Raw genomic sequence first — 114,382 nt, 5'->3', positions numbered from 1 at the left:
GAAGCGCTACCCGGCGCTTTTTTTCATTCATAACAGGAGATGCCATGATTTTCGGATTGGACCTTGCGTCCCCCCTTTTCTGGAGCGCCTTTGGCTCCATCGTTCTTGCCAACATCGTGCTGTCGGGCGACAACGCCGTGGTGATTGCCATGGCCGCCCGAACCCTCAAACCCGAGCAGCGCAGCAAGGCAATTTTCTGGGGCAGCGCTGCTGCCATCGTGATGCGGATCGTCCTGACCGTTGTGGCGATCCAGCTGTTGAACCTGCCCTACCTGAAAATAGTGGGCGCGATTTTGCTGGTGTACATCGGCGTTGACCTGCTCAAGGGCGAAGACGAGGGCGACGGCGAAGGCAAGGAGATCAACGGCATGATGGCCGCCATCCGCACCATCCTGATTGCCGACTTGGTCATGAGCCTGGACAACGTCCTGGCGGTGGCCGCAGCCGCCAAGGGCAATTTGCCTCTGCTGATCCTGGGTTTGCTGGTCAGCATTCCGCTGATTATTTTTGGTGCAACCCTGCTCACCAAGGTCATGGAGCGCTTTCCCATCATCATCACCATTGGTGCTGCCTTGCTGGGTTTCCTGGCGGGTGAAATGCTGCTGACTGACCCTGCGGTTACCACGCACCTGGGAGCCGTCAGTGAACAAACCGTCACATTTGGCGGCATCGTCGGGGCCATCCTGGTGGTCGCACTGGGAACCTACCTGACCAAACGCCAGCAAAAACAGCTGCCGTCAGCCTGATTCTGCTGTGGGTAGCGCCTGTGAGGCCCTGGATGAGCCTCACGGGGAAAGCTACTTTTTAGCAACAGAAAGGCCGTCCGGCGGTAAAAAGTCACTTGTCCAGCCTCATCCTGTCTGTTAACGTCCACATTTGGGAGACTTGTAACCTTTCTGCAACAGTTGAAAGGCTTTTACAAGCGAACAAGAAAAACTGTGGGTAAAGCGGGCAATGCACGGCGAATCAGGACAAGGGGCTGGAAGTGGCCACATCATCTAGCAAACGCAGCCAGTTCTGGCGCGCCGACTGGTTTGTTGGCGTCCTGGTGGTTCTGGCTGTCCTGTTCCTGCATGGGCTGACGGATTTTTTTGGCACGCTGGAGCGCCGTTACTACGACTTTGCGAGTACCAGCACTTCGCGCCAGCCCTCGGACCGCATTGCCATTATTGCGATTGATGACCAGAGCATTGCCAATATCGGCAGGTGGCCCTGGACGCGCGATGTCCATGCCCAGCTGATCGACCAGCTGTCGGCTGCCAAGGCCAGAACCATTGCGCATACAGCCTTCTTTTTTGAGCCGCAAACAGACCGCGGGCTGGTTTTTATCCGCAAGATGAAGGAAGTGCTGGGCGACCCTTCGGTCGCCCAGGGCGGCGTCAACGAACAGCTGGGAAAGGTGATCGCAGACGCAGAAGTGGCGCTGGACACGGATGCCAAGCTGGCCACCAGCATGACCAGGGCCGGCAATGTGCTGGTGCCTTCGGTTTTTGCACTGGGCGTGCCCCAGGGCCGGCCGGACAACCCGCTGCCGGCCTATGCGTTGAAAAGCGCAGTGGATGACCCTGCCAATTTCTCCTTGCCGGCCGTCCGCGGGCAGCAGCCCATCGAGATGATCGGCTCGGCGGCGGCAGGCATCGCCCACCTGAACCAGTTGCCGGACGTGGATGGCGCGGTCCGGCAGGAGCCCCTGCTCATCAATTACTTTGGAAAGGCCGTGCCTTCCATGAGCCTGCTGGTTGCTGCCAAAAGCCTGAACCTCGGGCCCGCCGACATCCGGCTTAACGTGGGCGAGTCGGTGCAGATCGGCAAGCTGGTGATCAGGACGGACGATTCGGCTTTAATGCTGCCGCAGTTTTACAAAGGCAGGGAGGGTCGCCCTGCCTTTGCCGTGGACTCGTTTTATGACGTGATTTCCGGCAAGATTCCGGCCAGCAAATATGCCGACAAGATTGTGATCATTGGCGCTACCGCCGCGGGCGTAGGCACCCAGTTTGCGACGCCTGCCGGCCCGGGGCTTTCACCGGCGGAAACCATCGCGCACATCACTTCAAGCATCCTGAGCGAGCATTTCATCGTGCAGCCTGTTTGGGGTGTGTGGGCCACGCTGGGCGTGCTGCTGCTGGTGGCCGCTTATCTGGTTGCGGGCTTGCCGCGATTGTCGGCTGGCAAGGCGGCCATTGTGACGCTGGTGCTGTTTGTGGTGTTGCTGGTGATTGAATTCAGCTTGCTGTCGGTTGCCGCCAAGTGGCTTCAATTGGTGTTTCCTGCTGCCCTGCTGCTGATTGGCCACCTGGCGCTGACCACCAAGCGCTTCCTGATGACCGAGGCGGGCAAGCTCAAGTCGGATGAGGAGTCGGCAGAAACCAACCGCATGATGGGCCTGGCATTGCAAGGGCAAGGCCAGCTGGATATGGCTTTTGACCGTTTTCGCCGCGTGCCCTTCACTGATGCGCTGATGGACAACCTGAACAACCTGGCGCTGGATTTCGAGCGCAAGCGGCAGTTCAACAAGGCGCAGGCCGTGTATGAACACATGGCCAGCTACAACAAGAACCACAAAGACCTGCAGTCCAAACTCAATCGCGCGAAAAACCTCTCGGAAACGGTCATCCTCGGTGGCAGTGGTGCCCATCCGGGGGGCACCATGCTGCTTGATGGCGGTGGCGTCGAGAAGCCCATGCTGGGCCGCTACCAGGTCGAGAAAGAACTGGGCAAAGGCGCCATGGGTGTGGTCTATCTTGGCAAGGATCCCAAGATCGGCCGTGTGGTGGCCATCAAGACCATGGCGCTGAGCCAGGAGTTCGAGGGCGAAGAGCTGGAAGATGCCCGGGGGCGCTTCTTCCGCGAAGCTGAAACGGCGGGCCGCCTGCAGCACCAGAATATCGTGACGATCTTCGATGCTGGCGAAGAACACGATCTGGCCTACATTGCCATGGAGTTCTTGAAGGGCAAGGACCTTGCGGACGTTACCAAAAGTGGGCAGTTGCTGCCCATTTCCAGGGTGCTGTCGATCGTTGCGCGGGTTGCCGAAGCGCTGGCCTATGCCCACCGGCAAAACGTGGTGCACCGGGACATCAAGCCGGCCAACATCATGTATGACTTCGACGGCGATTCCGTCAAGGTCACTGACTTTGGCATTGCCCGCATCACGGACTCCAGCAAGACCAAAACCGGCATGGTGCTGGGCACGCCCAGCTTCATGTCGCCCGAGCAGATCGCGGGTAAAAAGGTCGATGGCCGCTCGGACCTTTATTCGCTGGGTGTCATGCTGTTCCAGATGCTGGCCGGTGTGTTGCCATTTCGCGGCGACTCCATGGCCGAGCTGATGTACAAGATTGCCAACGAGCCGGCGCCGGACATTCGCATCATCCGGAATGAGCTTTCCGAAAAACTGGCCAACATCGTGGCGCTTTCACTCAGCAAGCGTCCTGAAACACGTTACCAGGACGGCGACCAGTTCGCTGCCGACCTGCGGGCCGCCCTTGCCGAACTTTCAGGCGAGGCGGCAGCAAGCCTTGCGGCGGTAACCGGTGTGGCAGGCGTCCATCCCGTGCAAGAAAAAACTGCGGCATTCGCAGCGAAACAAACGACTGAAGCCGCCCCATTTGACGCAACGGTGGCGCAATCTGCTGTTGCGGGCGCACCTGGTGTCGGCGCAACACAGTCCATGCCTTATCAGGCAACACAAGCCGTGGATGCGGCGGGCGCGACAACAGCCTATGAAAAGACCATCGTTGACCATCCTGCAGGCGCCGGGCCCAGGGGCGGCGATACTGATACAAAACCTTAAGCACAAAGCTATAAGTACAAGCCAGAAGCCGAACAAGATGATTTACGAGATATGCACCCAAACCGACACTGGCTTGGCACGAGACAACAACGAAGACGCGGTTGCGTTCGACCCATTGACAAACCTTTGCATCCTGGCCGACGGGATGGGGGGTTACAACGCGGGTGAAATTGCCAGCGGCATGGCCGCGGCGTTCATCAAGTCCGAAATGGGCCGCTGGCTTTCGCAGGCGGGAAAGCATGCCAATGCCAAGGAGGTGCGCCGCGCGATGGAGATCTGCGTCGAAAACGCGAACCACTCCATTTTTAATGCAGCCAACTCCAACCCCCAGTACACAGGCATGGGGACGACCCTGGTTGTGGGGGTGTTTCAGGATGGCCGCCTGATGCTGGGCCATATTGGGGATTCGCGCTGCTATCGCCTGCGCGGCAACGAATTTCAGCAGATCACCAAGGACCACTCCCTGTTGCAGGAACAGATTGATGCCGGGCTCATCACGCCTGAGCAAGCCCTGACTTCCCTGAACAAGAATCTGGTAACACGGGCGCTGGGCGTTGAAGATACAGTCATGGTTGAAGTCAATGAGCATCGCGTGGAAGCCGGCGATATTTACCTGATGTGTTCAGACGGGTTGTCCGATATGGTCGACGATGCAGCCGTTGCAGGCATCCTGCTGGGCAGTGCATCCCTGGAACAAAAGGCAAAACAGCTGGTTGTTGCGGCCAATGAGGCTGGCGGCCGCGATAATATTTCAGTATTGTTGGCGCAAGCCAAACAAGCTTCGGTCAAACGCGGGTTTTTATCCAGAATGCTGGGAAAATAAGGCGATGATGATTGAAATCTCAAAAACAGACAGGAGTCGGCCATGCCGAAAATGATCGTCTCTATTGACGGCGTTGTGATCAAGGAAGTCCAGTTGACCAAGGACCGTACGTCCCTGGGCAGGCGTCCGTACAACGATATCGTGATCGACAACCTGGCTGTAAGCGGGGAGCATGCCGTGCTGCAGATGTCCGGCAACGAGGTGTACCTGGAGGACCTCAACAGCACCAACGGCACTTATGTCAATGGCAAGGCCGTTAAAAAGCAGCTGCTGCAAAACAGCGACACCGTTGAAATCGGCAAGTACAAGATCAAGTACGTCAATGAGGCGGCCAGCGCCGGGTTCGAGAAAACCATGGTCATCAAGGCCGGGTCTGCCGGCCTGGTTCCCCCGGCAGGCCCAGCAGCTGCCGCTCCGGCTGTAGCTGGGGCAGGTGCAAGCCTTAGCGCGGCCGCCATCAAGGTCATGTCCGGCGCTGCAGCCGGTCGCGAAGTGGCGCTGGTCAAGGTGGTCACGACCATTGGCAAGCCCGGGGTGGCTGTTGCCGCCATTACCAAAAGGCCGCATGGCTTTGTGGTGGCACATGTCGAGGGTGTGGACAAGCCTTCGCTCAACGGCGCGCCCATAGGCGCCGAGCCCGTAACGCTCAAAAATGGCGACGTGCTTGAACTGGCGGGCACACAAATGCAGTTCGTCCAGCTGTAAACAGCAGGTTCCCCGCCGCAGGCAGGGAACTGGTTTGGTGTGACACAAGAGTCCCCATGCAACTCCTTTCCAGGCACTGGCCTCGCATCGCTGTAACGCTGATACCGCTGGTGTTTGCCCTGATGCATGCCAGCGGAATTCTCCGCATCGGCGTTCTCCAGAGGCTGGACGACATTATTTACGATGCCCGCCTGCGGGCGACCATGCCTGGCTCGATCGATGAGCGGATAGTCATCATCGATTTTGACGAAAAAAGCCTGGCGGAATTCGGCTGGCCCTGGGGGCGCAACAAACACGCGGCACTGGTGAACGAATTGTTCGAGCGGCAGAAAGTCGCCTTGGTGGGTTTTGACGTGGTGTTTGCCGAAGCCGATGAAAGCTCCGGCCTGAAGCGGCTTCGCCAGCTGGCGCAGGGGGAACTCAAAGACCAGCCGGGATTCCAGGACAAACTCAACCAGCTGCAGGGCAGCCTGGATTACGACACGGTCTTCGCCAAGGCGATTGAAGGCCGGCCGGTTGTGCTGGGCTACTATTTCACCAGCGATCGGGATGGGCGGGTCAATGGCTCGCTGCCTGCACCTGCCATGGACCGCGCTGTGCTTCAGGGACGGCCGATCAAGTTCACCAGCTGGAACGGCTACGGCGCCAACCTGGACCTGCTCGCCAAGGCGGCGCCCATGGGCGGGTTTTTCAACTCCATCACGGAAGGCGATGGCGTTGTGCGCTCCATTCCCCTTCTGGCGGAATACAAGGGGCAGTATTACGAATCGCTGTCGCTGGCCATGTTCCGGGTGCTGGTGGGCCTGCCCAAGGTGGAGCCGGGTTTCCCTCCGGAAAAATTCCTGACGCGCAGCTATCAGGGCCTGGAAAGCATCCTGCTCCGGCAGGGTAGCAAAACCCTGGCGATTCCGGTGGACGATCGCGTGGCCACACTGGTGCCGTTTCGCGGCCATGGCGGTGTCGGCGGAGGTTCGTTTCGTTATATTTCGGCAGCGGATGTTCTGTCCAAACGCATTGCGCCCGGCCTGCTAAAGGACAAGATCATCCTGATCGGCACGACGGCGCCCGGCCTGCTCGATTTGAGGGTGACTCCGGTCGGCGAGACCTACCCCGGTGTTGAAACCCATGCCAACGTCATTTCGGGCTTTCTGGATGGCAAGGTGTTTGTCAAGCCTGACTACGCCGTCGGGTTTGAGGTGGTCATTCTTGTCCTGGCCGGCCTCACGCTGGCTTTTGCTCTGCCCATGCTGTCCGCGCCCAAAGCAGTTGCTGCCAGTGCGGCAGTTGTTGCCGCACTGGTCGGACTCAATTTCTGGCTCTATTCCAGTTATGGACTTGTGCTGCCGCTGGCCAGCGCACTGGTCATGGCCCTGACGGCGTTTGCGCTGAACATGAGCTACGGCTATTTTGTAGAGAGCAAATCCAAGCGTGAGCTGGCCAACCTGTTTGGAACTTACGTGCCGCCTGAACTGGTGGACGAGATGGTCAAGGACCCTGACAGCTACAGCATGAAGGCAACCACCAAGGAATTGACAGTGATGTTTTGCGACATGCGCGGGTTTACGCAAATGTCGGAAACCATGGAGCCCACACAATTGCAGGTGCTATTGAACAGCGTGTTCAGCCGCCTGACCGACCTGATCCGCAGCAACCGCGGCACCATCGACAAATACATGGGGGACTGTGTCATGGCGTTCTGGGGAGCGCCTGTCGATACGCCAGATCACGCGAGCCTGGCAGTAAAAACGGCGCTTGAAATGGCCAACGCGGTACGCAAGCTCAATGAAGAGCACCGCACCAAGGGTTTACCCGAAATCGGTATTGGAATAGGTTTGAACACCGGCACCATGTGTGTTGGTGACATGGGCTCTGATATCCGGCGAAGCTATACGGTGATTGGCGATTCTGTCAATCTCGGCTCCCGTCTTGAAGGGCTGTCCAAGACCTACGGTGTGGATATTGTGGTGAGTGAGTCCACCCGCAAACTGGCCAACGATTTTGTATGGCAGGAACTCGACAAGGTGAGGGTGAAGGGGCGGGACAACGCGGTAGCCATTTTTTGGCCATTGGCGCCCGTCGGCAGGATTGACGAAGGCAATGCCGCTGAACTCAAGGCATGGGCACTGGCGCTTAAAGCCTATCGCATGCAGGACTGGGAGCAATGCGATGTCCAATTGCTCAATTTACAGAGGCTGAATGCCAAAAAATACCTTTACCAGCTGTATACAGAGCGTGTAGCCTCCATGAGGTTGCTTCCGTTTGATCCCGGGTGGGACGGGGCGACCAATTTTCAAAGCAAGTAAGTTCAAGTCAAGGCAAGAAAAAGTTCATGAAAGTACGGGTATTGGGCTGCTCCGGGGCAATTGCCAAAGGCTGCCGAACCACGTCTTTTTTGCTCGACAGCGACCTGCTGGTGGATGCGGGTACCGGTGTCGGTGACCTCACGCTGGAGGAGATGGGGGAGATTGACCATGTGCTGCTCACGCATTCGCATCTTGACCATGTCGCGGCCCTGCCCCTGATGGTCGATGCCATTGCGTCCCGCAGAAGCACGCCCATCAAGATCCATGCATTGCAGGGCACGATCGACGCCCTGAAGGCGCATATTTTCAACAACACCATCTGGCCTGATTTCTCAAGGATTCCCACGCCCGAGTCACCCTTCATCAGCTTTCACCCGCTTGAAATCGGGCAAACCTTGTTCCTGGCGGGCAAGTACATTGAGGTTTTGCCCGCCGTGCATACGGTGCCGGCGGTCGGGTACGCGGTTGCTACGGTAAAAGGGTGCTGGGTGTTCACCGGCGACACCGAACGCAACCCCGCGCTGTGGGCCCGCATCAATCAGCTCAATGTTGCCATGCTGGTGATTGAAACCGCATTCAGCAACCGCGAACGCAACCTGGCCGAGAAAAGCCTGCACTTGTCACCGCATGCTTTGGCAAGTGAGCTTGACTGCATCGACAAGGGTAAAAACTACCCGATTTACATCACGCATACAAAGCCTGCCGAGACTGAATTGATCATGGCTGAAATACAGCGGTTTGACCAGACCCAGCCGTTTGGACCCAACGTATCGCATGACATCCGCTGGTTAAGGGCTGGGCAGGAGTTTGAACTATGAGTGCCGTACTGCAGCGAGACCCTGAAGACGAGTTTTTTGATTCCCAGAGGCTCCCGCCACAGGAGCGTGGCGTCACTTTTGAGGCCCTGTATTTCAGGCAGCTTCAACTGGTCACCAACCGGATTCATGAAACTGAAAACATAGAGCAGATCATGCTGGAGGCCAGCCAGGACATCTGCAAGCTCTTCAATGCGGACAGGCTGACTCTTTATGCGGTCAATGAAGACCGCAGCGCCATCGTCTCGAAAGTCAAGACGGGGCTGAACACCAGCCGTGACCTGAAGCTCCCCATCAGCGCACAAAGCGTTGCCGGCTACGTGGCCATGGCTCGGCAGATGCTCAATATTGCGGATGTTTACGATGACGCCGCGCTTAAAAAAATCCATCCGAACCTGAGCTTTTTGCAGGAGGTGGACAAACGCTCCGGCTACCGTACCAAGCAGATGCTGGTTGCGCCCGTCATGGACGGTCAAACCCTTTACGGGGTGTTGCAGGTCATCAACAACCGGAGCGACCAGCCTTTCGGAAAGCTTGATGAAGACGGCGCGCAACAGCTGTGTAAAACCCTGGGCATTGCCATACGCCAGCGCATGCAGAAGACCGAAGACGGTCAGCGGCGAAAGGCGACCAAATACGATGGCCTTGTGACGGAAGGCGTGCTTTCGCAGGACGAGCTTTCAAAATGCATCCGGAAAGCACGCGAAGAAGTGCGCTCGGTCGAGCATTTGCTGATGGCCGATTACCATATTCGCCCTGCACAGATTGGCCCTTCGCTGTCCAAATTCTTCGGCGTGCCCTATGAGGCATTCAACGCCGGCCGAATCCGCTCCGAAATGCTGCATGGGCCGCTTAAGCGGGAGTTCATTGAGCAGCAGGGCTGGATACCGCTGGAAGAAAGCACCGAAGGTCTCCTCATCATGTGCGTGGACCCGGAAGCCGTGCGGGGCGCGCGCGTCGTTCCGCAGGTGTTTCCGCGCATCAGCAAATTCGCTTACCGCGTCACGACCCAGACGGAGTTTGAGGAAACCCTGGGTCAGTTGTTCGGTGCTGGCAATGAAAGCGGCTCGATTGATCAACTGCTAGCCGACATGGACTCGCCGCTGGAACACGATGCCGCTGATGACTCGTCCCTTGAGTCCGCGGCGGCAGACAATGAGCTGGTCAAGTTTGTGAACAAGGTCATCATTGACGCCTATAACCAGAAGGTGTCGGACATCCACATAGAGCCCATGCCCGGCAAGGCAAAAACCGGCATCCGGTTCCGCATTGATGGCACCTTGCAGCCCTACATCGAAGTCCCGGCCCAGTTCCGGCAGGCCATGGTCACGCGCTTGAAGATCATGTGCGACCTGGATATTTCAGAAAAGCGCAAACCGCAAGACGGCAAGATCAAATTCAAGAAATACGGACCCATCGACATCGAGTTGCGCGTGGCGACCATCCCATCGGCGGGCGGTGTTGAAGATGTTGTCATGCGTATTCTGGCGGCCGGAGAACCTATACCGCTTGAAAAGTTGGGTTTGACAGTGCATAACATGGAGAGGCTCAAGAAAACGGTTTCCAAACCTTATGGCCTCTTTTACGTGTGCGGCCCCACGGGTTCGGGCAAGACGACGACTCTGCACTCGATACTCAAGTTCCTCAACACGCCTGACACCAAAATCTGGACTGCGGAAGACCCGGTAGAAATTACGCAAAAAGGTTTGCGGCAAGTCCAGATCAACAAAAAAGCGGGGATCGACTTCGCCTTGGTCATGCGGGCTTTTCTGCGGGCCGATCCCGACATCATCATGGTCGGCGAGTCGCGTGACAAGGAGACCGTGTCCATGGGGGTGGAAGCGTCTTTGACGGGTCACATGGTTTTCTCGACCCTGCATACCAACTCGGCGCCTGAATCCATTACACGCCTGCTGGACATGGGCATGGACCCTTTCAACTTTGCCGATGCATTGCTGGGCATCCTGGCCCAGCGACTGGCCAAAAAACTTTGTGATTGCAAGGCGTCATATTTTCCCGACGCGGAAGAGATCAAGCTTTTTGTCGCTGAATACGCTGAAGAGTTGCGTCACACGCCCACCTGGAAAGCCGACCATGCCGGCGAGTCCAAAAAACTCTATGAATCGTGGATCAAGCTGTACGGCGAAGGCGGCAAACTAAAAATGTACCGTGCCGTCGGTTGTGACAAGTGCAACAAGACTGGCTACAAGGGACGTATAGGTCTGCACGAACTGATGATTGCCGATGATGACGCCAAAAAACTCATTCAGGAACGCGCGCGGGTTGCCGAGCTGTTTTCTGCTGCTGTTAATAGCGGGATGCGGACCTTGAAGATGGATGGCATGGAGAAAGTGTTGATGGGAATGACCGACCTGAAGATGGTGCGTTCCGTTTGCATTAAATAACAAAAATGTCAGAAAAGATGGATTTTCATGCCATAAAGGTAAGTTTCGGCGCAACTTTGTATTTAAATCAGGGCCCCGGAAGGCCTGTTGGCTCTGGCACAAAACGTGCACTAGTTCTCGTGAGAGTTTCCCGTTTGCTTTTTAATCATGGAGTTTTTATGAAGCGTTCTATCCAAAAGGGTTTTACCCTGATCGAATTGATGATCGTTGTCGCAATCATCGGTATTTTGGCTGCGGTGGCTCTGCCTGCGTACCAGGACTACACCAAGCGCGCCAAGCTGTCTGAAGTTATTTTGGCGGCTTCTTCCTGCCGTACAACCATCACCGAAGTTTATCAATCGGTGACTGGCAGCTTGCCGCTGGGTGGTTCTTGGGGTTGCGAGTCGACGGTTTCCTCGAGCAAATACGTTAACCGTATCCAGACCAATGATGCCGGCGCGATCAGCGTGCAGGTTTCCGACACCATCAAGGACGACACCATTGCAAACACGTGGATTGCCCTCGTGCCGTCCAGCGCCGGTGGCGGTACGCTGGCTGCTGGTTCCATCATCAAGGCATGGGTTTGCGGTCCAAGCACCGGTTCCGGCACCCCTGTGAAGTTCCTGCCTGGTTCATGCCGCGGTTAAGCTAGGGTTCTCCCTGCAATAAAAAAGCACCTCAGGGTGCTTTTTTATTGGCGGTCCACAATCACACAAGCATCCATTTCCCCGGGGAAAAGTCCAGAAAGTGAAAGCCAGCTTCAATATCCACGACCCGGGCAAGCCCGCCATGCTGATCTACCTGGTTGGTTTTATCTTTTTCGGGCTTCCCTCCCTGATCGGCTACGGCGCCATCCCGCTTGCCAACTTCACGGCCGAAGCGCTGTGCGTGACGGGCCTCGCGCTGATGCTTGCTCTGGCTGGACTGGAAGCCTCCCGGAACCGCAAGGCGCCGCGCGAACTTGCCGTGGCAATAGGCGCTTTCGCCTTGCTGGCGGCTGCTGCCGTGGCCCAGTTTTTTGGCCTGCGCCAAGTGCAGCCGGACGTTTCGCTGGTCCTGCTGGCCTATCTTTTCTGCGCCGGCCTGGCTGTCTGGGTGGGCTGGGCGGTCGCCTCCGGCAATTATGCGGAGCAGTGGTTTGCTGCAGCAGCCCTCGGCCTCGTCGTTGCCGGCGTACTGGCGGCCTTTGCATCGATTGCGCAATATTTCGAGGTCGATGCGCGAATACTCCTGATCTCTCCGGTCAGTGAGGCCGGGAGGACCTTTGGCTTCATTCGCCAGCCCAATCATCAGGGCACTTTTCTGAACCTTGGCCTGATTGGGCTGCTGGTGCTGCAGCTCAGGGGCGCCATCAAAGGCTGGCTGTGGATTGTGTTGAGCGCCATCCTGGTTTTCGGTATCGCAACGACGGGCTCGCGAACGGCCATTCTCCAAATTGCATTTGTATCGCTCAGCGCCGCATGGTTTTGCCGGCGCAACTGGCGCGGCATGGTCAGGGCCCTGTGGCCCCTGTTTCTCATTGCCCTGGTATGGCTGGCGCTGTTTCTTGTCAGCAAGTCAGGAGGCGCTGAGTTCTATGGTGCGCAGAAACTCGGTCAGACCACTTCCGAGGGCATAGGGATGCGCAGTGCGGCATGGCATGAGACGATCAACATGATTGCCCATCATCCGCTGGTGGGCTGGGGCAGCATGCGTTATCCTGCCGCATTTTTCCTCGAAGGTGCCGGGATTACGGTCGGCGTCGGCATGTCCCATTCGCACAACCTGCCTTTGCAGCTGGCCGTTGATTTTGGCCTTCCGCTCGCCATTATTTTCCTGTCCATGCTGGCATTTGTCGTATGGCGGGTGCGAAAACGTTTCGCGACCCCTCATGGTTTTTTTGCCTTTGTCTATCTTGGCTGCCTGCTGATTCACTCGTTTTTTGAGTTTCCGCTCTGGTATGCCTATTTCCTTTTGCCGACCTGCTGGGTTCTCGGCTCCCTCACCGGCAACCCAGCCGCGCAGGCTGCGGACGGCGTACCGGACCCCACTGAACACAAATCGCGATACGGATTTACAGTCCGGGCGACCGCGGCATGCCTCATTGGGGCGCTGACGCTGGGTGTTGCGATGTCCATGAATCGCGATTACTACTCCCTCACGCCGGTTTATGCCCCCGGCCTGGCCTCCACACAGCCGGAACGCTTCAGGGACGCGGAGCGGGTTTTCTGGTTCCGCAGGTTTGCCGATTTCCCGAAACTCCAGATTGAAGCGGTGACGCCCGCAAACGCCGATGCCTACCTCAGGCGCGCCGCGACCATAGGCTGTGTGATGAGCGAAGCCTGGTTCCAGACTGGCACCGTCCTGGCCCTGGCGCAGATGGGGCGCGTGGATGAAGCGAAATGGATCCTCTACATCATCCATCGCATGAGCAACGGCAAGACGGAATATTACAAAAAAGGCGTGGCCGCAAGCACCCTGCCCGCCGCGGCGCAACTCGCGGCTTATCTCGAAAATCCTGTTCCCGTGCCCAAGGCCACGCGCACTTTTGAACAAACCTGTTATCCACCGTCCATGATCAATTGAGGGCGTGTTTGATACGTCAACTGTGTGCGGCCGTCTGGTTGCTGGGGTGGCGCAGTCAGCGAATCAGACTTAAGCAGAAATGAAATTTGCCCCCCCCGTCATTGCCGTGAATGCGCCTGTCGGCATCCTGATGGCCGTACTGGTGTTGCTGCCCTGGCTCAGCCCTCTTGCGCCGGGGCCATCCCCCTCGGTCGTGCCATGGTTGCTGGCCCTTGGCGCCACCGCCGGCTTGTTGCTGTGTCATTCGCTTCTTGCGTGGCGTGGACATGGCGCAGGCCACCGGTCTTTTACCCAGATCTGGGCGGCGCCTGCGGCTTGGGCCTGGGTGATTGCAGGCGCCTTGAGCAGCGTGATGGGCCTGCTGCAGTATTTTGGCGCCACAGCCGGGCTGGAGCCGTGGCTCAACCATGCTCGATTCGGTGAAGCCTTCGCCAATCTGCGCCAGCGCAATCAGTTTGCCACGCTGACCAACGTGGCACTGGCCGCGCTGCTTTGGTTTGCGATGGCCATTTCCTCCAGCCTCCAGGCCGATGCGCTCACCGTCCGGCGCCGCGAGGCCATGGTGCTGGTGGTGACAGGCCTGCTGGCCGTGGGCAATGCCGCATCGCTGTCGCGGACCGGGCTGGTGCAGCTGTTCCTGCTGTGTGCCTTGTGTGCCGTCTGGGGTGGCTGGCGCCTGACCCTGATTCGCCGCATGCTGGTGGTGGCGGTGCTGACGTACGTTGTAGCCACGTTCGTGCTGCCCTGGAGCGCGGGGTTTGATCCTTCCTTGCATGGTATGGCCGCCCGCCTGCGTTCGGGTGATGAAGCCTGTGCCAGTCGCATCACGCTCTGGTCCAACGTGCTCCAACTTATTGCGCAAAAACCATGGCTGGGCTGGGGCTGGGGTGAGTTGGACTACGCCCATTACATGACCCTGTACAGTGGCCTGCGCTTTTGCGAAATCCTCGACAACGCCCACAACCTCCCCCTGCACCTGGCCGTGGAACTGGGCATACCGGTCGCCATGGCGGCCTGCGCTACGCTGGCGTGGTGGGTGATGCGGCAACGTCCGTGGCGTGAGACGGACCCGGCGCGCCAACTGGCCTGGAGTGTTGTGGCCGTGATCCTGCTGCACAGCCTGCTGGAGTACCCGCTCTGGTACGGACCGTTTCAGATGGCCTTCGGCTTGTGTGCCGGATTGCTCTGGTGCCGTCCCGCGCAGGCGGAAAATTCATCCGGCGGCCCGAAAATCCAGCCAAATAGCCACTTGGCAACTGTGTTTCCTGCATGTATTGCTATTTTTTTGATAGTGAGTGTGATCTATGCCGCTTGGGATTACCACCGCGTCAGCCAGATCTACCTGCCGCCGCAGGAGCGTGACGTGGCCTACCGCGACGACACGCTGTCTAAAATCCAGGGTTCCTGGCTGTATGCGGATCAGGCACGGTTTGCGCAATTGATGCTCACGCCGCTTGCGCGTGAAAATGCCAGCTGGACCTTCAACACTGCGAATGCGCTGCTTCACTATTCGCCGGAGCCGCGAGTCATCCAGAAAGTCATCGAGAGTGCAGTGATGCTGGGACTGAACGATGTGGCCATGGCGCATCTGGCACGCTACAAAGCCGCTTTTCCCAACGAGTACGCACAATGGGCTAAGGAAAACTCCAGGTATTTGCCGCTCAAGGCACCTGTTCCCTGAGCGCTTGCGAAATGTGGCGCAGGCGGTGCGCTCCTTTCCTTAGGTCGCCGTGCTCACAAAACTGCCCGACTTGCCACCGTGTTTTTCAAGCACGCGCACGTCAGTGATGGTCATGCCCCGGTCTACTGCCTTGCACATGTCGTAGATGGTTAACAGTGCAATTTGCGCAGCGGTCAGGGCTTCCATTTCAACTCCGGTGGGGCCGATGGTTTCCACTGTGGCACGGCAGTCAATGCTGCTGCTGTTTTCATCAGGGATGAAATCAATCGCCACGCGCGTCAGGGCCAGCGGATGGCATAAGGGGATCAGGTCGCTGGTTTTTTTAGCGGCCATGATGCCGGCAACGCGGGCGATGCCCAGTACATCACCTTTTTTGGCGTTGCCTGCCAGAATGATGGACAAGGTTGACGGATTCATTACGATACGGCCCTGCGCGACGGCAATACGGTGCGTTGCAGCCTTGGCTGCAACATCAACCATATGGGCTTGGCCCTGGGCGTCGAAGTGGCTTAATGCCGGATTGGGCGTCGAAGTGGGCGTCATGCAGTTACAGAACCTTTACAAGCAAGCATCATCATAAGACCATGTTCGAGAATCCGGATTTTTTGAAGGGCCGTCTCAAGGCTTCTGGTATTCATTTGGGCATCAGCCTGACCCTGGCCATACTGGCGGCCTTGCTGGTTTTCCTTGTCTGGTACCCCTACCCCTACCGTGAGATATCTGGTGGGCGCGAGTTGTTTTTGTTATTGGTCACGGTGGATGTGATCATGGGGCCGCTTTTAACACTCGCGATATTTAACCGCAACAAGCCACGCAAAACACTGCAGCGGGATCTTGCCGTTATCGGTCTGCTGCAGCTGTCCGCGTTGGCTTATGGCTTGTGGACGATGGCTGCTGCCCGGCCAGTGCACCTGGCATTTGAGATCGACCGTTTTCGGGTTGTGCATGCCGTGGATATTCCGCCGGACATGCTAAGCCGTGCCCCGGCAGATTTACAGCAATTGCCTTTGACGGGCCCCACCTTGCTGTCCGTGCGGGACTTCAAGGACGCCAAGGAAAATTTCGATGCCACCATGGCGGCCTTGCAAGGTGTTGCTTTGGGCGCCCGGCCCGATTTATGGCAAAGCTATGAAAAGGCCAAACCCCAAGTTTTGGCGAGAGCCCGTCCGCTTGCTGAGTTGAAGACCCGCTTCCCTGACCATACTGGCGATATTGACCGTGCGCTGCAGTCTGCCTCCGCGTCCGCCCGTCCAGGCGCGGCTATTGGCTACATCCCCATGGTCGGGCGCAGCACATTCTGGACGGTTCTCATCGATGCCAACACTGCCGAGGTAATCGCCTTTGTCCCCCTTGATTCGTTCTAGGCCAACTGCATCGAAGCCGCGTGCGGGCATGGGCCGCAGGCTGGGTGGTGGGTTCGGTAAAAGCATCGTTTTTGCGGTCATGGCGCTTGTGGTGTCCAGCAATGGTCCCATGGCCCAGGCGCCGGCCGGCGTGTCCCGGGGCGCGAGTGGTTCGCTGCCCTCTCTCGGCGATAACCTGGAGCTGGCAGCCGGTGCTGAACGGCGCATTGGCGACCGCATTGCCGCCAGCATTTACCGCGACCCGGACTATATCGATGACCCGGTTCTCGGGGACTATGTGCAGACCATCTGGCAGCCCCTGATGACGGCGGCGAAGGCGCGGGGTGAACTTAATCCGGAACTCGCGGAACGGTTCGCCTGGGAGCTTTTTTTGCTGCGTGACCGGAGCATCAATGCGTTTGCCCTGCCCGGCGGGTACTTCGGTGTGCACCTTGGTCTGATCGGTGCGGTGAGCAGCCGGGACGAACTGGCCGCCGTGCTGGGGCACGAGCTCAGCCACGTGACGCAGCGGCATATCTCGCGCCTCATCACACAGCAGGCGCGCATGACGCCGTGGGTGATAGGCGCCATGATTCTTGGTGCGTTGGCGGCCAGCAAGAGTCCGCAGGCTGCGGAGGCGGCGATCATGGGTGGTCAGGCGGTTGCCGTGCAATCGCAGCTTAATTTTTCACGCGACATGGAGCGTGAGGCCGACCGTGTAGGTTTTGGTGTCATGACGGACGCGGGCTTTGACAGCCGGGGCGTCGGCAGCATGTTCGAGAAACTGCAGCAGGCCTCGCGCATCAACGACAACGGCTCCTTTCCGTACCTGCGCTCCCATCCGCTGACGACGGAGCGCATCGCGGAAGCCCAGGCGCGCCTGCAACTGGCTTCACAGAACGCCCCTGCACGCAGCAAGGCCGAGCTTGAAGAGTCGGCCCAGGCCCGGTTTTTGCACGCCATGATGGCGGCACGTGCACGCGTTCTGGCGGACCCGGGTGTGGATGCGCTGCGTGCCATGGTGGCTGAAGCACAGCGCCAGACTTCGGCCGCACAGGCAACCTCCTTCGAGATACGCAATGCAGGGGTTCTTTATGCGGGCGCCCTCGCTGCCGCAAAACTGCGGGATTTCACATTGGCCCGCAGCCTGACGGAGAAACTCAGGACGCTGGCATCGGGCAACGCCCACGCCCTGAATACCGCAGGCCTGCTATCGCTGGAGCTTGACCTGCTGGCTGGTGTTGTCCCTGCAGCAGTGTCCCGGATCGACATTTCCAAAGCCGCCTCGCGTGCAGAGCTCCTGCTACAGGCCCGTGCGTTGCTGGCGGCAGGCCGCGCGCAGGAGGTGGGTGACCGGCTGCTGACGTGGGTGACGGCCCATCCCAGGGATGCGGCGGCATGGCAGCTTCTGGCGGTTGCCTACGGCAACCAGAACCAGAACGTGCGTGCCATTCGTGCAGATGCGGAAGGTCGTGCGGCGCAGCTCGATTACAACGGGGCTCTGGACCGGCTGAGAGCCGCCCAGGCGATGATCAGGAGCAACCCCGGCAGCGCGGATTTCGTGGAGGGCTCCATCATCGACGCGCGTACCCGCCAGCTGGACTCACTGGTTAAAGAACAGGCGCTCCAGGACAAACTCGATCGCTAACTGCAGCACGGAATAAATCAGGGAACCGATCAGGGCCGCACCAAAGCCGCTGACGCTCAGGCCACTGACCAAGCTGGCAGCCGCCCAGAACATCAGGGCGTTGATGACAAACAGAAAGAGGCCCACGGTGACCAGCGTGACCGGCAGGGTCAGCAACACCAGGATGGGGCGAACCACGGTGTTGAGCGCACCCAGTACCGCAGCGGCGACCAGGGCGCCGGTGAAGCTGGTCACCACCACGCCAGAATAAAGATAGGCCACCGCCAGCAAGGCGGCGGCGCTGCAAAGCCATTTGATGATCAGTTTCATGGCTGCAAGAATACCACCGGCAGGCGGTGCCTGGCTGCCCCATGCCTGCAAGGCTCCCCCTGCTTGTCATGCAGAGGGTGCTGGCATTCCGGGGAGGAAGGCCCGGCCTGCTGTATCAGTCAGTCGCCACCAGCAGGCCGGCGCCTGCGAGCGCAGCTACATAACCCAGGGTGCCATTGCTTTCCTGTGCCTGAGCAGCGGTGACCGGTTGCAGGTCATGGCCAAATTTTGGCCGGCGGGCATCGAGCACGCGCGCAACGCCGTATTCCTTCATCAGGGATTCCGTCTGCGCGCACAGGGTGGTTTGCGCCAGCTGTGTCACCACGATGTCGCCGTCCTGTTGCAAAAGCGGCTGCAGTTGGGCAAAGACCTTGTCTGCCCATTTGCCGCGCCAGCTTTCGCGTGCGCTGTGGGTTACCCATTTGCTGGCCCGGTGGGTGACACGCGGTGCGCAACCCACCACAATCCAGCGGGCCGGATTGCGCGCGCCGTCCGCCAGGCGCATCGGCTGCAGCATCTGCAACGCATAACTGGCATCGTCAACGTACACAATGATGTTGTCCATAAAGTTCTCCTTGGGTTATCGTGTTTGTAGAAGGCTTACGGTTGCGCGGGAACTCAATCGGTAGCAAGGGCGTCCTGGCCGGCTTTGGCCCGGCGCGTCGCCCACCAGCCTGCACCCAGCACGCCGGCAACTGCCACGGCGTAGGTCGCCCATTGGGCGGTGATGTGCATGGTCTTGTCGGAAGGCAGTGCATTCGGGCCGCCGTAAACGCCGGCCAGCAGCTGTTCGCCCACAATCATTTTTGCGGCGGTAAACGCGAGCACGGCGGCCCCAATGCTGATGATGACGGGGAAACGCTCCACCAGCCTGAGCACCATGGTGCTGCCAAACACAACAATCGGTACGCTGATAAGCAGGCCAATGACGACCAGGTCAAACGAGCCGTGTGCGGCGCCGGCCACGCCCAGTACGTTGTCAATGCCCATCAGTGCATCGGCGATGACAATGGTTTTCATGGCGCCCCAGAAGGTGCTGGCCACGGGGCCATCGTGTTCTTTTTCGCCCTGGTCCGCCAGCAGCTTGTAGGCGATCCACAGCAGGCCAATACCGCCCACCAGCATCAGGCCGGGGACCTTGAGCAGCCAGACCACGCCGACCGTCATGGCCGCGCGGACAATAATTGCGCCTGCTGCGCCCCAGACGATGGCCTTTTTCTGCAGGTGCGGCGGCAGGTTGCGCGCGGCCAGTGCAATCACGATGGCGTTGTCGCCTGCGAGTACAAGGTCAATCAGGATGATCGCCAGCAGGGCAGACCACCAGGGGGTTGAGAATAATTCCAAGTTCACACTCCATATCAAGTTTCGACGTGAAAGCCCGACGGACAGGCTTCCGGATTCGTTGAAATTGAACAGGTACAGAGGTGTACGGCAGAAGGTTGCCGCGAACGCCTCGATCAAACCTGTTCAGGTTTCAATCGAAGGTCTGGCTCGACATGCAGTGTCGCTGCATGCCCAACAAGCCGGAAGAGTGAACTTCGTACTGACGACTTGTTGTAGCGTTTTTGCTGCTGTGTCTGTTATTAAAAGTAGTGCAGCAAAACCGGGGAGTTACTCCCCTTCGTCCCTCTATTAAACAATAAAACGTGTCTTTTTGCAAATTCCGGGGACAGCTGGCATGTTTGGGGCGTTTGTCACAGGCTGGCGCGGCATCTGCTCCATAATCCACTCCCCTGTCCCGCATACCCCCACTGAATTACCTGAATGGCCGGCATCCACATCACCGATATTGAAGCGGCCATCAATTACTGGCGCGAGAAAAAACCGTCGCCTGACGGCGTGACGCTGGCGCCCGAGTTGCGCGCGCTGGCCGAGGTGTATGCGCTCATGGTTTTTTACCATGAGGACGAAGCCGACGAGACGGGTTTTCCATCAAAGGCACTGGCAGCCTGGCGGGCCTGGTATGACACCACGGCGGACACGCCCTGCATCGCCATCTGCTCGACCAGCCAGGGCGACGAGATGTGCAAGGGTTGCGGCCGTACCTTTGAGGAAGTGCAGCACTGGCCCGCCATGACCCCGGCGGAAAAACGCTGCACCTGGCGGCGCATCACGCAGGAAGACACGGCCTGGCGTTTTGGCCGCTACGCCGACCGGGCGCTTGAAAACGGCAAAAAACCCGAAAGTACGGACCTTTGAGGCCCCTGGTCTCCGTACTGCCTGCATGGTTTGCTATTGATTTTGTAGTGTCGGGCCTATACTAGGTCATGCTCCGCCTTGCCCGCGCTCCCAATATCGCCATTGCAGCGCTGTGGGCCGACGCGCTGAAGCAGGCCGGTTTTTCTGCCAGCGTGCAGCGCTACTTTCTTGGCGGCCTGGCAGGCGAATTGCCGCCCGACCAGTGCTTCCCCGAGGTCTGGTTAACTTATGACCACGAAGAAGCCGGCGCAAAGGCGCTGCTGCACCAGCTGCAAAACATGCCGCAAAGGCGCTGGCTATGCGTGTGCGGGGAAACCGTCGAAGGTGGTTTTGAGCAGTGCTGGCACTGTGGTGCCGACATGCCCACGTCGCAAGACTAAGCGAGGACTAAGCACCGCTCAGCCCGTGCAGTGACAAGCGTGGGGGCTCGTCAGACCCGCTTCGCCAGTTCCGCCGCCATGCCCACATAACTGGCCGGCGTCATCGCCAGCAGGCGGGTTTTTTCGGCTTCTGGAATCTCCAGCGAGCGGATCAGAGCATGCAGGTCTTCGGCCTTGACCGTCTTGCCGCGCGTGACTTCCTTGAGCTTTTCGTACGCGCCCTGTACGCCGTAGCGCCGCATCACGGTCTGTATCGGTTCGGCCAGCACTTCCCATGAGGCGTTCAGGTCGTCCTGCAGCGCTTCGCGGTTGAGCTCCAGCTTGCCCAGGCCGACGCCCAGCGAGTTGTAGGCCAGCACGGCGTAACCCAGGGCCACGCCCATGTTGCGCAGCACGGTGCTGTCGGTCAGGTCGCGTTGCCAGCGGGAAATCGGCAGCTTTTCGCTCAGGTGCTTGAGCAGCGCATTGGCCAGGCCCAGGTTGCCCTCGGCGTTTTCAAAGTCGATGGGGTTGACCTTGTGCGGCATGGTGCTTGAACCGATTTCACCGGCTTTCAGGCGCTGCTTGAAGTAGCCCACGCTGACATAACCCCAGACGTCGCGCGACCAGTCGATCAGGATGGTGTTGGTGCGCGCCACGGCGTCAAACACCTCGGCCATGTAGTCGTGCGGCTCGATCTGAATGCTGTAGGGCTGGAAAGTCAGGCCCAGGCCCAGCGGCTCCGGCGTCTCGATCACCTTGCGGCTGAAGGCTTCCCAGTCAAAGTCAGGCCAGGCCGACAGGTGGGCGTTGTAGTTGCCCACGGCGCCGTTCATCTTGGCCATCAGCTTGACGCCGGCGATTTTTTCGCGGGCATGCACCAGGCGCACCACCACGTTGGCGATCTCCTTGCCAACCGTGGTCGGGCTGGCGGTCTGGCCGTGGGTGCGGCTCAGCATGGGTTCGGCCGCAAAGGCATGGGCCATCTCGCGCATCTGGGCAATCACCTTGTCCAGCGCGGGCAGCAGGACCAGTTCGCGGCTGCTTTTGAGTTGCAGCGCATGGCTGGTGTTGTTGATGTCTTCGCTGGTGCAGGCAAAGTGCACAAACTCGCCGGCGCCCTGCAGTTCCGGCCGGGCCTCAAACTTGGACTTGATCCAGTACTCGACGGCCTTTACATCGTGGTTGGTGGTTTTTTCAATGTCCTTGATGGCCAGTGCGTCGGCTTCCGAGAAATTCTTGACCAGTCCCAGCAAGTAAGTGCGTGCTCCCGGGCTCAATGGCTTGAATTCGGCAAACCCCGCATCCGACAGTGCAATAAACCAGGCGATTTCAACCTGCACCCGGCGGTGCATATAGCCCTGCTCGGACATCAGCGGGCGCAGGGCGGCGAGTTTTTGGGCGTAACGGCCGTCTAGCGGCGACAGGGCGTTGATGGTAGAAAGCGTGGTGGAAGAGCTCATGCCTCAATTGTAGGCGGGTGGGTTTGGATCGTGTCGGCGTGGGGTGGGGCTGACTCGATAGAATGCTGCTTCGCCGCTTTCCCTGTGCCCTGCATATAACAAAGACATCTATGAAACTTATCGGATCCACCGCCAGCCCCTATGTGCGAAAAGTGCGCGTTGTGATGGCCGAAAAAAAGCTCGACTACCAGTTTGTGGAAGAAGACGTCTGGGCTGCAGGCACCAGCATGGCCGACTCCAACCCGCTGGGCAAGGTGCCCTGCCTGGTCATGGAGGGCGGTGAAGCGGTTTTTGACTCCCGGGTGATCGTGGAGTACCTCGACACGCTTTCCCCCGTCGGAAAGCTCATTCCGCAGCAGGGCCGGGAGCGCGCCGAGGTCAAGACCTGGGAAGCGCTGGCCGACGGCCTGATGGACGCCGCCATCCTGGCCCGGCTTGAAGCCACCTGGTCAGGCCGCACGGAGGCCCAGCGCAGCCAGGCCTGGATAGACCGCCAGATGGGCAAGATCCACAACACCCTCAAAGCCATGAGCACAGGCCTGGCCGACAAGCCGTTTTGCAGCGGCATCCACTTCAGCCTGTCGGATGTGGCGGTCGGCTGCGCGCTGGGTTACCTGGATTTCCGTTTTGCCCAGATCGACTGGCGCAGCAGCCATGCCAACCTGGCGAAGCTGCAGGAAAAGCTGGCGCTGCGTGCCAGTTTTGTGGAAACGCACCCGGGCTGAACGCCGGGGCCGGTGACCGGCAAGGGCCATGCAAGCGACCTATCAAGGCTCCTGCCACTGCGGCAACACGCGCTTCGAGGTCGACATGGAACTCGACCATGTGCGCTCTTGCGACTGTTCGGTCTGCCGCCGCCGGGGCGCGCTCATGCACCGTGTGCCCACGCAGGCCTTGCGGCTGCACACACCGCTGTCGGCGCTCACAACTTATGTATGGCACACCGGCACGGCAAAGGATTATTTTTGCCCCGAATGCGGCATCCTGCCCTTTCGCCGGCCCAGCGCCCCCAGCAAGGATGAGCTGGCCGCAGGCATGCAGCCCTTCAGCGGCTGGGCCGTGAACGTGCGCTGCCTGGAGGGTGCTGATCTGGACGCCATTCCTGTCAGGCGCATAGCTGGTAGCAAGCTGCCATAGTCTGCATTTAGCTATCTATTTGATAGCTTGCTGCGCTCATGCCCATTGGGCTGGGGCCTTATTGGGGCTTGAAAATTGCCCCAAAACACGTTCCGGGCGGGCTTTTGGGTGTTCGCAAGCGGGTTTTCAGGCTGGCTGAAGCAAAAAACTGCCTGTTTTGAGCATCAAACAGGCCTTTGGACTCCGTCCCGCCTGCGCAACCAGCTATAAAAACAGTAGCAAATGTTTCACTGCTGCGCGCGCTTTTTCAGCCAGCGCATCAGCCCGCCCAGCAGCGGCAGTTTTTCATACAGCTCTTCGGCCGCGTCCCAGTAGTCGCGGTGAAAGTCCACCAGGCCGTCAGCGGTGAACTTGATGTGCGAGCCGCCGCGTATGGTTTGTGGCGTGGCCTTGTCAAAACCCTTGAAGTAAAACTCGAAGTTCCAGGTCAGAAAACACTGGTCGCCCTGGGCGATGCGGTCGGTGACCACAAAGCGTGGCTGCCTCAGTGCTTCGTACATGTGGCTGAAGATGCCGTGGACTTCAGCCAGGCCGCGCACCTCGTTGAACGGGTCCTTGAAGTAGGCGCCCGGCGTGTAGAACTGGTTGAGCTGGTCCAGGCTGGCGGGCGTCAGGTTCTCAAAAAACGCGACCAGGCGGGCGACATGGGTGTCAAGCTCGGTGTGTGGGTGTTCGGTCATGGCCGGATCATAAACAGGCGCTTAAAGCCCGGTGAACCTGCGGATGACGGGGAAATACAGCGCGGCGGGCAGCAGGCCCAGCGCCTTCATCCACAAGGTGAAGCGCTTGGGGAAGTGGATCTCAAACCTGCCTCTGGCCCAGCCATTCAGTATGGCGTCGGCGGCTTGCTCCGGGCTGATCAGTGCCGGCATGCTGAATTTGTTTTGTGCGGTCAGCGGCGTCTCCACAAACCCGGGGCAGATGAGGCTGACGCCGACACGGCTGTCCTGCAGGTCTACATACAGCGTTTCGGCCAGGTTGATGAGCGCCGCCTTGGTCGGTCCGTAAGCCAGGCTTTTGGGCAGGCCGCGGTAGCCGGCCACGCTGCTGACCAGGCTGACATGCCCGGCCTTGCGGTCCACAAAATACGGCAGCACGGCGTCCAGCACATGCAGCGCACCGACGTAGTTGACCTGCTGGTGGCGCAGCATTTCGTCCAGGTCGAATTCAGTGGCGCGCATTTCCCTGTAGTAGCCGGCGCAGTACAGCACCAGGTCCAGCGGGCCTGCTGCGAGCACGGTTTGTGCTGCGGTTTTGACCGAGGCAGCGTCGCCCGCGTCCAGCGTGAGGGTCACTGCGCCCGCATGTTCCGCTGCAAAAACATCAAGTGCCTGCTGGTCGCGGGCCGACACAAAAACATTGGCACCCCGCACATGCAGTGCGTGCGCCGTGGCCCGGCCTATGCCGCTGGAGGCGCCGACCAGCCACACGGTTTTGCCGCGCCACGCAGTCAGGGGTGGGTTGAGGGACATGTTGGCTGTTTCTGTCTGTTATCAAATTGATAGCTGGTCGCGCGCATACACAGCCGGCCTTGGCCCTGTTTGATGCATAAATGAGGGCTCCGGGCGCGGTTTTGTGCAGTTGCCGGTCATGCGGCCCCCCGCGGCTGTTTGATGATAAAAAAGTACAGGCCGGCAGCGGCTGCGAGTTTGAGTACGCAGGGCAGCACGCAGTAGGCGATCACCAGGGCTCCCAGCGCCTGCGGTGCCTGCACGCCGGGCGCGTAGCCAAACAGGCCCAGCATTGGCAGCGCAAGACCGGCGGCGAGCGCCAGGTTGAGTTTGGTCGCAAAGTTCCACCAGCCAAAGTAGGCGCCCTCGGCCCGGCCCGAATCGCCATTGGTCTGGATCACGCCTGCCAGCAAGGCACCGGGCAAGGCCAGGTCGGTGCCCAGTGCCACGCCCGACAAGGCGCAGATGACGAGGAAGGCGCCGGTCTGTCCCGCGCCTACCTGTGTGGCCCAGCCAAACACGGCAATCGCCAGAAACATGCCGCAGAGCCAGCTGGCAGCCAGTCCCAGGCGTTTCACAACAGCCAGCCAGACCGGGATGGACAGCGCAGCGGTCAAAAAATAACTGCCTAAAAACAGCGGCTCCATGGCCGGCCCGGACTGCAGGCGGTCCTGGATAAAAAACAGCACCAGCGTGGCCGGCACGGCGCTGGCAATGCCGTTCAGCATGAAGACGGCCAGCAGGCGGCGAAAGTTGACGTGCCAGAAGGGCCGCCAGATGGCGCCGGGCGCCGCCGCGTGTGTGGCGGCTTTGGCCTGCGGCCTGACGGCGCGCGACCAGGCCAGCCAGCCCAATAAGAGTGCTATGAAAAATATAGCTGTAGTCGCAGGTAAACCAAGGGTCACGGGGCTGACGGATGCCAAAACCACGCCTGTCAGGCCCAAACCCTCGCGCCAGGCCACGATGCGGCTGCGCTGCGCTTCATTGCCGCCCAGCATGGCGCCCCAGGACTGGTGCGACACGCTGAGCGCGCTGTAGGCCGCGTAGGTCACCATCAGCATGATGCAGGCCCAGACCACCAGCGCAGCGGGTGCCCGGACCAGCGGGAAAAACAAAAGCGCAAAACCCAGCGCAAGCACCAGCGCCGCAAAAGCGCCGAGTGCCAGCACGGCTTTGGCCGAGTGGGCAAACAGGCGGTCGCTGAGGCGGCCCAGCAGCGGGTCTATCAACGCATCAAACAGGCGGGCACCCAGCAAAATCGCGCCCAGTGTTGCCAGCTGTACGCCGAACTCACGCGCATAGTGGTTGGGCAGGATCACATACAACGGCCGCGCCACAAAGGCCAGCGGCAGGCCCAGCAGCCCATACGCCAGGCCGTTGCGCGGGGTAAAGGCTTGCGCAACGGTCGTGCTGGCCGGAGTGTCAGGGCGCATGCTGGTGCTGGTGGTGTTCACACGGCACCGGCGAGCAAAGCGCTGCGCAGTTTCGGCTCAGAGGTATTGGGCGACAGCCAGATGCCGAAAAACAGTCGCGTGAATTCAGCATCGCGGATCTCGCCGCTGGGTTTGCCGTTGACCAGAAACAGTGCACCGACGCCGGGCCGGTTCACGCCCATGATCCGGTCGCCTTTTTTGACATCCGGCAATACACGCAGCATTTCCGCCGTCCAGGCCCTGGCCTGGCCTTCGTCTATGTCGGCCGAGCGGCGCATCTCGGTGATGGAACGCGCTGCGATATCTACATTGCTGAAATCGCGCAGGTAGGCCAGCTCCAGCGCAAAAGGCTGGGCGGCCGGGTTGTCGGCCCTGAAACCGGGTGCGGCCCACAGGCGGGCGTCGTACACCAGGAAGCCCCAGTAGGTCAGGCGCCCCTTGCCCATCAGGCGGTTGCGCGGCAGCAGGTCTTTCAGTTCGGCACGCAGGTCCTGCTCGTCAGTCATGACCGGGGCTGCGGTCCCGGGCTGTACGCCGGCAGGCTGCGCCAGCAAGGCACCGGCCATAGGGACCATGGCGATGAAGACCACGCTGCCCAGCAGGCTGAAAAAACGTGGTGGCATGGCGGGCAAACTGTTGTCTTTCAAAGCTTGCGCAGGGTGTACTGCACCACGTCGGTGTTGCCTTCCATGAAGGCCGCTTCGCAATAACTCAGGTAAAACTCCCAGATGCGGATAAACCGTTTGTCAAACCCGAGTTGCAGCACGCGTGCTTCCTGCGCCATGAAGTCCTCGCGCCACAGCTGCAGTGTGCGCGCATAGTCCTGGCCAAATGAAAACTCATCCACGATTTCGAAACCTGCGGCCCTGGCCTGGGCCCGGAACTCGCGCGGGCAAGGCAGGCAGCCGCCCGGAAAGATGTATTGCTGGATAAAGTCGGTTGACGAGATGTAGCGCTCGAACAGCCCGTCGGCAATCACTATGCTTTGTATGCAGGCATGGCCGCCGGTTTTGAGCAGGCGCGAAACGGTGGCGAAATATTCGGGCCAGTATTCGCGGCCCACGGCTTCAACCATTTCAATCGAGCAGATGGCGTCAAAGGGCTGGTCTGCCGTGGTCTTGCCAATGTCGCGGTAATCCTGCAAACGCAAATCGGTTCGGTCGGCCAGGCCTTCGCGTTTCATGCGCGCCCTGGCCCATTCAAGCTGCTCGGTGCTCAGCGTTACACCGACCACCGAGGCGTTGAATTGCGCCGCCGCTTTTTCGGCCAGCGCACCCCAGCCGCAGCCTATCTCCAGCACGCGGTCGCCCGGCTTGACCTGCGCCATGCGCAGCGCGCGCCGCATCTTGGCGTGTTGCGCGTCCGCCATGGAGGTTTCCGGCGTTTCAAAAATGGCGGACGAGTAGTTCATCGTGCCGTCCAGCCAGAGCGCATAAAACGCATTGCCCAGGTCGTAGTGCGCGTGTATGTTTTTCTGGCTGTTGGCCCTGGTGTTGCGGTTCAGCAGGTGTTTGACGCGGTAGGCCAGGCGCCCCAGCCAGGTGCCGTAAAAAACGTCTTCGACTTCCTTGCGGTTCAGGATGAAAACGCGCAGCAGCTCGGTCAGGTGCGGTGTGCTCCAGTCGCCGGCCATAAAACTTTCGGCAAAGCCGATGTCGCCGGATTTAAGCGCGGCGCTGCAGACGTTCCAGTTCAGCAGGTGCAGGCTGGCCATGGGGCTTTCGCCGTTGCCAAACCTCTGCACCGAGCCGTCGGGCAGCTTGATCGTGAGCGTGCCGTGTTTGAGCCTCAGCAGCAGTTTGAGCGTTGCGCGTGCAGCAGATGGTGCGTCGTCCGGCACCGAAAACGCCAGGCTGCGCGGGGAGGAGGTGTTGAGTGTGTTCATCGCGTCACGAATATTTCAGGTCGCCGGGGTTTGCTGACAAAGGGCACGCGCTTGCGCCACAACCTGAAAGCCTGCCAGTGGATGCGCGCCATCACGCCAAAAGTCATGGCCGGGTAGCCCCACAGCGCTTTGCGCAGGGCACTGCGGGTGACGGGTTCCAGCGTGCCGCTGACGCTGGTCTCCAGCAACGGGCCGTCCGCATCGTCATAGTCGATGCGCGCCACGGTTTTTTGCGTGCCTGCGTGTTCCGTGCGCATGAAGCGAAAGCGGTAGCCGCCTTCAAGGCTGCAAAACGGCGACACATGAAAGGCCTTGGCGGTTTTGAGCTCCTGGCCGTAATGCGGCTCATCGAGCAGGTAGCAGTGGCGCTCGCCAAAGGTGTTGTTGACTTCCACCACGATGGCGCGCAGGCTGCCGTTTGCTGCATGGCAATACCAGAAGCTCACGGGCTTGAAGGTGTAGCCGAATACGCGTGGGTAGGTGTGCAGCCAGATCTCGCCTTTGGCGTCTTCCACGCCTTCGCACAGCAGCAACTCGTCTATCCAGCTGAGCGCGTCATCGCGGCCATCGCCGTGGTCCCTGTCAAAAAAGCTCAGCAGGCCGCGGCGGTTGTGGGCCAGCGCGCCGCTGCCGTGCTGCTGCATCGCGCGCATGGGCAGCATCAGAAAGTAAGTGGGGTAGGCAAACGCGTTGCGCGCGGGCCTTAACCTGGTGTGCCGAACCTGGCCAAAACCCAGGAGCGGCACCACACTCATGTTCCTGCCCCTGCGGTCTCAAGCAGCAGTTGCCGCGCTACCTGCAAGCCTGACTTCAGGCCGTCTTCATGAAACCCGTAACCCGTCCAGGCGCCGCAGAACCAGGTGTTTTGCCGGCCCTGCAGGTGCTGCAACTCGCCCTGCGCGCGAATCGCCGCAAGGTCAAAAACCGGATGTGCGTAGTCAAATTCACCCATGATGTGATTACGCGCAATCTCGCCAACTGGATTCAGCGACACCAGCACCGGCTGGGAAAACGGCAGCGGCTGCAGCATGTTCAAAAGATAGTGAAGGCACACTTGTGCGGATTCACGCTCTGTGTGTTGGGCGCGCTCGTAGTTCCATGCGGCCCAGGCGAGCTGTCTGGACGGCAATACCGACGCATCGGTGTGCAGCACCGCGCGATTGGACTGGTAGCGGATGGCGCCCAGCACCTGTTGCTCGTCCGCAGTGGCGTCGCGCAGCATGGCCAGCGACTGGTCGGCGTGTGCGGCCAGCACAACCTTGTCAAAACGCTCGGCATGCCCGTCCGTGATGATGCGCACGCCCTGCTCATCACGTTCGACCAGCCGCACCGGCGTGTTCAGGCGCTTGTCGGGAATGCCGGCGATGATTTTTTCAACGTAGTTGCGCGCACCGCCGGTCACCGTCCACCACTGCGGCCGGTTTGCCACCTGTATCAGGCCGTGGTTGTAGCAAAAGCGGATCATGGTCGCGACCGGGAACTGCAGCATCTGGTCGGTCGGGCAGGACCAGATGCAGCCCATCATGGGCAGGAAGTACCAGTCGCGGAACTCGGCGGAGAATTTCTTGGCCTTCAAAAAATCGCCCAGCGGCTGCATCATGGCGGCCTCGGCGTTCGATGCTGCCAGGGCCGTGGTGATGCGGTTGAAACGCACGATGTCGCCGAGCATGCGCAAAAACTTCCAGTTGAGCAGGTTGCCGCGCTGGGCAAACACGCTGTTCAGGCTGGAGCCGCTCCACTCCAGGGTCTGGTCTTGTTGGGCATCGCCAAAAGCGCCCGGGACCTTGACCGAAAACGACATGTCCGATTTGGCGGTTTCCACGCCCAGTTCGGCAAACAGGTTGATCAGGTTGGGGTAGGTGCGCTCGTTGAAGACCAGGAAGCCCGTGTCCACGCCGTGCGTAACCGGGCCCTTGGGGGTCGGCAGCGTGATGTCTACGGTGTGGGTGTGGCCGCCGAAATAGTCACCGGCTTCGAATAGCGTGATTTCGGCGAGGCCGCGCAGCGTATGGGCCACGGCCAGCCCGGAGATGCCGGAGCCGACGATGGCGACGCGGGGATGGGCAGGCTGTGCGCTGCCCATTCAGCTGCCTGAATATAAAAATGTTGCGAAGCGCCCCGACGCGAACGAGGGAGGGAGGGAGGAGGAGGAGAAGCGCCCCGGGATTGCATCTGAACCGGAGTCCAGAAGGCTTCGCAACAATGAAACTGTTTTCTTGCCCCCACGACATACATCTGCACAGCGTGTGGGCTCTTTTAGGAGTCGGAGCGAACCGGCGGAGTTCCCTGTTTTAAGTGGATTTGCAAAGTAAAGTTTTGTTAACTTGAATGGGTCGACAAAGGCCATGGCTTGTTGTTGGTTTGGTGTTTGCAGGCTGGGGTTTGTTTATTGGGTGGCCAGCTGTTTTTCGATTTCCCTGACGAAGCTGCCGCTCTTCGGGTCGGCCATCGAATTGAAGCTGGCAACGCTCTGGCCGTCGCGGCCAATCACGTATTTGTAGAAATTCCAGCGCGGCGCGGTGCCGGTTTTGGCGGCAAGCTGCTTGAACAGCGGGTTGGCATCCTTGCCTTTCACGCTGGATTTGGCAAACATGGGGAATTTCACGCCGAAGGTGTTTTCGCAAAAATCGGCGATTTCCTTGTTGCTGCCGGTTTCCTGGGCAAAGTCGTTGGACGGGAAGCCGAGCACCACCAGGCCTTTGTCCCGGTATTTGGCGTACAGGGCTTCCAGGCCTTCGTACTGGGAGGTGAAGCCGCAAAAGCTGGCGGTGTTGACCACCACCACGACCTTGCCGCTGTATTGGCACAGGGACTGCGGTTTTTCGTCCTGCAGCCGCAAGAAGCTTTGCTGCAGCAGGGCGGGACAGGCGGCCCCGGGTGTACCGGCTGTGGAGCTTGGGGCTGGAGCTGGGGTGGCTGCCTGCAGGGCCGGGCTGGCAATGCCCAGGCCGGCTGACAGGCTGGCGGCCACAAGGAGTTGTCTGAACTGAATGAAGCGCATGGCGTGCCCACTTTCTGAAAAATGAAAGAAAACCGGCAAAGAGAAACGGGAGCTGCCGCCGTCATTAAAAAATGCACGGGCGACCCGGCACAGCGGGTGTGATGCGCCGGGAATCATGGTTATACGCCGCTTTGGTCACAGCGGATTCATCCTGTTTCAAGCCCTTGTCTGCAGTGTTTTCATGTATTTGGGCTCTAAACCACCTGATTTGCTTTTAAAACGGGTGCAAATGACGATCTGTCACATAAGCAGCCTAAAATTACACCGGGACCCAGATGCGACCAACTCGCATCCGAGGCAGTTTTTTCTGCGTACTACCTCATGAACGCGCCGTTTGCGCGTGACCAGAACATCATGAGGATGTCATGAATGCGTTATAGAACGCGAAGGAGTTCATATGCTTTATCCAGAACTGTTCAAGCAGCTTGAGTCTGTCCGCTGGGACATGGACAAGGATATTCCCTGGGCCAGTTTTGATGCGTCCAGGCTGTCGGACGAGCAGGCCCAAACCATCAAGATGAATGCCATCACCGAGTGGTCGGCATTGCCCGCGACCGAGATGTTCCTGCGCGACAACAAGGACGACAGCGATTTCTCGGCCTTTATGTCGATCTGGTTCTTCGAAGAGCAGAAACATTCGCTGGTGCTGATGGAGTACCTCAAGCGCTTTCGCCCCGACCTGGCACCTACCGAAAAAGAGCTGCACGAAGTGCGTTTCGAGTTTGAGCCGGCGCCGGCACTTGAAACCCTGATGCTGCATTTTTGCGGCGAGATCCGCCTGAACCACTGGTACCGCCGGGCCAGCGAGTGGCATACCGAGCCCGTCATCAAGCAGATCTACACCCAGCTGAGCCAGGACGAAGCCCGCCATGGCGGGGCTTATCTGCGCTACATGAAGCGTGCCATCAACAATTTCGGCAACGATGCGCGCGCGGCCTTCACCAAGGTCGGCGTGCTGATGGCCAGCGCCCGCCGCACGGCGCAGGCCTTGCACCCTACCAATCTTCATGTGAACAAAAACCTGTTCCCGCGCGACACCATCCAGTCCCGCCTGCCCAACCCCGAGTGGCTGGAGCACTGGCTGGATACGCAGATCAAGTTCGACTCGGTCTGGGAAGGAAAAGTCGTGGACCGCATCCTGCACAACATGAGCCTGCTCATGAACCAGAGCTTTAAAACCGTGCAGGAACTCAACCGCTACCGCAAGGAGCTGGGCCGGGAAATCACGGCTGCCATTGCCAGTGAAGCCAAACCACAGCCTGTGTGAGCGGCCCGGCTTTTTTTGACAAGATCGCCTCCCGCGCGGAGGCGCTGGCACGCGTTGCCGCCCTGCCGGGGCCGGTGGTTTTTACCAATGGCGTTTTTGATGTGCTGCACCGCGGCCATGCGACTTACCTGGCCAATGCGCGGGCGCTGGGCGGCAGCCTGGTGGTGGCGCTGAATACGGATGCATCGGCACGGCGTCTGGGCAAGGGCCCGGACCGGCCGCTGAACAATGAGCAGGACCGGGCGGTGCTGATGGCCGCGCTGGAGTCGGTAAGTCTTGTGACCTGGTTCGATGAAGACACGCCGACGGCGCTGATCAGCGAACTCAGGCCCGATATCCTGGTCAAGGGCGGTGACTACGACATGCAAAAACTGCCCGAAACCAAAGTGGTTGAGGCCTACGGCGGCAAGGCCCTGGCGATTCCATTTGTCGACGGCTACTCGACGACGGCACTGGTGAAAAAGATCCGCAGCGCCGACTGATTCCATTTCCAAATCCTCCGTGCACTTTGTCGGCTTCGCTGGCCGTACGTTTGTACTGTCTGCGCTTCGCCTTACCCGGCTTCAGGCAGTTTTGGCGATCAGCACCGAGTTGGAGCCGCCAAAGGCGAAAGAATTGGACATCACCGCGCGCAGTCCCTTGCTGTCTCTGGCCTGCAGCGGTATGTAGTCGAGATCGCAACGCGGATCGGGTGTTTCAAGGAAAGCGGTGGGCGGCAGTTGCCCGACGCGCAAGGCCATCACGCTGGCAAGAAACTCCATGGCGCCTGCAGCCCCCATGGAATGCCCGTGCACACCTTTGGTGGAGCTGACGGGCAGGGCATCGGCGGCGCCCTGAAATGCCAGCCGGATGGCATTGGTTTCCACCACGTCACCGACTTCCGTGGCGGTGCCGTGGGCGTTGAGGTAACCGATGTCTGCTGCGTTCAGGCCCGCATCCTGCAGGCCCAGCACCATGGCGCTGGCCTGCCCTTGCGCTTCCGGCTGGGTCAGGTGGTGCGCGTCGGTGGTCGAGGCATAACCTGCGAGTTCGGCCAGGATAGTGGCGCCGCGGCGTTTGGCGGTTTCCCAGTCTTCCAGCACCAGCATGGCCGAGCCTTCCGACAACACCAGTCCGGTACGGTCTTTCGAGAAAGGCCGGCAGGAGGCCTGCGGGCCATCGGCGTGCGGCCTGGCCAGCGTGTGCATGGCCTGCCAGGCCTTGATGGTGCCGCGGTTGAGCAGGGCTTCCGCGCCGCCCACCAGCATGGCGTCGGCATAACCGTGGCGTATCTGCCGGAAGGCGTCGCCGATGGCCGTTGCCGACGAGGCGCAGGCGTTGGATACCGTGCTGTTCGGGCCCTTCAGTCCAAATTCCATGGACAAATGCGCGGCCGTCGCGTTGTTCATGGCCAGCACCACGGTCATGGGGCGCAGGCGTGCGACCTTTTGCTCCAGCAGGGCGGTATAGGCCGAATCCAGCGAGCCGGCGCCTCCGCTGCCCGTGCCCATGGACACGCCAAAACGCTCAGGCTGCAGACCGCCCCAGGTCGAAGGATCGCCCAGGCCCGCCTGCTGCATGGCTTCGCGGGCCGCCACCAGCGCTAGCTGGCTGACGCGGTCCATGGTCAGCAGTTTGGCTTTTGCAAAGTGCGCATCGGGATGGAAGTCGATATCGCCTGCCAGCACGCTTTCGGTGCCGGTTGGAAATGCCACGTCGATGGCGCGAATACCGGAGCGGGCTGCCAGCAGGGACTCAAAAAAGGCGGCGCAGCCCGTGCCCACAGGAGAGACGATACCCAGACCGGTGATGGCGACGCGACGCAAGGCAGTCATCTGGCAGGCCGCAAGGCAGGTTCAGGGAGCGGGTGTGCCCGCAGGAGGGGTTGGCAGCAATGGGGCTATCAGCTGCACCATTTCGTCGAGCGTGCGGGGCGGATTCGCCTGGTCGGGGATCTGGATGCCGAATTTGTCCTCGATCTGGAACAGGAATTCAATCACGGCCAGGGAGTCCAGCCCGAGACTTTCCAGCGTTGCCCCGGGCAACAACTTGTCTTCGGATATCCCGAAGGTCTCGGCAAAAAGGTTAATCAAATCAGAATTCATCGGAACAAAACCCAAAGGCGCCTCGGCACCGTAGCATCACCACAATAGCCCTGTAGCTTAACATTTCTTTACACTGGAGCGCACCTTCATGGTGTGCCCTATCACTAGACAACGCGCGGGCAGATTAACGGACTACCGGCGAGACGGATTAAGGTGTGTACATCTGCTTTACCGCATCGGACAGGCTGAAAGTGCCCAGCATTTCGCCCAGATAGCTGATTGGAGGCGGCGCATCGGCAATCGTTCCAATTTCAGCACGCAAGCGCGCATTGCTGAATACCGCATCGGCTGTAAGAAAAGGCAAATAAGGTTGCAGGGAGGCAAACATCCAGCGCTGGCGGGCGAATTTCGGCACGGGAACATAGTCGCGGCCACGCATGATCAGCTTCTTGATGCCCGGCATCGTGAGTGTCAGTTCCTCGGCCAGGGCCTGGAAGGTCATGGACGCTTCGCCGGTGGACACGTGGTAGCAGTCGTGCGCTAGGTCGTTTTTAAGCAGCATTTCCGCAAAAGCGCCGGCAATGAAATCGACGGGTGCAAAGTCAAGCTTTGCCAGCGGCTCCAGCGGAACCTCGCCGAGTTCGGCCATCACGGGAATCGACCACAACATGTTGCGGGCCAGTTTGGCGTCATCGATGCCGCGGGACAACACAATGCCGGGTCGCAGGCTGACGAAGGGCACACCGGTTGCGCGCAGCAGCTTTTCGGCATCGCGCTTGGAGCGGATGTAGTCGTTGGCGTAACCCGCAAAAGGCATATCCTCGGTGATCACGCCGCGCGGCTCAGTGGTCACGGCAGCGGTGCCGACAAAAAAACCGCGTTGTGAGGGCTTGAGGGTTTTGAGGATGCCGGCGAAGTTCTCGGCAGCCTTGATATTGATGGGGTAAACGCCCGCGTCGGGTTTGAAGGACGTGCTGGCAGCCGAATGCAGGATCACGTCGGCGGCCTGTATGACAGCGGGGCTCAGTCCAAAGTTGGGCGCTTCGATGTCACCGGCTTCGGCTCCGACCTTGTCGGCGAACTCGGGTTTCCACAAGACACTTTTTTGCAGCCGTTCCAGCAGCCGCTCCCTGGCCCCGGCAGAATCCCGGGCCCGGACGACGGCGGTGCTTTGGATGCCGCGGGCGGCCAGGATAAGCATCAACTCGCCACCTATCAGGCCTGTTGCGCCCGAAAGCAGTACGCGTTTTTGCATGTGAATCACTCTGAAGTGCGAAGCCCCAAATTATAAGCGTGCCTATAAGCGGGCGGCATCCAGCGTTCAGGTTCCTGCGTGCGCCTCGGTTCCGGGCTTGCCGGCCTTGTCCTGCGGATGCTTGCGCTTCACGATGCGGCCCAGCCAGTGCTCGAGGTCGTCGATATAGGTGAATACGGCCGGCACGACCAGCAGGCTCAGCAAGGTGGAGGTGATCAGCCCGCCTATCACGGCAATCGCCATGGGGGATCTAAAGCTCGGGTCGGCGCCCCAGCCCAGTGCCAGCGGCGTCATGCCGGCGCCCATGGCGATGGTGGTCATGATGATGGGGCGCGAGCGTTTGTGGCAGGCATCAACCAGCGCGTCAAAGCGGCCGAGGCCCGCCTGCCGCGCCAGGATGGCGTAGTCCACCAGCAGGATGGAGTTCTTGGTGACTATGCCCATCAGCATGATGAGGCCTATCATGGACGGCATGGACAGGGCCTTGCCGGTGAGCAGCAAGGCCACAAAGGCGCCGCCTATCGACAGCGGCAAGGCCGCCAGAATGGTCACGGGCTGCATGAAGTCCTTGAACAGCAAGACCAGCACGCCGTAGATGCACAGCACGCCAATCGTCATGGCAAGGCCGAAACTGGCGAACAGCGCCTGCATTTCCTGGGCGTCGCCCAGCTCGGCAATCTTCACGGACGGCGGCAGGTTTTTCATGGACAGCAGGGCGCGGGCCTCGGCATTGACCTCGCCCAGGGTCCGGGACCCGAGCTCGACATTCAGCGTCACGTTGCGGCTGCGGTTGAGGCGGTCGATTTGCGCGGGGCCGGATTCCATGGTGACGCTGGCGACATTGCCCAGCATCACCGGGCCGTGTTTGCCGGGTACGGTCAGGCGTTCAATCGCCGACAGGTCGGCGCGTACGGCATCGGGAAGCTTGACGCGTATAGGCACCTGGCGTTCCGACAGGTTGAGCTTGGGCAGGCTGGTGTCGTAGTCACCGGCGGTGGCCACCCGCACCGTCTCACCTATGCTGGCAGCGGTGACACCCAGGTCGGCCGCGCGCGCAAAGTCCGGCCGCACGATGATCTCGGGACGCACCAGGGCCGCGCTGGAGCTCACATTGCCTATGCCCTGCAAGGTGCGCAGTTCGCGCTCCACCTTTTGCGCCGACTCGGACAGCGCCACCGGGTCCGAGCTGCGCAGCACGAGCTGCATTTTCACGCCGGTGTCGGGCGGCCCGACGTTAAAGCGGGCGCCGGGGATGGCATCCAGCTTCTGGCGAATCTGTGTTTCCAGGGCCGGCAGGGATTCTGAACGGTTGTTGCGGTGCACGGTGGTGAGTGTGAGCACGGCGCGGCGAGCTTCCGCGGCCGCACCGGGCGCGAATTCGTCGCCGCTGGAGCCGCCGCCTATGGAGCTGAATACGCCGGTGATGCCCTTGACCTGCATCGCCGCCTGGCGGGCCTGCTCGGCGATGCGGCTGGTCTCTGCCAGCGTGCTGCCGGGTGGCAGTTCCATATTGATCTGGGTTTGCGCCCGGTCTGCCGCCGGCACAAAACCCGTGGGCAGCAAACCGACCAGGGCGATCGACGCCGCAAAAAACAGGGCTGCAGCGGTGACGGTGACCAGGCGGTGTTGCAGGCACCACTTCATGGTGTGCATGTAGCGCTGCATCAGCCAGCTGTCGCTTTCTTCCCGGTGGGTTGTGGGTTTCAGGATGTAGGCGGCCATCATGGGTGTGAGCAGCCGCGCCACCACCAGTGAGGCCAGGATCGCCAGCACCGCCGTCCAGCCAAACTGCTTGAAGAACAGGCCCGGTATGCCGCCCATGAAGGCGGTCGGCAAAAACACAGCGACCAGCGCAAAGGTGGTGGCAATCACCGCCATGCCGATTTCATCGGCGGCTTCCATGGCGGCCTGCATGGGGGTCTTGCCCATGCGCAGGTGGCGCGAGATGTTTTCAATTTCCACGATCGCGTCGTCGACCAGTACGCCGACCACCAGCGCCAGCGACAGCAGGGTCACGGTGTTGAGGGTATAGCCGAAATACTGGAGCCCGAGAAATGTAGGGATGACCGACAGCGGCAGGGCGGCTGCGGCCACCAGCGTGGCGCGCCAGTCGCGCAAAAACCACCACACGACCAGCACGGCCAGGAAGGCGCCTTCATACAGAAGCTCCATGGAACCTTCAAAGTTCTCCTGCACCGGCTGGGCGTTGTCAATCACCTGTTTGAGCACGATGTTGGGGTTGGCTGCCTGCAGCTCTGCCACGGCGGCGCGCGCACCCTTGGCGACTTCAACCTCACTTGCGCCCCTGGTGCGGAAAATCTCGAAACCCACCACTTTCTGGCCGTCCTGCGTGGCCATGGAGCGCGGCTCGGCCACGGTGTCCTCAACCTTGGCCACCTGGTCCAGCCGGATGTGGCGGCCGTCGGCCAGGGGCAGGTCCAGCCGGGCCAGTTCGGCTGCGGTCTTGACGGTGGCAATCGTGCGCACAGATTGCTGGGCGCCGCTGACGTCGCCGCGCCCGCCTGGCGCTTCCTGCTGAACCAGCCTCAACTGGTGCGATACATCGATGGCGCTTACGTTGAGGGCCGCCATTTTTTCAGCATCCAGCTCAACCCGGACCTCGCGCGTAACGCCGCCCATGCGTTTGACCGCGCCTACACCGGGCACATTGAGCAGCCGTTTGGTCACGGCGTTGTCTACAAACCAGCTCAAATCCTGGTCATCTATCTGGCTTTTGCTGCCATCGCGGGACGGCGCCGGCGCTGCAACAAAAGTCAGCACCACACGCCCGGCGGTCGATGCCTTGGTGACCGAGGGGTCGCGCAACTCGCTGGGCATGTCGGCGCGCACGCGGGCGACTGCATCACGCACATCGTTCACGGCTTCGGACAGCTGTTTTTCCAGGATAAATTCAACCGTGACATCTACCGAGCCGTCGAGCACGCTGGTGTAGATGTTTTTAACGCCCTGCAGCGAGGCGACCGAATCCTCGATCTTGCGTGCGACCTCGGTCTCCAGCTGCGCCGGGGCTGCGCCGGGCAAGGAGGCGATGACGGTCACGATGGGCAGTTCGATGTCGGGGAAGTCCTGCACCGCGCTGGAGCGGTAGGCCAGCAGGCCTGCCAGCGTGAGCAGCACAAACAGCATGATCGCCGGGACCGGGTTCTTGATGGAGAGCGAGGAGAAGTTCATGACTGCTCCTTATTTGATAGCTGGTTGCGCAGTAGGTGCGGTGGCCGTGGCCTTGTTTGGCTCTGTTTTTTGGGTGTTTTCGGGGTTCTGGGCGGCTACCTTGTTCACCAGGTCGCCGTCGTTGAGGAAGCCCGCGCCGCTGGCCACCAGCTCTGCATCAGGCTTGAGGCCGGAGATCACTTCCACCCGGTCGCCCAGGCGCCGGCCGGTTTGCACCTTGACCTGGCTGACGTGGTTGCCGGCACCCAGCGCAAACACATAACTGAATCCATCGCGGATCACCACGGACTGCTGCGGTATGGTCAGCGCGTTTGACGAGCCCAGGTCGAACTCGCCCTTGGCGAACATGCCCGCCTTGACCGGAACCTGGGCCGCATCGAGCTTGCCGACAGGGTTGGGCAGGTCCACATACACCAGCGCGGAGCGGGTTTGCGGATCGACGGTGGGCGCAATCATGCGCACCCTGCCCTTGAGCGCCACGCCATTGGCTGCGACCACGGTTGCCGCCGTGCCGGCGCTCAGGCGGCCCAGTTCGCTGGAGGTGACTTCGGCGCGCCATTCCAGCCGTCCGCCGCGAATCATGCGGAAAAGTTCCGTGCCCGCGCCCACAACCGCACCCACGGTGGCCGTACGGGCGGAAATGACGCCGTTGTCCGGCGCGAGCAACTGGGTCTGTTTTAGCCGCACCTGCTGCACAGCCAGGGTCGCCCTGGCCGCTTCGAGACGGGCTTTGGCGGTTTTTTCCGCCGTCATGTACTGGTTGATCTGCTGTTCGCTCAGGGCGCCGCTGGCTTGCAGCGTGCGGGCTTTTTCGGCATTGCCGGCTGCATCCAGCGCATTGGCCTCGGCTTCTGCCATGCTGGCGCGGCCCTGTGCGACCTCGGCCTGGACCGACTCAAGTGCAAAGACGGCCAGCACCTGGCCTGCACGCACCGTGTCGCCGACATTGGCGCGGACTTCCGTCAACCGCAGGCCGTTGGCTTCGCTGCCTATGAGGGCCTCCTGCCAGGCCGTGATGTTGCCGTTGGCGGACAGCCTGATGGGCAGGCTGGTCTGGCTGGGCAATACCGTGGTAACCGTCAGCGCCGGTTTGGGTGTGTTCCTTTTCTCGTCGGCAGCCCCGGATTTTGTGGAAAAAATGGTCGTAGCCCCCAATCCCAGGGCGGCAATAGCTATCAAAACAATAGCTGCCGGTTTGCGTTTGAGTTCGAATTGTTTCATACGGGTGATGGGTCAGGGAGCTTGCTGGGGCGGGACGGTTGCAATTCAGGGCCAGGACGGCAGGGCCGATGCCGGGATGTCAAACACCATGGGGGTGGCTGGCGGTGCCGAGACGGTCCAGCCGCCACCCAGCGCGCGGTAAAGCGCTATCCATGCACTTCTGCGTTCTTTCTCAAGGTTGGCCACCGCGCCCTGTGCCGACAACAGCGTGCGGCGCGACTCTTCCAGTTCGACCAGGCTGGCCAGGCCGGCCTTGTAGCGGGCCTCGGTGCCGGCAAAGGATGCGCGGTAGCCTTCTGACGCCACGACCGTATCGCCACCGCGATCGGTGGTGCTTTGCAGGTTGACCAGAGCCTCCTCGACCTCCCGCACGGCCTGCCGCACCGTGGCCCTGTATTTGCCGGCGGCCTCTTCGTAGCGGGTCTTGGCGGCCTCAAGGTGGGCCTGGCTGACCCCGCCGTCAAAGAGCGGTACCGTCAGCGCCAGTGGTCCTATGGACCAGGTGTCAAAGTTCTGGCTGAAGGCCCGCGCCCGTGCCCGGTTGGTGGTGACGGAACCCGTGATGCTGAGTCGCGGATAACGCTGCGCACGTGCGCTGCCGACCTCAAAGCTGGCGGCAGTCAGTTCGCGTGCGGCGTTGAAGACATCCGGGCGCTGGGCAAGGACTTCCGCCGGAATGCTGGAGATCTCGGCAATGCCTTGCTGGGGTACGTCGGCCTGTGCCTGTTCCAGTTTCTGCCGGAGTGCGGGTTCGGCGAATGCCGTCAATGCAACCAGCGCCTTGACATCCACTTCGCACTGGGCCTGCTGCTGCGTCACCCGGCTGTTGCCTTCTGCCGAACTGGCACGCGCCAGCGCGGCGGTGGCGGGGGCTTCAAATCCGGCCCTGGTCATCAGGCCTGTCAGGCGCGCCGTCTCAGCGCGGGAACGGGCATCGGCGCGTGCGATGAGCAGCAGTTTTTCACAGGCGCGCAGGCTGTAATACTGGTTGGCGACTTCCGCCGCGACGGAGACGCGGGCATCGTGCCACATGGCCTCGGTGCCTTGCAGGCGTTCTTTGTCGGCCTCCAGGCTGGCGCGGTTCTGGCCAAACATGTCCAGCTCCCAGCTGGTCTGCAGACCGAGCTGGGCCAGGTTTGTCGGCGGCGCCACGATGGTCCGGTTGATGGGGGCAGACTGGCTGCGGCTCAAACCGCCGGTGCCGTCCAGCGTGGGCAGCAGGGCCGCCTCCGACGAGGCGCGGGTTGCCTGCGCCTGTTCGATATTTGAGCGCGCCGTGATCACCGAAGGGCTGACGGCCTGGGCGGCTTCAATCAGTTCCACCAGCAGCGGGTCGTTTTGCTGCTGCCACCACTGAGACAAGCCTGTCAGGCTGCCGTTGTGTGGCAGGCTGGGCGTGACACTGCTTGTGGGTGTGGTGGTGCCCGGCGGCAGCGGGGCATACCATTGCGGCGGTGCTGAAACAGGAACCGTTGCGGGCGGTGCCGTCGCGGCGCAGCCTGCGAGCGCCAGCACCACGCCGAACCCAAGCACGTGGGCCAGCACGTAGCGGCGGCCGGAGGTATCTGGTCTTCTCATGAACTGGCTTTCCTGCTGCGTGGCGCTGTGCCCATTGGCCCGGGGCCCTTGCCGCGGCGGGCGGCCTCGGTGTCGACCATGGCCTCTGCATAACTCACCAGGCGGCTGCTCCACTGGTCTATGGCCTGGGGTTTGTCCATCAGTTGCGGCCGGATCACCTCAACGATGTCACGGCAGATAAAAAGCTGCAGCGCCAGCCCGGCGATGGAAAAGGCCAGCCTGTGAACGTCATCATCGGCCTTGCCGAGTTGCAGGTGGCGGCACAGCACCTCGACCAGCGCCGCGTGCGCGGGCTTGATGCCGTTGTCAACTTCTTCAGCCCAGAGGCCGGTCGGCTCCAGCATCTCGCGAAAATGCAGGCGGGTGCAGAGCTGCACCAGTTCGCCCTGCTGCAGCGGCTCCAGGAAACTGCTGAAGAAGCCCTCAAGCGACTGGTGAAGGTTCAGGTGCGGCTGGTTGTAAACCGCGATGTCATCGCCCACGCTGCCCATGGGCTCGGTGAAAACCGCCCGGTACAGGCCGGCCTTGTCGCCGAAGTAATAACTGATGGCCGCGATGTTCGCGCCGGCGGCCTGTGCAATCTCGCGCGTCGAGGTTTTGGAGAAACCCTTTTCTGAAAAAAGCCTGAGCGCAGTTTGCAGGAGTTGCGCCCTGGCCCCGGCACCGTCCGAGCGCTGTTTGCGGCCCGCAGCTTGCGTTGCCGTGGAGGCCGGCGGGGATGTCAGGCGAGGAGATACATTCATTGGATACCTTCGTGCTTTGCACTGCGGTGCGCGCTTGCTTGGGGCGGCCCGGCGCTGCACGCATGCGCCCGATTAAAGCACATGAATCAATCGTTTGATTTAACTAAATCGAGGACCAGGAGCCAAAAACAGCAGTCCACAGCGCTTTGATGGCGTCGCGTTCTGCCTGCAGTTCCGGCGGGTCGACCTGCGTAGGCTCTTCATTCAGGCGTGCACGGTGCTGCACGCGCCTGAGCTCGCGGTAGGCGCTGGCGGCCTGCTGGCCCACGCCTTGCGGCAGCAGGCCGACGGCCTCGGCACATTGCAGCAGGGCGATGTTGCCGATGTTCTGCACCAGTTCGGGGTGCTTCGCGGACTGCGACAGCACAAGGAACTGAACCACAAACTCGGCATCCACCATGCCGCCCGTGCTGTGTTTCACATCAAACCTGTCGCCCTTGATGGGGCGGGCCGCACGGACTTTTTCGCGCATGGAAACGATCTCGTCGCGCAGCAGCGCAGCGTCGCGCGGAGCAGTGATGACGCTTTCCCGGACCTGCTCGAAGCGTTCGCGCAGGGGTTCTTCCCCCAGTACAAAACGGGCGCGGGTCATGGCCTGGTGTTCCCAGGTCCAGGCGGTGTTGCTGCCGCGTTGCTGCTGGTAGCGGGTGTAGGCCTCAAAACTGGTGACCAGCAGGCCGGAGTTGCCGTTGGGCCGCAGGGCGGTGTCGATCTCGAACAGGTCGCCCTCGCCGGTTTTGACGGTCAGCCAGTTGATGAGCTTGCGCACAAAGGCCGCATAGACCTCTGCAGCCTGCTCGTGTTCGTCTTCATAAACAAACACGATGTCCAGGTCGCTGCCATAGCCCAGTTCCTTGCCGCCCAGCTTGCCGTAGGCAATGATGGCGAATTGCGGACTCTCGCGGTGCCTGTTTTTAAGGCGTTGCCAGCACCAGTCGGTGGTGACGGCCAGGATCACTTCCGCCAGCGCGCTCAGGTCGTCTGCCACCTGTTCCACGGTGAGCACGCCTTCCACGTCCCTGGCAAGGGTGCGAAAGACCTCTGCATGGTGGGCGCGGCGCAGCAGGTTCAGGCAGGCCTCTTCATCGTCTTCACCGGTGCGTTTGAGGGATGCCAGGCGCAGTTGCAATTCTTTGGCGAAGGCCGCGCGGTCAAAACGTTCATGCAGCAGCGCGTCGCTGGCCAGTTCGTCAATCACGCCCGGGTGCTGCAGCAGGTAGCGTGCAGGCCACTTCGCGGCACCCAGCAGGCGCAACAGGCGGACATGCACTGCCGGGCGTTCCAGCAGCAGCGCCAGGTAGCTTTCGCGCCGCAGCAGGGGCTCTATCCAGTCAATCACGCGCAGGGCGGCTTCTTCGGTGACCGTGCCTTCGCCCAGCCACAAGGCGGTACGCTGCACCAGTTGTGTCAGGCGGGCGCGCGAATCATCGCGAAGTGCCATCACCTTGGGGTGTTTGCGCCACAGGGCCACGCGGGCGCGAAACTGGCTGGGCCATTGCGCCGACAGGTTGTCGAGGAGGTCGTCCAGCTGCAGGGGCGCTGAGCCGTTCGATCCGGCCGCCTTGCCGCAGCCCTTGCATGCGGGTTTGCCCCCGAGCAGCTTGTCAAACTCCTGCGCGACCAGTTCGCGGTGAGCATCCAGCTCGCCGAGGAACAGGCAGCAGTCGCTGTAACCCATGGTTTGTGAAATCCAGTTCAGGTCATCGTCCCGGGTCGGCAGGACATGGGTCTGCTGGTCGTCCAGGTACTGGATGCGGTGTTCCACCCGGCGCAGGAACTCATAGGCACGAGCCAGCGCATCGGCCGTTTCCTGTGCCATCAGGCCGGCATGGGCCAGGCGGCCCAGTGCGTCCACGGTGGGCCGGGTGCGCAGTTCGGGAAACTGCCCGCCGCGCACCACTTGCAGGAGCTGTACGGTGAATTCAATCTCGCGGATGCCGCCGCGCGAGATCTTGACGTCGTTGGCGCGCTCGGGATGGCCCGCACAGCGCTTGGCAGCGTGTTCGCGGATTTGCCGGTGCAGCGTGCGCAGGGAATCAAAGACGTTGTAGTCGAGGTAGCGCCTGAATACGAAAGGCAGTATCAGCCCGCGCAAGGCCTGCGCGGAGCCGTTCTGTATGCATTCGAGCGGCGCCACCACACGGCTTTTAAGCCATGCAAAGCGCTCCCATTCGCGGCCCTGCGCCTGGAAATATTCCTCGAGTGCATTGAGCGAAATGGCGGCCGGCCCGGAATTGCCGTTGGGCCGCAGTGCCAGATCAACCCGGAACACAAAACCGTGTTCCGTGGTGTCGCCTATCAGGCCGTAGATCGCCTTGACCTGGTGCGCGAAGAATTCGTGGTTGGAAATCCTGCCGCGCCCGTCAGGCCGGCCGGAAGTTTCACCATCGTGGTCGTAGATATAAATCAGGTCGATGTCGCTGGAGACATTGAGTTCACGCGCCCCCAGCTTGCCCATGCCTACAACCCACAATTGGGCATCGCTGGCCGGTGCACCTGCGTTATCGGGGCATTGGGGAAGCCCGTGCAACTCTTCCAGGGCCGCCCGGGATGTGCGTGTGGCCACGTCAAGCGCCAGCTCGGCCAGCTCGGTCATGGCACGGGTCACCACCGTGAGCGCGGCCTGGTTTGCGGGGTCGCCGTCGCAGTCGAGCACCACCAGCCGCTCCATCACCAGCTGGCGCAGCACACGCAGGGCTGCACCGGTTTCAAGGCCCTGCGCCAGCAAGGCCTGCAGGCAGTGTTCCATGCCGGCGCGTACCGGCGCGCCTTCCGGCAGCAGGCCCATCTGGCTGGCGTAACGGCGCTGTATGCGCTGCACAAAACGCGAATAAGCGGATGCACCTGACGTCATCGGGGTCATTGGGTGAGGGCTGGCAGGGCTGTGGTGGGTCGAGGACATCACACTACTTCACAAAACTTCACGGTGACTCCTGGATAGGACAGTTGCGCTGACGGTCATAATTCTCCTGCCAATGACTCAGATGACTTCCCTCTTGCCAAGCCTGCAAAACATGGCGCCGCAGCGCATGCGCTGGCTGGCCCGCATTGCCCGCATCCTGCTTTGGCTGACGGTGGCGGCCTGGCTGCTCTTTGGCGCAAGCTGGGCTGTGCTTCACGGCTGGATTGTGCCGCGAATCGGGGAGTTTCGCCCGCGCCTTGAAATGGAAGCCAGTAAAACCCTGGGGGTGACTGTCCGCATTGGCGAGATATCCGCCAAATCCGGGGGCCTGATTCCATCATTCGAGCTGCGTGATGTGGTACTGCTGGACATGCAGGGGCGCGAAGCCTTGCGCCTGCCGCGCGTGCTGGCCGCGTTATCGCCTTCATCGCTTTGGGGAATGGGGTTCGAGCAGCTTTTTATCGACCAGCCGGCGCTTGAAATCCGGCGGGCCGCCGACGGCAAAATATACGTCGGTGGCCTGGATGTCTCGCAGAACCAAAGCGGCAACGCGGCTGCCGACTGGATTTTTTCGCAAGCCGAGCTGTCCATCAAGGGCGGCACGGTGCGCTGGACTGATGAGCTGCGCCGTGCTCCCCCTCTGGCCTTGAGCCAGGTTGATGCCGTGCTGCGCAACGGGCATCGCCGCCACCTGATGCGGCTGGATGCCACACCCCCGCCTGGCTGGGGCGAGCGCTTCAGCCTGCGCGGCATTTTCAGGCAACCCCTGCTTTCCGGCGATGCGGGCCAGTGGATGAACTGGTCGGGCCAGATGTATGCGGAGTTCCGCCGTGTCGATGTTTCCCGCATCAAGGACTACGCCAGCCTGGACACCATGGGTGTGGACCTTCGGACCGGCAGTGGCAGCCTGCGCGCCTGGGCTGACGTGAGCAGGGGGCAGGTCACGGGCGCAACGGCCGATGTGGCGCTGGCCGAGGTGGATGCCCAACTGGGCAAAGCACTTGAACCGCTGGCGCTGGAGTCGGTGATGGGCCGTTTTGCCGGGCGGCAACTGGCCGATGGCTTCGAGTTCAGCACGGAGGGCTTGCGTTTCAGCACCAAAGACGGCCTGCAATGGCCGGGCGGCAACCTGGCTTTGGTTCACACTGGAACGCAAGGGCAAACAGCGCAGCAAAACGAACTGAAAGCCGACAATCTTGACCTTGCCGCCGTGGCCCAGATTGCCAACCGTTTGCCACTCGGTACCTCAACCCATGCACTGGTCGCGTCTTATGCGCCCAAGGGGCTGGTTGAAACCATAGAGGCCCGCTGGCAGGTAGCAGTTGAGGGCGCGGTGACTTTTGCGGCCAAGGGCCGGGCGACAGGACTTGAGCTGGCATCCTTGCCCAATCCCGGTGTGGCAGCCGGAACCCTTTCAAACCCGCAGGCCCATGAACACCCGGGCCGCCCTGGCGTGAGCGGGGCCGCCATTGATTTTGACGTGACGCAGGCCGGCGGCAAGGCTACGGTCAGCATTAGCCGGGGGGCACTTGATTTGCCGGGTGTTTTTGAAGACCCGCGCATCGTCCTGGACAAACTGTCGCTGGACGCCCAGTGGAAGCTGGCGGACGGCAATATAGACACCCAATTGCGCAATATAAAGTTTTCCAGTACGGATGCGGAGGGTGTGGCGCAGGCCAGCTGGCAGTCGGGCACCGGGACCTCCCTGGGCGTGCTGGATTTGCAGGGAAGCCTGAGCCGCGGGGACGGCGCCCGGGTTCACCGCTACCTGCCGCTGGTGTTGCCGGACGGCGTGCGCCACTATGTGCGCGATGCGGTTGTGCAGGGCGCAGTCAGCGATGTGAAATTCAGGGTCAAGGGGCCGGTCGACCACATCCCTTTTTCGGACCCGGCGCAGGGCGAGTTCAAGGTATCCGCCAAAGTCAAAAACGGCACTTTCGCCTATGTTCCTGCATCGGCGCAACCGAAGGACGCGCAGTCCTGGCCGGTGTTGACGGATGTTCAGGGTGAGTTGGTCTTCAATCGCGCTGCACTGGAGGTCAACAGCGCGAGCGCCAGGGTTGCTGGCCTGGCCGGCCTGCAGGTGGTGAAAGCCGATGCGCGTATCCCTGACCTCATGCACTCCGCCACGCTGGACCTGGGCGCCAGCATCAAGGGGCCGCTGGCCGACGCGCTGGGTTTTGTCAATGCCTCCCCCATAGGCGGCATGACCGGCCAGGCGCTCGCAAAAGCAGTTGCCAGCGGATCTGGCGACTACGGTTTTCACCTGAATTTGCCGCTGCATGCCGTCGATAAAACCCGGGTGCAGGGGACGGTCTCCCTGCCGGGCAATGATGTGCAGTTCACCCCGGCGTCGCCCGCGCTGGCGCGCCTCAAGGGCGTGGTGACTTTCAGCGAAACCGGTTTTAACGTTGTGGCAGCCCAGGCGCGCATGCTGGGCGGCGATATCCGGTTCGAGGGCGGCATGCGTGCGCCGTCGCGTACCGCGGCGACCGGAGGCAATGCCGAGCGGGGGGACGGCAATATCGAGTTCAAGGCGCAGGGAACACTCACGGCCGAGGGGCTGCGGCAGGCGAAGGACCTGGGTTTTGCGGCCCATCTGGCGCAAAACGCCAGCGGCAGTGCCGCATATTCGGCGACGCTCGGGTTCAGGCGCGGGGTGACCGAGGTCGTGGTGTCAAGCAACCTGCAGGGCATGGCCTTGAGCTTGCCGGCGCCATTGAACAAAAGCGCAGAAACCGCCATGCCCCTGCGGTTCGAAAACACATTGCTGCGCGAATCCCTGGCGCCAGGACAGAAACTGCAGGACCAACTGGCCTTGACGGTGGGGTCCATTGCCTCGGTTGTGTACGTGCGTGATGTCAGTGGTGAGCAGGCCCGGGTTGTCCGGGGCGGCATCAGTGTCGGGCTTGAGCCCGGCGAGTCCGTGCCTTTGCCCGACAGCGGCGTGGCGGCCAACATCAACCTTGCCAGGGTGGACCTGGATGCATGGGAGAAGGCCCTGTCAGCTCCCGGCAGCGGGGGGCCTTCCGTGTCAACGCCAGCGGCGCCAGGCCGCCCTCTCCTTTCCGGCGCGTCATTGAATTACCTGCCGACGCAGATGGCCATACGCGCAAGGGAACTGCAGATGGAAGGCCACAGGCTGAACAATGTGGTGGTTGGCGGGACGCGGGAAGGCCTGAACTGGCGTGCCAATATCGATGCCACCGAACTCAATGGTTATGTCGAGTTTCGCCAGCCCGGAGGGGCCGGCGCGGGACGTGTGTTTGCGCGCCTGTCGCGCCTGAACCTGGGGCAAAGCACGGCCAGTGATGTGGAAACCATTCTCGATGAGCAGCCGGCCAATATTCCCGCCCTTGACGTGGTGGTGGATGACCTGGAGTTGCGCGGCAAGAAACTCGGTCGTGTTGAGATTGATGCGGTGAACCGCGGCGCATCGGTCATTGCCCGCGAGGGCGGCGTACGGGAGTGGCGCCTCAACAAACTCAATATCACCATGCCGGAAGCAGTGCTGACGGCAACCGGCAACTGGGTGGCCGTGAATGCACAGGCAAGCGCAGCGCGGCAGCGCGGCGCCGTCGAGCGTCGGCGGACCGTGATGAATTTCAAGCTGGACATTGCCGACTCCGGCGAGTTGCTCAGGCGGTTTGGCATGGGCGACGTGGTGCGGCGCGGCAAGGGAAAGATGGAAGGCCAGGTGGCCTGGATAGGCTCGCCGATGAGCCTGGACTACCCCAGCATGAGCGGGCAGTTCAACGTGAACATCGAGTCGGGCCAGTTTCTCAAGGCCGACCCGGGTATTGCCAAGCTGCTTGGCGTGTTGAGCCTGCAGTCCCTGCCGCGGCGCCTGACGCTGGATTTCCGTGACGTATTCTCGGAAGGTTTTGCATTTGATTTTGTACGTGGCGACGTCAATATCAACCAGGGTGTGGCCGCTACGAACAACCTGCAGATGAAGGGCGTGAACGCTGCCGTTCTGATGGAAGGCAGCGCCGACATTGCCAGGGAAACGCAGGACATCAAGGTGGTGGTTGTGCCCGAGATCAACGCCGGAACGGCCTCGCTGATTGCAACGGTTATCAATCCGGCCATTGGCCTGGGAAGTTTCCTGGCGCAGTATTTCCTGCGCCGTCCGCTGATCCAGGCCACCACGCAGGAATTTCATATTGACGGCAGCTGGGCCGACCCCAAAATCACGAAAGTAGAGCGCAAGCCGTGATCCTAGAAACAGCAGTTGACCGCTCGTCAATTTCAGAAAGGCTGTATGACTACTGACTTTCCCCTCTTCGATCCAGTTCACCTTGTGGATGGCAGCGCTATGCACCCGATTGCACAGCGCTCGCCGCACCATGCGGCGTTGCTCCGCCTTGTGGGCAGGAGCCCACGGTGTTGTCGCGCCTTGCCTGGCACGCCGATCACTGCGCACCCGGGCGCATCCAACTGCTGTTTCTAGGATGAAAGTCGCCGCACTCCAGATGGTGTCCTCGGCGGACATCCGCACCAATCTCGATACTGCGCGGGGTCTGCTTGAGCAGGCTGCGCAACAAGGGGCCGAGCTTGCGGTCCTGCCCGAGTACTTTTGCATGCTGGGCTTCAAGGATACGGACAAGCTGCAGTTCGCCGAGCAGCCGGGCCAGGGGCCGCTGCAGGATTTCCTGGGCCGGTGCGCGCATGAGCTCGGGTTGTGGATCGTGGGCGGAACCGTGCCGCTTGCAACGGGCGCGGCCGAGGCGCCGGTCAAACAGGTCTTTAACAGCACCCTGGTGTATGGACCCACCGGTCAATGCACGGCGCGCTACGACAAGATGCACCTTTTCCGTTTTGACAATGGCCGGGAAAGTTACGATGAGTCGCGTGTGCTCCAGCCGGGCCGGCAGCCTGTGACTTTTGACCTGCCCTCCAGGGACGGCAGCACCTGGCGGATCGGTTTGAGCATTTGTTATGACCTGCGTTTTCCGGAGCTGTACCGCGCGCTCAAGGCCGATCTGCTGCTGGTGCCCAGCGCTTTCACGTTCACGACGGGCCAGGCGCACTGGGAAATACTGCTGCGCGCGCGCGCCATTGAAAACCTGGCCTACGTGCTGGCATCGGCGCAAGGCGGCACGCATGAAAACAAGCGGCGCACCTGGGGCCACAGCATGGTGGTGGACCCCTGGGGGCAGATCCTGGCGCAGCAGGCCGAAGGACCGGGCGTGGTGATGGCCGAACTGCTCAAGGCGCGGCTGGAGGCCGAGCGCCTGCGCTTGCCGGCCCTGAACCATGGTGTGCTGTGAAGCCTTCCCCATCAAGGTTCAGCGGCATGGCCGCCCTCAAATGGGCAAGCAGCCATGTCGGCTTGCGGCGATCGATACTCTGGATCTTGCTGCTCGCGCTGCTGGTGACGCTGCTCGGCACGCTGGTGTGGCTGGCAGGCCGCTATGAGGCCAGCCAGATACAAAGCCGGCTTGAAGCGGATGCGGCTGAAACCGTCACGGACATTCGTGCCGGGCTGACCCGCAACATCCAGGGCTTCCAGGCCTTGCAGTCCAGTGAGCGCACGCCGGACACCTGGCATCTTCCTGCTGCCGACATGATGCGCGAGCATCGCGAGATCATGCGCCTTGAGTGGCGCAGCGAGTCCCTCAAGACACTCGTTTACGCGGACACACCTTACCGCAGCCCTGTTTTTGAGCGCCTGGGGCGCGAGACCACGCAGGCGGATGTCAGCCTGGCATGCACCACGGCGCGCCGCCTGAGCGGTGCCGCCTACTCCACCAGCTACTTCATGCCGCAGCCGGACGGCCTGGGGTTCGAGATGCTGGACATGTGCATGCCCATCATGGTGGCCGGCCGTCTCTCGGGTTATATCGTCGCCACCTATTCCCTGCAGGAGGTACTGTCCGAACTTGTGGGCAAGCAGGTGGCCCGCGGGCAAAGCCTTTCGTTCACCGAGGCGGATGGCACGCGCCTGGCGCTGTACGGCACGGCGTCGCGCGGAAGCCGCATCTATGTCGCGCAGCAACTGCTGGACCTGCCCGGCAATACGCTGGTGCTGCGGCTTGAAAGCCGCCAGGGAACGCCTGCGTTTTTCCCCAATGTATTGACGGCGCTTGTCACGGCCATGTCCCTGGCCCTGATGGCCGTGCTGTTCCTGCTGGCGCGCGACATGCGGCGGCGCCTGAAAGTCGAGCACGACCTCGGCGAAGCGCTGGCTTTTCGCAAGGCCATGGAGGACTCGGTGGTGACCGGCTTGCGTGCCCGCGACCTGTCCGGCCGGATCACCTATGTGAACCCGGCTTTTTGCGAGATGGTGGGCGTGGATGCCAAGGACTTGCTGAACCAGAGTTTTCCCTCGCCTTACTGGCCGCCCGAGATGGCCGACACCTACCAGCAACGGCAGGCCATACGCCTGGCCGGCAACAACCTGCCCAGGGAGGGGCATGAATCGGTGTTCATGCGGCCTGACGGCACGCGTTTTCCCGTGCTCATCATGGAAGCCCCGTTGATCAATGCGGTCGGCAAGCACACCGGCTGGATGAGCGCCATTCTTGATGTCAGCGAGCAGCGCCGTGTGGAGGAGCTTTCGCGCGCCAGCCAGGAACGTTTGCAGGCCACGGCCCGCCTGGCCATGATCGGAGAGATGGCTTCGTTGCTGAGCCACGAGCTGAACCAGCCGCTGGCCGCGATTTCAAGTTATGCGACGGGCTCCCTTAACCTGATGAAAGATGAGGCTGCGGGCGACTGGCCGCTGGATGCGCCGGCCGGCCATCTTTCAAATGACCTGCAGCAGGCCATGAGCCGTATTGCCGAGCAGGCGGAACGCGCCGGCAAGGTGATCAAGAGCGTGCGCGACTTTGTGCGCCGCCGCGACCAGGCCCGCGAAGCGGTGCCGCCGCGCGCCCTGCTGGACGCTGTCATGCCGCTGGTGAGCCTGCAGGCGCGCAAGCTGTCGGTCACCGTCGCCATCGACGTGGATTCGTCATGCCCGCCGGTGTTGTGTGACCGCACCATGGTGGAGCAGGTGCTATTGAACCTGTCGCGCAACGGCATGCAGGCCATGCAGGATACTCAGGTACAGCCAGGCTCGGGCAACGCCGCCCGCGTCCTGACCCTGCGTGTCAGGCCGGCGGCGTCCAACGAACACAGCAGCTGGGTCGAGTTCGCGGTGATTGACCTGGGCGAGGGTATTTCCCCGGAAGTGGCCGAGCAGCTGTTTACGCCGTTTTTCACCACCAAGGTGGAGGGCATGGGACTGGGCCTGAACCTGTGCCGTACCGTGATCGAGCAGCATGGCGGTTTTCTCGGGTATGAGGCGGTCCAGCCACGCGGTACGATTTTCAGTTTTACCTTGCCGGTGGCGCCGCCGCCCGGAAAAAATTAAGCCCGTCAGGAAAATGACGGACAGGAGTAAGCATGGAGCCTATCCAGAATGCCACGGTTTATATAGTTGACGACGATGCGGGCGTCAGGGATGCGCTGGCCTGGCTGCTGCGATCGCGCCGTTTGCCAAGCGAGTCTTTTGACTGCGCGGAAGCCTTTGACGCCCGGATTTCCGGGAATTTTTCGGTCCAGTCGCCGTCCTGCGTGCTGCTGGATGTGCGCATGGGGGCCTTGAGTGGCCTGGCGATGTTCGACAAGCTGATTGACTACGGCCTGCAGCCTACCCTGCCGGTTATTTTTCTCACCGGCCATGCCGATGTGCCGACAGTCGTTGCCACTGTCAAGCGCGGAGCCTTTGATTTTTGCGAGAAGCCTTTTTCAGACAATGCGCTGGTCGACCGCATCGAACAGGCATTGCAGCATTCCGCCTCGGCGCTGGCCCAGCACAATACCGCGAGCGGGCTGCAGGCCCGGCTGGACGGCCTGACCGACAGGGAGCGGGACGTGATGCGGCTGGTGGTGGGCGGCTTGCCCAACAAGCTGGTGGCCGACCAGCTGGACATCAGCGTGCGCACGGTGGAAGTTCACCGCGCACGCGTTTTCGACAAGATGGGTGTCAAATCGGCGGTGGAGCTGGCCAATCTGCTGCGTGATCTTGCGTAGCGCCTGGTACTGCAACCCGAAAATATCGAAACATGAAAACGCGCCTTCACACCCATGGCGGCGTTGCAACCCTTGTGAAGGCGCACGGCCTTCACTGCGGTTTGCGCCTTGCCCTGGGCGCGAATCCATCGTTTTCACCTTGTTTCGCTACTTCCAGGTTGCAGTACTAGGCCTTGTCCGCCGGGTCGGGTTGCTTGTCCTGCGAATCATTTTTCAACTCGCCATTTTTGCGGCCCGAGAACATCGTCCACCACACAATGAACACCAGTAAAACCAATGCCCCCAGGGCTTCCAGCAACAGCAGGACCATGACACGCCTTCAAAGAGTTGTACAGACAGCGGCGATTATCGCCACCACCCTTGTGCTGGTGTCCTGCGCGGTGGGGCCGGTCTACACGCCGCCCCAGGCTGAGCCGCAGGCCGTCCCCGCCCGCCGGGACGACGGTGCGCCGCTGCCGCCGCCCATGCTCCAGGGGAAAAGCCGCTGGGTGCCGGTGCGCTGGGCCGAGCTGCCGGGTTTTGATGACGACCAACTGTTTGAAGCCTGGAATGCCTGGCTTAAAAGCTGCGAACGGCCCGGGCCGGTCTTTGCGCCCTTGTGTGCCGATGTCCGGCGCCTGAGCATTGCGTCTGGCGAGGAGCAGCGTGCCTGGATGCTGGCCAGGCTGCAGCCCTTTCGTGTGGAGTCGATACAGGGCCAGGCCGATGGTTTGCTGACCAGTTATTACGAGCCGCTGCTCAAGGCCAGCCGGCAAGCGGGCGCCGGCTACGAAGTGCCTTTGTACAAAACGCCGCTGGGGTACGGCAGCCGCAAACCCTGGTATTCGCGCCAGGAGATAGACACCCTGCCTGAGGCGCGCGCCGCCCTCAAGGGGCGGGAAATCGCCTGGCTGGCAGACCCGGTGGATGCCATGGTGCTGCACATCCAGGGCTCGGGCCGCCTGAGTGTGGCTGAAGCCGACGGCTCCCAGCGCCTGGTGCGCGTCGCGTTTGCCGGCTCCAATGACCAGCCTTTTCGCAGCGTGACGCAATGGCTGCTGGACCAGGGCGCGGGCAGGATGGCCGCGCCGTGGGCCGAGTCCACCAAGGCCTGGGCCGCGCAAAACCCGCAACGTGTGCAGCAGATGCTCTGGAGCAATCCGCGCTATATATTTTTCCGTGAAGAGCCGCTCAACGCTTTTGATGCGGCATTTGGTCCCAGGGGCGCGCAGGGTGTTGCGCTGACGCCGGGCCGCTCGATTGCGGTGGACCCCGGCAGCATTCCCTACGGCACGCCGGTCTGGCTGGCGTCCCGCGGCAATACCGTCAGCCTGCAAAAGCTGGTGTTTGCGCAGGATACCGGCAGCGCCATTGTGGGAGCGGTACGGGCCGACTATTTTGCGGGCACCGGTGCGGAAGCCGGCGAGTTCGCCTCCCGCATGAACCAGCCCCTGAACCTCTGGGTGCTCTGGCCGAAGTAGAAATCCTGAATCCTCAAGCACCCGGGAGGCCGAATGAAAAAATCATCATCTGCAAAAGCGCTCGGCCTGTTGTGCTGCAGTGTCCTGGCCGGCTGCGCAGGCAACAGCTGGAATGCAGAGGCACCGCTGTACCGCTGCGAAGCGGGCGTTGAATTCACGGCCCGTTTTATAGACAACACGGCGGTGCTGGACGGCTCGCGCGGCTACGACGTGCTGTACCGTGATGCCGGCGGCATAGGCGACAAACAATCCGTTTACAGCAACCCGCGCATGCGCGCAGAGTTCGGACTGGGTGCCAGCGGGCGCGAAGCGATCCTGCGCTACCCCCTGCTGCCGCTGGTGGTGCGTTGTGTGCGCGATTGACGCGGATGCTGTGACGTTGCGCATGATGCGCAGGTCCACCTGCACCTGATTGCTATCTAATTCATAGCTGGTAGCGGGCGACTGATGCCGGCCGTGGCCATGAATTGCTTAAAAATGGCACTGGACTGGATTTCTGCGCGGCTTCCTGCCGCACAATATCCGCCATGAGCACCAAGCGAAAAATCACACCCGAAGAGACGGCCGCCACGGCGGAAGAGAACCTGCTGATGGATTTGTTCGAGCAGCCGGGGCACCTGATCCGGCGTGCCAACCAGATTGCGGTGTCCATGTTTTTCGAGACCATGAATGTGGATGTCACGCCCATCCAGTATTCGATTTTGCGCATGCTCCAGGAGTCGCCGGGCATTGACCAGGTCACGCTGGCGGGGCTGGTGGCGCTGGACAAATCCACGGCGGCCGACATCGCCGTGCGGCTGGAAAGCCGGGGCTGGATACACCGCGAAGTCATCGCCCGGCGCCAGCGCCGCCTGTCGTTGACGGCGGAGGGCGAGGCCGCGCTGAACGCCATGGTGCCTGCCGTTCACACCCTGCGCGACCGCATACTGGCCAGCCTCGAGCCTGCGGAGAAAAAGGAATTCATGCGCCTGCTCAAGAAATTTGTGCACCTGAACAACGAACAAAGTCGGGCGCCATTGCAGCGCAGCGAGGCCAGGGACTAGGGAAAACCCTGAATTTTTTGGCTTGTTTGGGAAGTTCTCATTCAGTACACTGATTGACAGTCAGTATGCGGAATTAGCGTGCCCGGGATTGCCGGGTGCATGCGCATGCCGTGCCCCAAGCTTGCCAGTACCAACCTCACGAATGGAGACAGACTCATGAAAAAGCGTTTCTTCCTTTGCGCCGCAGCCTGCGCAATTGCCACCCTGTCCGGCGGCGCCATGGCACAGGGCGAGCCCTTCAAGGTCGGACTGATCCTGCCGATGACCGGCCCGTTCGCTTCCACCGGCAAACAGATCGAAGCCGCCGTCAAGCTCTACATGGCGCAGAACGGCTCCACCGTTGCCGGCCGCAAGGTCGAGGTGATTTTGAAGGACGATGCCGGCGTGCCCGATGGCACCAAGCGCCTGGCGCAGGAGCTGATCGTCAATGACAAGGTCAGTGTGATTGCCGGCTTCGGCCTCACCCCTAGCGCGCTTTCTGCCGGTGCGATAGCCACGCAATCCAAAACGCCTGCGATCATCATGGCGGCGGCAACTTCCAGCGTTGTCGCCACCTCGCCATTTTTTGTGCGCACCAGCTACACGCTGTACCAGAGCGCCTCGACCATGGCCGAATGGGCCTCGAAAAACAAAATGACCAAATTCGTGACGCTGGTGTCCGACTACGGTCCCGGCCTCGACGCTGAAAAGAACTTCACCGAGAAGGTCAAGGCATCGGGCGGCAAGGTGCTGGCCGAGCTGCGCGTGCCCATGCGCAATCCGGACTTCGCGCCCTTTTTGCAGCGCGTGCGTGATGAAAAGCCCGAGGCGGTGTTTGTATTTGTGCCTTCCGGCCCTGGTGCGGCATTGATGAAACAGTTCACCGAGCGCGGCCTCGACAAGGTGGGCATCAAGCTGATCGGTGATGGCGGCATCACTGATGATGATTTGCTCAATGAGATGGGCGATTCGGCGCTGGGCGTGGTGACCTCATTCCATTACTCGGCAGCGCATGATTCCAGCGTGAATAAAAAGTTTGTGGCGGACTTCAACGCCGCCAACAAGGGCATGCGGCCCAACTTCATGGCCGTCGGCGGTTACGACGGCATGGCGGTGATCTACAAGGCGCTGGAAAAAACCAAAGGCCAGGGTCAAGGCCAGGCGCTGGTCGATGCGATGAAGGGCCTGTCCTTTGAAAGCCCGCGCGGCCCCATCACCATCGACGCGCAAACCCGCGACATCGTGCAGGACGTTTATATCCGCAAGGTAGAGCGCCAGGGCGGCCAGCTCTACAACATCGAAATCGACAAGATCAAGGCCGTCAAGGACCCGGGCAAATAAGCCCGTTCAACGCAGCAGGAGCAAGACATGAACGATATGGCCACCCCGGTTGAGATCACACGCGCACCGGCCATTTTTCCGCTGGACCGCTGGTACGTCGCCGGCTTTTCCTGGGAGCTCAAAGACAAGCCCGTGGCGCGCACCATACTGTCGCGGCCCATGGTGCTGTTTCGTGCCCAGGACGGCAAGGTTGCCGCGCTGCAGGACCGCTGCTGCCACCGCGACCTGCCGCTGTCCTGCGGCAATGTAGAGGGCGCCGGCCTGCGCTGCGGCTACCACGGCCTGCTGTTTGACACCACCGGCAAATGCGTTGAAATCCCGGGCCAGGAGCGCATTCCCGCAAAGGCTTGCGTCACCGCCTACCCACTGCGCGAGCGCGACCAGATCCTGTGGGTATGGGTGGGTGCCACGCCGGACAGCCAGCCGAAAGATGAACCACCGGCCTATCGCTTTCACAGCGATGCCGCCTACAGGTTCGGCGGCGATGTGTACCACTACGATGCGCCGTGGCAGCTGATCCACGACAACCTGCTGGACCTGAGCCACCTGGGTTATGTGCACCTCAAGACGATTGGCGGCAACCCGACGCTGCACATGAACGCCGCAGTCAAGGTCGAGAGCACGGAAGAGACCGTACGTGTGATACGCCTCATGCCTGAATCAGACCCGCCGCCGACTTACGCATCGGCCTGGCCTTTTGCCGGCAAGATAGACCGCTGGCAGGAAGTGGAGTTTCACCCCTCGCACTGCGCCATCTGGACCGGCGCGATGGACCATGGCACCGGCTCCTACGACGACCCGGAGCGCCATGGTTTTCACATGCGCGGCTTTCACGGCGTGACGCCGGAAACCGAAACCACGACGCATTACTTCTGGACGATTGCGACCAACCCGCATCCTGACCGTACCGACGTCACAACGCTGGTGGTGGACCAGACCGCCGCCACCTTTGAAGAAGACAAGGTCATCATAGAAGCGCAATACCGCAACCAGATGCGCCAGGGGCCGGGTCCCAACATTGACATCCATGTGGATGCCGGGCCCAATCGCGCCAGGCGCCTCATCACAAAACTGCGGCAGGCAGCGGCCGCGGTTTAACAGCTACCCGATTCGAGTCAGTTAACCAACAGGAGACAAAAATGGCAAGTAACAGAGGCGTTGTTTACGTAGAGCAGGGCAAGGTGGAAGTCCGTTCCATCGACTACCCGAAACTGCTCAACCCCAAGGGCCGCACCGCCAACCACGGCGTGATCCTGAAGGTGCTGACCACCAACATCTGCGGCTCCGACCAGCACATGGTGCGCGGCCGCACCACCGCCCCCGCCGGTCTCGTGCTCGGCCACGAAATCACCGGCGAAGTCATTGAAGCCGGCAAGGATGTTGAAACCCTCAGCGTGGGCGACATCGTCTCCGTGCCCTTCAACGTTGCCTGCGGCCGCTGCCGCCTGTGCAAGGAACGCCAGACCGGCGTCTGCCTGACCGTCAACGAATCCCGCCCCGGCGGCGCTTACGGTTATGTGGACATGGGCGGCTGGGTTGGCGGCCAGGCCGAATACGTCATGGTGCCGTATGCCGACTTCAACCTGCTCAAATTCCCCGACCGCGCCCAGGCCATTGAAAAGATCCGCGACCTGACCTGCCTGTCAGACATACTGCCCACCGGCTACCACGGCGCCGTCACCGCAGGCGTCGGCCCCGGCAGCACCGTGTATGTGGCTGGCGCCGGCCCGGTCGGTCTGGCGGCGGCCGCATCGGCACGCCTCCTGGGTGCGGCGGTGGTCATCGTCGGTGACGTGAACCCCGCGCGTTTGAAGCATGCCAAAAGCGTTGGTTTCGAAATCGCAGACCTCTCAACCGATGTGCCACTCGGTGACCAGATCCAGGCCATCCTCGGCGTGCCTGAAGTCGACAGCGCCATTGACGCCGTCGGCTTTGAAGCACGCGGCCACGGCCACGAAGGCGCGCAGCACGAGGCACCCGCCACCGTGCTCAACTCGCTGATGGAAATTACAAGAGCGGCCGGCAAGATCGGCATCCCGGGTCTGTATGTGACAGAAGACCCGGGCGGTGTGGACAAGGCTGCCAAGACCGGCTCCCTGAGCATTCGCCTTGGCCTGGGCTGGGCCAAGTCACACAGCTTCATGACCGGGCAGACGCCGGTGATGCAGTACAACCGCGCACTCATGCAGGCCATTTTGTGGGACCGCATCAAGATCGCCGACATCGTCGGCGTCAAGGTGATCTCGCTGGACGAGGCGCCTGCCGGTTACGCGCAGTTTGATGCGGGTGCACCGACAAAATTCGTGATTGATCCGCATGGGCAATTGGGCAAGCGTTAAGCCGTCCTGAAACGGCTTTTTCAGGCGAAAAAGGCCTTTTTACATATAAAAAGTGCCTGTGGCCGCCTGAATATGCGCGCAACCAGCTATCAAAACCATAGCAGATTGCGCGCACTATAAATTCCCAAATGCATTCGGGCGCTCAGGCCCCGCGCGCCAGGTGGCCCAGCGGCAGGGCACTGCTGGCCTTGACCTCACCCAGTGAAAAGCTGGTGTGCATGTCTTTCACATTGGGCAGGTTGATCAGCTTTTGCAGCGCAAACTTGCTGAAGGCCTCCAGGTCCTGCGCCACGACCTGCAGCTCAAACGTGCCAGTGCCGCTGATGTAGTGGCATGACACGATTTCCGGCAGCTTCCTGATGGCCTCTTCCAGCTGGCGTGTTGTGTCGCCAGTGATCCGCTCGGCATCCAGCCGCACAAACGCCAGCACGCCCAAGCCTATCTTGTGGCGGTTGATCTCGGCCCGGTAACCCGTGATAAAGCCCGACTCTTCCAGCGCCCGCACACGCCGCCAGCAGGGCGCCGCCGACAAACCGACTCGCGAGGCAAGCTCTGCATTGGTCAGGCGGGCATCGGTTTGCAGATGCTGCAGTATGGCAATGTCGAACTTATCAAGTATTTCCATAATGTCCAATAAATTGGAAGATTCTTGCTCATCATAGCCAATACAGGGCAAAGAAAGCAAAGACTTATCTGGATTTAATGCATACACTTTGCCATGGAGTTTTGCATTTTTGAGGCTGCCTCATTGCCGGTTTGCGGCATGGCCGGCTCTTCAAAATCCAGTGAAAGCGCCCCATGTATAGCTATCTGCTGCAGGAGACAAAATAATGAACGCCCCGCTACCGGAACACATTCGCAAGTCGCTGGAAACCGTCACGCTCGACGACAAATACAGCCTGGACTATGGTCATGCCTTCATGAGCGGTGTGCAGGCGCTGGTCAAGCTGCCCATGCTGCAGCAACTGCGTGACAAACAGCAGGGTAAAAATACGGCAGGTTTTATTTCAGGCTACCGCGGTTCACCGCTGGGTGGTTACGACCAGGCCTTGTGGAAGGCCGCCAAATACCTCAAGGCGCAGAACATCATCTTCCAGCCCGGCGTCAATGAAGAGCTGGCAGCGACCGCCGTGTGGGGCACGCAGCAACTGGGTTTTGCACCTCCCGGTACCAATAAATTTGATGGTGTGTTTGGCATCTGGTACGGCAAGGGTCCGGGTGTGGACCGTACCTCGGACGTTTTTAAACACGCCAATATGGCGGGCACCACGCCCTGGGGCGGCGCAATTGCGATTGCCGGCGACGACCACATTTCAAAAAGCTCGACGGCTGCGCACCAGAGCGACCATATCTTCAAGGCCTGCGGCCTGCCGGTGTTTTTCCCGGCCAGCGTGCAGGAGATTCTGGACCTGGGCCTGCATGCGATTGCGCTCAGCCGCTACGCGGGTGTCTGGGCTGGCGTCAAAACCATACAGGAGATCGTCGAGTCCTCGGCCAGCGCCATGATTGACCCGGGGCGGGTGCAGATCAAAATCCCGACCGACTTTGAAATGCCACCCGGCGGCGTGCACATCCGCTGGCCCGATGCGCCGCTGGAGCAGGAGCAGCGCCTGTTTGACTACAAGTGGTATGCCGCGCTGGCCTACATACGCGCCAACCGCCTGAACTACAACGCGATTGAAGGCAAAAACGACCGCTTCGGCATGATCGCCAGTGGCAAGGCCTACAACGACACACGCCAGGCCCTGATGGACCTGGGCCTGGACGACGACACCTGCCGCCAGCTCGGCATACGCCTGCACAAGGTCGGCGTGGTCTGGCCGCTGGAAGCGCAGCTCACGCGCGAATTTGCCACCGGCATGCAGGAAATCCTGGTGGTCGAGGAAAAACGCCAGGTCATCGAATACCAGCTCAAGGAAGAGCTGTACAACTGGCGCGCCGATGTGCGGCCCAACATCGTCGGCAAGTTCAATGAGGTGCCCGGCGAGGACTCGCAGGGGCCCTCCGGTAGCCGCAGCGGCGGCGAATGGAGCATGCCGAACCCGTCGGCCAACACCCTGCTGCGCGCCAACGCCGACCTGTCGCCCGCGCTGATCGCCAAGGCGCTGGCCGCGCGTGTCAAGAAGCTCGGCCTGGACAGCGACATGCTGGCGCGCATAGACGCACGCCTGGCGGTCATAGAGGCCAAGGAAAAATCATTGACCACGCTGGTGGTCGACAGCGAACGCACACCGTGGTTCTGCTCGGGCTGCCCGCACAACACCTCGACCAAGGTGCCCGAGGGCTCGCGCGCCATGGCCGGTATCGGCTGCCACTACATGGCACTGTGGATGGACCGCAGCACCATGGGCTTCACACAAATGGGCGGCGAGGGCGTGCCCTGGGTCGGGCAGCAGCCTTTCACCACGGACAAACACATCTTTGCCAACCTGGGCGACGGCACCTACTTCCATAGCGGCCTGCTGGCGATACGCCAGAGCATTGCCGCCGGCGTGAACATCACCTACAAAATCCTCTACAACGATGCGGTCGCCATGACGGGCGGCCAGCCGGTCGGCGAGCGGCCCGAGGGGCACTCGGTGGTGCAGATTTCGCAGTCGGTGCGGGCCGAAGGCGCCGCCAAAATCGTGGTCGTCACCGACGAGCCTGAAAAATACGAGGGCGTAAAACTTGCCGACGGCGTGACAGTGCACCATCGCGATGAGCTGGACGATATACAGAAGCAGTTCCGCGAAATCCAGGGCACGACCATCATCATCTACGACCAGACCTGCGCGACCGAAAAGCGCCGGCGCCGCAAACGCGGCACCCTGGTGGACCCGGCTGCGCGCGTCGTGATCAACGAGCTTGTCTGCGAAGGCTGCGGTGATTGCGGCGAGCAGTCCAACTGCATGAGCGTGGAGCCGCTGGAAACCGAATTCGGCCGCAAGCGCCAGATCAACCAGAGCACCTGCAACAAGGACTTTTCCTGCGTGAAGGGTTTTTGCCCCAGCTTTGTCACTGTCGAAGGCGGCCAGCTCAAGAAAAAATCAAAGGCCAACAAATCGTTCAGCCCGTTTGAAGGCGGCGAGATGCCCGAACCGGTGTTGCCGGTGCTGGGCGCAGACCATCCGCTGTGGGGCATTGTGGTGGCCGGCGTTGGCGGCACGGGCGTCATCACCATCGGCCAGCTGCTGGGCATGGCCGCGCACATCGAAGGCAAGGGCATCGTCACACAGGACGCGGCCGGGCTGGCGCAAAAGGGCGGCAGCACCTGGAGCCACGTGTTGATCAGCGCGAAGCCCGGTGAAATCTGCACCACGCGCGTCGGCACTGCGAGTGCCGACCTGATCATTGGCTGCGACCCCATCGTCAGCGCCAACAAGGAAACCATGGCGCGCATGCAGGAAGGCCGCACGCATGTGGCGTTGAATTCCCACAGTGCACCGACAGCCTCGTTTGTACACAACGGCGCCTGGCAAAACCCGGGCGGCGCCTGCCAGGCCGAGATCAGCAAGGCCGTAGGCGCAGGCGGCGTGGGCTCCTTTGATGCCGATACCGCGGCCACCAAACTGATGGGCGACAGCATTTATGCCAATCCCATGCTGCTGGGCTACGCCTGGCAAAAAGGCTGGGTGCCGCTGGGGCTGGAGGCCATGACACGGGCCATTGAGCTGAATGCCGTGGCAGTCGAGCAGAACAAGATGGCATTTGCCTGGGGCCGCCGGGCTGCACATGATTTGCCGGCCATGGAAAAGCTGTTTGCCTCGGCCCAGGTCATCGCCATGCCGGCGGCCCGTCAGGGCCTGGATGAACTGGTGGCGCGGCGTGTTGAGTTCTTGACGGCCTACCAGAACGCGGCTTATGCGCAGGATTACGAAAAGTTTGTGCGCCGTGTGGAGCAGGCCGAAGCCCCGCTGGGCAAAAAGCTGCTGGCGCAAAACGTTGCGAAATACCTGTTCAAGCTCATGGCCTACAAGGACGAGTACGAAGTCGCACGCCTGCACACCGACACAGCTTTCCTGGACAAGGTCAACAGCATGTTTGAGGGCGACTTCAAACTCAACTACCACCTGGCGCCGCCGCTGCTGGCAAAGAAGAACGACAAGGGCGAGCTGCAAAAGCAGAAGTTTGGTTCGTGGATGCTGGGCGGCTTCAGGGTGCTGGCAAAACTCAAGGGCCTGCGCGGCACGGCACTGGATATTTTTGGCCGCACTGAAGAACGCAAGACGGAGCGTGCGCTGATCGGTGAGTACAAGGCCAGCATTGAAAGCCTGCTGCCGGCGCTGGATGCCGGCAACCACGCGGTCGCTGTCGAGATTGCGCGCATCCCTGAACTCATCAAGGGTTATGGCCATGTCAAGGAACGCAACCTGAAACAGGCCCGCCTGCAATGGGCCGGACTGATGCACGACTTCCACCTGGGGAAGCGTGATGCTGAAAAACTAGCCGCCTGAACTACACCTGTGTTGTCCGCTGGAACAGGCCGCCTGGCAATCGCGTCAGGTGGCCGTCCAGTTCGAGCTCAAGTAATTTAGCCTGGAGCTCAGGCGTGGGCAGTCCGGTGCGCGCTTGCAGCGCGTCCAGGCTGACCACGTCAAAACCAAGCGCGGCCAGGAAGGCGCTGTCGGCGAGGGGCTCGTCGTTCGCACCAGGCGGATTCTCAGGCGCCTGAACCGACGGCAGCCTGAGCTCTTCCAGAACATCCTGCGCTGTTTCCACCAGTTTGGCGCCTTGTTTGATGAGTGCGTGGCAGCCGCGCGATTGCGGCGAATGGATGGAGCCGGGGATGGCGAAGACCTCCTTGCCCTGCTCTGCCGCCAGACGGGCGGTGATCAGCGAACCCGACTTGAGCGCCGCTTCGACCACCAGCACACCTTGTGACAGGCCTGAAATAATCCGGTTGCGTTTCGGGAAGTTGGCGTTGAGCGGTGGCGTGCCCAGCGGGAACTCGCTGACGATCATGCCCTGCGCGGCGATCCGGTGTGCCAGTTCAAGGTGTTTTTTCGGGTAGACGCGGTCCAGCCCCGTGCCGACCACGGCGATGGTGTTGCCGCCGCCCAGCATGGCGCCGTCATGCGCGGCGCCGTCCACACCCAGCGCCAGCCCGGACACGATGCACAGGCCGGAGGCACCGAACGTTTTGGCAAACTGCCTGGCATTGACCTCGCCCTGCGGCGTGGGGTTGCGGCTACCGACAATGGCTAGTCGGGGTTGCGGCGCGGATGCTATATTTTCGATAGCTGGTCGCGCTTGTTTGGCGAGGGCCCCCATCATGTAAAGCATCAAAGGCGGGTCTGCGATGTCGAGCAGGCTGGCCGGGTAGCCGGCGTCACCCAGGGTGACGATCTGGCGCTCATCCGAGGCGGCAAGCCAGTCCAGCGTGGTCTGAAGCAGGTCCGCCAGCGTGGGCGGGACTTCCAGAATGGCGCGGCTGAGCTTTTCGGAGCCCAGCTGGTTCAGCGTTGTGCTGCTTTGTTCAAAAATTGCCTGAGCAGAGCCAAAGGTAGCCAGCAGCTTGCGAGCGGTTTCATTGCCTATGCCGGGCGACAGGGTCAGGCGCAACCAGGCCTGGAGTTCGTCGCGGTCCATGGTTCAGCCGGTCCCAGGTCGCCCGATGCAGAAGGCTGATGGTGCTGTTTTGCCCGCGTCAGTTGGGGTTGGTGAACCGGTCGCCGACCTTCACGCCGTCGGTGATCTGCAGCACCAGCGCGTAAGACAGCTGGTCAAAGGTGCGGAACACCATGAGCAGGCCGTTGCGCTCGTTGGGCAGCTTGATCCGGGTACGCGAGGAGTCGGTACGGTCCTGCAAAACCTGGCCGTCTTTCAGGATGGCCATGACATGGCCGTTTTCCAGGCCGTCCTTGGTGCCGCGGTTCACCACAACCACCTGGTTTTCCGCGGCATAAGTCACCGCGCTGCCGTAGACGGACACGATCTGGCCGGAAATCGGTGTGGCAGGTGCGTGCGGTGCGTAGCTTTGCGAAGAGCGGGCCGGCTCGGCAACCAGGCGGTCGCCCGTGCGCATTTCTTCCTTGGTCGCAATGATGTCTATGGTGGCCGGCACGATTTCACTCGTGACTTTTCCGTCCCTGGCGGTCACTTGCTGTATGGATTCGCCACGAACCAGTTCGGCCTTGCCGACAAACTGGGCTTCGTAACCCAGGATGGCACCGCTTACTGGGTCCTTGAGCGGGGTGGCATTGCGAAAGACGCGGTAGTCCAGCGGTTCACCCCTGGCATCGCTCAAGGGCTTGCCTGTGCCGTCGGCCAGGACACCGCGTGCATAAGCACGGTCGCCGCGGCTCAGCAGCACGCGGCCTTCCTGGGCGGCCACGATGCGCGGGGCACCTGCAAAGGTGACGGCGTCCACAATCAGCGGCTCGGCCAGAAAGGGCTCAATGATGTTGGAGGCCAGGGTGGGTATTGACGTGTCGCCGGCCGACTGGGAACGCGTGCGCGGCGAGACCCGTATGGTTTCCGTAGGCGGGCCGTCATTGGCGCTGGCCTGGCGTGTGCGCAGCACCGCGCGGCCGTTGGATTTGTCCAGGAACAGTTGCTGGCCGGGGTAAATGCGGTGCGGATTGCGGATGTCCTGCAGGTTCATGCCCCACAGTTCGGGCCAGCGCCAGGGACTTTTCAGGAAAAGCCCCGAAATCGACCACAAGGTGTCTCCGCTTTTGACGACATAGCTGTCCGGTGCATTGGGCGCCAGGTCTGCAACCGGGATACCCGCCTGAGCTACCTGGCTGGCCGTGGCTTTCTGGTCGGCCGTGATGGGGAAGTTCTGCGCATGGGCCCCAAGCGTCGCGCCCAACAGGCTCAGGGCTATTGAAATACGGCTGAAACGACCAGAAATAATGTGCATCTTGAAGGCCTTGTTCTCGGCTTGTAGGCTTGCATGACCCGCTTCCCTGCTGGCTGGGGCCATGTTTTATCTTGATAAATCACTGTCGATTTTGTACCTAAGCCCTTGATTAGGCAACGAAAATGCAGTTTGACAAGCCCCTTGATCCTTAAAAGGCATCAAAATTTGCGAAAATAGAGACACCTGATTAGCCTGCCCATGACCCAACTTACCATTCTTCGTTATCCCGATCCGCGTTTGCATACCGTGGCCAAGCCTGTAGCCGCAGTCGATGCGCGCCTGCAAACCCTGGTCGATGACATGCTGGAAACCATGTACCAGGCCGAGGGCATCGGCCTGGCCGCGACCCAGGTGGACGTCCATGAGCGTTTGATCGTGATTGACGTGAGCGAAGAGCGCGACAAGCCGCTGGTGCTGATCAACCCGGAAATCCTGTGGGCCAGTCCCGAGACAAAGATCAACGACGAAGGCTGCCTGTCCGTGCCCGGCATTTATGACGGCGTGGAACGCGCCGTCGCCGTCAAGGTGCAGGCGCTGGACCTGGAAGGAAAAATGCAGGTCCATGAAGCCGACGGCCTGCTGGCGGTGTGCATCCAGCATGAAATGGACCACCTGATGGGCAAGGTGTTTGTGGAGTACCTGTCGCCGCTCAAGCGCAACCGGATCAAGACCAAAATGATCAAGCAGCAAAAGAGCGAACATAGCATTGGCATGTCCTGATGCGCGTCATATTTGCGGGCACACCAGAGTTTGCCCGTGTCGCGTTGGAGCGCCTGCACGCAGCAGGTTTTGAAATTCCCCTGGTCCTGACCCAGCCGGACCGCCCCGCCGGGCGTGGCATGAAGCTGCAGGCTTCCGCCGTCAAGCAATGGGCGCAGAGCCAGCATATCCCGGTAGCCCAGCCGCGCAGCCTGCGCCTGGATGGCAAATATCCTGAAGACGCTGCTTCGGCACGCGAAGCCATTGAGGCGGCGCGTGCCGACGTCATGGTTGTCGCTGCTTATGGGCTGATCCTGCCGCAGTGGGTGCTTGACATGCCCCGACTGGGCTGCCTTAATATTCACGCTTCGCTATTGCCGCGCTGGCGCGGCGCCGCGCCCATCCACCGTGCGATTGAGGCCGGCGATACCGAGACCGGCGTGACCATCATGCAGATGGATGCCGGGCTGGATACCGGTGACATGCTCCTGGTCGATCGCCTGCCGATCACGCCAGCGGACAGCACGGGTCAATTGCACGACCGGCTGGCGGCGATGGGCGGCCGCCTGATTGTTGAAGCACTGGAACTGGCGGCTTGCGGTGGCTTGCGACCGGTCAGGCAGCCTGAAGCCGGCGTTAGCTACGCCCACAAGATCGACAAGGCCGAGGCACTGGTCGACTGGAGCCAGCCGGCCGGGGTGATAGGCCGGCGAATCCGGGCCTTTGACCCATTTCCCGGCGCCCACAGCCCATTGGGTGGTGAAAGCATCAAGCTGTGGCGCTATGAAATTGAGAGCTTTTTGCGCCCGTCCGATGTGAACTGCGGCACGATTTTGTCTGTGGATGCGGGCGGCGTCAGGGTCGCCTGCGGCCAGGATGTGCTGCGCCTGACCGAGCTGCAGCGCGCCGGCGGCAAGCGCCTTGCCGTGGCGGATTTCCTGCGTGGCTTTGAGCTGCGGCCCGGCATGGTTTTTGGCAGGTAGGCCCCGTGTTCCTGCGTCCAGCCCATTTCCGCCATCCCCAGTTCCGTGCGGGCATACGCGACATGCTCCCGGTTACCCCCGGTTTTGCCGCCTGGGGCCTGATGACCGGTGTGGCCATGGTCAACTCCGGCATGAGCGTGCTGGAGGCCGTCCTGATGACGGTGGTGGTTTATGCCGGCAGCGCCCAGCTGGCCGCGATTCCGCTGATCATGGCAGGCGCGCCCATGTGGGTGATCCTGGCGGCCGCGTTTTGCGTCAACCTGCGTTTTGTGGTGTTCAGCGCACATCTGCGCGCCTACATGATGCATTTGCCGCGCTGGGAGCGCCTGCTGACCGGTTTTCTGACGACCGACCTGAGTTATGTGCTGTTCGTCCAGCGTTTTCCCGAGCCCAGCGAGGACCCGGCCCAACGTTTGGCGCAGCAGGCCTACCTGGCCGGCAACTGTGGCCTTGGCTGGGCCAACTGGGTGCTCAGCGGCCTGGCTGGCGTGGCCCTGGCCAACTTCATCCCGAGCAGCTGGGGCCTGGGTTTTGCCGGTGTTCTGGCCTTGCTCGGCATTAGCTGCTCGCTCATTACCAGCCGCCTGCGTGTGCTGGCGGCCGTGGCTGCCGGTGCTGTTGCCGTGGCGGCCTTTGCCATGCCACTCAAGCTCAACATCCTGCTGGCCATTGCCGCCGCGGTGGCAATGTGCCTGCTGCTTGAAAACCGCGGTTTGTCCCGGCCAGCGACTGCCAGGGCCGGTGAATCCGGAGATGGCGAATGAGCATGACTCAAACCGATCCCTGGACGCTGCTCACCATCGCCGGACTGGCGCTGATGACTGTCCTCACGCGCTCCTTCTTTTTCATCTCCAGCAAGCCCTGGACGCTGCCCGGCTGGGCCAGGCGCGGCCTGGACTATGCGCCCATTGCGGCGCTGGCGGCCGTGATCATCCCCGAAATCGTCATGACGCAAGGCCATCTCATAGACACCTGGAAGGACGCGCGCCTGTTTGCGGCTGCCGCCGGCATAGGCTGGTTTTACTGGCGCCGCGGGGTGCTGGGCACCATCATTGCCGGCATGGCGGTATACCTGCCGCTGCATTTGGGGCTGGGCTGGTGAAATGGCCCCCACGGTCGCTCACTGCGTGTAGCTCCCTGCCCCCCAAGGGGGCTAATTTTCCTTGGGGCGGCCCGGCGGAAAATTGTTGGTCCCCACGGTCGCTGACTGCGTGTCGCTTCCTGCTACCGAAGGGGCTGTTGGAGCCACCTACAATTTAAGGCTTTGGGCTCAGCGCCCCAAACCATTTATATTTTTTGAGTCGTTCATGAATTTCATCCGTTTTTCTGATCTGTGCGCCAGTGGCCAGGTGGCCGGCAAGCGTGTTTTTATCCGCGCCGACCTGAACGTACCGCTGGACGCCAGCGGCAATATCACGGAAGACACACGTGTCCGTGCCTCGATTCCCTGCATACAGATGGCGCTTGATGCAGGCGCCGCCGTGATGGTGACCTCGCACCTGGGCCGCCCGGTGGAGGGCGAATTCAAGCCCGCCGACTCCCTGGCGCCGGTGGCCAAACGGCTGGGCGAGCTCATGCAGCGCGATGTACCGCTGGCATCGAACTGGGTGGATGGTGTCAGCATCAAACCCGGTGAAGTCGTCCTGCTGGAAAACTGCCGCCTGAACAAGGGCGAGAAAAAAAATGACGATGCGCTGGCCCGCAAGCTGGCCGCGCTGTGCGATATTTTTGTGCACGACGCGTTCGGTACGGCCCACCGCGCCGAAGCCTCCACCTACGGCATTGCCCAGTACGCCAAAGTCGCCAGCGCCGGGCCGCTGCTGGCTGCCGAGATGGACGCCATCTCCAAGGCACTGACCGACCCGCGCAGGCCGCTGGTGGCAATCGTGGCGGGCAGCAAGGTGTCCACCAAACTCACCATACTGAAGTCGCTGGCCAACAATGTGGACCAGCTGATCGTGGGCGGCGGCATTGCCAACACCTTCATGCTGGCCGCAGGCCTCAAGATTGGCAAAAGCCTGGCCGAAGCCGACCTGCTGCCAGAGGCCAAAGCCGTGATCGAGGCCATGAAGGCGCGCGGCGCCGCGGTGCCGATTCCCGTGGATGTGGTGACGGCCAANGCGCCGCGGTGCCGATTCCCGTGGATGTGGTGACGGCCAAAACCTTTGCCGCCGATGCACCGGCTACGGTCAAGGCGGCGACGGATGTGGCGGACGATGACCTGATCCTCGACATCGGCCCGCAAACCACCGCACAACTCGCGGCCCAGCTCATGGCGGCCGGCACGATTGTCTGGAACGGCCCGGTCGGCGTGTTCGAGTTCGAGGCGTTTTCGCACGGCACCGAAGGCATTGCCCGCGCCATTGCCAAAAGCAGCGCATTTTCAATTGCCGGCGGTGGCGACACCCTGGCCGCCATTGCCAAGTACGGCATTGAAAAACAGGTGGACTACATCTCCACCGGCGGCGGTGCATTCCTGGAAGTGCTGGAAGGCAAGACTCTGCCGGCGTTTGAAATCCTGCAAAAACGCGCTGCAGGCTAAAACCGGATGCTCTGTTTTTGATAGCTGGTGGCGCGCACTCCATGGCGGCCACCGCTACTTTCTATTCAAAAACAGGGCTTGTGATGCCGCCCGGCGCTGCCGGCCCAGCCTGGATTGGTAACGGTTTGGTAACTGATTTCGTGTGAAAATAGGAAACTAAATTACACGGAGACTTTAAATGCCACGTCGCGCTACCAAGATCGTCGCCACCCTCGGCCCTGCTTCCAGCGACCCGGTACTTCTGGAAAAAATGATTCGCGCCGGCGTCAACGTGGTGCGACTGAACTTCAGCCACGGCAAGGCGCAGGACCACATCAACCTGGCCACCGTCGTGCGCGAGGCTGCCCAACGCGCCGGGCGCGAAGTCGCCATCATGGCCGACCTGCAAGGCCCCAAGATCCGTGTCGGCAAGTTTGCCGAAGGCAAGGTGCAACTGGTACCGGGCGAAAAGTTTGTGCTCGATGCGTCCCGCACGGAAGCCGGTGACATCAAGGGCGTGGGGCTGGACTACAAGGAACTGCCGCGCGACGTCAAGGCCGGCGACGTGCTGTTGCTGAACGACGGCCTGATCGTTCTGACGGTCGATGCCGTGCTGGGCGAGGAAGTCATCACCACCGTCAAGCTGGGCGGCGAGCTGTCCAACAACAAGGGCATCAACAAGCAGGGCGGCGGCCTGACCGCACCGGCCCTGACGGCCAAGGACATGGAAGACATCAAGACCGCGATGAGTTTCCAGGCCGACTATGTGGCCGTGAGTTTCCCGAAAAACGCGACCGACATGGAAATGGCGCGCCAGCTCTGCAATGTGGCGGCAGCCCCGTACAAACACAAACCCGGCCTGATCGCCAAGATCGAGCGCGCCGAAGCCATCCCCAATCTGGCGGAAATCCTGCGCGTCAGCGACGGCATCATGGTGGCGCGCGGCGACCTCGCGGTTGAAGTCGGCAACGCCGCCGTTCCCGCGCTGCAAAAACGCATGATCAAGATGGCGCGTGCGCAGGACAAGGTGGTCATTACCGCCACGCAGATGATGGAGAGCATGATCCTGAACCCGGTGCCCACGCGCGCCGAGGTCAGCGACGTGGCCAACGCCGTGCTCGACGGCACCGACGCCGTCATGCTCAGCGCCGAGACGGCAGCCGGCAAGTACCCGCTGGAGACCATCCTGGAGATGGCCAATATCTGCGTCGAAGCCGAAAAAGCCGAGTACAAGGAGATCGACTCCGACTTCACCGGCAAGATGTTTGCCCGCATCGACCAGTCGATTGCCATGGGCGCGCTGTTCACGGCCAGCCACCTGGGCGCCAAGGCCATCGTGGCGCTGACAGACAGCGGCTCCACGCCCCTGTGGATGAGCCGCCATGACATCCACGTGCCGATTTACGCCCTGACACCGCGCCTGAGCACGCAGCGCAAGATGGCGCTGTACCGCAATGTGCGCCCCCTGCTGATGGACACCAGCGCAGACCGCGATACCGCGCTGGAGCAGGCCGAAGGCCATCTCCTGAGCCGCAAGATCGTGCAAAGCGGCGATGTCTACGCCATCACCTGCGGCGAACCCATGGGCGCACCGGGCGGCACCAACATGCTCAAGATCTGCCGCGTGGCGTAATGCCCCCGGACGGGGCGCAGTGAATTAGCCGGGCGACCCTGGCAAGTGCGCTGGCCCCGAACGCTTCGGCGTCCTGCTGCACGCCAGCAGCCCTCCGGTGAGGGGCTTTCGCAAGGCTGCGCGACAATCTGGCAGCATGAAACGTCCTGAAAGCCTGTATTTCCTGCCACAGTGCCAGCGCAGTGCCACCCGCCCTGCGGGAGCACGTTGATGTGGCGTTGCCTGATCATCGAAGACGATGTGGACAGCGCGCGCTACATTGGCGACGGCTTTCGCGAGCTTGGCCACAGCGCCGTTGTCTGCCGTGAAGGCCTCGAGGGGCTGACACGCGCGCTCAATGAGTCCTGGGACATCGTCATCCTGGACCGCATGCTGCCCAATGACGTCGATGGCCTGTCCATCCTCGCCTCGCTGCGAAGCCTGGGGCGCAGGATGCCGGTACTGGTTTTGAGCGCGCTCAGTTCGCTCGACGAGCGTGTACGCGGGCTGAAGGCCGGCGGCGACGACTACCTGACCAAGCCTTTTGCTTTTTCGGAACTGGCGGCCCGCGCCGAGGCGCTGGTGCGTCGCGCGCAGTTCGAGCCCGAAGCCAGGCAGTTGCAGGTCGCCGACCTGAAGGTTAACCTGCTCACGCGAAATGTAGAGCGCGCCGGAAAACCCGTGGCCCTGCAACCGCGCGAATTCCGGCTGCTGGCCTACCTCATGTCCCATCACGACCAGGTGCTGACGCGGACCATGCTGCTCGAAGCCGTGTGGGACTACAACTTCGATCCGCAGACCAATGTGATCGACGTGCAGATCAACCGCCTGCGCAAGAAGATAGACCACGGCTTTCAGCCCGCGCTCATCCACACCGTGCGTGGCGCGGGCTACCGCTTGTCCGCCCGCGGCGACGGGTTGTGATGACTGCCGCCTGATGATGCGGGACATGCTGAACCCGCTTCGTTCGCTCTGGCATTCGGTCGCTTTCCGGCTGGCGCTCAACTACGCCTTGCTGGCGGCCACCACGGTACTGGTCACGCTGACCATCTTCTACATGCAGACCGTCAACGAGCTCCAGCAGGCGTCGGCGCGGCAAATTACGCTGATGCTGCAGCACCTGCAGACGCAATACGCACTCGGCGGCCGCGCGGCGGTGGCCAGCGCCATCACGCAGATGCTCGTGGACGGCAAGGATTCGGACAGCGAGATCTATCTGCTGCTCGACGAATCGGGCCGCGTGCTGGCGGGCAACCTGGCGGAGCGGCCTGCGGGCTTGCGGGTAAGCGACCAGCCTGAAGAACACCCCGGTAGCGCGGCAGGCACAGGCCCCAGCCAGTTGCTGATGCGCGTGCTGCCCGACGGGGCTTCCCTGATTGTCGGTCACGACATGCGCGACGAGCAGCGCATGGAGCTGCTCGTCGGCCAGGCCAGCCGGGCGGCCGGGCTGATGGCGCTGTTGCTGGTGGTGGCCGGCACCTACGTTTTTCGCATGACGCTGGAGCAGCGCATCAATGCCATACGGGGCACGCTTGGGAGGGTCGGAACGCGCGGCATTACCGGCCTGCCGGTGCTGCCCGGCCCGCTTCAGCCGGACGACGAGTTCGGCCGCCTGAACCGGGACATCGGGCAGATGCTGGATCGCATGGCGCATCTGATGGACGGCGTGCGCCACGTGTCCAACACCATCGCGCACAACCTGCGCACGCCGCTGACACGGATCCTGGCGCAGCTCCGGGCCGCCGAGGGCGACGACGTCCCGGCCCACTTGCGTCAGGAAGTTATTTCATCGACCCGGCGGGCGCTCGAAGACCTGAACATCGTGTTCGAAAAACTGTTGCAAATCGCGGAGGCCGAGTCAGGCGCCGGCCGGCAAGGTTTTGTGCCTGTGGCATTGAACACGGTTGTGGCCGACGTGGTCGACCTGTATGCGGCTGTGGCCGAGGAGCGCGGCGGCAGCCTCGTGTTCCTGCCCGGAGAGCCGCTTGAAGTTGCCGGCGATCCCGATCTGCTGGCCGGCGCCATTGCCAATCTGGTGGACAACGCGCTCAAGTATTCGGACCAGTGCGTGGACGTGGTGTTGCGCACGCAGAGGCAGGGCGATAACGCGGTTCTGACCGTCACGGACCGGGGCCCCGGCATCCCCGTGGAGGACATGACGCGTGTCGGCACCCGGTTTTACCGTCGCGATAGCGCGCTGCCGGGCTACGGCCTCGGCCTGTCCAGCGTCTTTGCCGTGATTCAGCTCCATCACGGTAACTACCAGCTCAGCGCGGCCGTTCCCGGCAGCACGCGCCCGGGCCTGGCTGTACGAATCGCGCTGCCACTGCGGCAAGCCTGAAGCGGCCCCGCTGGCCGCGCTGCGGGCATGCGGCCAAACATGGAGAAATGGTCATCATCTGGTCATGAACTCCCGGCGTCTATCTTCTTAACATGGCGGGCCAGGTCCCCATGGGGGTGGACCCCAGAGGAGACTTTTCAGTGAAGATAAAAAGCCAGAGGGACTTTTTCGCGGGCATCATGTTTGCCGCCGTCGGTACAGCGTTTGCCGTGGGCGCCACCAACTACACGGTCGGGAACGCGGCGCGTATGGGCCCGGGCTACTTTCCACTTATCCTGGGTGTGATCACCGCGCTCATCGGCTGCGTCGTGATGTTTACATCGACCTTGTCCAAGGCCACTGATGGAGACCGGATCGGCCGCATCGCCTGGCGTCCGCTGCTCTTCATCATCGGGGCCAACATTGCTTTCGGGGTGCTGCTTGCCGGCTTGTCCAGCATCAAACTGCCGGCCATGGGCATGATCATCGCGATCTACGCGCTGACCTTCATCGCCAGCTTCGCGAGCAACGAATTCAGGTTCCGCAGCGTCTTCATCCTGGCCACCGTGCTGGCCGTTGGCAGCTATTTCGCCTTCGTGGTTGCGCTCAAGCTGCAGTTCCCGGTGTGGCCGGCCTTCATCACCGGTTAAGCCCAGGCTAAAGGAAACAAATAATGGAATTATTCGACAATCTTGCGCTCGGCTTCGGCGTTGCCTTCACTTTCCAGAACCTGATTTATGCACTTGTCGGTTGCCTGCTGGGCACGCTGATCGGCGTGCTGCCGGGCATCGGACCGGTCGCTACCATTGCCATGCTGCTCCCGGCGACTTACGCGCTGCCGCCTGTGTCTGCGCTCATCATGCTGGCCGGCATCTACTATGGTGCGCAGTACGGCGGCTCCACGACCGCCATTCTCGTCAACCTCCCCGGCGAGTCCTCCTCGGTTGTGACGGTGATCGACGGTTATCAGATGGCGCGCAAAGGCCGCGCGGGCCCGGCGCTCGCTGCGGCGGGCCTGGGCTCGTTTTTTGCCGGCTGCGTCGGCACCTTGATCCTGGCGGGCTTTGCCGCTCCCCTGACGGAGCTGGCTTTCAAGTTCGGGCCGGCCGAGTATTTCTCGCTGATGGTGCTCGGCCTCATCGGTGCGGTGGTGCTGGCCTCGGGCTCGCTGATCAAGGCCATCGGCATGATCATGGTTGGTTTGCTGCTGGGCCTTGTCGGCACCGACGTCAACTCGGGTGTGGCGCGCTACAGCTTCGACATTCCCGAACTCACCGACGGTATTGGTTTCATCGCTATTGCGATGGGTGTTTTTGGCTATGGCGAAATCATCAGCAACCTGGCCAAGCCCGATGAAGAGCGTGAGGTTTTCACCGCCAATGTCCAGGGCTTGTGGCCCACGCGTGAGGATTTCAAGGCCATGCTGCCGGCCGTGATGCGCGGCACGGCGCTCGGATCGGCGCTCGGCATCCTGCCGGGCGGGGGGGCTTTGCTGTCCGCCTTCGCTTCCTACACGCTTGAAAAGAAAATAAGCCTGAAGAAGGGCGAAATCCCGTTCGGCCAGGGCAACATCCGCGGCGTCGCCGGACCCGAGTCCGCCAACAACGCCGGTGCGCAAACATCCTTTATCCCCTTGCTGACACTGGGCATTCCTCCCAACGCCGTGATGGCGTTGATGGTCGGCGCCATGACCATCCACAACATCCAGCCGGGCCCGCAGGTCATGACCAGCAACCCCGAGCTGTTCTGGGGCCTGATCGCCTCCATGTGGATAGGCAACCTGATGCTGATTGTGTTGAACCTGCCGATGATCGGCATCTGGATCAAGTTGCTGACGATTCCCTACCGGTGGCTATTCCCGGCGATCGTGCTGTTCTGCGCCATCGGCGTTTATTCTGAGAACAACAACACTTTCGACGTATGGATGGTCGGCATTTTCGGCATCGTGGGTTATGCGTTTTACAAGCTCGGCTGTGAGCCCGCCCCCTTGCTGCTTGGCTTCATCCTCGGACCCATGATGGAGGAAAACCTGCGGCGCACGCTGCTGCTGTCGCGGGGTGACTGGAGCGTGCTGCTGTCGCGGCCAATCTCGGCCAGCCTGCTGGCGATCACGCTGTTGCTCATCATCATCGTCACTCTCCCCGCGATCAAGGCCAAGCGCGAAGACGTCTTCGTCGAGGACTGAGCGCCGCGCGCTGTCTGCGTTGCGAGCAGGACAGTGGCCCCTGGGGCACTGTCCCACACGCATTTCGGGCACTGGCTGAATCCAGCGCTTCATGGCCGGCGTATATAACGGAACACCATGAACCAGCCGGCTTCAACATTGCCCAGACGCTCCCTTCTTGCCATGCTGCCTGCGCTGCTAAGCGCTTGTTCCGGGGTAGATATCCTCAATGCCACGGTGGCCACGGACACCTACCAGCGAACCCCGGGCCAGGCTTATGGCCAGCATCCACGCCAGAAAGTCGACGTCTACCAGCCCAAAACGCCTGTCAGCAACCCGGCCATGGTGGTGTTTTTTTATGGCGGCAGCTGGTCGTCCGGTGACCGTGAAGACTATCGCTTCGTGGGCGAGGCGCTGGCTTCGCAGGGTGTGGTGGCCGTCGTTGCAGACTACCGCCTCAGCCCTGAATTCCGTTACCCCGTATTTGTCCAGGACAGCGCCAGCGCCGTGCGCTGGGCGTTTGACCATGCCGCTGAATATGGCGTCAAGCCCACCCGCATTTTTGTCATGGGCCACAGCGCCGGCGCCTATAACGCCGCCATGCTGGCACTGGACAAACGCTGGCTGGAAGCGGTCGGTCTGGCGCCCGCGCGGCTTGCGGGCTGGATAGGCTTGGCCGGCCCATACGATTTTTTACCTATTGGTGACGGGAAAACCCGGGTCGCCTTTAACTGGCCGGACACGCCCAAAGACAGCCAGCCGCTGCTCCACGCCTCGAACGCCTCGCCGCCGGCCCTGCTGCTGGCGCCTGTCCATGACGGGGTGGTGGATCCGCTGCGCAGCACCGTGGCCATGGCGCAGAAACTGAAAAACGCGGGTGTCCGGGTCGAGTCGGCGCAATTTGACGGCGTCAGCCATGCCACGCTGATTGCCGCCATGGCCTCGGTGCTCAGGGGACGGGCGCCGGTTCTGGCGCGCGTCACGGCATTCATCGGGTCCACAGGCTGAGGCCGGACGGTACCCCGCCCCAAACAGGCACAAGCCCCTCGAGGAGTCGCGCAATACACGAAGTGATAAGCGTGGGGGCCAGCGTGCGCCGCGCCGGGCTGCCCCAAGCAAGCACAGCCCCCTCGGGGGGCAGCGTAATACACGAAGTGATAAGCGTGGGGGCCGCACTTCTCCACGGCAGTTAGAATTGGGGTCCCGGTTACCTCGCGGTTACGGCCATCCAATGCAGCGCCATCGTTGCCAGGCTTCCGCCGGAAACCCACTCTTTTTCACAGCGTTTTTAATTTTCTGGGGATTCGATCATGGCACTCGTTTCGATGCGCGAGCTGCTGGACCATGCGGCAGTCAACGGCTACGGCATTCCGGCTTTTAACGTCAACAACCTCGAACAGGTGCAGGCCGTGATGGAAGCTGCAAAGGAAACCGGCGCGCCGGTGATCCTGCAGGCCAGCGCCGGCGCCCGCAAATATGCCGGCGAGCCCTTTATCAAACACCTGATCGAAGCCGCCATCGAGATGTACCCCAACATCCCGCTGGTCATGCACCAGGACCACGGTCAGAACCCCGACGTTTGCCAGGGTGCAATCAACCTGGGCTTTTCGTCCGTGATGATGGACGGCTCGCTGGAAGCCGATGGCAAAACCATCGCCAGCTACGAGTACAACGTCGAAGTGACGAAAAAAGTGTCCCAGATGGCGCACAAATACGGCGTCACGATTGAAGGTGAACTGGGTTGCCTGGGCTCCCTGGAAACCATGAAGGGCGACAAGGAAGACGGCCACGGCACCGACGCCACCATGACTCGCGAGCAGCTGCTGACCGACCCCGAGCAGGCGGCAGACTTCGTCAAGCAAACGCAGATCGACGCGCTGGCAATTGCCATAGGCACCAGCCACGGCGCCTACAAATTCAGCCGCAAGCCCACCGGCGACATCCTGGCGATTGACCGCATCAAGGAAATCCACAAACGCATCCCGAGCACGCACCTGGTCATGCATGGGTCTTCATCCGTGCCGCAGGAACTGCTGGCCATCATCCGCCAGTACGGCGGCGCCATGAAGGAAACCTACGGCGTGCCGGTCGAGGAAATCCAGGAAGCCATCAAGCACGGCGTGCGCAAGATCAATATCGACACCGACATCCGCTTGGCCATGACAGGCGCGGTGCGCAAGTTCCTGGCCGAGAACCCCGAGAAGTTCGACGCGCGCGAATGGCTCAAACCCGCCCGCGAGGCCGCCAAGGCGCTGTGCAAGCAGCGTTACATCGAGTTCGGCTGCGAAGGCCAGGGCGCGAAGATCAAGGGTGACACCCTGCAGGTCGTGGCCGCCAAATACGCCAAAGGCGAGCTGGCGCAGGTGGTTCAATAAAACACCTGCCGCCGCCCTCGCGGATTGGCGATAATTCAAGGCCCGTGGACTCTGCCTGAGTCGCGCGGGCTTTTTCACTTTGACACCCATCATGACCCAAGCGCTCCACACCTCCGCCCTGACTTCCCTGCCCTTGCTCGCCCGCGGCAAGGTGCGTGACAACTACGCCGTCGGCAAGGACCGCCTGCTGATGGTCGCCAGCGACCGCCTGAGCGCGTTTGACGTGATCCTGGGTGAGCCGATTCCCGGCAAGGGCGCGCTGCTGACGCAGATGGCGCTGTTCTGGTTTGGCCGGCTGGGCCATATCTGCCCCAACCACCTGACCGGCGAGGCGCCGGAAAGCGTGGTTACGGCCGAAGAAATCCCGCAGGTCCGGGACCGCTCCATGCTGGTCAAGCGCCTGAAGCCGATTCCGGTCGAGGCGGTGGTGCGCGGTTACCTGGCAGGCAGCGGCTGGAAGGAATACCAGGACAGCCAGGCCGTGTGCGGCGTGCCACTGCCCGCAGGCCTGAAAAACGCCGGCAAGCTGCCCGAGCCCATCTTCACGCCGGCCGCCAAGGCCGATGTGGGCGAGCATGACGAAAACATCAGCTACGAGCAGGTCGTCAAGGTGGTCGGCCCGGAACTGGCCGCGCAGATCAAAAAGATCAGCATCCAGATCTACCAGGAAGCCGCGGCTTTTGCCCTGACCAAGGGCATCATCATTGCCGACACCAAGTTCGAGTTTGGCCTGGACGAAAACGGTACGCTGACCTTGATGGACGAGGTGCTCACGCCCGATTCCTCGCGCTACTGGCCCATCGAAGGTTATGAAGCTGCCTATGCCCTAGGTGCGAACCCGCCAAGCTACGACAAGCAGTTTGTGCGCGACTGGCTGGAGGCCGTGCGCATCAACGGCAAACCCTGGGACAAGACACCGCCGGCACCGCACCTGCCGCCGGATGTGATCGGCAAGACCGCCGCCAAGTACCGCGAAGCGCTGGAGCGCCTGACCGCCGCCTGAGTCCCCGCAGGGGCCGGCAAACCGCCTTCACTCCCATGGGAGCAGGCGGTTTTTTTACGCATGAAAATATTGTGAAAATGGGCCTCAGCCCAGTATTGATGCGCGCAACCAGCTATCAAAACAGGAGTGATAAAGGCCCTGCCGCAGCGCGCCGCAAGCCTGTCACAGCCGGCTAACACCACAAGAGCCCGCTGCTGCTCAAGAATGTCCCCTTTCACTCACCAATGACAGGAGACAGACATGGCTGCCAAAAAGATTCTGATGATTTGCGGGGACTATTGCGAAGACTACGAAACCATGGTGCCCTTCCAGGCGCTGCTGGCCGTGGGCCATACCGTGCACGCGGTCTGCCCGGACAAAAAGGCCGGCGACCACATCAAGACCGCCATCCATGACTTTGAAGGCGCGCAGACCTACAGCGAAAAGCCAGGCCACAACTTTGTGCTGAATGCCTCCTTTTCCGACATCAAGGCCGAAAGCTACGACGCGCTGCTGCTGCCCGGCGGCCGCGGCCCTGAATACCTGCGCACCTACCCGGCCGTGGTGGCCATGGTGAAGCACTTTTTCAGCAGCAACAAGCCGGTCGCGGCTATCTGCCATGCGGCACAACTGCTGGCGGGCGCTGACGTGCTTGAGGGGCGGACCTGCTCGGCCTACCCGGCCTGCCGCACCGAGGTGGAGCGCGCCGGCGGCACCTATGCCGATATCGCCATTGACGCCGCCCATACAGAGGGCAACCTGGTGTCGGCACCGGCCTGGCCGGCACACCCGGCCTGGATCGCCCAGTTCCTGGCCCTGCTCGGGACGCGGATCACGCATTGACGCCGGCCAGCGCAAGTTGCATGATTTCAGGCTGCCTGAGACCTGACAGGGCAGACTGAAACCCCAACCCGCTGGAGACACAACATGTGCGAGGTCTTTATCAGCGCCGACCCGGCGCTCTACGAAAGCCGTATCCGCTCGGTGCGCCTGCACGGCGTGGCCACCAGCATACGGCTGGAGAACCTGTTCTGGGACGTGCTGGGCGAGATTGCCAGCCGCGACGGCATGAGCGTGCCCCAGCTGTGCACCAAACTGCACGACGAGCTGCTGGCCGAACGCGACGGGGTGGACAATTTTGCGTCCTTCCTGCGGGTGTGCTGCGGCCGCTACCTGGCGCTGCAGCTGTCGGGCGGCATCCCGCGCGACGCCTCGATTCCCATCGGCAGCCTGAACGCGCAGCGCGTGCTGGCGACCGAACGGCGGCCGTTTTCTTCAAGCGGCGCGCCGCACAGGCTGGTGGCCTGATGCGCTGATCAGCTCAGTACCACGCTGCTCAGGCGGCGGCGGTAGGTGGCGACGACCGGGTCTTCCGGGGGGATCTGGCCATCGGCGACCTTTGGTTTGGGCGCTTCCATGATGTCGAGGATGGCGATATAGGTCTTGCGCGCCAGGTCCTCGCTCCAGGTTTTGTCGCGCATCAGGATGTCCAGCAACTCGTCCAGCGCATCGGTCCAGCGGTTCTGGGCCATCAGCCAGCGGGCCCTGTCAAAACGCGCCTGGAAATCACGCTTGTTGGCCGCAATTTTTGCGTTAAATCCGGCCTCGGCCCCCGCTTCATTTGCGTGACCAGCTACAAAATCAATAGCATCCATCCAGCGTTTGAGCGAGTCGAAGCGGCGCACCGCGGCGGTCTGGGCGATGACTGGGGCAAACGCCACCTTGGCATCGTCGTCGCTGCCGTCCAGCAACAGCGCCTTCACCAGCTCAAAACGTGCATTTTCGTTGGCCGGGTCTTTCGCCACATCCTGCCTGAGCTTTTCCAGCACGGCTTCGGGCGAGGTGTCGGCTTCAAGGGCCGGCTCTTCTTCCGCGGGCAGTTCCTCACCGGGCGGCAGGTGCTTGTCCAGGAATTCCTTGACCTTGCCCTCGGGCAGCGCCCCGGTAAAACCGTCCACCGGCTGGCCGTTGACCATCAGGATGCAGGTCGGAATGCTCTTGATGCCGAAGGCCGCGCCCAGCTGCTGCTCCTGGTCGGAGTCGATCTTCACCAGCTTGAAGCGCCCACCGTAGGCGGCCTCGACCTTTTCCAGGATGGGCCCGAGTGACTTGCAGGGCCCGCACCAGGGTGCCCAGAAATCAATCAGCACCGGGGTGGTCATGGAAGCCGTGATGACTTCCTGTTCAAAGTTGGCAATGGTGACGTCGATCATGATCTGTAGGAGTTTGGGATTGGAGGGGATTTTTCAACCGAAGGGAGGGTAGCACGCCGCCGGCCCCTGACCCCTTAAAATCGGTGTTTACCGGCGCACAGCCCCTGCAACCTCTGGGCAGCCTCAAAACAGCCCCAGACCGAAAAGATTCCATATGACCACACACAATCCCGCAAGCCCCGCCGCCAAACCCGTGGTTGGCGTGGTGATGGGCTCCAGCAGCGACTGGGAGACCATGCAGCATGCGGTGCAGATACTTACAGAATTCGGCATTGCCCATGAGGCGCGCGTGGTGTCCGCGCACCGCATGCCCGATGAGCTGTTTGCCTATGCAGAACAGGCCTCGGGCCGCGGCCTGCAGGCCATCATCGCAGGCGCCGGCGGCGCGGCCCACCTGCCGGGCATGCTGGCAGCCAAGACAACCGTGCCGGTGCTCGGTGTGCCGGTGGCCAGCAAACACCTGCAGGGTGTGGATTCGCTGCACAGCATTGTGCAAATGCCCAAGGGCGTGCCGGTGGCCACCTTTGCCATAGGCAATGCCGGTGCGGCCAATGCGGCGCTGTTTGCGGTGGCCATGCTGGCCCTGCACGACAAAACACTGCTTGAAAAGCTGCAGGCCTTTCGCACAGCGCAAACCGCTGCCGCACACGCCATGACTTTGCCGCCCCAATGAGCCAGGCCCCCATTTTCCCGGGCACTGTCTCCGCTTCAGGCCGGCCCGCCACATTGGGTGTCATGGGCGGCGGCCAGCTGGGCCGCATGTTTGTGCACGCCGCGCAGCGCCTGGGGTACTTCACCGCAGTGCTGGACCCGGACCCGCACAGCCCCGCCGGGCTGGTCAGCCACCACCATGTCCAGACGGATTACAGCGACGCCAGCGGCCTGGCGCAGCTGGCCGCGCTCAGTGACGCCGTCACCACCGAATTTGAAAACGTGCCCGCCGGCGCGCTGCAAACGCTGGCCGGCCAGCGGCCGGTAGCGCCCGGCGCTGCCGCCGTGGCGATTGCGCAAAACCGCATCGAGGAAAAATCGCATTTCGTCGCCTGCGCCCATGTGTCGGGTGTGAGCTGCGCGCCCTATGCGGTGATAGAGACGCCGGCGCAGCTTGAGGCGGTGCCCGCCGAACTGCTGCCCGGCATCCTGAAGACGGCGCGCATGGGTTACGACGGCAAGGGCCAGGTGCGCGTTAAAAACGCGGCTGAACTGGCGGCGGCCTGGGGCGAGCTGAAGCAGGTGCCCTGCGTGCTGGAAAAGCTCATGCCGCTGAAAGCCGAATGCTCCGTCATCGTGGCACGCGGCTGGAACGGCGACATTGTGGGTTTTGCGCCGCAGCGCAACGTGCATGTGGACGGCATCCTCGCCGTCACCCATGCTTATGAGTCAAATATGCCCGCGGCCCTCGCATTGCGCGCGCAGGCAGCTACCAAATCAATAGCAAACCACATCGGCTATGTGGGTGTGCTGTGCGTCGAGTTTTTTGTCATTGACGACGGCAGCGAACACGGTGGCCTGATCGTCAACGAGATGGCGCCGCGCCCGCACAACAGCGGCCACCACACCATGGACGCCTGCGATGTCTCGCAGTTTGACCTGCAGGTGCACGCCATGGCCGGCCTGCCCTTGCCGGCGCCGCGCCAGCATTCGCCGGCCATCATGCTTAACCTGCTGGGTGACGTGTGGTTCGATCCACAGGGCCAGATGCGCACACCCGACTGGCAGGCCGTGCTGGCCTTGCCGGGCGCGCATCTGCACCTGTACGGCAAGCTGCATGCGCGGCCGGGCCGCAAGATGGGCCACCTCAACATCACGGGCGCAGACCTTGCCGGCGTGAAAGCCACGGCGCGCAAGGCCGCCGATATCCTGGGCCTGCCCGGGCTTGACGGCATCTGATGATCCTGCCCGGTACCGACCCGCAAGCCATTCTCCAGGCCGCCCGCCGGATCCAGTCCGGGGGGCTGGTCGGCTTTCCGACGGAGACGGTGTATGGCCTGGGCGCGGATGCATCGAGTGATGCTGCGGTGGCCGGCATTTTTGCCGCAAAGGGCCGGCCCTCAGACCATCCGCTGATTGTCCATGTGGCCGATGTGGCCCAGGTCAATGACTACGCCAGCAGCGTGCCACCCTTTGCGGCCAGCCTGATGAAAGCCTTCTGGCCCGGTCCGCTGACGGTGATCCTGCCGCGCAAGCCGGGTGTCGCGGCTGCAGCCGCCGGCGGGCAGAACTCCGTGGGCCTGCGTTGCCCTGCGCACCCGGTGGCGCTGGCTTTTTTGAAAGCCTGCAACACCGGCGTGGCCGGTCCCAGCGCCAACCGTTTTGGCCGCGTCAGCCCGACCACCGCGCAACATGTGGCGGGCGAGTTTGACGAGGAACTGCTGGTGCTGGATGGTGGGCCGTGTACGGTCGGTATTGAGTCCTGCATTGTCGATTGCACGCGTGGCCGGCCGGTGCTGCTGCGCCCCGGCGTGCTCACGCGCGACCAGCTCGAGGCCGCTTGCGGCGAGCCGGTGCTGACGAAGGATGAAGTTCTGCTTGAAGAGGGCGCTGCGCCGCGAGCTTCCGGCACGCTGGAGGCACATTACGCGCCGAATGCCAAGGTACGCTTGATGGATGCGGGGCCCATACAAACCGCGCTTGACTTATTGGGCACAGAAGCGGCGCACATCGCGGTCTATGCCCGCAGCATTGTGCGCATCAAATCGTCGAAGGTGTTGTACCGCCGAATGCCCGACGACGCGCTGGCGACGGCGCAACAGCTGTTTGCCGTGCTGCGTGATTTTGACGCCCAGGGCGTCAAGCTGATCTGGATTGAGCACCCGCCCGGGACCGCGGAATGGGACGGCGTGCGGGACCGTTTGGGGCGGGCTGCGGCGAGCTGAGCTTTCCAGGCACTCCCTGGCTTGCGGCCAGGCGGCCTCATTTGTTCAATGGCCGGGGAATCGAGCGTCCCTTGTCCTTCTCGGCCACGATGAACTCCACGAAACGCAGATTCTCCGTGGTACTCGGGTTCCAGTGCGCATGGATGGTTCCGGTCGGAACGAACAGGCTCTCCCCCGCGCGCAGCGTGACGGGCGGCTTGCCATCCTCCTGGAAAACACCCGTGCCGGACAGGATATGGAAGGTGATCGCCGCCGGGTGGAAGTGCCGGGGGTTGATCCCGCCGGGCGCATATTCCGCCTCGAAGACCATCACTTCCTGGTTGGCCGTGTTGGGCAAGACGCGCCTGAGCAGGGGCTCGTGGGGTATGGCACCCTGCTTCACCTGGGCGGACGGCATCTCTTGTGCCGACGCCGGTTGCAGCATGGCGCCGAGAACCATGGCCAGTAACGCAAGTGGCTTCTTCATTTGAATCTCCTGGTTGAATCCTTGTTGGATGACAGCCTGGACGGTAGCATCGTGGGTATCTGTTGTGTATCGTTTTTTATACATCGGATATAACTGCCTGGTTTCAACAAGGAGTGCGCATGAAGTCTGTCGATGCCATCGTCCGGCGGGTCACGCTGCGGGAACTCCGGCTGCTGGCCGCCATCGCCCATTCCGGCAGCATCCTGAAGGCAGCACAGGAGGTGGGCCTCAGCCAGCCCGCGCTATCGAAAGCCCTGGCTGACCTTGAAGAGACGCTGGGCGTGCGTTTGTTCGACCGTACCAACCGTGGCGTCGAGCCAACGCCGCACGGCAGCGTATTCATCCGCCGGGCGCTCGCAGTATTTGACGAGATGCGCCGCGGGGTTGAAGAACTCAAGGTCCTCACGGATTCAACTGGTGGCGAGATTCGCATGGGGGGCACGCCCACGATGTGTGGCGGATTTTTATCGCATGCGGTTGCCAGCATGGAGCGCGAGCGGCCGGGCATTCGTTACAAGCTGCTTGAACTGGAGTCGGAGAGGCTGGCCACGGAGGTCAGGAACCGGTTGATTGATATCGGCATTGGCCGCGAGCCGCCGGTTCGCCCGGATGGTGAGTTGTCCTTTGAACGGCTGTTTGACGACCCGCTGTATGTGGTCGCAGGGGCAGACCATCCGCTGGCCCGGCGGCGGCGCATCACGCTGGCCGACCTGGCGGACCAGCGCTGGGTGCTGCCGATGCCGCAGACGCCCGTCAGCGGTCAGCTGCGCGCCGCTTTCGAGCGTCAGGGGGCAGCGATGCCGGAGTCCATTGTCACCAGCATGTCCGTGCTGGTTCGTCACGAATTGCTTTCGACGAGCCGTTTCCTTACGGTACTCTACGGATCGATGCTGCAGTTCGGCAACATGCCTTCCCGCCTGCGTATCCTGCCTGTGGAACTGTCTGCGAGACTATCGATTGGTGTTTACAAACTGGAGGGGCGAACGCTCTCACCCGCTACGGAGCTGTTCATTGAGAGCATGAAAACCTTTGCCGCACGCATGCGTACGGCCAGCGTCGACATGCTCCAGCGTGCGCTGCGGGACCGCTAGACGGCGCGTGCGGCAGGTCGTGCTTTTCGTATTTTTGATTCAGTTTATCCATGAGCAAACTCTCCCACACCCGTGACAAGATCTACAGGACGGTGGCCCGCCAGATGCATGGCATCGTGCCCTGCTGGGTTTGCGGCGAACATGTGCTGCCCGAGGCTGCGACGCTGGAACATATCCAGCCTTTAAGTGAAGGCGGCAACAGCCACGCTGAAAACCTGGCTATCAGCCATGAAGCCTGCAACAACCAGCGCCACGCCAAGGGGCAGGTCACCCTCTCCGAGGCCATGGATGGCCGGGTGCAGCGGCGTACGGTAAAAACGTAAACGCCGCCGGCCGCGGCATCACGCGATCAGGCTTGCGCCTTGAGCGGCAGGGCCTGGACGGGCAGCTTCATGCCGACGCCCAGGCGATTCCATGCATTCATCTGCGCGATGGCAAATGTCAGCTCGGCCACTTCGCGCTCGCTGAAATGGGCGGCCAGCGGCTCGTAGTCGGCATCGGGCGCCTGGGTCTGGGTCAGCAAGGTCAGGCTTTCCGCCCAGTTGAGTGCGGCGCGCTCGCGTGCGGTGAAAAAAGCCACTTCGCGCCAGGTGAGCAGGCTGTTGATGCGCTGAAAGGTTTCCCCGTCCGCGAGCAGGTCGCGCGCATGCAGGTCCAGGCAATAGGCGCAGCCGTTGACTTGCGAAACGCGCAGGTAAACCAGGTCCAGCAGGGGTTTGCCCAGCGTGGATTTGCCCACGGCGGTGGTCACGGCGACCATGGCGCGTAGGGCTTCAGGAGCCAGCTCCCGGTGGGGCAGGCGTGCAGTCGTGTTCATGAAAACTCCTTGTAGATGAAGACTCAGGAATTTGAAGCTTCACCTGCAAGACGCGACGCTCAGGTCATCTGTGACAGGACTCGTGCCAGCTTGTGTGGATTGCGTTGTGTGCGGATCTCGGTGACCAGGCCGTTCTCGAAATAAATCGCCTGTACCGATTCCAGCTGCCCATTCACAAAACGCAACAGGCCAGGCGTGCCGTTGATACCGGCAATCTCGATCCGTATGGCATCGCCGTGGCGGCGTGCCACGGCGTAGTAAAGCTGCGCCAGCCGCTGGGCACCGCGCACTATCTTGCCAAAGGACGGCACCACGCCGCCGCCATCGCTGATCAGGGCCGCGTCGTCGCTGAACAAGGCTTTCAGCGCAGCCATGTCGCCGCCCCGTGCCGCCGCGGCAAAACGCTCGAGCAATTGCAGGTGTTCTTCGCGGCTGACGCTGAAGCGGGTTTTCTCTGCGCGAACCTGGCTTTTGGCGCGGCTCACCAGCTGGCGGCAGGCAGCCTGGGTTTTTCCCAGTGTTTGTGCGATGTCGGGGTAATCGGCATCAAACACTTCCCGCAATAAAAATGCGGCGCGTTCGTCCGGTGTCAGTTTTTCCAGCACTGCCAGAAAGGCCAGCGAGATGTCGCCAGCCAGTTCCAGCAGGTGCTCGGGTGAATCCGGGCCATCGGTAAGCAGGGGCTCGGGCAGCCAGAAACCGGTGTAATGCGCGCGTTCGGTCTTGGCGGCGCGCAGCCGGTCTATGGACAGGCGTGTGGCCACGGTGACCAGCCAGGCTTCTGCGCTTTGCAGCGCTTCAGGGCGCGCCGCGCTCCAGCGCAGCCAGGCGTCCTGCACGACATCTTCGGCATCGGCGCGCGAGCCCAGCATGCGGTAGGCCAGCGCCATCAGGCGCGGGCAGTGCTCATGGAATATGGCGGCAGGGTCGGGCGAGGCTGTGGGCGTGTTCGGGGCGTTAAGGGTATTTGGGGATAGGGTGTCCATGGGCAACACAAGACGTGCGGGTCAGTGCTGTTGTGACAAGGCGGTGCAAAAAAACCTTGCATGGTTTGCCCGCAGGCCGGGTATCCATCAGTCGCATATGTAAAAAGTCGTGCGGTCTTCTCGGCTGGCCGCAGGGCTATTAGCGTGCTGAGTCTTCGCCGAGCGGTGCGAGGTCCGAGGAATAGGTGCGGTCGCCAAGCTGGATGTCGGCGCTCTTTTGCCAGGCGGCTTCAAAGGCCGCGAGTTCTTCGGCAGTCACCTGCTCGTACTTTTCGATGTTGCTGAGCGCCGGCCCGGCCGGCGATGCGGCAAGACTTGCCGGAGCGGATGGGCGGGCCCACTCGGCGACAGGTGCAGCCAGGGTTTCATCGATACGCCAGTAAATGCCGCCCACGACGAGTCCGTAGCGGGTGAGTGCATTTTTTGTCAGTGCTGCGGCGATCCCGGCCAGTTGCCGGTGCTGGCCCTGCTCGCTTTCCATGAACATGGGCGACATGTCCAGCATGACCACATAACAATGCCCGCGCTTGTCGGTGCGCATCACCTTGAAACGGTAGCTGCTGGCTTCTATGAAATGGCTTTTCAGGGTTGAGCGCACGGTTTCAAAGAGCAGCTCGCGGCGAAATGCCATGCGCTCTTCGAGGTTCATCTTGACCGGCAGCGTTTCAGGCCCCTGCGCACGGCCCGGGCCATGGTCCTTCAGAACGTTTTTCTGGCCGCGGGTTGACGAAAAAAAGTCTTGAAAAATAGGCATATGGAAAAGGACCAAAAACAGTTGCGCCAGCTGGGGGCGTACGCCCGCAAGCGGTAAACCGCGTCGCTGCCCGGGAGTCGCTGTGGGACCCACCGCCGCATTGACATGTTTTGCATGATAGTGCGGGCGTTTGGGCTTGTCATTGTTGGAGGCTATTTTTACATTCGGCGACAGTTGGTTTGTTACAGAGTGAGCCAAAGAGCCGGATTTGACCTCGCAGAACCCCCGTTGCGCTAGGGAATTCCCTAGCTGCCGTTGCTTGATGTTTAGAGTTAGCATGCTAACCATGAGGGGTGTTAGTCCCTTTCCATGACCAGGCGCCGCACGTAGTCCAGAGGGCTTGGTGCGCGCGAAGTACCACCTTGTTTTAGCTACGGGAGATTTACTTGCAAACTGCAAAACAACTCATTGATGGCCGCTGGCTGACCCACGTCAGTGGCGGCGAGCGCATTGGCCAGGCCATCAACCCTGCCACCGGGGATGTGGCAGCGCTGTTTTGCGATGGCACGGCCGCTGAAGCGGAGGCCGCGGTCGCGGCAGCGCTGCGGGCTTTCGACAACACCGCCTGGAAGCGCAGCCCGCGCCTGCGCGCGGAAGTCCTGCTCGACTTTGCCGCCAAGCTGGATGCCCGCAAGGAAGAAATCGCCGACTGGCTGGTGACACTCAACGGCAAACTCAGGCGCGAAGCGCTGGGTGAAATTGGCGCCGGCATTTCCGAGCTGCGTTATTACGCAGGTCTTGCGCGCAACCTGTTTGGCCGTGTGCTGGAAGTCGAGCCGGGTTGTTACTCTTCGCTGGACCGTGAAGCGGCCGGCGTGTGCGCGATCATCCTGCCGTGGAACGCGCCGGTCACCCTGCTGGTGCGCTCTCTGGCGCCAGCACTGGCTGCCGGTTGCACCGTGGTGATCAAGCCCGCCTGCCAGACCGCCGTGGTCAACAACATGGTGCTTGAATGCATGACCGGCGATACACGCGTGCCTGCCGGTGTGATCAATTCCGTCATCGAGTCCGGCGCCGACGTATCGCGTTACCTCTGCGAGTCCCCCGATATCGACGTCATCAGTTTCACGGGCTCGTCCGCGGTCGGCAAACTCATTGCGCAGAACACCGCGCCTACACTCAAGCGCCTGTCGCTCGAGCTGGGCGGCAAGGCGCCGGCCGTTGTGTTTGCCGATGCCGACATGGACAAGACCGTTGCCGGCCTTGTCGCAGGCGGCATGGTGATGGCCGGCCAGCAGTGCACGGCCATTACCCGCGTGCTGGTGGAGGACGCTGCGTATGACGCTGTCGCGCAGAAACTGGTAGCCGCATTGAAGGCCGTGAAGGTCGGGCCTGGCAATGACCCGGCTTCGCAAATGGGTTGCCTGATTGACGTGCGCAACCGAGACCGCATCAATGCCCTGATGGACACCGCCCAGGCCACGCAGCGCGTGCTGTTGCGCGGCAACGTGCCGGGTGGCGCGCTGGCCCGTGGTGCGTTTATAGAGCCCAGCCTGGTCGAGGTGCAGGACCTTTCTTCAGATTTCATACAGAAGGAACTCTTTGGCCCGCTGCTGGTGATTGAGCGTTTCAGCAATGAAGACGAGGCTGTGACCCGCGCCAATGCCACGCGTTTTGGCCTGGCGGCCAGCGTCTGGAGCAGCGACATGAAAAAGTCCCGCCGCATCGCCGCGCGCCTGCGCTCGGGCACGGTCTGGTCCAACAGTCACAACCGCCTGTTTGCCGAGGCGGAAACCGGTGGCTTTCGCGACAGCGGTTACGGCCGCCTGCATGGCGCCGAAGGGCTCAATGATTTCCTGCAGACCAAACACTTTTACTTCGAGACCAATTCGTGAGCAATCCAGAAACACACACCGGCGCCCACTTTTTTCTCGAGGGCCTGACCGAGCTGGGTACGGATTACGTTTTCTCTAACCTGGGCACCGACCATGTGTCGCTGATCGAGGAGCTTGCGCGCTGGGACGCCGAAGGCCGGCCGCACCCCGGCTTCCTGTTGTGCCCGCATGAAAACGTCGCCATACACATGGCTGCCGGTTACGCCGCCGTGACAGGGCGTGGCCAGGCCGTGATGGTGCACGTCGATGCAGGCACTGCCAACTCGGCCATGGGCATGCACAACATGTTTCGCGGCCGCCTGCCCGTGATGCTGATTGCAGGCAAGGCGCCGTTCACCTTGCGCGGCGAACTGCCTGGCTCGCGCGACAACTATGTGCATTTTGTGCAGGACCCGTTTGACATTGCCAGCCTGGTGCGGCCTTATGTGAAGTGGGAGTACTCGCTGCCCAGCGGCGTGATCGCCAAGGAGGTCTTGCGGCGCGGCCATTCGATGATGCAGAGCGATCCGCCGGGCCCGGTGTACCTGACCCTGCCGCGTGAGGTGCTGGCCGAGTCGGTCGCGGCCGACCAGGTGAAGGCCTACGGCAGCGAGCGTTACGGCGCGGTGCTGGCCGGCGGCATTGATGAAGTGCGTGCGCAAGCCATTGCAGACCAGCTCATGAATGCCAGCCAGCCGATTGCAGTGACTTCCTACCTCGGCCGCAAGGCCGATGCGGTGGCGGCGCTGGAAGACCTCGCGCTGCTGTGCGGCGTGCAGGTATTCGAGTTCAGCCCCAGCCACCTGTGCATTTCGCGCAGTTCGCCGTGTTTTGGCGGTTTTGATGCAAGCAAGGCCCTGGCTGGCGCGGACGTGGGCCTGATGCTGGACGTCGATGTGCCATGGCTGCCCAAATATGTGCAGGAAAACACCGCCATACGCTGGACCCATGTGGATGTGGACACCATCAAAAAAGACTTCCCGATGTGGGGTTTTGCCACCGACGTGCGGGTGCAGGCCGATTGCGCCACCGTGCTGCGCCAGGTTGCAGCCATCGTGCGTGCGCGAGCCGACGAGGCGTTTCACCAGAAGGTTGCCAAACGTGTTGCGGGCTGGACGGCTGCCAGTGAAGAGCGCAAGGCCGGCGTGGCCCGTGCGGCGGAAAACCCCGGCAAGCCGGGCGCCATTTCACCGGCCTATTTATGCGCCGCCCTGGGTGCCGCGATTGCACCTGAGGACATCGTGATCAACGAAGCCATCCGCAATTCCCCCGCAGTGCTGAACCAGATCCCGCGCAGCCAGCCGCTCACCCTGCTGTGCGGTGCCGGCGGCGGCCTGGGTTACAGCGGCGGCATGGCGCTGGGGGCCAAACTGGCCAACCCGAAAAAGCGTGTGCTGCAGGTGGTGGGCGATGGCGGTTTTCATTTCTCGACGCCTACATCCGTTTACGCGACGGCGCAGCGCTATGGCCTGCCGATCTTCACGGTGGTGCTGGACAACGGCGGCTGGCAGGCGGTGAAAGAGGCCGTGCTGCGGGTCTATCCCGACGGATCTGCAGCGCAAACCAACGAGTTCCAGGCGCGGCTGCAGGGCCAGGACAGGCACTTTGAACAGGTGGCGCAGGCCTTTGGCGCCTATGGGGAATGTGTCAGTGACCCGGGCCAGGTGGAGGCCGCGATTGCGCGTTGCCTGAAGGCGGTGGATGCCGGACAGGCCGCGGTGCTGAATGTACGGATTGGTCTGCAGTAGCCCTTTTCGCAGGTTTAACCAGGAGACAACAATGCTTATAAAAAACAGATTTCGTTTTGCACATTTTGTAATCGCCGCGCTGCTGCCGCTGGCTGCGATGGCTGCCGACTATCCGACCAAACCCGTCACCATCGTCGTGGGTTATTCCGCCGGCGGCGGTGTCGATGCCATGGCGCGCATCATGGCCGACAAACTTCCGGCCTTGCTTGGCCAGCCGGTGGTTGTCGAGAACCGGCCCAGTGTGGGCGCCATCGTTGGCACCAGCTATGTTTCCAAGGCAAAGCCCGACGGCTATACCCTGATCATGGGGGCGCCCGGCCCGATGATCTTCAACCATGCGGTGTATGCCAAGCTGCCCTACACGCCGCAGGACTTCACACCCATCTCTTTTGTCAGCGACTCCCCGTTGATGCTGCTGGTCAATGCCAACAATCCTGCAAAAACCGTGCAGGACCTGGTGAACCAGTCAAAACAGAATCCGGACAAGTCCAACTACGCAGCCAGCTCGGCTTCGTTCCAGTTGATCACGGAGCTGTTCAACAAAAAAACCGGCGCGAAGTTCACGCACATCCCTTACAAGGGCGCCAACGATTCGGTGATGGCCGTCATGTCGGGTGATGTCAGCATGGCCCTGGCCGACGCGGGCCCGGCTTCCGTCGGCCTGCAAAGCGGCCGGGTCAAGGTGCTGGCCGTCACCTCGGCCAAACGCATGCCGGACTATCCGAATGTGCCGACGCTCGCCGAGCTTGGCATAGACCTGAAGGTGTCGCTCTGGATAGGCCTGCTGGCACCGGCCGGCACACCACCGGAGATCGTCAAACAGCTGCAGGACAGCGTGGCCAAAGTTGTCGCGATGCCTGATGTCCAGAAACGCATGACCACCATGTCGGTGATTCCCATGAGCAACACGTCCGAAGAGTTTGCGAAGGTCATTGCTTCTGAAATCCCGCTCTGGAAACAACTGGCGGCAGACAACAACATCAAGGCGAATTAAGCACCAGCGCGAGGCCTTCACCGGCTTCTGAAAAATATCTTCGAGTCCAGGAGGGCCCATGCCTGTCCATCAAAAGCTTTTTGCGGTCCTTGCCCTGGTGGGCGCTGCCTGCCTGCCCATGCGGGCGCTGGCTGCCGACTATCCGCTCAAGCCAGTCACCATCGTGGTGGGCTTTTCCGCCGGCGGCAGCAGCGATGCGCTGGCCCGCATCGTGGCTGAAAAACTCGCCATCGGCCTGGGCCAGCCGGTGGTGGTGGAAAACCGCGCCGGCGTGGCTTCCATCGTCGGCGCGGCGTATGTGGCCAAGGCCAAACCAGACGGCTACACCCTGCTGATGGGCGCCAGCGGCCCCAACGTTTTTAACTATGCGCTGTACGCCAAGCTGCCTTATGCACCGCAGGACTTCACGCCTGTATCGCTGTTAGGCACCTTCCCGCTGCTGCTGCTGACGCAGGCGAACAATCCGGCGAGATCCATGCAGGAACTGGTGGCACAGTCAAAACAGAATCCCGACAAGGCCAACTACGGCGCCAGCTCTGCTTCGTTCCAGCTGGTGACCGAACTGTTCAACAACAAGACCGGTGCGCGTTTCGCCCACATCCCGTACAAGGGCAGCAACGACGCGATCACGGCGGTGATTTCCGGCGACGTCACCATGACACTGGTGGATGCCGGTGCGGCTTCTGCAGTCCTGCAGGGCGGCCGGGTGAAGGCGCTGGCAGTCACGTCGGGTGAACGCCTCAGGGAGTTGCCGAATGTGCCGACCATGAACGAGCTGGGCGTGGACCTCAAGGTGTCGTTCTGGAGCGGCCTGCTGGCACCGGCCGGCACACCCGCGCCGATTGTCAAACGCCTGCAGGAAGAGATCGTGCGCGTGATGGACATGCCTGACGTCAAAAGGCGCTTCAATGCCATGTCGGTGATCCCGGCGGCCAGCACGCCTGAAGAGTTTGCAAAACTGATTGCCGCCGAAACCGCGCTGTGGCGCCAGGCTGCGCAGGACAACAATATCAAGGCGAATTAAGCCGTCTCAAACCCTGCTCTTTGCGGGGCTAGCGAAAGCGCAGCTTCATCACCAGTATGGCCAGCGCCAGGGCCAGCGTGATGGCGTTGGCCACCACAATCGGCCAGGCACCCAGCAGCAGGCCGTAAACCAGCCACAAGGCCACGCCGGCCGTGAAGACGCTGTACATGCCCAGCGAGATGCCGCTCACGTCCCGGGTGCGAAAGGTGAGCCAGGCCTGCGGCATAAAACTCACGGTCGTCAGTGCGGCGCCCATGAAGCCTATCCAGTCGGCAAGCGTCACGGCAGTGCTCATTTGCCGCCTTCCTTCACGGCCCAGTCCACCAGCGCATCCAGCGCGCCGCGGGCGGCGGGCGCGTTGGGGTGGTTGATGAGGCCGACAACGATGTAGCGTGCACCGCTGTTGCCATCGGCGTAACCGGCCAGCGCCGTCACGTCGCGCAGCGAGCCGGTCTTGACAAAAGCCCGGCCGGCCACGCTTTTGGCGCGTTCGCGCATGGTGGCGTCCACACCGGCCACGGGCAGCGAGTCCGCCAGGTTGGCGGCCATCGGGCCTTTTGCGGCTTGCTGCAGCAGGGCGGACAGGCTGGCCGCGGTGATGCGTTCACTGCGGCTCAGGCCGGAGCCGTTGTCCATCACGGGCGGCGTCGCGCCTGCCAGCCTTTTCTGCCACCAAGCAGACAAGGCCGCACGGCCTGCCTCCAGGGTGCCGCTTTTCGCCTGGCCGGGGTTGGTGTTCAGCCCCAACGTTAGGAAGAGGTGCTGGGCCATGATGTTGTTGGAGTACTTGTTGACGTCGCGCACGATCTCCAGCAGCGGCAGCGACGGGCTTTCAAACTGCGCTGCGGCCCTGTCCCCCGACAGGGTGCCGGTCTTGCGCAGCATGGCCAGCTCCTGCGGGCTGGCGTCACGCACCGAACCGGTCATCAGCCCGCCCAGTTGCCGCCACGAGCCTTCCATCGCACGCGCTGCAAAACTGGCCGGGTCGGCGTAGGCGCTGGGCCATACCTTCTCGCCGCAGGCGGATGAATAGCTACCCAGAAAATCGATGCGGTTGGGGTTGTCCATGCTGGCGCGCAGTTCGCTGCGCCAGTCGCCGCAGCGGCCCGCACGCACCAGCGGCACGGTGTCGGCAACCTGCACGCCGGCCAGCGGCGGCTCAAAGCGCACCAGCGCGCGCGCGTTCGGGATGTCCGGCGTGAAGGTCATCACCAGCGACTTGAAGTTGATGAGCAGCGCGTCGGGCTGGGCGTTGTAGGGCCGCAGCGGCTCGCCGTCAAACTCCCCCGGGTCTATGGCCGGGGTGGCAAAGGCGCTGCGGTCCAGCACGATGTCACCGCGAATCGCCCGTGCGCCGTTGGCTTGCACCTGCATCAGCAGGGCCTGCAGGCGCTCCACCACCAGCTTGGGGTCGCCGCCGCCCTGCACGATCATGTTGCCGTTGAGCAGGCCGCCCGCCAGGTTGCCGTCCAGCGTGATTTTCGTTTTCCAGGTGAAGTCCGGGCCGAGGGTGTCCAGCGCGGCATAGGTGGTGACGAGTTTCATGACCGACGCCGGGTTCATGGGCACATCGGCGCGGTAGCTCAGGCGCGGCGGCAGCTTGCCGGCGGCATCCACCACCAGCAGAGACACCGCATCGCGCGGCACCTGCGCGCGCGCCAGCGCCTTTTCAATCGGGGTAGGCAGGCGCACGGTCTGCGCAAGGACGGTGTTGTTTGCAAGGGCCAGCAGCAAGGCCATCACGGTCAGCGCGGCGGCACGCGGCGCCCGCAGGCGTGGCAAGTCATGAATCATGCGGGGATTATCGCGGCTGACCCCACAAATGCCGATGCTGGCCGTTGGCGCGGATAATCAGCTGAGCGCCAGCGTATTGTGGCGGCGCAGAGACCGGCTCCGGAAATTCCGGCATGCCGGCGCGCTTGCGGTTACTATGTTTTTGATAGCTGGCTGCGCCTGTATTTATTGACTTACCGACACTTTTTAATCCTGAAACATGAAACTCCTGGCCTTTGACACCAGCACCGATGTGATGTCGATCGCGCTGACCGATGGTGCGCGCGTCTGGCAGCACAGCGGACCGGGCGGTGCAAAGTCCTCGGCCACACTGATCCCGGCGATCCTGGCTCTGCTGGCGGAGTCGGGCCTGACGCTGGACGGCCTGGATGCGATTGCCTTTGGCCGCGGCCCGGGCTCGTTTACCGGCCTGCGCACGGCCTGTGCGGTGGCGCAAGGCCTGGCGTTTGGCGCCAGGCAAGGCGCGGGCATCCCGGTGCTGCCGGTGGACACGCTCATGGCACTGGCTGAAGAGGCACGGTTCCAGCTGGCTGAAAAGTCCGGCGATGCAGGTTTGCGCATCATGGCGCTGCTCGATGCGCGCATGGATGAAATGTATGTGCAGCGCTTTGAATGGACCGCCGGGGCCTGCAAGGCGCTGGACGAGTGTTACCTGGTCCGGCCGGAAAACCTGGAACCGGCCGGCACGGATCTGCTCGCGGGCAATGTGTTTGGCGTGTACGCCGATCGCCTGCCCGCCGGCCTGGCCGCTTTTGCCCGCGTGGAGGCGCTGCCCACGGCCACCGCCATGCTGCGCCTGGCCCCGGCGCTGGCCGCAGCCGGGCATTGTGTGGATGCCGCCTTGGCGCTGCCGCTTTATGTTCGCGATAAAGTAGCATTCACGACCGACGAGCGCGCCCGGGCCAAAGAAGACAAGGCCCAGGCCGCGCTAGCCGCCGAGCTGGCCAACCCGAAGTAAATCCACCTGCCCCGCATGAACGCCGTCCTTCAATCCGTCCACGCCCTCGAAGCCCAGCTCGAAGCGATGACGCCTGCCCGGCTGGATGCGGTGGTGCAGATGGAGCAAAGCGCGTATGACCATCCGTGGACAAAAGGCAATTTCACCGATTCGCTGAAGTCTGGCTACCAGGCCCTGTTGCTGACGGGCGGCACCGCGCCCGGGGCCGAACTTCTGGGTTATTTTGTGGCCATGAAAGGCGTTGACGAGGTGCACCTGCTCAACATCACCGTGGCACCCGTGCACCAGCGGCAAGGTTGGGCACGCGTGATGCTGGACGCGCTGGCGATCTGGGCGCGCGGCCAGGGTGCGCAATGGCTGTGGCTGGAAGTGCGCGTGAGCAACACGCGCGCCAGGGATGTGTACCAGCGTTACGGTTTTCGTGAAGTGGGCCTGCGCCGCAATTACTATCCGGCGGGCGGCACCGGGCTGTCCGGCCGTGAAAACGCCGTTGTGATGAGTTTTGCGCTATGAGCCTTGAACTCGACAAACGCCAGCGCGCCATGCTGCGCGAAATGGGCGTGCGGGTCTGGCAGCCCATGGACGCCGTTGCTGCGCCCGTCGCGGCAGCTGCGCTTGCGCCAATGCCTGCCGGCCAGCCCGCAGCGCCTGCGGTGGCCGAAAAGGCGGTTCCCGTGCAGTCTGCGGTTGCTATCGATTCTGTAGCTGGTCGCGCGCAATCTGCACCGGCCGTGGCTGCTTTTGATCAAAAAATGGCGCCATCCAGGCCTGCGCAGCCGATACAGCCCGATGCCGGCACCGAAGGCGCCGCGGCATGGAACATGGGAAAAGCGCTTGCGTTGTATGCCGATGCCGCACACACAGACGGCCCGCGCTGGCTGGTGCTGGCGGAAACGCCGGCAGCGGCCCTGCAGTCGGATGCCTTTAATCCCTTTGACGGCGATGCCGGCAAGCTGCTCGACAACATGCTGCGGGCGGCGCGCCTGCACAAGGCCGGCGCGGTGACACTGGCGCCGCTGGTCAGGCGCGGTGCGTCCGATGCAAGCCTGGCGGCGGCGCTGCCGGCGCTGGTGCTCGAAGCGCGGCCCGACGTGGTGCTGGTCATGGGACGGCTGGCGGCGCAGGCATTGCTGCAGTCGAACGAGCCCTTCGGAAAACTGCGCGGGCAGGTGCACAGTCTGCATGGCGTCCAGACCATCGTGACGCATGACGCGCCCTACCTGCTGCGTATCCCGGCCGACAAGGCCAAGGCCTGGGAAGACCTGTGCCTGGCGATCAGTGTGGCCGGCGCTGCGCGGTCCCGCGCGGCCTAGATTTTTTCAGGCCCGCTCGGCGGAGCCGGGCGCCAGCACCGAGGCGATAGCCACCACCATCAGTACCACCGCCGCCCAGTCCTGCCAGTGCAGCACCTCGCCCAGGCCTATGGCACCGGCAAACACGCCGAGTATGGGAATCAACATCACGCTCAGGGTCGATGCGATGGGCGGCAGGCTGCGCGCCAGCACAAACCAGATGGCCTGGGCAAAACCAAAGACCAGCACGGCGTTGTAAAGAAGGGCGCCCCAGACCGGCGCCGAAGGGGCTTTCCACTGCTCCCGTTCAAACAGCAGGCCCAGCACGGCCAGCACCACGGCGGTCATGGCCGTCATCCAGAAAGCCAGCGTCAGCGTAGGCACACCCATGGTGGTATTGCGCAACTGGTGCGTGCCCAGGGCCCAGACCGCGGCGGCCAACAGTGCGCACAGCACCCAGGCAGGCCGGCCGGACATCTGGGTCAGCTCGTGCCAAAGCAGCAGGGATACGCCCAGGCCGGCTGCCGCCACGCCCAGCCAGTGGCGCGGTTTCAGGCGCGCGCCAAAAAACCAGGCGCCCAGCAGCGCTGAAAAAATGGGCATGGTGTAGCCGAGGATGGCGGTTCGCCCGCTGCTGAGGTTTTTGACGGCCAGGATGATCAGCGCCTGCCAGACAAACATGTTGAAAAAGGCCAGCCAGAACAGCTCGCGGTATTTGCTTTTAGGCACAAAAAACGGGGTCTTCAGCCAGACCATGGCCAATCCCAGAACCGGAACCCCCAGCGCGATGGAAATGGCGCGAAAGGTCAGCGGCGGAAAGCCGGTCACGCCCAGCTTCATCACCGGCCAGTTAAGGCCCCAGACAAGGGTCAGTAGAACGAGGAGTATGAGTTGCTGGCGGCTGAGTTTCATGCGAAAGGGGGAGGAGGGGGCAGTGCTTCGGGGCTCGATTGTCCCGGTTTGGTGCGAAGTGTGCCGGGGGCTGGCGCATTCATTGTGAGCGAACGTGGGGGCCAGGGAACGCCGCGAAGGGCCGCCCCGAGCAAGTTCAGCCCCCTCGGGGGGCAGAGAGCCACACGCAGTGGGCGAACGTGGGGGCCATCTTCTTACAATAGGCCCATGACCTTTCTAGACATGCTGGGCGCCGCAGAACGCCAGAACAATTCCATGCTGTGCGTGGGCCTGGACCCGGAGCCGGCCCGTTTCCCCGGCAAGCTCAAGGGCGACGCCCACAAGATCTACGATTTCTGCGCGGCCATTGTGGATGCCACGGCCGACCTGGTGATTGCCTTCAAGCCGCAAATTGCCTACTTCGCCGCGCACCGCGCCGAAAGCCAGCTGGAGCGCCTGATGGAATACATGCGCCGCGTGGCGCCGCAGGTGCCGGTGATTCTGGACGCCAAGCGCGGCGACATCGGCAGCACGGCCGAGCAATACGCCATCGAGGCTTTCGAGCGCTACGGTGCCGATGCCGTCACGCTCTCGCCTTTCATGGGTTTCGACTCCGTCGCGCCCTACCTCAAGTACCACGCCAAGGGCGCATTCCTGCTGTGCCGTACCTCCAATCCCGGCGGCGACGATTTGCAGAACCAGCGCCTTGCATCGGTGGACGGCCAGCCGCTGCTTTATGAACACATCGCCCGCCTGGCGCAAGGGCCGTGGAACCTCAACGGCCAGCTTGGGCTGGTCGTTGGCGCGACCTACCCGGCGGAAATCGAGCGCGTGCGCAGCGTGGCGCCCAGCGTGCCGCTGCTGATTCCCGGCGTCGGTGCGCAGGGCGGCGATGCCCTGGCCACCGTGCGCGCAGGCTGGAAGCCGGGCGCGCCCATCATCGTGAACTCCTCGCGCGCGATTCTTTACGCTTCGCCGGGCGAGGATTTTGCCGATGCTGCCCGCCGCGAAGCCGTCAGGACGCGCGACATACTGCAGGCCGCCAAGGGCTGAGTCCCGCCTGCGGCGCAACAACGGGACCGGCCATCATGCAAGTCAAATGGCTGGAAGATTTTGTGGCGCTGGCGCAGACGCGCAATTTCAGCCGCGCGGCCGAGCTGCGCCATGTCACGCATCCGGCATTCGGCAGGCGCATCAAGGCGCTTGAAGCCTGGGCCGGCACGCCGCTGCTGGAGCGCGGCAGCAGCCCGGTCACGCTGACGGCGGCTGGTGCCAGCCTGCTGGACAACGCCCAGCAAATGATGCGCAGCCTGGGTCATGCGCATGAGGAATTGCTGGTTGCCGCCGGCCGGCAGGAGAACACGGTGACATTGGCCACCGGGCGCACCCTGGCGCGCACCCTGGTCGCCGAATGGATGGGCCGCCTGCAGCCCCTGCTGGCACAAGGCGAGCTGCGCATCCTGACCCGCTCCCTGACCGAGACGGCGCAGTTGCTGGAGCGCGGTGAAGCCGACTTCATGCTGACCTACCACCACCCGCTGCTGGCGCTCAGGCTCAACGCCAGGCAGTATGCCTACCTGTCGCTGGGCCAGGACCGGCTGGTGCCGGTGACCTGCGCCAACGCGCACGGCCAGGGCCTGCATGCCTTCCAGCCCGGCACGCCAACGCCCTACCTGGCTTATGCCGGAACGCTGGCCCTGGGCCGGCTGGTGGAAGACCACCTGGCCAACAACCCGCATACGCCCGCCCTGCGCCGCATCGTCGAGTGCGACTCGGCCGATGCCTTGTACGAATACGTCCTCAAGGGCGTGGGCGCGGCCTGGCTGCCGTGGTCCATGGCGGCCAGCGCCGTCAAGGCTGGCCGCCTTGTGCCTGTGGGCGACAAGCGGCTGGAAATAGGTTTCGAAGTGCGCATCCACCGCGCCAAGCGCCGGCTCAGCCCGCTGGCGGAAAACATCTGGCGCGTTTTCGAAGGCCGCTAAAGGTGCATGGGGGATTGCTTAAAAAGCAGAATCCCGTGCTTTAGTGGCACCAGGCCGGGCGCCGGCAATCCGGACAATGGAGCCATTTATTTCATCCTGGAATTGTCATGACCACATTGAATCTCCTGCGCCGCGCCGCCGTGCTGGGCAGCCTGGCGCTGCTGGTGTCTGCCCCGGCCGTCGCCCAGGGCGACTACCCCACCAAGCCCATCACCATCGTCATCGGTTACCCGCCCGGCGGCAGCACCGACCTGACCGGCCGCACCCTGGCGCATGAGTTGTCCAAACGCCTGGGCGTGCCCGTGGTGATTGAGAACCTGGGTGGCGCCGGTGGTGCCATCGGTGCACAAAAGGTGGCCAATGCCCAGCCTGACGGCTACACGCTGCTGGTGGGCGCGAACAACGAAATCGCTATCAGCTGGCTGGTGTCCAGCGCCGTGAAATACCAGATCAAGGACTTCACGCCCATAGGCCTGATCGCCTCGCAGCCCATGGTGCTGGTGGCCTCGCAGAAGTCCGGCGTGAAAAACCTGGAGCAGTTCCTGACCGTGGTGAAACAGAACCCCGGCAAGTTCAGCTACGGCAGCTCCGGCGTCGGCACGGCCCTGCACCTGGCCGGCGAGATGATCAAGGAACAGGGCGGCCTGTTCATGACCCATATCCCCTACCGCGGTGTGGCGCCCCTGACCAATGACCTGCTTGGCAACAACGTGGACTTTGGCGTGTTTGTGCTGTCCAGCGGCCTGCCGCATATCCGCAGCGGCAAGGTGATTGCACTGGGCACCACGGAAGCCAAACGTTCGGCCGTCACGCCGGATATTGCAGCGCTCGCCGAGAACCCGAAACTCAAGGGCATAGACATCAACTCGTGGTTTGCGCTGATGGGCCCCGCCAGGTTGCCTGAGCCCGTGCTGGCCAGACTGAAAAAAGCCTTCAACGAAGCCATGCAGTCGCCCGACCTGCGCAAGAAACTGGAAGACACCAGCTCCACGCTGGCGCCGCTCAATGTCGACATGCCCAAATTCCTCAACGCAGAAGCGGCCAAGTACCAGAAGATTGTTGACTTCGCCAAGATCAAGGAATGAGCGGCGCCCTGACTTTTTCACTGGAGCAGCCGGACATCTCTGCCTGGCGCGCCGGCAACACCGGGGTCGAAGGCGTCTGGCATTTTGACTCCGGGTGGAGTGGCCCAGCAGTGATGATCAGCGCGCTGGTGCACGGTAACGAGCTGTGCGGCGCCTGGGCGCTCAAGGGCTTGCTGGAATCGGGCCTGCGCCCGCAGCGCGGCCGGTTGACGCTGGCCTTTTGCAACCTGGCGGCGTTTGACCGCTTTGATGCGGCCAGCCACGATGCCTCGCGTTTTGTCGATGAAGACCTGAATCGCCAGTGGCTGGCAGAGCGCATCGAAAGCGGCAGCACGCTGGAGCGCCGCCGCGCTGCCGCATTGCGGCCCTTTGTGGAGCGCGCCGACTGGCTGCTGGACCTGCATTCCATGCATGAACGTGCCGCGCCTTTACTGCTGGCCGGCATGCAGCCGCGCAACCTGGAACTGGCCAAACAGCTGCATTCGCCCGAATACATCGTGGTTGATGCCGGTCACAAGGACGGCGTGCGCATGCGCGACTTTGGCCGGTTTGGCCAACTGGCGCCTGTGGGCGCGGATGCGGACACGCGATCGCTGTTGCTGGAATGCGGCTTTCATGGCGACCTGTCCAGCCGCACGGTGGCAGAAGATGCCTGCGCACGTTTCCTGCGCGCAGCCGGCACGCTGGACGCTGCGGCGTTGCAGCAGGCCCTGCCGGGCTGGCTGCAGGACGATGCGCCGCGCCAATGGGTGCTGGACGTGACCGGCCCGGTGGTGGCGAGCAGCGAGCGGTTTCGTTTTACCGAGCCCTTCCAGGGCCTGGAGCTGATAGAAAAAGCCGGCACCGTGATCGGCTGGAACGACGCCGAGCCCGTGACCACGCCTTACGACGATTGTGTGCTGGTGATGCCCTCGGTGCGCCAGGCGCGCGCCGGTGTCACCGTGGTTCGTTTTGCGCGCCGCCGTCCTTTGTGAGGACGGCCGTGAGCTGGCGGGCCAGGCTATGTGCTATCTATTTGATAGCTGATAGCGCACATATCCAGCCGGCCACGGGCACTTTTGATGCCTAGTTGGCGGCTGTGAAGCGTTTTTTGAGGTGCCGCGGCGTCTCGATCTCGTCCACAATGGCCACGGCCAGGTCGGCAACTGAAATGCCCGCCGGCTGGTCGCCATTGCCGGGCAGCAGCTCGTCGGCGCCCAGGCGGTACTTGCCGGTGCGTGCGCCGGGTGCCAGGCCTATAGGTGGCGAGATAAAACTCCAGTCCAGCGAGGTCTCAAGCTTGAGCAGGTTCAACGCCTCGCGCGCTGCCAGCGCGCCCTGCTTGTAGGCTGCCGGAAACTCCGGCGTGTCCACCAGTTGCAGGCCGGGCGCGGCATACAGGCTGCCAGCACCACCGACCACCAGCAGGCGTTTGACACCGGACTGCTTGACGCCCTGCGTGATGGCGCGGCTGCCCTGCAGGAAGATGTCGTGGATTTTCGGCTCGCTCCAGCCCGGGTTGTAGGCGCTGACCACGGCGTCATGGCCAGCCACGGCCCTGGCGACCTGCGCTGCATCCAGCGCATCGGCTGCGACGACGGTCAGTCCGGTTTGCGGTGCCACTTTGGCGGGCGTGCGCGCCAGCACGGTGACCTTGTGGCCACGGCTGAGCAGTTCTGCGAGTACCGGAGCGCCTACAAAACCGGTGGCGCCAATCAATGCGATGTTCATGAAAAACTCCTTGAGGGTGGAAGAAACCATTAGTTTCGTCACTTCACAAGGGCTTGAATAGCCGGCAAAATTGGCTAATACTGTGAAGCAGGACTAATCAGTGAGCAGTAAACCCATGGACCAACTCAAGCGCATGGCGATTTTTGCCGAGGTCGTGGCCGCAGGCTCGCTGACCGCGGCGGCGCGCCGCCTGGGCATGACGCCCTCGGCTGTCAGCCAGCATTTGCGTCAGCTTGAGCAGTCGCTGGGCCTGGCCCTGCTGCACCGTTCGACGCGCCGGCTGGCGCTGACCGAAGCTGGCGAGCGCTACCACACAGGTTGCGCCGCCATGGTGGCCGCCGCGCGGTCGGCCGAGCAGGCGCTGGCGCGTTTGCGTGATGAGCCCGAAGGCGAGTTGCGGCTGGCTGCACCCATAGGCTTTGGCAGCCTGCTGGCCACGGCGCTGGCACCGCTGCGCAGCTATCCCAAACTGAGGCTGGCATTGCTGCTGGACGACACCGTGATCGACCTGATCGAGTCGCGGGTGGACATTGCACTGCGTGTGGGCGAGCAGCCTGACTCGACGCTGGTGGCGCGCAAGCTGGGCAGCATGAAGCGGCAGCTGTGCGCCTCGCCGGCCTACCTGGCAGAGCGCGGCTGGCCGGTGCAGCCGCAGGATTTGCCAAAGCACGACCTGCTGGGCAGCCGGCCCAGAAATGCCAGCTTTGAAGTGCTGGAGCTGCAGGGCCCCAATGGTGAGCTGCAAACGCTGCGCCTTGAAAGCCGGGTGCATGCAACACAGGTCACGGCTGTGCATGCCTTGTGTGTGGCGGGCTGGGGCATCAGCGTGGGCGTTGTCGACGAAGACCGCAAAGCGCTGGCTGACGGGCGCCTGCTACCCGTGCTGCCCGGCTGGCAGCTGGCGGATGTGCCGGTGTATGCGGTGACGCCGCGGCGCGGTGAGCAGCCCGCCAAGGTGCGCCACACGCTGGAGTTGCTGGCGCTTTATTTTGGTCAGGCGAATGTCCAGGATGAGGCGCACACGCCCATGACTTCCTGATCCTGAGCCAAGTCCCTGGCGGCACGGGGAAGCTGTGCACCGCAGTAAGATGGCTGAACTGCCCGCCCGCAGGGGCAGCATGGAGGTTCAGATGCAAGCCCAGGCCAGCGGCAAGACCGCTTTCGTATTTGCAGGCGGCGGCAGTTTCGGCGCGATCCAGGTCGGGATGCTGCATGCGCTGGTGGCCCACGGCGTCGTGCCTGATCTGGTGGTGGGCGCTTCGGTGGGGGCCATCAATTGCGCGTATTTTGCGGGCAACCCGACGCTGGCCGGTGTCGGGCAACTCGAGCAGCTCTGGTGCCAGCTCAGGCGCCGCACGATTTTCCCCATGACCATCAGCCGTGTCGCCGGCCTGTTTTCGCGCTCGCCCTCGCTGGTCGATGCCAGTGGGCTACGCGAGCTGATAACGCAGCATTTGCCCTACAGCCTGCTGGAGCAGGCGGCGCTGCCGCTGCATGTGGTCGCCACCGGACAGCTGCACGGCAACCCGGTCTGCCTGTCGTCCGGCCCGGCCGTCGACGCGATCCTGGCCAGTTGTGCGATCCCGGCGATTTTTCCTCCGGTGCTGGTCGGCAATGAGTACCTGATAGACGGCGCGATTGCCAGCAACACGCCTGTCACAACGGCGGTCGCGCTGGGGGCGACCCGGCTGATCGTGCTGCCCACCGGTTATGCGTGCGCCCTGACAGAACCGCCGGCCAGCGCCATTGCCAGCGCTTTGCATGCGCTGAACATGCTGATTGCGCACCAGCTGGTGCAGGACCTGGAGTTGCTGGCCGACCGTTTTGATGTGTTGACGGTGCCGCCGCTGTGCCCGCTGTCGGCATCGGCCTACGATTTTTCACGTGCCTCAGAGCTGATCGCGCGGGCCCGGCAAAGTACCCAGCAGTGGCTGCAGCGTGGCGGCCTGCAGCAGCCGCGCATTCCAGGCGCTTTGCGCCCGCATGTTGATTAAGCGCCAGGCCTCGCCGGCTGCTAGCGGCGCCTGACCAGCCCGCCCAGCATCACACAGGCCAGCGCGGCCACCACCAGCGCAATGCCCGCCCACTGCCAGGGCATGATGGTTTCGCCGAGTACGATCATGCCGGTCGCCAGGCCTACCACCGGCACGCCCAGGCCGAAAGGCGCAACGCGGTTGGCCGGGTGGCGCTTGAGCAGCCAGGTCCACAGGCTGTAGCCGACGATGGTGGCCATCCAGGCCAGGTAGCCGACCTCCACCCAGCTGGTCCAGTGCGCGTCCAGCCAGCGCCAGCGCACGGCCTCCGGGTCAAACAGCCAGGACAGCAGGACAAAGGGCAGGATGGCGACGGCGCTGCTCCACACCACAAAGGCGACAGGTGAATAGTCGGCATGGATCTGCTGCACGCGCCGCGCGACGATGTTGGACGCGGCCCACATGGCGGCCGCGCAGAGGATCAGCAAAAAACCCAGCACCGTGGTGGCGCCTGGCCCGGCTGCGCCGGGATTCACGTAATTCAGCGCAAAACAGCACAGGCCCAGCGCCGCCAGCACCATGCCGGCCTGCAGGGGGCGGCCGGCGCGCTCGCGCAGCAGCACAAAACCAAACAGCGCCGTGAAAAAGACCTGCGTCTGCAGCATCACGGAAGCCAGCGCCGCCGTCATGCCGACCTTGAGCGACAGGAACATCAGGCCAAACTGCCCGACGCCCTGGAAAACGCCGTACAGCACGACCCATTTCCAGTGGATGCGCGGTGGCTTGAAAAACAGGGCCAGCGGCAGCGCGGCAAACGTGAAACGGATGGCGCCGAGCTGGAAGGCGGTGAAATCGCGCAGCGCGAGTTTTGTGATCACAAAATTCACGCCCCATATCAGCACCACCGCCAGGGCAGCCGCCAGGTCCCGGCCAGTCAGGGCATTGTTTTTCATGTGGGTAACGTCAAACCGCCGGCTGCATGGCGCGGGCGGCATCCAGGTGCGCCTTGACCCGCTGCGCCAGGGCGATGTCGCCCGGTGTTTCGGGCAGCCAGGCCTGTACCGGAATGGTTTTGCCCTCGGGGTCCACTGCGACAAACACCACCAGGCATTCGGTGATGACCTGCATTTGGCCGGTTTTCATGTCGCCGGCACGGACCTCGACCGAGATGTTCATGCTGGTCTTGCCGGTGTAGGCCAGGCGTGCCTCGACCTCGACCAGGTCGCCAATCATGATGGGGCGTCCAAACCGGATGCTGCCGACCGACACCGTGACGCAGTAGCGTTTGGCCCAGCGCGTGGCGCAGGCATAACCGGCCTCGTCAATCCATTTCATGACGGTGCCGCCATGCACCTTCCCGCCGAAGTTGACGGTGCTGGGTTCGGCAAGAAAGCGCAGGGTGATGGACGACATGAAAATCCTGGTGGGCTGCATGCGCAGCGTGATGACCGGATTATCCCGTTGAAAGCCGCGCTATCGCTTTAATAGCACGTTGCGCGCATTTCACCTTGGCCAGGGCGATGAAACGCCCTTATTTTGAGGCGCCGGCCGTTTCCAGCAGCGCGTCTTCGACAATGGCCAGCGCCTCGTCGAACACGGTTTCCTGGATAGTGAGCGGGAACAGGAAGCGGATGACATTGCCGTACACCCCGCAGATCAGCAGCAGCAGGCCGCGCTCCAGCGCGCGCTTTTGCACCGCCTTTGCGAACTCGCCGTCGCCGGTCGTTGTGCCGGGCTTGCAGAATTCCACCGCAACCATGCCGCCCGGGCCGCGGACTTCCGCGATGTGCGGCACCCGGGACTTCAGGGCTTCGAGCCTGGCCTTCAGCCTGTTGCCGAGCATGACGGCGCGGTCGCACAGTTTTTCGTCTTCAATGATGTCCAGCACGGCATGCGCCGACGCCACCGCCAGCGGATTGCCCGCGTAGGTTCCGCCCAGGCCGCCTGGTGCTGCGGCATCCATCAACTCCGCGCGGCCGACCACGCCGGACAGCGGCATGCCGCCGGCCAGGCTCTTGGCGATGGTCGTCAGGTCGGGCAGCACGTCGTAGTGCTGCATTGCAAACAGCTTGCCGGTGCGCGCGAAACCGGTTTGCACTTCATCGGCAATCAGCACAATGCCGTGCTCGTCGCAGAGCTTGCGCAGTGCCCGCACGAAGTCCGGCGGCGCCTGGTAAAAACCGCCCTCGCCCTGGACCGGTTCGAAGATGATCGCGGCCACGCGCGCAGCCTCGATGTCTGACTTGAACAGGTTCTCGATGGCGCGCAGCGCATCCCGGGTGGTCACGCCGTGCAGCGGGTTGGGAAAGGGTGCGTGGAACACGTCCGAGGGGAAAGGACCGAAGCCGATCTTGTAAGGCGCCACCTTGCCCGTCAGCGCCATGCCCATCAGGGTACGGCCGTGAAAGCCTCCGGTGAAGGCGATCACGCCCGGACGGCCCGTTGCGGCGCGGGCGATCTTGACTGCGTTTTCGACTGCTTCCGCACCGGTCGTGAAGAAGGCGGCTTTCTTGGGGTGGTTGCCGGGCGAGCAGGCCACTATTTTTTCAGCCAGCGCCACATACGACTCGTAGGGCACGATCTGGTAAGCCGTGTGCATGAACTGGTCCAGTTGCGTGCGTATGGCTTCGACGATCTTTGGATGGCGGTGGCCCGTGTTGCAAACGGCGATGCCGGCGGCAAAGTCGATAAAGCGGCGGCCCTCCACGTCCCACAGTTCGGAGTTTTCTGCGCGCGCCGCGTAAAAGTCGCACATCACGCCCACGCCGCGGGGCGTGGCTGCATTTTTCCGGACCTGAAGTCCGGCGTTGTTTGAAGAAGTCATGTTGATGCTCACCCAGGAGGTATGAAAAGAAAAATCAGTCGATCGGATCGAACGCCTGTTGGCCGGCCCTGGCAAGCATGCGCTGGCGGCATGCATCGCCAAATGCCTGGAACAGCGCGGTCGAAAGCTTGTCCTGCGCGTACTTCCATTCGGGATGCCACTGCACGCCCAAGGCAAAGGCCGGCGAGCCGGCCACGCTGAGGGCTTCCACCAGGCCATCGGGCGCCAGTGCCTCGACCACCAGGCCGTCGCCGATCCGGTCCACGCCCTGGCCATGCAGGGAGTTCACCATGGCCTGGCCGGCCTGCAAGAGCTGCTGAAGCTTTCCGCCGGGGACCAGCCGGACCGCATGGGCGTGTGCGTACTGCACGTCAAGCGGGTTGTCCTTGTTCTCGCGGTGGTCGGCGAATGAGCCTGTTGTGTGGACGCTTTGGTGCAGGCTTCCGCCGAAGGCCACGTTCATTTCCTGGAAGCCGCGGCATATGGCCAGCACCGGCACGCCCGCTTCAATGGCGGCGCGCATGAGCGGCAGCGTTGTGGCGTCGCGGGCCGGGTCATGCAACGTGCCCGGGGCGCTGGGCGGCCCGCCGTAGCGGGCCGGTTCCACATTGGAATAGCTGCCTGTGAAAAGCAGGCCGTCCACCAGCGACAGGGTGCTGGTGATGCTCTGCCGCCCGCCGCCCAGGGCCGGCAGCAGCACGGCAAACGCCTGCGAGCCGCCCATGGCCGCCGTGATGTATTTTTCAGCGACGGTGTGCGACGCATGCGCGCCCATCATCGAGCGGTCGGCGGTGATGCCGATGACGGGAAGGCTGGACATGAGGAAATACCCCCCGTTCAGGAAGCCATCATGAGGTGGCGGACCTGCGTGTAGTCCAGCAGGGACTGCATGGAGAGGTCCGAGCCATAGCCGGAGTTCTTCATGCCGCCGTGCGGCATCTCGGTGGCCATCGCGCCGTGCGTGTTGATCCAGGTCACGCCGTATTCCAGCTCGTTGGCGATCTGCATTGCGCGCTGGCTGCTACCCGACCAGACCGAGGATGCCAGCCCGTACTCGGAAGCGTTCGCCCATTGCACCGCGGTTTCAACGCGGTCAAACGGGGTGATGCTGAGCACGGGGCCGAAGACTTCCTTCTGGACGATCTCGGCCTGGATAGGCGCGGCAATCAGCGTGGGAGCGTAGTAGTAGCCCGCGCCCTCGGGAGCGTAGCCGCCGGCCACCACGTCGGCGCCCTCCTTGCGTGCACGTTCGACATAGCCGGCCACGCGGTCGCGCTGCCTTTCGGTGATCACCGGGCCGAACTCCACATCGCCGCGCTCGGGAGCGCCCCAGACCAGGCTGCCGACCATGGCCTGCAGCTTGTCCGTCAGTTTTTGCGACACCGATGCGTCGGCGAAGATGCGGCAGGCTGCCGTGCAGTCCTGCCCCGCGTTGTAGAAGCTGGCTTCGCGCAGGGTAGCCACCAGCGCATCCAGGTCGGCATCGGCGCACACGATCACGGGCGCCTTGCCGCCCAGCTCCAGGTGGGTGCGCTTGATGGTTTCACCGGCGGCGGCCCTGAGGACGGCGCGCCCGGTGCTCACGTCGCCGGTCAGCGAAATCATGCGGACCAGGTCGTGCGAGATCAGCGGCTGGCCCACGTCTGCGCCGTTGCCGCAAACCACGTTGACCACGCCGGGGGGCAGCACTTCGGCAAACACCTCGGCCAGCGCCAGCAGGCTGAGCGGCGTGTTCTCCGAGGGCTTGATGACCAGGGTGTTGCCGGCGGCAATGGCGGGCGCGATTTTCCAGGCGGCCATCAGCAGCGGGTAGTTCCAGGGTGCGATCTGGGCGATGACGCCTATCGGATCGCGCCGCACCATGCTCGTCAGCGAGGGCGAGCGGTAGTTCGCGGCGACGGCACCCGGTACGTTGCGCACGGCGGAGGCGTAAAAGCGGAAGACATCCACCACGTTGGCCAGTTCGCCGCCCTGCACATAACGCAGTGGCTTGCCGGCGTTGCGGGACTCGATGGCGGCCAGCGCGGGAATCCTGGCCTCGATTTCTTCAGCGATGGCCAGCAGCGCCATGCTGCGTTCCTTGGGGCTGGTTTTGGCCCAGCCCTTGAACGCCGCCTGGGCAGCGCCCACGGCCTGGTCGATCTGCGCGGCGCTGGCCGAGCGGACCTCGGCCATCACGGTTCCGCAGGCCGGCTCGTATGCTTTTTCTACAGCCCCTTCGCCGGCGACAAATTTGCCGTTGATGAAAAGAAGGGTTCCAAAATTGCTCATGACGGGGTCTCGGTTCACTGGACTTGCGGGTTGGAGCGGATCACGCGGACACGCTGCGGATGGATGGACAGCGAGACGGTGTCTCCGTCCTGGAAAACATGGTCGTTGGCGGTGAGCACCTTCATCTCCATGCCGGCGATGCGGACGACGTATCGGTTACGCGCGCCCAGGTAGATACGGGTGCGTATGCTGCCTTGCAGCGCATCAGGGCTGGCCGCGCCCAGGGTCACGTCTTCCTGGCGCAGGCTCAGGGTGGCGGGGCCGCTGGCCTCGGCCGTTGGCAGGCTGAGGCGCTGGCCGTCGGACAGCACGGCCACGGCGTTTCCGTTGGCCTGTTCAATGGTCACGGGCAGCAGGTTGGACGAGCCGAGGAAGCTGGAGGCAAATGCCGTGTCCGGTTGCGCGTAGATGGCTGCCGGGTCGCCTTGCTGCTCGATGCGGCCGGCGTTCAGCAGGATGATGCGGTTGGACAGGCTGAGCGCTTCTTCCTGGTCGTGGGTGACGAACAGCGTGGTCAGGCCCAGCCGCTTGTGGATCTCGATCAGCTCGATCTGCATGTCTTCACGCAGGCGCGCATCCAGGTTGGACAGGGGCTCGTCGAGCAGAAGGACTTTCGGGCGCGACACGATGGCCCTGGCGAGTGCCACGCGCTGCTGCTGCCCGCCGGACAGCTGACTGGGGCGGCGCTCTGCCATCTTGCCGAGCTGCACGGTCTCAAGCGCGGCCTTGACCCGTTCATGCTGCTCGTCGCGCGACCCGATGCGGCGCATGCGCAGCGGAAAGCGGACGTTCTCCGCGACCGTCAGGTGCGGCAGCAGGGCGTAGGACTGGAACATCATGGCGATGTCGCGCTGCTCGGGCGGCAGGCCGGTCACGACGCGGCCGTCGATTTCAACCTGCCCCGAGGTGACGCTTTCAAGCCCGGCAACAATCCGCAGCAGGGTGGTCTTGCCGCAGCCGGAGGCACCCAGCAGGCTGACGAATTCGCCGGAGGCGATGTCCAGCGAGACGCCATGAATGACGTCCACGGGACCGAAGGATTTTTTGATGGCTTGGAGGCGGACGGTGGCCATATAAGTGTCAGTTCCTGGCGAAGCGCTGAAGGCCCAGCATCCTGTCGATCACAAGGATCATCAGAATGGTGAGGGCGATCATGATGGTGGAAACGGCTGCAACCGAGGGGTCCGGGCTGAACTCCAACTGGCCGTAGATTTTGACGGGGAGGGTCATCATGTCCGGCTTGCGGAGAAAGAGGGACAGGACGGCCTCGTCGAAGGAAATGTTGAAAGCGAAGAACGCGCCCGCGCCCAGCCCGGGCAGGCACTGCGGGATCACGACAAACCACAGGCGCTGCAGGCGGCTGGCACCCATGGTGCGCGCGGCCGAGTCCAGGAAAGGGTCGGACTCGGACAGCACGGCCAGTGTGGTGCGTATGACGTAAGGCATGGCGATGACGGTGTGCCCTATCCACAGCGTGGCCGCGGAGATCTGGCCGAACAGGGAACTCCACAACATCAGCGAGCCGATGGCGTAGATGATGGTGGGCAGCACCAGCGGCGACAGAAAGAAGGTTGACAGCAGGTCGGAAAAAGGCAGTTGCCGGCGGTACAGCGCGATGGCGGCCGCGCCGCCCATGGCCGTGGCAGTCAGCGTTACCAGCACCGCGACTTTCAGGCTGGTCACGGCGGCGGGCAGGTAGGTGCCGGACTCCCAGACTTCCTGGTACCAGTGCAGGCTCAGGCCGGCGGGCGGGAAGGCAATGAACTGGCTCTCGGAAAACGAGACGCCGACCACCACGATCAGCGGGGCGAGCAGCACCACCACCGTGAGCAGCACGAACACCATGGCGAGTATGCGCAAAGGCGCTGGAATAGCTTTAACCATGGCTGCGCGCTGTCATTTTGGCGTAGGGCACCAGCACCAGAAGCACGCCCACAAAGAGGATCACGGACTGCGCGGCCGCAAAAGGCCAGTCCAGCGTCTGGGTGACTGATTTGTAGATGGAAGCCGCCAGCACCTGGATACGCGTGCCGCCCAGAAGGTTGGGGGTGACGAAGGAGCTTGCCGACAAGGTGAAAACCAGCAGCGAGCCGGCCACGACGCCGGGCATGGCCAGCGGCAGGACGACCGTGCGTATGGCGCCCAGGAAGCTGCAGCCCATGGTTCGCACGGCTTCTTCAAGGCGGGTATCGAGGCGGCTGATGACGCCGAGAATGGACAAGGTCATGAAGGGCAATAAAACCTGCACCATCCCGATGACGATGGCTGTTTCGGTCTGCATCAGGGAAAAATTGCGCTCGGCGAGGCCGAGATCGCGCAGGATCTGCGGCACCATCCCGCTGCGGCTGAGCAAAACCATCCAGCCGAAGGTGCGTATCACCACGCTTGTCATCAGGGGCAGGATCACCACGATCACCATCCACAGGCGCAGCCGGGGGCCGACGCGGGCCATGATGTAGGCAAAGGGAAACCCGATCAGCGCGCAGATCACGGTGATGATCAGCGACAGGCGCACCGTCCGCCACAACACGCCGAGATAAAACGGATCGCCGAGGAAGCGCGCGAAGTGATCCAGCGTCGGCCCGTGCGGGCCGGATACGCTGAGCATCAAGATCTGCCCTATGGGCAGGAAGAACGCGAGTGCAAGAAAAAG

The 114,382-nt window shown here is 62.3% G+C and carries 103 protein-coding genes and 1 pseudogene (1 of these 104 running past the window's edge); 62 read left to right on the top strand and 42 right to left on the bottom strand.

Annotated features, from left to right (window positions below):
• The first annotated feature begins 44 nt into the window (after positions 1–44).
• The 10 genes from ACFQND_RS10260 (at position 45) to ACFQND_RS10215 (ending at position 15,069) form a co-directional block, all read left to right on the top strand.
• Complete coding sequence (locus ACFQND_RS10260; protein ID WP_371437229.1) at positions 45–746, top strand: TerC family protein; 702 nt, start codon at positions 45–47, stop codon at positions 744–746.
• A 239-nt stretch (positions 747–985) separates the two neighbouring features.
• Complete coding sequence (locus ACFQND_RS10255) at positions 986–3,793, top strand: CHASE2 domain-containing serine/threonine-protein kinase (RefSeq protein ID WP_371437228.1); 2,808 nt, start codon at positions 986–988, stop codon at positions 3,791–3,793.
• A 37-nt stretch (positions 3,794–3,830) separates the two neighbouring features.
• On the top strand, positions 3,831–4,616 hold the full coding sequence (locus tag ACFQND_RS10250) for a Stp1/IreP family PP2C-type Ser/Thr phosphatase (protein ID WP_371437227.1): 786 nt from the start codon (positions 3,831–3,833) through the stop codon (positions 4,614–4,616).
• A gap of 42 nt (positions 4,617–4,658) precedes the next feature.
• Entirely contained in the window at positions 4,659–5,321 is a 663-nt protein-coding gene (locus ACFQND_RS10245) for an FHA domain-containing protein (protein WP_371437226.1), read from the top strand.
• Positions 5,322–5,377: 56 nt separating this feature from the next.
• A complete protein-coding gene (locus ACFQND_RS10240; protein ID WP_371437225.1) occupies positions 5,378–7,624 on the top strand; it encodes a CHASE2 domain-containing protein in 2,247 nt (748 codons plus the stop codon).
• 26 nt (positions 7,625–7,650) lie between these two features.
• Complete coding sequence (locus tag ACFQND_RS10235; protein WP_371437224.1) at positions 7,651–8,442, top strand: MBL fold metallo-hydrolase; 792 nt, start codon at positions 7,651–7,653, stop codon at positions 8,440–8,442.
• Positions 8,439–10,844: a GspE/PulE family protein gene (locus ACFQND_RS10230; RefSeq protein WP_371437223.1), complete on the top strand. Its 2,406-nt coding sequence runs from the start codon at positions 8,439–8,441 to the stop codon at positions 10,842–10,844. Before ACFQND_RS10235 ends, ACFQND_RS10230 begins: the two co-directional genes overlap by 4 nt.
• A 5-nt stretch (positions 10,845–10,849) precedes the next feature.
• Positions 10,850–11,470, top strand: a complete 621-nt coding sequence (locus ACFQND_RS10225; protein ID WP_371437222.1) for a pilin — start codon at positions 10,850–10,852, stop codon at positions 11,468–11,470.
• A gap of 100 nt (positions 11,471–11,570) precedes the next feature.
• Entirely contained in the window at positions 11,571–13,388 is a 1,818-nt protein-coding gene (locus ACFQND_RS10220) for a PglL family O-oligosaccharyltransferase (RefSeq protein WP_371437221.1), read from the top strand.
• Between the two features lie 79 nt (positions 13,389–13,467).
• The gene (locus ACFQND_RS10215) at positions 13,468–15,069 is read left to right on the top strand and encodes a PglL family O-oligosaccharyltransferase (protein ID WP_377413339.1); all 1,602 of its coding nucleotides are present in this window, start codon (positions 13,468–13,470) and stop codon (positions 15,067–15,069) included.
• Positions 15,070–15,108: 39 nt separating this feature from the next.
• Here the strand turns inward: ACFQND_RS10215 and moaC are convergent, their stop codons facing one another.
• The gene (gene moaC, locus ACFQND_RS10210; protein WP_371437219.1) at positions 15,109–15,612 is read right to left on the bottom strand and encodes a cyclic pyranopterin monophosphate synthase MoaC; all 504 of its coding nucleotides are present in this window, start codon (positions 15,610–15,612) and stop codon (positions 15,109–15,111) included.
• Here moaC and tfpZ point away from each other — a divergent pair.
• Together tfpZ and ACFQND_RS10200 are read left to right on the top strand one after the other, a co-directional pair.
• Positions 15,582–16,433, top strand: coding sequence for a TfpX/TfpZ family type IV pilin accessory protein (gene tfpZ, locus ACFQND_RS10205; RefSeq protein WP_371437218.1), 852 nt, complete (start codon positions 15,582–15,584; stop codon positions 16,431–16,433). The genes moaC and tfpZ overlap by 31 nt on opposite strands.
• Positions 16,434–16,461: 28 nt before the next feature.
• Positions 16,462–18,060 (top strand): M48 family metalloprotease, encoded by a 1,599-nt coding sequence (locus tag ACFQND_RS10200; protein WP_377413334.1) that lies wholly within the window; start codon positions 16,462–16,464, stop codon positions 18,058–18,060.
• Here the strand turns inward: ACFQND_RS10200 and ACFQND_RS10195 are convergent.
• From ACFQND_RS10195 to ACFQND_RS10185, 3 genes are all read right to left on the bottom strand, one after another.
• On the bottom strand, positions 18,016–18,369 hold the full coding sequence (locus ACFQND_RS10195; RefSeq protein ID WP_371437217.1) for a phage holin family protein: 354 nt from the start codon (positions 18,367–18,369) through the stop codon (positions 18,016–18,018). The two genes, ACFQND_RS10200 and ACFQND_RS10195, sit on opposite strands and share 45 nt — an antisense overlap.
• 115 nt (positions 18,370–18,484) lie before the next feature.
• Positions 18,485–18,934 carry a hypothetical protein gene (locus tag ACFQND_RS10190; protein ID WP_371437216.1) on the bottom strand — a complete coding sequence of 150 codons (450 nt, stop codon included), beginning with the start codon at positions 18,932–18,934 and terminating at the stop codon, positions 18,485–18,487.
• A 53-nt stretch (positions 18,935–18,987) separates the two neighbouring features.
• On the bottom strand, positions 18,988–19,713 hold the full coding sequence (locus ACFQND_RS10185) for a TerC family protein (protein ID WP_371437215.1): 726 nt from the start codon (positions 19,711–19,713) through the stop codon (positions 18,988–18,990).
• A gap of 420 nt (positions 19,714–20,133) precedes the next feature.
• Here ACFQND_RS10185 and ACFQND_RS10180 point away from each other — a divergent pair, with 420 nt between their 5' ends.
• Complete coding sequence (locus ACFQND_RS10180) at positions 20,134–20,568, top strand: DUF3717 domain-containing protein (protein WP_371437214.1); 435 nt, start codon at positions 20,134–20,136, stop codon at positions 20,566–20,568.
• Between the two features lie 68 nt (positions 20,569–20,636).
• A complete protein-coding gene (locus tag ACFQND_RS10175; RefSeq protein WP_371437213.1) occupies positions 20,637–20,948 on the top strand; it encodes a DUF2007 domain-containing protein in 312 nt (103 codons plus the stop codon).
• A 50-nt stretch (positions 20,949–20,998) separates the two neighbouring features.
• On the opposite strand, the gene purB is transcribed toward ACFQND_RS10175, so the two are convergent.
• Positions 20,999–22,390 carry an adenylosuccinate lyase gene (gene purB / locus ACFQND_RS10170; protein ID WP_371437212.1) on the bottom strand — a complete coding sequence of 464 codons (1,392 nt, stop codon included), beginning with the start codon at positions 22,388–22,390 and terminating at the stop codon, positions 20,999–21,001.
• Between the two features lie 110 nt (positions 22,391–22,500).
• Here purB and ACFQND_RS10165 point away from each other — a divergent pair, with 110 nt between their 5' ends.
• Together ACFQND_RS10165 and ACFQND_RS10160 are read left to right on the top strand one after the other, a co-directional pair.
• Positions 22,501–23,115 carry a glutathione S-transferase N-terminal domain-containing protein gene (locus ACFQND_RS10165; protein WP_371437211.1) on the top strand — a complete coding sequence of 205 codons (615 nt, stop codon included), beginning with the start codon at positions 22,501–22,503 and terminating at the stop codon, positions 23,113–23,115.
• 28 nt (positions 23,116–23,143) lie between these two features.
• Entirely contained in the window at positions 23,144–23,527 is a 384-nt protein-coding gene (locus ACFQND_RS10160) for a GFA family protein (RefSeq protein ID WP_371437210.1), read from the top strand.
• 227 nt (positions 23,528–23,754) lie between these two features.
• Here the strand turns inward: ACFQND_RS10160 and ACFQND_RS10155 are convergent, their stop codons facing one another.
• The 8 genes from ACFQND_RS10155 to ACFQND_RS10120 all read right to left on the bottom strand — a co-directional run bounded on the left by ACFQND_RS10155 (position 23,755) and on the right by ACFQND_RS10120 (position 31,297).
• The gene (locus ACFQND_RS10155) at positions 23,755–24,207 is read right to left on the bottom strand and encodes a nuclear transport factor 2 family protein (protein ID WP_371437209.1); all 453 of its coding nucleotides are present in this window, start codon (positions 24,205–24,207) and stop codon (positions 23,755–23,757) included.
• Between the two features lie 21 nt (positions 24,208–24,228).
• On the bottom strand, positions 24,229–24,999 hold the full coding sequence (locus ACFQND_RS10150) for an SDR family NAD(P)-dependent oxidoreductase (protein WP_371437208.1): 771 nt from the start codon (positions 24,997–24,999) through the stop codon (positions 24,229–24,231).
• Positions 25,000–25,115: 116 nt separating this feature from the next.
• Entirely contained in the window at positions 25,116–26,411 is a 1,296-nt protein-coding gene (locus tag ACFQND_RS10145) for an MFS transporter (RefSeq protein ID WP_377413326.1), read from the bottom strand.
• A 17-nt stretch (positions 26,412–26,428) separates the two neighbouring features.
• Positions 26,429–27,034 (bottom strand): chalcone isomerase family protein, encoded by a 606-nt coding sequence (locus tag ACFQND_RS10140; RefSeq protein WP_377413323.1) that lies wholly within the window; start codon positions 27,032–27,034, stop codon positions 26,429–26,431.
• 20 nt (positions 27,035–27,054) lie between these two features.
• On the bottom strand, positions 27,055–28,296 hold the full coding sequence (locus ACFQND_RS10135) for a class I SAM-dependent methyltransferase (protein WP_377413320.1): 1,242 nt from the start codon (positions 28,294–28,296) through the stop codon (positions 27,055–27,057).
• On the bottom strand, positions 28,293–29,051 hold the full coding sequence (locus ACFQND_RS10130; protein ID WP_377413317.1) for a DUF1365 domain-containing protein: 759 nt from the start codon (positions 29,049–29,051) through the stop codon (positions 28,293–28,295). Before ACFQND_RS10130 ends, ACFQND_RS10135 begins: the two co-directional genes overlap by 4 nt.
• A complete protein-coding gene (locus ACFQND_RS10125) occupies positions 29,048–30,379 on the bottom strand; it encodes an NAD(P)/FAD-dependent oxidoreductase (RefSeq protein ID WP_377413314.1) in 1,332 nt (443 codons plus the stop codon). Before ACFQND_RS10125 ends, ACFQND_RS10130 begins: the two co-directional genes overlap by 4 nt.
• A 303-nt stretch (positions 30,380–30,682) precedes the next feature.
• Positions 30,683–31,297, bottom strand: coding sequence for a glutathione peroxidase (locus tag ACFQND_RS10120; protein WP_371437203.1), 615 nt, complete (start codon positions 31,295–31,297; stop codon positions 30,683–30,685).
• A gap of 397 nt (positions 31,298–31,694) precedes the next feature.
• Between ACFQND_RS10120 and ACFQND_RS10115 the strand changes: the two genes are divergently transcribed.
• Together ACFQND_RS10115 and rfaE2 are read left to right on the top strand one after the other, a co-directional pair.
• A complete protein-coding gene (locus ACFQND_RS10115) occupies positions 31,695–32,564 on the top strand; it encodes a ferritin-like domain-containing protein (RefSeq protein ID WP_371437202.1) in 870 nt (289 codons plus the stop codon).
• Complete coding sequence (gene rfaE2 / locus ACFQND_RS10110) at positions 32,561–33,046, top strand: D-glycero-beta-D-manno-heptose 1-phosphate adenylyltransferase (protein ID WP_371437201.1); 486 nt, start codon at positions 32,561–32,563, stop codon at positions 33,044–33,046. Before ACFQND_RS10115 ends, rfaE2 begins: the two co-directional genes overlap by 4 nt.
• Before the next feature lie 81 nt (positions 33,047–33,127).
• On the opposite strand, the gene ACFQND_RS10105 is transcribed toward rfaE2, so the two are convergent.
• The 8 genes from ACFQND_RS10105 to glnE form a co-directional block, all read right to left on the bottom strand.
• Positions 33,128–34,378 (bottom strand): beta-ketoacyl-[acyl-carrier-protein] synthase family protein, encoded by a 1,251-nt coding sequence (locus ACFQND_RS10105; RefSeq protein ID WP_371437200.1) that lies wholly within the window; start codon positions 34,376–34,378, stop codon positions 33,128–33,130.
• A gap of 21 nt (positions 34,379–34,399) precedes the next feature.
• On the bottom strand, positions 34,400–34,636 hold the full coding sequence (locus ACFQND_RS10100) for an acyl carrier protein (protein ID WP_371437199.1): 237 nt from the start codon (positions 34,634–34,636) through the stop codon (positions 34,400–34,402).
• A 160-nt stretch (positions 34,637–34,796) separates the two neighbouring features.
• Complete coding sequence (locus ACFQND_RS10095; RefSeq protein WP_371437198.1) at positions 34,797–35,843, bottom strand: SDR family oxidoreductase; 1,047 nt, start codon at positions 35,841–35,843, stop codon at positions 34,797–34,799.
• A gap of 66 nt (positions 35,844–35,909) precedes the next feature.
• Positions 35,910–39,035: an efflux RND transporter permease subunit gene (locus tag ACFQND_RS10090; RefSeq protein ID WP_371437197.1), complete on the bottom strand. Its 3,126-nt coding sequence runs from the start codon at positions 39,033–39,035 to the stop codon at positions 35,910–35,912.
• A 9-nt stretch (positions 39,036–39,044) separates the two neighbouring features.
• Complete coding sequence (locus ACFQND_RS10085; protein WP_371437196.1) at positions 39,045–40,256, bottom strand: efflux RND transporter periplasmic adaptor subunit; 1,212 nt, start codon at positions 40,254–40,256, stop codon at positions 39,045–39,047.
• A 45-nt stretch (positions 40,257–40,301) separates the two neighbouring features.
• On the bottom strand, positions 40,302–41,834 hold the full coding sequence (locus ACFQND_RS10080) for an efflux transporter outer membrane subunit (protein WP_371437195.1): 1,533 nt from the start codon (positions 41,832–41,834) through the stop codon (positions 40,302–40,304).
• Positions 41,831–42,577: a CerR family C-terminal domain-containing protein gene (locus ACFQND_RS10075; protein WP_371437194.1), complete on the bottom strand. Its 747-nt coding sequence runs from the start codon at positions 42,575–42,577 to the stop codon at positions 41,831–41,833. Before ACFQND_RS10075 ends, ACFQND_RS10080 begins: the two co-directional genes overlap by 4 nt.
• A 103-nt stretch (positions 42,578–42,680) precedes the next feature.
• Positions 42,681–45,431: a bifunctional [glutamate--ammonia ligase]-adenylyl-L-tyrosine phosphorylase/[glutamate--ammonia-ligase] adenylyltransferase gene (gene glnE / locus ACFQND_RS10070; RefSeq protein WP_377413307.1), complete on the bottom strand. Its 2,751-nt coding sequence runs from the start codon at positions 45,429–45,431 to the stop codon at positions 42,681–42,683.
• 130 nt (positions 45,432–45,561) lie between these two features.
• Here glnE and ACFQND_RS10065 point away from each other — a divergent pair, with 130 nt between their 5' ends.
• The 4 genes from ACFQND_RS10065 (at position 45,562) to ACFQND_RS10050 (ending at position 53,501) form a co-directional block, all read left to right on the top strand.
• Positions 45,562–49,698, top strand: a complete 4,137-nt coding sequence (locus ACFQND_RS10065) for a YhdP family protein (protein ID WP_371437192.1) — start codon at positions 45,562–45,564, stop codon at positions 49,696–49,698.
• A 235-nt stretch (positions 49,699–49,933) separates the two neighbouring features.
• The gene (locus ACFQND_RS10060) at positions 49,934–50,752 is read left to right on the top strand and encodes a carbon-nitrogen hydrolase family protein (protein WP_371437191.1); all 819 of its coding nucleotides are present in this window, start codon (positions 49,934–49,936) and stop codon (positions 50,750–50,752) included.
• A 26-nt stretch (positions 50,753–50,778) separates the two neighbouring features.
• Positions 50,779–52,839, top strand: coding sequence for a nitrogen regulation protein NR(II) (locus tag ACFQND_RS10055; RefSeq protein WP_371437190.1), 2,061 nt, complete (start codon positions 50,779–50,781; stop codon positions 52,837–52,839).
• 32 nt (positions 52,840–52,871) lie between these two features.
• Positions 52,872–53,501, top strand: coding sequence for a response regulator transcription factor (locus ACFQND_RS10050; protein ID WP_371437189.1), 630 nt, complete (start codon positions 52,872–52,874; stop codon positions 53,499–53,501).
• A 166-nt stretch (positions 53,502–53,667) separates the two neighbouring features.
• Here the strand turns inward: ACFQND_RS10050 and ACFQND_RS10045 are convergent, their stop codons facing one another.
• Positions 53,668–53,811, bottom strand: coding sequence for a hypothetical protein (locus ACFQND_RS10045; RefSeq protein ID WP_371437188.1), 144 nt, complete (start codon positions 53,809–53,811; stop codon positions 53,668–53,670).
• Between ACFQND_RS10045 and mltA the strand changes: the two genes are divergently transcribed.
• The 6 genes from mltA (at position 53,759) to fdhA (ending at position 59,663) form a co-directional block, all read left to right on the top strand.
• Positions 53,759–54,961, top strand: coding sequence for a murein transglycosylase A (gene mltA, locus ACFQND_RS10040; RefSeq protein ID WP_371437187.1), 1,203 nt, complete (start codon positions 53,759–53,761; stop codon positions 54,959–54,961). The two genes, ACFQND_RS10045 and mltA, sit on opposite strands and share 53 nt — an antisense overlap.
• A 33-nt stretch (positions 54,962–54,994) precedes the next feature.
• Positions 54,995–55,324, top strand: a complete 330-nt coding sequence (locus tag ACFQND_RS10035; protein ID WP_371437186.1) for a hypothetical protein — start codon at positions 54,995–54,997, stop codon at positions 55,322–55,324.
• A 164-nt stretch (positions 55,325–55,488) separates the two neighbouring features.
• Positions 55,489–56,004: a MarR family winged helix-turn-helix transcriptional regulator gene (locus tag ACFQND_RS10030; protein ID WP_371437185.1), complete on the top strand. Its 516-nt coding sequence runs from the start codon at positions 55,489–55,491 to the stop codon at positions 56,002–56,004.
• 156 nt (positions 56,005–56,160) lie between these two features.
• On the top strand, positions 56,161–57,324 hold the full coding sequence (locus tag ACFQND_RS10025; RefSeq protein WP_371437184.1) for an ABC transporter substrate-binding protein: 1,164 nt from the start codon (positions 56,161–56,163) through the stop codon (positions 57,322–57,324).
• 36 nt (positions 57,325–57,360) lie between these two features.
• Positions 57,361–58,422 carry a Rieske 2Fe-2S domain-containing protein gene (locus ACFQND_RS10020; RefSeq protein ID WP_371437383.1) on the top strand — a complete coding sequence of 354 codons (1,062 nt, stop codon included), beginning with the start codon at positions 57,361–57,363 and terminating at the stop codon, positions 58,420–58,422.
• Positions 58,423–58,463: 41 nt separating this feature from the next.
• Positions 58,464–59,663 (top strand): formaldehyde dehydrogenase, glutathione-independent, encoded by a 1,200-nt coding sequence (gene fdhA / locus ACFQND_RS10015; protein ID WP_371437183.1) that lies wholly within the window; start codon positions 58,464–58,466, stop codon positions 59,661–59,663.
• Positions 59,664–59,805: 142 nt separating this feature from the next.
• Here fdhA and ACFQND_RS10010 read toward each other — a convergent pair whose 3' ends face one another.
• A complete protein-coding gene (locus ACFQND_RS10010) occupies positions 59,806–60,288 on the bottom strand; it encodes an Lrp/AsnC family transcriptional regulator (RefSeq protein ID WP_371437182.1) in 483 nt (160 codons plus the stop codon).
• A gap of 205 nt (positions 60,289–60,493) precedes the next feature.
• Here ACFQND_RS10010 and ACFQND_RS10005 point away from each other — a divergent pair, with 205 nt between their 5' ends.
• Positions 60,494–64,099: an indolepyruvate ferredoxin oxidoreductase family protein gene (locus tag ACFQND_RS10005; protein ID WP_371437181.1), complete on the top strand. Its 3,606-nt coding sequence runs from the start codon at positions 60,494–60,496 to the stop codon at positions 64,097–64,099.
• 1 nt (position 64,100) lies between these two features.
• On the opposite strand, the gene dprA is transcribed toward ACFQND_RS10005, so the two are convergent.
• Both dprA and ACFQND_RS09995 read right to left on the bottom strand, forming a co-directional pair.
• Positions 64,101–65,234 carry a DNA-processing protein DprA gene (gene dprA, locus ACFQND_RS10000; protein WP_371437180.1) on the bottom strand — a complete coding sequence of 378 codons (1,134 nt, stop codon included), beginning with the start codon at positions 65,232–65,234 and terminating at the stop codon, positions 64,101–64,103.
• Between the two features lie 58 nt (positions 65,235–65,292).
• Positions 65,293–66,510, bottom strand: a complete 1,218-nt coding sequence (locus ACFQND_RS09995; RefSeq protein WP_371437382.1) for a LysM peptidoglycan-binding domain-containing protein — start codon at positions 66,508–66,510, stop codon at positions 65,293–65,295.
• 198 nt (positions 66,511–66,708) lie between these two features.
• Between ACFQND_RS09995 and def the strand changes: the two genes are divergently transcribed.
• The 15 genes and pseudogenes from def to ACFQND_RS09920 all read left to right on the top strand — a co-directional run bounded on the left by def (position 66,709) and on the right by ACFQND_RS09920 (position 81,474).
• On the top strand, positions 66,709–67,230 hold the full coding sequence (gene def, locus ACFQND_RS09990) for a peptide deformylase (RefSeq protein WP_371437179.1): 522 nt from the start codon (positions 66,709–66,711) through the stop codon (positions 67,228–67,230).
• Positions 67,230–68,192: a methionyl-tRNA formyltransferase gene (gene fmt, locus ACFQND_RS09985; protein ID WP_371437178.1), complete on the top strand. Its 963-nt coding sequence runs from the start codon at positions 67,230–67,232 to the stop codon at positions 68,190–68,192. Before def ends, fmt begins: the two co-directional genes overlap by 1 nt.
• Positions 68,193–68,197: 5 nt before the next feature.
• Positions 68,198–68,956: an AzlC family ABC transporter permease gene (locus ACFQND_RS09980; protein ID WP_371437177.1), complete on the top strand. Its 759-nt coding sequence runs from the start codon at positions 68,198–68,200 to the stop codon at positions 68,954–68,956.
• 2 nt (positions 68,957–68,958) lie between these two features.
• Positions 68,959–69,294, top strand: coding sequence for an AzlD domain-containing protein (locus ACFQND_RS09975; RefSeq protein ID WP_371437381.1), 336 nt, complete (start codon positions 68,959–68,961; stop codon positions 69,292–69,294).
• Positions 69,295–69,499: 205 nt separating this feature from the next.
• Positions 69,500–70,734, top strand: a pseudogene (locus tag ACFQND_RS09970) (phosphoglycerate kinase).
• A gap of 178 nt (positions 70,735–70,912) precedes the next feature.
• Positions 70,913–72,346 carry a pyruvate kinase gene (gene pyk, locus ACFQND_RS09965; RefSeq protein ID WP_371437175.1) on the top strand — a complete coding sequence of 478 codons (1,434 nt, stop codon included), beginning with the start codon at positions 70,913–70,915 and terminating at the stop codon, positions 72,344–72,346.
• A gap of 210 nt (positions 72,347–72,556) precedes the next feature.
• Entirely contained in the window at positions 72,557–73,249 is a 693-nt protein-coding gene (locus ACFQND_RS09960) for a winged helix-turn-helix domain-containing protein (RefSeq protein WP_371437174.1), read from the top strand.
• A gap of 25 nt (positions 73,250–73,274) precedes the next feature.
• Positions 73,275–74,666 carry a sensor histidine kinase gene (locus ACFQND_RS09955; RefSeq protein WP_371437173.1) on the top strand — a complete coding sequence of 464 codons (1,392 nt, stop codon included), beginning with the start codon at positions 73,275–73,277 and terminating at the stop codon, positions 74,664–74,666.
• 140 nt (positions 74,667–74,806) lie between these two features.
• Positions 74,807–75,295 carry a tripartite tricarboxylate transporter TctB family protein gene (locus ACFQND_RS09950; RefSeq protein ID WP_371437172.1) on the top strand — a complete coding sequence of 163 codons (489 nt, stop codon included), beginning with the start codon at positions 74,807–74,809 and terminating at the stop codon, positions 75,293–75,295.
• A gap of 23 nt (positions 75,296–75,318) precedes the next feature.
• Positions 75,319–76,830 (top strand): tripartite tricarboxylate transporter permease, encoded by a 1,512-nt coding sequence (locus ACFQND_RS09945; RefSeq protein ID WP_371437171.1) that lies wholly within the window; start codon positions 75,319–75,321, stop codon positions 76,828–76,830.
• A gap of 117 nt (positions 76,831–76,947) precedes the next feature.
• Positions 76,948–77,817 carry an alpha/beta hydrolase gene (locus tag ACFQND_RS09940; RefSeq protein WP_371437170.1) on the top strand — a complete coding sequence of 290 codons (870 nt, stop codon included), beginning with the start codon at positions 76,948–76,950 and terminating at the stop codon, positions 77,815–77,817.
• Between the two features lie 302 nt (positions 77,818–78,119).
• Positions 78,120–79,184, top strand: a complete 1,065-nt coding sequence (gene fba, locus ACFQND_RS09935) for a class II fructose-bisphosphate aldolase (RefSeq protein WP_371437169.1) — start codon at positions 78,120–78,122, stop codon at positions 79,182–79,184.
• Positions 79,185–79,275: 91 nt separating this feature from the next.
• Positions 79,276–80,187 (top strand): phosphoribosylaminoimidazolesuccinocarboxamide synthase, encoded by a 912-nt coding sequence (locus tag ACFQND_RS09930; protein ID WP_371437168.1) that lies wholly within the window; start codon positions 79,276–79,278, stop codon positions 80,185–80,187.
• 240 nt (positions 80,188–80,427) lie between these two features.
• Positions 80,428–81,009: a DJ-1/PfpI family protein gene (locus ACFQND_RS09925; RefSeq protein ID WP_371437167.1), complete on the top strand. Its 582-nt coding sequence runs from the start codon at positions 80,428–80,430 to the stop codon at positions 81,007–81,009.
• 84 nt (positions 81,010–81,093) lie between these two features.
• On the top strand, positions 81,094–81,474 hold the full coding sequence (locus ACFQND_RS09920; protein ID WP_371437166.1) for a ribbon-helix-helix domain-containing protein: 381 nt from the start codon (positions 81,094–81,096) through the stop codon (positions 81,472–81,474).
• An 8-nt stretch (positions 81,475–81,482) separates the two neighbouring features.
• On the opposite strand, the gene trxA is transcribed toward ACFQND_RS09920, so the two are convergent.
• On the bottom strand, positions 81,483–82,379 hold the full coding sequence (gene trxA, locus ACFQND_RS09915) for a thioredoxin (protein WP_371437165.1): 897 nt from the start codon (positions 82,377–82,379) through the stop codon (positions 81,483–81,485).
• Positions 82,380–82,533: 154 nt separating this feature from the next.
• Between trxA and purE the strand changes: the two genes are divergently transcribed.
• The 3 genes from purE to ACFQND_RS09900 are packed head-to-tail and all read left to right on the top strand — an operon-like array spanning position 82,534 to position 85,255.
• On the top strand, positions 82,534–83,052 hold the full coding sequence (gene purE / locus ACFQND_RS09910) for a 5-(carboxyamino)imidazole ribonucleotide mutase (RefSeq protein WP_371437164.1): 519 nt from the start codon (positions 82,534–82,536) through the stop codon (positions 83,050–83,052).
• The gene (locus ACFQND_RS09905) at positions 83,049–84,269 is read left to right on the top strand and encodes a 5-(carboxyamino)imidazole ribonucleotide synthase (RefSeq protein WP_371437163.1); all 1,221 of its coding nucleotides are present in this window, start codon (positions 83,049–83,051) and stop codon (positions 84,267–84,269) included. The genes purE and ACFQND_RS09905 overlap by 4 nt, the downstream gene beginning before the upstream one ends.
• On the top strand, positions 84,269–85,255 hold the full coding sequence (locus tag ACFQND_RS09900; RefSeq protein ID WP_371437162.1) for an L-threonylcarbamoyladenylate synthase: 987 nt from the start codon (positions 84,269–84,271) through the stop codon (positions 85,253–85,255). The genes ACFQND_RS09905 and ACFQND_RS09900 overlap by 1 nt, the downstream gene beginning before the upstream one ends.
• A gap of 37 nt (positions 85,256–85,292) precedes the next feature.
• Here ACFQND_RS09900 and ACFQND_RS09895 read toward each other — a convergent pair whose 3' ends face one another.
• Positions 85,293–85,721 (bottom strand): cupin domain-containing protein, encoded by a 429-nt coding sequence (locus tag ACFQND_RS09895; protein ID WP_371437161.1) that lies wholly within the window; start codon positions 85,719–85,721, stop codon positions 85,293–85,295.
• A gap of 119 nt (positions 85,722–85,840) precedes the next feature.
• Between ACFQND_RS09895 and ACFQND_RS09890 the strand changes: the two genes are divergently transcribed.
• Positions 85,841–86,812: a LysR family transcriptional regulator gene (locus tag ACFQND_RS09890; RefSeq protein WP_371437160.1), complete on the top strand. Its 972-nt coding sequence runs from the start codon at positions 85,841–85,843 to the stop codon at positions 86,810–86,812.
• A gap of 50 nt (positions 86,813–86,862) precedes the next feature.
• Positions 86,863–87,135: an HNH endonuclease gene (locus ACFQND_RS09885; RefSeq protein WP_371437159.1), complete on the top strand. Its 273-nt coding sequence runs from the start codon at positions 86,863–86,865 to the stop codon at positions 87,133–87,135.
• A gap of 26 nt (positions 87,136–87,161) precedes the next feature.
• Here the strand turns inward: ACFQND_RS09885 and ACFQND_RS09880 are convergent, their stop codons facing one another.
• From ACFQND_RS09880 to ACFQND_RS09870, 3 genes are all read right to left on the bottom strand, one after another.
• Positions 87,162–87,629, bottom strand: coding sequence for a carboxymuconolactone decarboxylase family protein (locus tag ACFQND_RS09880; RefSeq protein WP_169132474.1), 468 nt, complete (start codon positions 87,627–87,629; stop codon positions 87,162–87,164).
• A 59-nt stretch (positions 87,630–87,688) separates the two neighbouring features.
• Positions 87,689–88,615, bottom strand: a complete 927-nt coding sequence (locus tag ACFQND_RS09875) for an RNA polymerase sigma-70 factor (protein ID WP_371437158.1) — start codon at positions 88,613–88,615, stop codon at positions 87,689–87,691.
• Positions 88,616–88,754: 139 nt separating this feature from the next.
• Positions 88,755–89,369: a hypothetical protein gene (locus ACFQND_RS09870; protein WP_371437157.1), complete on the bottom strand. Its 615-nt coding sequence runs from the start codon at positions 89,367–89,369 to the stop codon at positions 88,755–88,757.
• Between the two features lie 386 nt (positions 89,370–89,755).
• Between ACFQND_RS09870 and ACFQND_RS09865 the strand changes: the two genes are divergently transcribed.
• Genes ACFQND_RS09865 through ACFQND_RS09850 form a run of 4 tightly spaced genes read left to right on the top strand, consistent with a single transcriptional unit; the run spans position 89,756 to position 94,949 of the window.
• Positions 89,756–91,204, top strand: coding sequence for an aldehyde dehydrogenase family protein (locus ACFQND_RS09865; protein WP_371437156.1), 1,449 nt, complete (start codon positions 89,756–89,758; stop codon positions 91,202–91,204).
• The gene (locus ACFQND_RS09860) at positions 91,201–92,931 is read left to right on the top strand and encodes a thiamine pyrophosphate-requiring protein (protein ID WP_371437155.1); all 1,731 of its coding nucleotides are present in this window, start codon (positions 91,201–91,203) and stop codon (positions 92,929–92,931) included. The genes ACFQND_RS09865 and ACFQND_RS09860 overlap by 4 nt, the downstream gene beginning before the upstream one ends.
• Before the next feature lie 31 nt (positions 92,932–92,962).
• Positions 92,963–93,925: a Bug family tripartite tricarboxylate transporter substrate binding protein gene (locus ACFQND_RS09855; protein ID WP_371437154.1), complete on the top strand. Its 963-nt coding sequence runs from the start codon at positions 92,963–92,965 to the stop codon at positions 93,923–93,925.
• 58 nt (positions 93,926–93,983) lie between these two features.
• Complete coding sequence (locus ACFQND_RS09850) at positions 93,984–94,949, top strand: Bug family tripartite tricarboxylate transporter substrate binding protein (RefSeq protein ID WP_371437153.1); 966 nt, start codon at positions 93,984–93,986, stop codon at positions 94,947–94,949.
• 28 nt (positions 94,950–94,977) lie between these two features.
• Here the strand turns inward: ACFQND_RS09850 and ACFQND_RS09845 are convergent, their stop codons facing one another.
• Both ACFQND_RS09845 and dacB read right to left on the bottom strand, forming a co-directional pair.
• Entirely contained in the window at positions 94,978–95,244 is a 267-nt protein-coding gene (locus ACFQND_RS09845) for a SemiSWEET transporter (RefSeq protein ID WP_371437152.1), read from the bottom strand.
• Positions 95,241–96,743 (bottom strand): D-alanyl-D-alanine carboxypeptidase/D-alanyl-D-alanine endopeptidase, encoded by a 1,503-nt coding sequence (dacB, locus tag ACFQND_RS09840; protein ID WP_371437151.1) that lies wholly within the window; start codon positions 96,741–96,743, stop codon positions 95,241–95,243. The genes ACFQND_RS09845 and dacB overlap by 4 nt, the downstream gene beginning before the upstream one ends.
• Before the next feature lie 199 nt (positions 96,744–96,942).
• Here dacB and tsaB point away from each other — a divergent pair, with 199 nt between their 5' ends.
• From tsaB to ACFQND_RS09825, 3 genes are read left to right on the top strand one after another with little or no spacing between them, the layout of a single operon-like run.
• Complete coding sequence (gene tsaB, locus ACFQND_RS09835) at positions 96,943–97,701, top strand: tRNA (adenosine(37)-N6)-threonylcarbamoyltransferase complex dimerization subunit type 1 TsaB (RefSeq protein WP_371437150.1); 759 nt, start codon at positions 96,943–96,945, stop codon at positions 97,699–97,701.
• Positions 97,702–97,716: 15 nt separating this feature from the next.
• Positions 97,717–98,214 carry a ribosomal protein S18-alanine N-acetyltransferase gene (rimI, locus tag ACFQND_RS09830; RefSeq protein WP_371437149.1) on the top strand — a complete coding sequence of 166 codons (498 nt, stop codon included), beginning with the start codon at positions 97,717–97,719 and terminating at the stop codon, positions 98,212–98,214.
• A complete protein-coding gene (locus ACFQND_RS09825) occupies positions 98,211–99,014 on the top strand; it encodes a uracil-DNA glycosylase family protein (RefSeq protein WP_371437148.1) in 804 nt (267 codons plus the stop codon). Before rimI ends, ACFQND_RS09825 begins: the two co-directional genes overlap by 4 nt.
• Before the next feature lie 6 nt (positions 99,015–99,020).
• On the opposite strand, the gene ACFQND_RS09820 is transcribed toward ACFQND_RS09825, so the two are convergent.
• On the bottom strand, positions 99,021–99,905 hold the full coding sequence (locus ACFQND_RS09820) for a DMT family transporter (RefSeq protein WP_371437147.1): 885 nt from the start codon (positions 99,903–99,905) through the stop codon (positions 99,021–99,023).
• 207 nt (positions 99,906–100,112) lie between these two features.
• Here ACFQND_RS09820 and pyrF point away from each other — a divergent pair, with 207 nt between their 5' ends.
• From pyrF to ACFQND_RS09800, 4 genes are all read left to right on the top strand, one after another.
• Entirely contained in the window at positions 100,113–100,937 is an 825-nt protein-coding gene (gene pyrF / locus ACFQND_RS09815; RefSeq protein ID WP_371437146.1) for an orotidine-5'-phosphate decarboxylase, read from the top strand.
• Positions 100,938–100,972: 35 nt separating this feature from the next.
• Positions 100,973–101,866, top strand: coding sequence for a LysR family transcriptional regulator (locus tag ACFQND_RS09810; protein WP_371437145.1), 894 nt, complete (start codon positions 100,973–100,975; stop codon positions 101,864–101,866).
• Positions 101,867–101,973: 107 nt separating this feature from the next.
• Positions 101,974–102,951, top strand: coding sequence for a Bug family tripartite tricarboxylate transporter substrate binding protein (locus tag ACFQND_RS09805; RefSeq protein WP_371437144.1), 978 nt, complete (start codon positions 101,974–101,976; stop codon positions 102,949–102,951).
• Positions 102,948–103,925 (top strand): succinylglutamate desuccinylase/aspartoacylase domain-containing protein, encoded by a 978-nt coding sequence (locus tag ACFQND_RS09800; protein ID WP_371437143.1) that lies wholly within the window; start codon positions 102,948–102,950, stop codon positions 103,923–103,925. The genes ACFQND_RS09805 and ACFQND_RS09800 overlap by 4 nt, the downstream gene beginning before the upstream one ends.
• A gap of 91 nt (positions 103,926–104,016) precedes the next feature.
• Here the strand turns inward: ACFQND_RS09800 and ACFQND_RS09795 are convergent, their stop codons facing one another.
• A complete protein-coding gene (locus tag ACFQND_RS09795) occupies positions 104,017–104,661 on the bottom strand; it encodes an NAD(P)-dependent oxidoreductase (protein ID WP_371437142.1) in 645 nt (214 codons plus the stop codon).
• 115 nt (positions 104,662–104,776) lie between these two features.
• Here ACFQND_RS09795 and ACFQND_RS09790 point away from each other — a divergent pair, with 115 nt between their 5' ends.
• A complete protein-coding gene (locus tag ACFQND_RS09790; protein ID WP_377413282.1) occupies positions 104,777–105,700 on the top strand; it encodes a LysR family transcriptional regulator in 924 nt (307 codons plus the stop codon).
• A 49-nt stretch (positions 105,701–105,749) separates the two neighbouring features.
• Positions 105,750–106,655, top strand: coding sequence for a patatin-like phospholipase family protein (locus tag ACFQND_RS09785; RefSeq protein ID WP_377413279.1), 906 nt, complete (start codon positions 105,750–105,752; stop codon positions 106,653–106,655).
• A gap of 20 nt (positions 106,656–106,675) precedes the next feature.
• On the opposite strand, the gene ACFQND_RS09780 is transcribed toward ACFQND_RS09785, so the two are convergent.
• From ACFQND_RS09780 to ACFQND_RS09745, 8 genes are all read right to left on the bottom strand, one after another.
• Entirely contained in the window at positions 106,676–107,587 is a 912-nt protein-coding gene (locus tag ACFQND_RS09780) for an EamA family transporter (protein WP_371437139.1), read from the bottom strand.
• 10 nt (positions 107,588–107,597) lie between these two features.
• Entirely contained in the window at positions 107,598–108,047 is a 450-nt protein-coding gene (locus ACFQND_RS09775; protein ID WP_371437138.1) for an acyl-CoA thioesterase, read from the bottom strand.
• A 118-nt stretch (positions 108,048–108,165) separates the two neighbouring features.
• A complete protein-coding gene (gabT, locus tag ACFQND_RS09770; RefSeq protein WP_371437137.1) occupies positions 108,166–109,458 on the bottom strand; it encodes a 4-aminobutyrate--2-oxoglutarate transaminase in 1,293 nt (430 codons plus the stop codon).
• A 34-nt stretch (positions 109,459–109,492) separates the two neighbouring features.
• Positions 109,493–110,278, bottom strand: coding sequence for a gamma-glutamyl-gamma-aminobutyrate hydrolase family protein (locus tag ACFQND_RS09765; RefSeq protein ID WP_371437136.1), 786 nt, complete (start codon positions 110,276–110,278; stop codon positions 109,493–109,495).
• 17 nt (positions 110,279–110,295) lie between these two features.
• The gene (locus ACFQND_RS09760) at positions 110,296–111,729 is read right to left on the bottom strand and encodes an aminobutyraldehyde dehydrogenase (RefSeq protein ID WP_371437135.1); all 1,434 of its coding nucleotides are present in this window, start codon (positions 111,727–111,729) and stop codon (positions 110,296–110,298) included.
• Positions 111,730–111,743: 14 nt separating this feature from the next.
• Positions 111,744–112,802, bottom strand: a complete 1,059-nt coding sequence (locus tag ACFQND_RS09755; RefSeq protein WP_371437134.1) for an ABC transporter ATP-binding protein — start codon at positions 112,800–112,802, stop codon at positions 111,744–111,746.
• A 7-nt stretch (positions 112,803–112,809) separates the two neighbouring features.
• On the bottom strand, positions 112,810–113,613 hold the full coding sequence (locus ACFQND_RS09750; protein WP_371437133.1) for an ABC transporter permease: 804 nt from the start codon (positions 113,611–113,613) through the stop codon (positions 112,810–112,812).
• On the bottom strand, positions 113,606–114,382 hold the 3' portion of the coding sequence (locus ACFQND_RS09745; protein WP_371437132.1) for an ABC transporter permease. Its footprint extends 63 nt past the window's final position; 777 of the gene's 840 nt are visible here — the last part of the coding sequence; its start codon lies beyond the right edge, outside the window; it ends in the stop codon at positions 113,606–113,608. The genes ACFQND_RS09750 and ACFQND_RS09745 overlap by 8 nt, the downstream gene beginning before the upstream one ends.

This window comes from Polaromonas aquatica (assembly GCF_042659145.1).
Taxonomy (GTDB): Bacteria; Pseudomonadota; Gammaproteobacteria; order Burkholderiales; family Burkholderiaceae_C; genus Polaromonas; species Polaromonas aquatica.
Note: the sequence above shows the minus strand (reverse complement) of the source record. Positions and strands in the feature narration are given on the sequence as shown.

Coding starts and splice junctions, on each gene's coding strand:
- ACFQND_RS10260 (WP_371437229.1), top strand. CDS start 45: ATGATTTTCGGATTGGACCTTGCGTCCCCCCTTTTCTGGAGCGCCTTT.
- ACFQND_RS10250 (WP_371437227.1), top strand. CDS start 3,831: ATGATTTACGAGATATGCACCCAAACCGACACTGGCTTGGCACGAGAC.
- ACFQND_RS10245 (WP_371437226.1), top strand. CDS start 4,659: ATGCCGAAAATGATCGTCTCTATTGACGGCGTTGTGATCAAGGAAGTC.
- ACFQND_RS10240 (WP_371437225.1), top strand. CDS start 5,378: ATGCAACTCCTTTCCAGGCACTGGCCTCGCATCGCTGTAACGCTGATA.
- ACFQND_RS10235 (WP_371437224.1), top strand. CDS start 7,651: ATGAAAGTACGGGTATTGGGCTGCTCCGGGGCAATTGCCAAAGGCTGC.
- ACFQND_RS10230 (WP_371437223.1), top strand. CDS start 8,439: ATGAGTGCCGTACTGCAGCGAGACCCTGAAGACGAGTTTTTTGATTCC.
- ACFQND_RS10225 (WP_371437222.1), top strand. CDS start 10,850: ATGTCAGAAAAGATGGATTTTCATGCCATAAAGGTAAGTTTCGGCGCA.
- ACFQND_RS10215 (WP_377413339.1), top strand. CDS start 13,468: ATGAAATTTGCCCCCCCCGTCATTGCCGTGAATGCGCCTGTCGGCATC.
- tfpZ (WP_371437218.1), top strand. CDS start 15,582: ATGCCGGATTGGGCGTCGAAGTGGGCGTCATGCAGTTACAGAACCTTT.
- moaC (WP_371437219.1), bottom strand. CDS start 15,612: ATGACGCCCACTTCGACGCCCAATCCGGCATTAAGCCACTTCGACGCC.
- ACFQND_RS10200 (WP_377413334.1), top strand. CDS start 16,462: ATGGGCCGCAGGCTGGGTGGTGGGTTCGGTAAAAGCATCGTTTTTGCG.
- ACFQND_RS10195 (WP_371437217.1), bottom strand. CDS start 18,369: ATGAAACTGATCATCAAATGGCTTTGCAGCGCCGCCGCCTTGCTGGCG.
- ACFQND_RS10190 (WP_371437216.1), bottom strand. CDS start 18,934: ATGGACAACATCATTGTGTACGTTGACGATGCCAGTTATGCGTTGCAG.
- ACFQND_RS10180 (WP_371437214.1), top strand. CDS start 20,134: ATGGCCGGCATCCACATCACCGATATTGAAGCGGCCATCAATTACTGG.
- ACFQND_RS10175 (WP_371437213.1), top strand. CDS start 20,637: ATGCTCCGCCTTGCCCGCGCTCCCAATATCGCCATTGCAGCGCTGTGG.
- purB (WP_371437212.1), bottom strand. CDS start 22,390: ATGAGCTCTTCCACCACGCTTTCTACCATCAACGCCCTGTCGCCGCTA.
- ACFQND_RS10165 (WP_371437211.1), top strand. CDS start 22,501: ATGAAACTTATCGGATCCACCGCCAGCCCCTATGTGCGAAAAGTGCGC.
- ACFQND_RS10160 (WP_371437210.1), top strand. CDS start 23,144: ATGCAAGCGACCTATCAAGGCTCCTGCCACTGCGGCAACACGCGCTTC.
- ACFQND_RS10155 (WP_371437209.1), bottom strand. CDS start 24,207: ATGACCGAACACCCACACACCGAGCTTGACACCCATGTCGCCCGCCTG.
- ACFQND_RS10150 (WP_371437208.1), bottom strand. CDS start 24,999: ATGTCCCTCAACCCACCCCTGACTGCGTGGCGCGGCAAAACCGTGTGG.
- ACFQND_RS10145 (WP_377413326.1), bottom strand. CDS start 26,411: ATGCGCCCTGACACTCCGGCCAGCACGACCGTTGCGCAAGCCTTTACC.
- ACFQND_RS10140 (WP_377413323.1), bottom strand. CDS start 27,034: ATGCCACCACGTTTTTTCAGCCTGCTGGGCAGCGTGGTCTTCATCGCC.
- ACFQND_RS10135 (WP_377413320.1), bottom strand. CDS start 28,296: ATGAACACACTCAACACCTCCTCCCCGCGCAGCCTGGCGTTTTCGGTG.
- ACFQND_RS10130 (WP_377413317.1), bottom strand. CDS start 29,051: ATGAGTGTGGTGCCGCTCCTGGGTTTTGGCCAGGTTCGGCACACCAGG.
- ACFQND_RS10125 (WP_377413314.1), bottom strand. CDS start 30,379: ATGGGCAGCGCACAGCCTGCCCATCCCCGCGTCGCCATCGTCGGCTCC.
- ACFQND_RS10120 (WP_371437203.1), bottom strand. CDS start 31,297: ATGCGCTTCATTCAGTTCAGACAACTCCTTGTGGCCGCCAGCCTGTCA.
- ACFQND_RS10115 (WP_371437202.1), top strand. CDS start 31,695: ATGCTTTATCCAGAACTGTTCAAGCAGCTTGAGTCTGTCCGCTGGGAC.
- ACFQND_RS10105 (WP_371437200.1), bottom strand. CDS start 34,378: ATGACTGCCTTGCGTCGCGTCGCCATCACCGGTCTGGGTATCGTCTCT.
- ACFQND_RS10095 (WP_371437198.1), bottom strand. CDS start 35,843: ATGCAAAAACGCGTACTGCTTTCGGGCGCAACAGGCCTGATAGGTGGC.
- ACFQND_RS10090 (WP_371437197.1), bottom strand. CDS start 39,035: ATGAACTTCTCCTCGCTCTCCATCAAGAACCCGGTCCCGGCGATCATG.
- ACFQND_RS10085 (WP_371437196.1), bottom strand. CDS start 40,256: ATGAAACAATTCGAACTCAAACGCAAACCGGCAGCTATTGTTTTGATA.
- ACFQND_RS10080 (WP_371437195.1), bottom strand. CDS start 41,834: ATGAGAAGACCAGATACCTCCGGCCGCCGCTACGTGCTGGCCCACGTG.
- ACFQND_RS10075 (WP_371437194.1), bottom strand. CDS start 42,577: ATGAATGTATCTCCTCGCCTGACATCCCCGCCGGCCTCCACGGCAACG.
- glnE (WP_377413307.1), bottom strand. CDS start 45,431: ATGACGTCAGGTGCATCCGCTTATTCGCGTTTTGTGCAGCGCATACAG.
- ACFQND_RS10065 (WP_371437192.1), top strand. CDS start 45,562: ATGACTTCCCTCTTGCCAAGCCTGCAAAACATGGCGCCGCAGCGCATG.
- ACFQND_RS10060 (WP_371437191.1), top strand. CDS start 49,934: ATGAAAGTCGCCGCACTCCAGATGGTGTCCTCGGCGGACATCCGCACC.
- ACFQND_RS10055 (WP_371437190.1), top strand. CDS start 50,779: ATGGCCGCCCTCAAATGGGCAAGCAGCCATGTCGGCTTGCGGCGATCG.
- ACFQND_RS10050 (WP_371437189.1), top strand. CDS start 52,872: ATGGAGCCTATCCAGAATGCCACGGTTTATATAGTTGACGACGATGCG.
- mltA (WP_371437187.1), top strand. CDS start 53,759: ATGAACACCAGTAAAACCAATGCCCCCAGGGCTTCCAGCAACAGCAGG.
- ACFQND_RS10045 (WP_371437188.1), bottom strand. CDS start 53,811: ATGGTCCTGCTGTTGCTGGAAGCCCTGGGGGCATTGGTTTTACTGGTG.
- ACFQND_RS10035 (WP_371437186.1), top strand. CDS start 54,995: ATGAAAAAATCATCATCTGCAAAAGCGCTCGGCCTGTTGTGCTGCAGT.
- ACFQND_RS10030 (WP_371437185.1), top strand. CDS start 55,489: ATGAGCACCAAGCGAAAAATCACACCCGAAGAGACGGCCGCCACGGCG.
- ACFQND_RS10025 (WP_371437184.1), top strand. CDS start 56,161: ATGAAAAAGCGTTTCTTCCTTTGCGCCGCAGCCTGCGCAATTGCCACC.
- ACFQND_RS10020 (WP_371437383.1), top strand. CDS start 57,361: ATGGCCACCCCGGTTGAGATCACACGCGCACCGGCCATTTTTCCGCTG.
- fdhA (WP_371437183.1), top strand. CDS start 58,464: ATGGCAAGTAACAGAGGCGTTGTTTACGTAGAGCAGGGCAAGGTGGAA.
- ACFQND_RS10010 (WP_371437182.1), bottom strand. CDS start 60,288: ATGGAAATACTTGATAAGTTCGACATTGCCATACTGCAGCATCTGCAA.
- ACFQND_RS10005 (WP_371437181.1), top strand. CDS start 60,494: ATGAACGCCCCGCTACCGGAACACATTCGCAAGTCGCTGGAAACCGTC.
- dprA (WP_371437180.1), bottom strand. CDS start 65,234: ATGGACCGCGACGAACTCCAGGCCTGGTTGCGCCTGACCCTGTCGCCC.
- ACFQND_RS09995 (WP_371437382.1), bottom strand. CDS start 66,510: ATGCACATTATTTCTGGTCGTTTCAGCCGTATTTCAATAGCCCTGAGC.
- def (WP_371437179.1), top strand. CDS start 66,709: ATGACCCAACTTACCATTCTTCGTTATCCCGATCCGCGTTTGCATACC.
- fmt (WP_371437178.1), top strand. CDS start 67,230: ATGCGCGTCATATTTGCGGGCACACCAGAGTTTGCCCGTGTCGCGTTG.
- ACFQND_RS09975 (WP_371437381.1), top strand. CDS start 68,959: ATGACTCAAACCGATCCCTGGACGCTGCTCACCATCGCCGGACTGGCG.
- pyk (WP_371437175.1), top strand. CDS start 70,913: ATGCCACGTCGCGCTACCAAGATCGTCGCCACCCTCGGCCCTGCTTCC.
- ACFQND_RS09960 (WP_371437174.1), top strand. CDS start 72,557: ATGTGGCGTTGCCTGATCATCGAAGACGATGTGGACAGCGCGCGCTAC.
- ACFQND_RS09955 (WP_371437173.1), top strand. CDS start 73,275: ATGCTGAACCCGCTTCGTTCGCTCTGGCATTCGGTCGCTTTCCGGCTG.
- ACFQND_RS09945 (WP_371437171.1), top strand. CDS start 75,319: ATGGAATTATTCGACAATCTTGCGCTCGGCTTCGGCGTTGCCTTCACT.
- ACFQND_RS09940 (WP_371437170.1), top strand. CDS start 76,948: ATGAACCAGCCGGCTTCAACATTGCCCAGACGCTCCCTTCTTGCCATG.
- fba (WP_371437169.1), top strand. CDS start 78,120: ATGGCACTCGTTTCGATGCGCGAGCTGCTGGACCATGCGGCAGTCAAC.
- ACFQND_RS09930 (WP_371437168.1), top strand. CDS start 79,276: ATGACCCAAGCGCTCCACACCTCCGCCCTGACTTCCCTGCCCTTGCTC.
- ACFQND_RS09925 (WP_371437167.1), top strand. CDS start 80,428: ATGGCTGCCAAAAAGATTCTGATGATTTGCGGGGACTATTGCGAAGAC.
- ACFQND_RS09920 (WP_371437166.1), top strand. CDS start 81,094: ATGTGCGAGGTCTTTATCAGCGCCGACCCGGCGCTCTACGAAAGCCGT.
- trxA (WP_371437165.1), bottom strand. CDS start 82,379: ATGATCGACGTCACCATTGCCAACTTTGAACAGGAAGTCATCACGGCT.
- purE (WP_371437164.1), top strand. CDS start 82,534: ATGACCACACACAATCCCGCAAGCCCCGCCGCCAAACCCGTGGTTGGC.
- ACFQND_RS09905 (WP_371437163.1), top strand. CDS start 83,049: ATGAGCCAGGCCCCCATTTTCCCGGGCACTGTCTCCGCTTCAGGCCGG.
- ACFQND_RS09900 (WP_371437162.1), top strand. CDS start 84,269: ATGATCCTGCCCGGTACCGACCCGCAAGCCATTCTCCAGGCCGCCCGC.
- ACFQND_RS09895 (WP_371437161.1), bottom strand. CDS start 85,721: ATGAAGAAGCCACTTGCGTTACTGGCCATGGTTCTCGGCGCCATGCTG.
- ACFQND_RS09890 (WP_371437160.1), top strand. CDS start 85,841: ATGAAGTCTGTCGATGCCATCGTCCGGCGGGTCACGCTGCGGGAACTC.
- ACFQND_RS09885 (WP_371437159.1), top strand. CDS start 86,863: ATGAGCAAACTCTCCCACACCCGTGACAAGATCTACAGGACGGTGGCC.
- ACFQND_RS09880 (WP_169132474.1), bottom strand. CDS start 87,629: ATGAACACGACTGCACGCCTGCCCCACCGGGAGCTGGCTCCTGAAGCC.
- ACFQND_RS09875 (WP_371437158.1), bottom strand. CDS start 88,615: ATGGACACCCTATCCCCAAATACCCTTAACGCCCCGAACACGCCCACA.
- ACFQND_RS09870 (WP_371437157.1), bottom strand. CDS start 89,369: ATGCCTATTTTTCAAGACTTTTTTTCGTCAACCCGCGGCCAGAAAAAC.
- ACFQND_RS09855 (WP_371437154.1), top strand. CDS start 92,963: ATGCTTATAAAAAACAGATTTCGTTTTGCACATTTTGTAATCGCCGCG.
- ACFQND_RS09850 (WP_371437153.1), top strand. CDS start 93,984: ATGCCTGTCCATCAAAAGCTTTTTGCGGTCCTTGCCCTGGTGGGCGCT.
- ACFQND_RS09845 (WP_371437152.1), bottom strand. CDS start 95,244: ATGAGCACTGCCGTGACGCTTGCCGACTGGATAGGCTTCATGGGCGCC.
- dacB (WP_371437151.1), bottom strand. CDS start 96,743: ATGATTCATGACTTGCCACGCCTGCGGGCGCCGCGTGCCGCCGCGCTG.
- tsaB (WP_371437150.1), top strand. CDS start 96,943: ATGAAACTCCTGGCCTTTGACACCAGCACCGATGTGATGTCGATCGCG.
- rimI (WP_371437149.1), top strand. CDS start 97,717: ATGAACGCCGTCCTTCAATCCGTCCACGCCCTCGAAGCCCAGCTCGAA.
- ACFQND_RS09825 (WP_371437148.1), top strand. CDS start 98,211: ATGAGCCTTGAACTCGACAAACGCCAGCGCGCCATGCTGCGCGAAATG.
- ACFQND_RS09820 (WP_371437147.1), bottom strand. CDS start 99,905: ATGAAACTCAGCCGCCAGCAACTCATACTCCTCGTTCTACTGACCCTT.
- pyrF (WP_371437146.1), top strand. CDS start 100,113: ATGACCTTTCTAGACATGCTGGGCGCCGCAGAACGCCAGAACAATTCC.
- ACFQND_RS09810 (WP_371437145.1), top strand. CDS start 100,973: ATGCAAGTCAAATGGCTGGAAGATTTTGTGGCGCTGGCGCAGACGCGC.
- ACFQND_RS09805 (WP_371437144.1), top strand. CDS start 101,974: ATGACCACATTGAATCTCCTGCGCCGCGCCGCCGTGCTGGGCAGCCTG.
- ACFQND_RS09800 (WP_371437143.1), top strand. CDS start 102,948: ATGAGCGGCGCCCTGACTTTTTCACTGGAGCAGCCGGACATCTCTGCC.
- ACFQND_RS09795 (WP_371437142.1), bottom strand. CDS start 104,661: ATGAACATCGCATTGATTGGCGCCACCGGTTTTGTAGGCGCTCCGGTA.
- ACFQND_RS09790 (WP_377413282.1), top strand. CDS start 104,777: ATGGACCAACTCAAGCGCATGGCGATTTTTGCCGAGGTCGTGGCCGCA.
- ACFQND_RS09785 (WP_377413279.1), top strand. CDS start 105,750: ATGGCTGAACTGCCCGCCCGCAGGGGCAGCATGGAGGTTCAGATGCAA.
- ACFQND_RS09780 (WP_371437139.1), bottom strand. CDS start 107,587: ATGAAAAACAATGCCCTGACTGGCCGGGACCTGGCGGCTGCCCTGGCG.
- ACFQND_RS09775 (WP_371437138.1), bottom strand. CDS start 108,047: ATGTCGTCCATCACCCTGCGCTTTCTTGCCGAACCCAGCACCGTCAAC.
- gabT (WP_371437137.1), bottom strand. CDS start 109,458: ATGACTTCTTCAAACAACGCCGGACTTCAGGTCCGGAAAAATGCAGCC.
- ACFQND_RS09765 (WP_371437136.1), bottom strand. CDS start 110,278: ATGTCCAGCCTTCCCGTCATCGGCATCACCGCCGACCGCTCGATGATG.
- ACFQND_RS09760 (WP_371437135.1), bottom strand. CDS start 111,729: ATGAGCAATTTTGGAACCCTTCTTTTCATCAACGGCAAATTTGTCGCC.
- ACFQND_RS09755 (WP_371437134.1), bottom strand. CDS start 112,802: ATGGCCACCGTCCGCCTCCAAGCCATCAAAAAATCCTTCGGTCCCGTG.
- ACFQND_RS09750 (WP_371437133.1), bottom strand. CDS start 113,613: ATGGTTAAAGCTATTCCAGCGCCTTTGCGCATACTCGCCATGGTGTTC.